Below are 98176 nucleotides of genomic sequence, written 5' to 3'. Positions count from 1 at the left end.
GTCCAGTTTATAATTTTATCACTTTTTTGATAATGGATTTATCACTAATTGAAATCTTAAAAAAATAAACACCTGCTGGCCACTTAGAAATATTAATTTTACTTTTTCTTTTTGTAGTATACAAATTTCGGGAGCTTACTTGACGCCCTATACTGTTATATATAGATACTAATAGTGCGCTATTTTTTTTAGTGATAATATTTATTTCATCTTTACTTGGATTAGGAAATAGTACTATATCTTGTTCTAAAGAGTAATTACTATTACCTAATGTTGGGCTATTACTTTTTAACTTCCACCTCATACTATTCCAAGAATTTTGATAATTGCTAAGTGTAGGGTGAGTATTACTTGAGGTAGAATTTGTCCAGATAAAATTTTCACTAGAAAGATTTTTTATATGATATTCTCCTTTATAAGTACTTGGCATAATATACCATTTGAATAATGATGAATTATCTAATGAATTTTGTGTTAAGACTGAGTTTGCTGGATTAGATCCTTGAAGGTATAATTCGGTATTTTCATTTTTTATGTAATAAGTTTCTGAATTATTATCAGTTCTTTCAACTACCCAATTTAAATGAGACAAATTAATATCATCGGTAATAGTTATATATGAATCATTATTATCTGTATTAGTTTGATTATATCCTCTTAAATACAAAGAAGAAAAAGAATTTTGAATTTTATAATTAGTATCATTCAAGTTCCAAGCATCTTTATCATATACATAATCATTAAAAATCTTAGAAGCTGGTAAAAATGCGCCATTTTCATAAATTTTATGACTACTGTTATCAAAGGTAAAAAGATAAAATTTTTTCCAATTATAAGGAAGTCCGTGACATATTTCTAAAAGGTTTTTAAGCATTATATACCTATCTTCTTCACTATTGTTTTGAAAAAGACCTTTATTATAATTCCACTCAGTTACCCATATAGGAGTTTCTATCGAAACAACATTTATGATGGGAGTCATAATATCTCTTATTTCATTTGCAACAGTTTTTTTTGCAATATCGATATCTAGTTCTATAACTTTCGGATAAAAATGAATTCCTATACCATCAGCATTTTGTAAATAGTTTTCGCTTTCAGCTGGTAGTTGGGGGTGACCCCCTTTAAGTAAATCAAGCATAACAGCAGTAGATAAAATACTACCTCCATTAGTAATTGCCCAGTCTGTTAGACGATACCCCTCAACAGCACCATTTGTTATTAATTGTACATCATTTTCACCCCAAACTAAGTCGATTTTATCTTTAACAAACTTTAAGGCTTGACCATATTTTAATATCCCTTCTCTTATTTTAATAAAAGATGAATCGTTCCAGTCAGTTGTATAATCATAAAATTTACCTCCTTCTATGTATGGTAAATCTCCATTAAAATCTATCCAATTAGATTCGTTTCCAAATTCAACTAATTCTATAATTGCACCAGCATTTTGTAACCGATTAAAAACCTGCTCACACCAGTTCCCAATGTTTTCAGGGACTAAATCACTGAACTTATATCTAGGACCCCAAATACCTACTTCTGGTCTTTTGGTAGCACCATTAACAAAAAATTCTGGAAATGCTGTGATAGAGATTACCATATTTACTTTTATATTCAACTGATTTGCATATTTTACATGCTCAATAAAATCACCTACAGATTGTGATGCTGTTGGATTTAATCTAATTGATTTAATCCCAATTTCGTTCATTTTATCAATGAGTTGTTTTTCTTCTTCAAGTGTTCCTAACCAATTTAAATTTGGTCTATGAATACCCTGTTCAAATCTTAAAAAATTTTGGCTGTTTAAATTAATACAACAAAAACAACATATTAGAGAAAACTGAATCCTAATAGCTGTATAATATATTTTATCGTTTATAACTTTCATTTTTAAATTCTATAAGATTTTAGTTTTTTTGTATTTGTACCATAAGACCACACCTCCATTTATATCTAATTCTATTATAGGACTTTTATCTACATCATTAGTTTTTTTATATTTGAATGGTACTACAGATAAATTTGCTTGATTTGGATGTATTTTAGTCTCTAAAATTTTATCGATTTCCACCTTGTTTCCTATATCATCATAAAAAATATTTAATTCATAATTTATATCATCTAGAAAAGGAATATCTAACGTTAGCTTTTTTTGCTTACCGCTACTCAAAATACCTATGAACCAATCATTTTTCTTTCTTCTAGCTATTATAGCCAATTCGCCTATTTTACTATTAGGCAACACTATAGTCTCATCCCAAGTTGTTGGCAGATTTCTTATTAAATCTAGAGCTGGTGCAATTTTTCTATTTGATAATAAGAATGAGGTGTTTTCTGCAATACATTGAAATGGTGAATAAAAGCAAATCGTAGTTGCTAATTGATGTGCCCAAGTTGTTTTACCTGGACTTGTAAATGCTAGAGGTGTATAATCTGCAGGACCACAAACAAATCTGGTGAAGGGAAGTGCAGCATTATGACTTGCTAAAACTGGACCTTCTTTCATTAAATTCAGTTCAACCCCTCTAATACCTTCTCTAGTTATTTCATTAGGATACGTTATGAATTCACCAGAACTTTGATGACACCCATGAAAGTTTACCATTAGTTTTCTTTTTGCAGCAGCTTGTAAAAGTTTTTCTTCAAATTCAATTATATTTTTACTGTGAGCATTCATATAATCTACTTTAATTCCTTTTGCACCAACTTTTTGAATGCTATCCAGAAATAAGTTCATTATTTTGAAATTATCTTCGGCAATATTAATTTCTTTAGAATGCTTCCATAAAAATACTCCTATATTATTTTTTGTTGCATACTTACACAAATCTTTGACTTTAGCCCATTTATTATCCCAATTTTCCCAACCACTGTCAACCATTGTATAAGCTGTATTTAAAGACACAGCATCATCTATCATTTGCCTTTCTTCTTCATAATTACCAGTGTCTCTAGCCCACCATCTCCAAACGGACACACCTGGTTTTATCCAAGAACTGTTTTTAAAAAGGTTTTTATTTGGTTTAGGATTTAATGAAGCAACCATAGTGTTGTTGACTAAGTCGTTTAATGTCTCAGAAATTAAAACGCAACGCCATGGGGAGTTTATATTTCCTCTTATAGAAAACCCTTTTGAGCCTTCTGAGAAATTAGCTGATAAGATATTGTTTTTTTTAGACTCTAATCTTAATGCGCTATAGTTAAACGTATTGGCTTCAGCTAACAAAATATAACTGTTATTTGGCAGTTCACATGTAATTGTTAATCCTTGAATTGATCCTTGTGAGGATATTTGGGGTAAGCTTTCAATATTAGCGGAAGTCCAAGTTCCAGCATGAGATTTAAGTTTCCAACTATTATCTCTTTCAAAAAACCAAACTTTAGTTTTTCTAGGAAGCTTAAAAGAACTAAGCTCGCCATTTATTGTTTTTGAACCTGTATTTGGTACTTCATATCTGTAAGCAATACCATCTTTAGAAATGTTAATTAGCAAATACCATATAAAATTATTTTTTTCTTTTAATTTTACTCTTAACGTTTTTGCTTTGTAGGTTATTTTTTTCGAAATGAATTTTAATGTATAATCAAAATTTTCAAAATCAACTTTTGTATTTATTATTTTAGAATTTCTACCTAATGTATCATTATTTATAATGATGCCTAATTGAGACTTTTCAATAATACTTTGTTTATTTTTTTTTACTTCATAAAATAGTCCCTTTTGCCTATCCGATGTTATTTTTACTTCAATCCCTTCAAAGGCTATTTGATAAGAATTTTTTATTGTTTTTACTGTACATGAGGTTACTAAAAATAATACTAGAAGAATTATAAATATATTTTTATTACGACCTATCATATCTATTACAGAAAATTCTTAAATATTTAATTAGCTACAATTTCAAAAATAGAAGCTGGAACTTTACTAGATGGATGTTTTGCTTCTACTATCAAACCTTTTAACGATGTTGCTTTTTCTAACTTTAACGTATTGATAGTTTGATAATTGTCAGCAACCTCAAACAATACATTACCATCTAAATCTTTGATTTTGTAATCACGAATTGTAAATGGTGCCACTTCTTCTGGATGGCCCATTAATGTTGATTCTAAAGGATGGTCATAATCTGGATCCAAAAACAATTTTATTTTTGAAACTGTTTTAGGAGTATCCCATTCAATCTTTAACTGAGGATTCTCATCTTCTAAACTAGACACCCATGCATTAGTTGCAACAAAAGGTCTTACATATCCATTACCAATATTTTCGGTACTAAAAGCTTCGATAGCTGGTGAAATTTGTAATGCAATATTTTGTCCTTCTGGTCTGCGATGTGGTGTCCAAAATTCAAAAGTATCTACGCCAATTCCATCTGGTGGCGTTTGTTTTCCATTGTTAGATACTGCTTTATTTACGCCATTAAACACAGATAACACTCCAGTATATCGTTTTGTACTTGTTTTTAAACTTACCTTATCATTCGATAAAAAGGTTACAAAACTATATTGATCTTTTTCCAAAGTTTCAGAAAATGAAATATCTAAAAGCTGCTCCCCTTTTGTTAAATTGAAGGTTTTGGTTTCTAGAATGACTTCTGGAGAATAGTTTTCTAATTTTTCTGAAGTTCGTAATTCTACAGTTAACGTTGTACTTTCTTTTGCATCAACTGATACTTTAAAGTTATATGCTTCATTAGCTTTTAAAGGTAATAATTGTGCTGCTGACACAGACAAGTTAAACCAATTTCCATCTGAAGGAATTTCAGCTAATTTTAAGGTTGAAGAAGCTTCAATTGTAGCACTACTGACTAAATTAGTTGCTTTTTTAATTGGCACATTAGGAATACTTTGCCCAACGATATTCAATTCGTTTTGAAGTTCAGTAATACGTCCGTTTTCTAAAATCTCAGCTGGTTTGATGTTATATTCTGTACACAGTGCTGCTGCCATACCAACGGCTTGTGCACAAAATCCTGTAGTTGCCATTACACGAGTAGAACCGAATGCTACGTGAGTTGCACTAATAATTCGTCCTGCTAAAAATAAATTGTCGATGTCTTTACTTACAAAAGAACGGTAAGGGATATCGTAAACACCTTTAGAATGCCACTGTGTACATGCCGATAATTCACTATACACACCATCTGCTGGGTGCAAGTCGATTGCCCAACCACCAAATGCGATAGCATCATCAAATTGTCTTTGCTCGATAATGTCTTGTTGCTTCATCATATACAAACCTTCAAAACGACGGCTTTCGCGCTTTCCTGGAACAGTTCCCACCCATTCTAAAGTCATATTTTCAACATCTTCAAACTCACCTGAATTTTTGATGTAATCCCAAACTCCATAGATTACTTTCCAAAGTTCGTATTTGATGTGTTCTGTATCGTGAATGGTATCGTGTCTTCCTCCATATTCAAACCACCAAAAACGACACCCTTTATCGTCTTTACCAATAGCCTTATACCTTGGTATTGCTTTGATATCCTTCAATGCAAATGCAGGTGGAATATATTTTACAGGTTTATCAGTTTGCTTACTATAGAAATACATTGAGTGCCCCAACAATTCTCCATAGGATTTATCTGGCGCAAATAACTCACCAAATTCGTCTCTAGACTCTGCACCCATTCTGAAACTCGCGCCTGCTTTAAAGGCTACAATTCCATCACCAGAAGCATCACTAAATAGAGGTGCGTTTAATACATATTCTGTTGAATTTTGTGGATTGAATGCTTTTACTGCTTCAATTTTAGTATTTGAAGATTTTACAACATCGTAAACAGAAGTATTTAATAATAAAGTAATATTTTCTTCGTTCATTACTTTTTCTAACAATACTGTATCAAAAATAACAGCATTTCCTTCTCGGTTTCTGTATAAATTTTCAACTAAAATTTCATCCATAACACCGCCTTCACGAGACCAACGGTTGTTGTTTCCCATGTGAGAAGTTGCCCCTAAAATCCATAAACGTACTTCAGAAGACGAGTTTCCTCCTAAAACGGGTCGATCTTGCACTAAAACTGTTTTAATTCCTTTCCTAGCGGCTGTTACTGCTGCACAAACACCAGCTGTTCCACCACCAACAATCACAAAATCAGCATTTACTACTACTGTTTTACTTTCTCTAACTGTTTTGTTAAATGTTTCTTGAATCATAAATCCTTGACAAAAATGTTATTGTTTTGTTTTGTAAATTATATAAGCACCCAGAAGCATTACTGCACTTCCTATACCGCCTACTAAAAAATTTGCATATTCTCCTATAAAAGATAACAGTACAATTAAAAGTCCTGTAGCCACAACACCAATACCAATAACTCTGGTACCTTTGTTATTACTATTATCAGAATCGTCCTCTTCAGCTTTGGCATCCACTTCTTTTTGTTTTCTAATTACTTCATAATCATCGTAAGCTGATGTACTACTTTTTGTTTGGGCAAGATAAATTTCAATGGCTGCTAAAATTAGAATTGGTGTTCCCATACCCACAACCATTTCCATGGCTCTTTCTAAAGTAACTCCGATTAAATCTGGTGCAAAAAACTTAAAAAACGCATTGATTGTTAAAGAAATAAAAGTAGTTGTTAAAATTGTCTTTCCTGTTTGGCGTTTTGAAAACAACGACCACAAAGGAGGTAGAAACATAGCTCCACCAGTTAATGCTGCTAAACTCATTACTACTTCTACAATTCCTCCAAAGAGAGGAACTAATAAGGCGATAATAATCGTTAAAATACCTAAAGCTATTGTAGCAATTCTTGCTACTTTTACTAAACCTTTGTCTGTTGTGTTTGGAAATAAATTTTTATAGATATCATTGGTTAATACACCTGCTGATATATTTAATGTTGTATTTACGGAGCTAGAAGTTGCAAATACCATTCCACCTAACATCAATCCTAACATTCCAATGGGCAATACTTCTTTACACATTAATAAATAAGCACCTTCATCTGCTAATTCGCCTAACTCTGGATTTAGCACACGATAAATCATTGGAGGAACCATCCAAATAATTGGACTGATGGTATATAAAGCTCCAAATAACCAACCTACTTTTTTAGCATCTTTTGGTGTTGCAACACTTGTGTAACGTTGCACATATGCCCAGTTTCCTGCAATAAAAAATAGATTGTATAGCCCAAAAGCTATCATAAACACCCAAGAGTATTCAGAATTTGTAAATTCAAAAAACTTTTCGGGGGCTTGTGCTACAAATTCGTTTATACCACCAATTTTATCAAAAGACAATGGTACTACAATTAAAACTGCGGCAGTTAGTACAATAAATTGTAACACATCTGTAACAATTACTGCCCATAAACCACCAACAGCAGTGTATATTAAAATTAAAACTCCAAGAACAATTACACTTGTAGTAATTGGAATTCCTGTAGAAACTTCAACAATTTTAGCTACTGGGTATAAAAATGCTCCTGTCGTGAAAATTGAAATGAATAAAAACAAATAGGTGTATGTTTTTTGAGTAGTTTTTCCTAGGCGTTCCGAAATATATTCAGCGGCAGTAATTGCTTTGGTTTGTTGCCATTTTGGAGCAATGAAAAAACCAATAATAATGCCTGCAATACACATTGTCCACTGTATGGTTACTGCAACCCAACCTGTTGAATAGGCAATGGAGCCCCAAACTACAAAAGTACCAGCAGAAAAGAAACTCATAAAGAGAGATAAACCACTCATCCACCAAGGTAAAGCCCCACCAGCAGCAAAATATGATTTCATGTTTTTTCCTGCTTTCGAAAAGCTCATGCCACAGATAAAAACTAATAAAGTGAAAATAAAAATTACGCCAATGTCTATTGAACCCATATTTTTTGTTTGGTTTTAAATGTATTTTAGTCTATTATCATATTCTTGATAGTTCATCGAATTACATAGATACTAATTTAACTTACCCATCTATAAAACAATTTAATATTATAATGTTTGGTAGAAAAGGTGAATTGTTCTGTTTAAGAAAAAATCCATTGTTCCCAAATATTTCAATTTGACCCTAGTCTTAATAATTTTTTAGTTAATCGATTTGATTCGCCTGCCTACAGTTTTCTAGACAACAGGGTTTCTTATACAAATTATATATTACATATTCATTAGTGATTTTATAAAGAGAAGAATTTTATGAATAGGATTTCTAGAGTGGTACGCATTTTTCGATCTAATGTTTAAATCCCTATATTTTAGGAAAAGTAACGTCTAGCTTCTTTTCCTGTAAAATCCATTCCTTATTATTTTCTCTCAATATGGTAACTGCCTGATTAATAAATAAGTCCTTTCATATCATAAATCCACAATATTTATAGGATTGAAATTATACTGACAACGATAGTCTTCTTTATAATTAGTATTACGTGGATAGCACTTACTTAGCATTTGAAAAATTTGTAACATATTTCAATACAATTAAGGGAGTACAAATTGTTGGTCTCTTCAAGATTAAGATACTTAATATATCTATAAACCCACAGCAATTTTGAATGAGTAAAATGATGATTTATTAGAGGCTGAAACTATGTAAATCCCATTACTTAAACCTTCTGTATTAAATGTAACTGAAGAATTGGAATGATTTTTAATACCTATAACTTGTCCATTTATATTCATTAATTTAAAGTTAACATCATTTTCATTAAAAGAAATATTAAGTAGATTTCTGTTATGTGTAATCTTAAAAGATTCTTTTGTGAATTTATTTATTGAGAGAGCAGGACCTTGAAATACTAATTGAGGTCTCAAAGTGGTATCAGAATTCAAACTTGAAGCAATATTTCCAAAAAATGTATTATCTGTTATTTTTGATTTTATTGATAATTCAAATAAAACCTTTGTTTTTGGTGAGGTCTCCGCTAATCTATCAATTAAAAATTGACGAACATCAAATTTCAAAATAGTACCAGCAGTAGGATAATCTCCACCACCATTAAATACTTTCTCTGTTATTGTGTACTCTGTATATCCAGTAAAATCGTAAGGATTCATATTGGGTTCTAACGGTAAAGAACTTGAATCTTCAATATAGGCTTTCAAAATAAGAGTAAACCCTCCATCGTTACCTGCATTAGAAATTGAACTAAAAGTCACATTAAAACTAGCATCAGTTATCGATTCATTAGCTATAGAATTATAATCAAAATTGAAGTAGTTTTTTCTACCATCTGTGCCTGTTCCTGCAAATGAAGGTCTTTTAATAGGTAAATTTTGAAAAGTAAAAGACCCGTTAGAAGCACCATCTACAGTAGAATTTTCTCTTGTAAATCCAGAAGATGTAGCATTAATTGTTACTTGGCTATAGACGCTACCTAAAAGAAATAGGAATAATGCAGTGATTTTGAATGTAGTTTTTTTATTCATAATTTTAAATTTTAGTTTATTAATTTTAAAATTAGTAATCATCTAAAAGATTTTATTTGATTACTAATATTGCTTTTTATTATTGATTAAGAAGTTATTTAATTGTAATATTAGGTTTGATTGATTTTTTGTAATTTAAGTGTGAAGCAATGTTTCCGATAAAAAACTTGTCTTTTACTCTATCTCTAATTGATAATTCGAATAAAACTTTTTCTTTATTTTCATTTAAGGCTTCAGTTAAAAATGTTGAAATATTAAATGTCAAAACACTATTCTTTTTAGGATAGTCACCAGAACCATAAAATTTTTTTTCTGAGATTACAGTTTCTGAATATCCTTTTGTAAAATCAAAATTGCCATGATTCGGTTGCAAAGGTAATTCTTCGGTTTTCTCAGTAAATGCTTTCAATATAATAGAAAAACCTTCGTTATTTCCTTCGTTATCTATTTTAGCAAAAGTGAAATTTACATGAGCTTCTTTAAAATCTATTGTTTTAGCATTTGTCAAATCAAAATTAAAATACAACTTTTTACCTTCCTGTTTGTCCCCATTCCAAGATGCTCTAGCTATAGGAAGTGTTTTGTAATTATAGGAGCCGTTTTTTCCTCCATCAACCCTAGCATTTTCTTTCGTAAAACCAGAGGATGTGGCCATTAATTTGGTTTGTGCAACAGTTATATTTACAGATAAAACTAAAACGAAGGTTGTAATATTTTGAATCGTATTTCTAAAAAAAATGTTCATTTGTTTATGTTTTAATTAAGTTACAAAAATTTATTTATCAATCTTTGGAAGAATTTCATCACTCTTTATATTTATAGCATTTCCAATAACTATTTTTCTTTCAGTATTCTCAAACTTGTTTTTAAATATGTAAACGCCATCTGCATCATTAACATTAATTCCAATCTCTCCATTTATAATTTCATTGTCGGTTATTCTTATATTTTTCATAAATGGAGAAAGCTCATATTCAGATGATTTCCAATTACTTAAAACTATAGCTCCCTTTTTTGTATGCCTAGAAACCCAACCTGAACTTGTAAATTTATTGTTAGAAATAGTAACATTATTGGGTATAACACCCTCACCTTCACCTATCGTTCCACCTATGGTTAATGGATACATGATATTTGAAAAAGTGTTATTGTGTATCAATGAATTTGAATTTCTAAGTATGCTTGCTGATCCAGCAATATTCTTGAATGTTGAATTTTTTAGAGTGTAAGACCTTGTATTCCAATCCATCACCATACCTAGGGTTTCTTTATTTACAAAAGATGGAATTTTTTCTTTAAAAGTTACTTGAAATCCCGCAAAATTACCATCTACTTCTTTTTTTTCGAAGCTCTCTACTGTTAAGCTTTCTTTTTGATGATTATCTTTGGAAAGTGTTATAATACTACCTTTTCTTATACTTAACAATGCTTTATATTTCTTTTTAAACCAAATAGTTCTATCATCTATTATTTCATGAACAAAAGCGAAGGAACCATGAACATTTTGACCATCCCATCTTACACCTTCTACATATAAATTATCCATTACAACATTTCCATTTGAAGCATAAATTTTCCATGCATCTCTAGAACCGACTGCTAATTGATTATCAGGTGCTTTGAAACGAACATTTTTTGAATAAATATTACCACAACCTCTAGCTTCCATACAAAAGCCAATAGCGTTATATGTAGTCACATTTTCTACATTTAAGTTATCACAATATTTATAGGAAACTTGAATTCCACTGTAACCAAAATGCCAGCTTATAGCTTCTCCCTTTTTTACCTTAGAAGCAATTTTTGAAGATTTAAGTTCCATCAATCTCTTTTTCTTATTTTTTATATGCCAGGTATGTTCATCAGGACTACTCGAAACATCTCCACCATAAGTAATACTTTCTACAGGCAATAAAGTTTTGTTTTCTAAGTTCCAAGTATTTGCACAATAGGCTCTAGTATTTGCTATTATAGGGTTTCCTTCAAAAACTTTTACAACAATAGAATTTCCATTATTTTCAATTATTTTTCCAGCACTTGTATTTCTTGGAAAGTTGTCAAAAATGAAATTTTTTAACTTAAAATTATCACATCTTACAACTTCTAATATAGTTTTACCCCAAACATTATTTTTTACTTTGTGATGACGAAGTAGTGTTGTTAAAGGATTATTGTCTTTATCATTCTTACCTAAAAAAGTAACATTATTTTGATCATAGATGCGTATACCTCTTTCTTTGCCCTCTTCATCAAAGAATAAATCATAAGTACCTTCCTCAAAAATCAATATCTTATTTTTTTCTTTACTCAAAGCTTTTACAGCATTTTTAATTGCCTTCAAATCATCTTTACCATCATTAGGTATAGCCCCAAAATCAGCTACTTTAATTTGTGCCATTGTAACCAAAGAAATAAATGTTAACACAAGAAAAATAAATACACTCCTCATCTTTAAACTCAATTAATTGTTAGGTATCTTTTTTAAAATTTCAATAGAACTTATACCTTCATAAAAATTTAAATAGGCTAATGTTAAGTTCCAGTTTGAATTATATACAGTCCAACCTTCTCCATGTCTTGGTTTTCCTAATGGGTTAAAAGGATACATTTCAGTTCCAGGTAAGGAGCATAAAGCTCCTCGTACAGTTTCTAATCTAGCGCACACATCATGTCTTGGATCTCCATATTTCCAACCAGAATCAACACCAATAAAACCCTTTTCTGGGTTATTGGCACAATGGTCTTTCGTCGGATTTCTTCCATTAAAATTATCTATATGTGCATATGCAATTTGAACCAACCTATCTTTTATTTGCTTATCTTTTGTAACCATAGCAACAGATAAAGCACAAGCTGGAAAACCTATAACGTTTCCTGCTTCATTAAATGAAGGTAATGTCCAGTTTTTATTTAAATCATACCTTCTAAAATCCCATTCATTTTCTGATAGACGAATAACCTCTTTAGACCAAGCATTAATCTTTTTTAAAAGACCTTTAGGGGCAAACTCGGGGTAATTTTTTTGAAAATGAGATAATCCAGTAATTAGTCTTGGCTCACTTATACGTTGACCTTTTGTATACTTTGGATCTTTCCAATCAACATTTTCTATAACCCATTTTGTTTGATTGTATGCTGCTTCTAAAAATAAATTAGCGGTAGATAAATTTTCTCTTTTAGCTACTTCATACATTAATAAATTTGGTAAAATGGAGTGCCCTAAGCAATGCCTTCCTTTAGGAGTACCTATTTTAGTAATAACCTTGAACAAACCTGTTTCATCCCAAAGTTTTAATGTTTTCTGTAATACTTTGTTGTAAAAACTATGAGATATGTACTTTTGATAGGCGGGATATCCATACAAGAAAAATGCAAATTGCTCAACAGTTTGATTGTGGATTTGCCAACCTAATTCATCTCCAGAAGGATCTTTTGTATTCGGGTCTAATAAATACCAACCAATACCAAAACGTATCATTTGTATAATATCTGGAGCCTTTAAATCTTTAGGGTTTTCAAGTTCTGAATAGTATGATTGTATAATAGACAAAGCTTTCTTATCACTTGGTTCTTTTGTTGGGTTAAAACTACTTGAAAGAATCTTTTCTTTTTCTTTATTATAGTTAATAGAAACTTTCATCTTTTCGAAAACTTCTGGATTAGATAAATACATCATAACCATAGAGGGCACCTCAAAAGTATAATATGCTCCATCTCTCCAAGGACATCCACCATAAGCTGAAGGATGTGTGCCGACCATACTACGTGCATCATTCATAAAATCTACAGCAGATTGATATGCTGTTTTTTGAATAGCTTCTTCTGCAACTAGAAAAGGATATGAATCTGAATCTCCAAAAATTGAATCTTTGACTCTTATGAAATATTCTTTGGAAAAGCTGTTAGTTTTTGGCTTGAATTTAGTAAAATCTCCTATTTTATTTTTCAGTGTTCCTTTAAAAAGAACTTTATCTGATTCTTTTTCAACTACATAATATACTAAATCTGCATTGGCAGTTGGTACTGTAAATCTTTTGGGTGCGTTTATGTTATGTGCAACTTGATTAACACAAACCCAATGCCTTTTAGGAATAAACTTTTCATTGCCCTTTGATACTCCATACCATAAATCAGGCACTTTAGTTCCCCAAACAGTTATTTCAGATATCGCTAAATTAGAAGCATTTGTAAAATTTATTTTTATTTTAGAAGTACTTGCTGTTTTACTAAAAACAATGCTTAAAAGGTTTGAAGATTTTAAGAAAGCAGTCCCTCCTTCAAAATTACTCCATTCCCCTTTCTCATAATATTGAAATGATACTTTTTCAAAATCAACACTCTTGTTAACAGGAAGATAAATATGGGATCCACCAATTACAAAATCTGCGGAAAAGTTAATAACAAAAGAATAATTAGAATTTTTACGCTTAGATTCCCATATATTACTATCGATAATTCCATCATTAATATTTTTTAGCTTTTCAGTATTATCATCTGGAAAAATCTCGACAGATTTAAGTAAAGAATGATTAATTTGTGCTTCAAGACCATAGTAAGTCATAAAACAAAATACTAACAATATATTTCTACCTTTTAACATATGTATGTATAATCTCTAATATTCATTTGAAAACGAACTTTACAAAATTTAATGTCAAAGATACTAATGACTTCAAATGTTGAGTAACACTTGATGTAACATAAACTATATGAATTGTAACAAATTAGATTTTTTAAAGGTTTTCAATTCATAATAAGATAATCTAATCTTTTATATTTACTTTAATATTTATAGTCTTTAAGTTAAAAATCAATTAAAACGACAAATAAGCAGTGTTTAAATTTTTCAACATTCTAATAGAAAACATTCTAATAAATTTTAAAAATTTATTTTACATATTTTTTTTAACCACATTAACAAATTATGGTCAAGAATTATATTTTAATTCTCTAAATATTAATAATCAATTAACTAAAAGCGATGTAAGTTGTCTAATTAGAGATTCAGACGGTTTTCTTTGGATTGGAACCGATGACGGTCTAAATAGATATGATGGAAATAATGTTACTAAGTTTTACACAGAGTATAATGTTGAAAATAGCTTATCTGGAAATAGAATAACTTATTTATTTGAAGACAATAAAAATAGAATTTGGATAGGTACAGAAGGCAATGGATTAAATTACTTTTCAAAAGAAGAACAAATGTTTTACAGAGTTAAAACACCTTCTAATTATAAATCTATAACAAGTATCTATCAAGAAAATTCCAATAATATTATCATTGGTACTAGAAAAGGATTACTTAAAATAAAGGATATTGAAAATAAAATAACAAGTGAAGTTTTACAAGGTCCTTTAAATGGAATTTCAATTGAAAAAATAGTTTTTAGTAATAACATTTTATATGTCGCTACTTCATCTGGTGTATGGAAGAAAAAAGAAAATACGTACGAATACATAAAAAGTTTAGGAAGTTACAATTTTGAAGATCTTATAGTCGATAAACACGGAAGACTATGGGCATTATACGAGTTTAAAATAAAGATTGCTTCACCAATGGGAGGGGATTATGTTGTTCGTAATTTTAATACCAAACAAGATTTTAAATTTAAAACAATCAATGTTTCTAAAAATAAGGACATATGGATTGGAACCTTGAACAGAGGACTTCTTCAAGTAGATTATAAAAATCTAGACGTAAAAAAACAGTATAAAAACACAGAGGAAAAACCTAGAAATTTATTTAATAGTGGTATAACATTTATACATTGTGATTCTAAAAACACACTATGGATTGCAAATAGATTTGGATTGAGTTACTCAAATTTAAATAAGAAAAACATCAATGCAATAGAGCTAAACAATATAAAAAATAGTAAACAATTACCTATTATTAGAAATATGATTAATGTAGGTGATTATATCTATTTTATAATACAAGATGAAAATGCTTATCGTTATAATTTAAAAACACAAGTTACAGAATATATAGATCTGGGTAAAAATATTACTCCCTATACATTAAAGGAAATTAAAAACACTGTTTACATTTCTACAGATAAAGGATTGTATATTTTACACGATAAGGAAAAAAATAGTTTTTCCAAGAAAAATTTTAAAACAGAAAGGAATAACTATTTAGATAAAAATGCATCCGTTATTGCAGAAGATATATATGGTAACACTTATTATGGAAATTATAATGGCCTTATTATTGAAAAAGAAAATATTTTTAATTGGGCAAATGATATTTACCCACAATTAGATGTATTAAAAGGAAAACGACTTTTTACTTTATTGTTTGATAAATCTTTAAATTGTTTATGGATTGGAACAATTTCATATGGGTTATTTAAAATGAATTTAGATTCAGAAGGACGTTTTATATCTATAGAAGAATATAACAGTGAGTTTAATAATAACTATAAAATACCGAATAATAATATTTGGGGAATTTTAAAAGGTTCTGAAGGTGAATTATGGGTTACTACAGATTTAGGTTTACTTTATTTGCCAAAAGATAAAAAGGAGTTTAGAGTTATTGATAATGAAAGTTTAAGGAATAAAAAGAATATGGGAGTTATTCAAGATTTAGACGGTTCTCTATGGCTTACCAGTTCTACCAGCTTAATAAATTACAACTATAAAAAGAATGAAGATAGAATATACACCTATAATGATGGTCTAAACTCTAGCTTTTTGACGAAAGCCTTATTTATTAAAGATAGCCTTTTGTATATAGGTACTTTTAAAGGAATCAATACTTTAAATTACAAATTTCCAATCACAAAAGAAAAGAAATATCAGGTTAATTTTACAGATTTTCAAATTTATAATACGTCTATATCTCCAAATCAAAATTTTCTTGGTTCCATTCCGTTGAGAAAAAGCATCAATAAAGCGAAAAAAATCTCTTTGAGCCACAAACAGAACAATTTCTTAATTGAATTTACTTCCAACAACTTTACCAATAGCACCACTGATAAATATAGATATAAGTTAGAAGGATATGATAGCAGTTGGAATTATACTGATTATTCTTATAAATATGCTAATTACTCAAATCTAGATGCTGGAGATTATATTTTAAAAGTACAATTATTAGATGCTAATGGCAACTGGAATTCCTCAACAAAAGAAATCTCATTTGAAATCTCACCAGCCCCCTGGCTCGCATGGTATGCATATATGTTCTATTTCATTGCAATCTGCTCTTTATTGTATATTATTTTATTTTTCTGGTCTAAAAAACAAAAGTTAAAAAACGAACTAAATCTAAATAAATTAATAATAGAAAAAGAAAAGGATATCAATGAGTTAAAACTCATATTTTTTACTGATGTAGCACACGAATTTAAAACACCTCTTTCTTTAATTATAGGACCCTTACAAGACATTAACTATAAAGATATAACTTTAGATAACTTTAAGTTTAATTATAATATCATTTTAAGAAATACACAGCGATTAATGCATTTAGTCAATCAACTTTTAGATTTTAGAAAATTAAATGCCAATAAAAATATTCTTAATGTTTCTGAAGGAAATCTAACAAAATTTGTTTCTGAAATTTATGAGAATTTCATGTGGCAAGCTAAAAATTCTAATATAGAATTTAATTTTGTAAGTTCTAATAGTAAAGATTGTTTCTTTGATAAAGATATCATTGAAAAAGTAGTCTATAATTTACTCTCCAATGCTTTCAGATACACACCTAAAAATGGTAAAATAGAAATTGAAGTAAAAATAATTTGGAAACAAAATGAAAGATATGCAAATATTATTGTAAAAGATAGTGGTGTAGGAATATCAGACATAAATAAAAAAGAAATTTTCAAAAGATATTTTCATGGGAAAGACAGACATTCTTCTGGGGTAGGTTTACATTTAAGTTACAATCTAATTAAAGCTCATAGAGGAGAGATTATTGCAGCAGATAGTAGTTTAGGTGGAACAGAGTTCATAATTCTTATACCCGTGGAAAGGGAAAAGTATACCGATATAGAATTTCACGGTAAAAAGAGAATTGAAATTCATAAAATTAAGAATTATGAGAATATTGAAGTTAAGCAAATTCAAAAACCAAATAATGACGAGTTAATCTTAATTGTTGAAGATGATTACGATTTAAGGACCTACATAAGAACTAATCTTCAAAAAGAATATAAAATTATTGAAGCAAAAAATGGTAAAGTAGGTCTAGAAATTGCAAAAAATGAAAAACCAAACCTTATTATTTCTGATGTTATGATGCCAGAAATGGATGGGGTAACTATGTGTAAACAATTAAGAGAGAATACTTCTACTTCTCACATCCCTACATTATTATTAACTGCAAAAACAGATGATGAATTTAGAAATCAAGGATTAGAAGCTGGTGCTTGGGACTATATTCCCAAACCATTCAAAATAAAAGAATTAATTCAAAAAATCGAAAACATTCTAGAAACTCAACAAAAATTTAAACAGTACCTGTTTAAAGAGATAAATATTTTACCAAATACACAAGAATACACCTCTTTTGATCAAAAATTAATTCTAAAATTAAAAAACTTAATTGAAGAAAATTTCACAAATAATAATTTTACCACCGAAGAACTTTCTAAATCGGTTGGTTTAAGTAGAATGCAACTTCATAGAAAATTAAAAAGCCTAACAGGTAAAACTACTAAAAGTTTTATAAACTCAATAAAAATTAATTATGTTGTGCATATGATGGATAATGGTTGTGATAGAATTCAAGAAGCTATGGATGCTGTTGGATTTACAAGCTATTCTCATTTTAATAAATTATTTAAAGAGCTTAAAGGAACTACACCTTTAGAATATATGGGTAGAACAAGTTCTAAAACAAGTTAAATTTTAATTTAACACGTACGATTTTAGCAGCAAATAGTAAAATTGTTACAATAGAATTAATTTAAGTTACACAAAAAAGTCATAGAATATGTAGCAAATTATAATTTTGACCAATCTAAAGATAAGTTTATCTTATATCAATCTCAAAATTTAATATATAACCACAAATGATTTTTCTTAAAAATATTTTATCACTTCAAAGAAAATTAATTGTATTAGCAATAATAATATTTCACTTTCATGTTTATTCTAAAACAATAAATTCTAAAATAGAAGTTTTAAGGTCTCAACAAATAGAAATAAAAGGAAAAATTACAGATGTAAAAGGTAACGCAATATTTGGAGCTTCAATTTTAGAAAAAGGAACAAATAATGCAACTCTTTCTAATATAAATGGAGAATTTGAAATCAAAATAAAAGACAAAAACTCTGTTTTAATAATCAATTTTCTTGGTTTTGAACAACAAAATATTAAAATATTAGAAAAAAAATATATAGAAATAATATTAATTGAAGATACTACACAGTTAGATGAAATTGTTGTAGTGGGTTATGGTTCAAAGAAAAAAACAGAAGTAACTGGAGCAATAACTACTGTAAGTACAAAAGATGCTAAAGATAGAGCTGTATCTGATGCAGCTCAACTACTACAAGGAAAAGTTTCAGGAGTTAATATTGTACAAAATTCAGGACAACCAGGTAATACAAATTCATCAATACGAATTAGAGGCGTATCTTCTATCGACAATAATAATGATCCTTTAATAATAATAGATGGAGTTCCTGGGGATTTTAACGACATTAATCCTAATGATATAAAATCATTATCGGTATTAAAAGATGCTGCTTCTGCATCAATTTATGGGTCTAGGGCATCTGCAGGTGTTATAATTATTGAAACGAAAAATAGTTCAAAAGGGCTCAATTTAGATTATAACTTTTTGTATACCATTACTCAACCAACACGCTTACCAAATATGGTAAATTCTTGGGAACATGCACAATTACGAAATGAAGCTAGACAGAATGTAGGACTACCAGAAATATACAGCGATTTTGATATAAAAGAGTTCGAATATGGGTTAAACAGAAATAGACCTAATACAGATTGGTATGACACCTATTTTCAAACAGCAGCTTTAAGCAGTCATTATCTAAATTTACGAGGTGGTGATAAAAAATATAATTTTTCAAGTTCTTTAACCTATCTCGATCAAGAAGGAGTTTTAAAAGGTACTAATACTGATAAACTTTCTTTTAGAACAAGGCTTAATGGAAAATTTTGGGATGACAAAATTATCTTTAATCTTAATATTTATGGTGATGAAGCAAATACACACGAGTTATCTTCTTCTACGTCAACTATATTAAGCCAATTAGCCTCTAATACACCAACGACATTTGTAATTTCAGATAATGGTGCGCCAAGTTTTGCAGGAAGGCACTTATATATAGAAGATATTGGAGGAGGAATAGATAATCAAAGAACTTCACTTAGGCTGCAAGGTTCTGTTACTATTAAACCAATTAAAAATATTAAAGCTAAGCTATTATATAGTAAAAATAGATTCGAATTAGACTATCAAAGATTATTACCAGAATTTGAAACAGCTGGAAGCATAGACAATTCATTTGAAGGTTCACTCCAATTATCTTCTTTAACCAAAGATTGGTATCAAACAAATACAAATCAATTAACAGCAACTGTAGACTACAATTACAAAAACAAAGGACATAGAGCTAGTTTTTTATTTGGTTATGAGAGACTTGAGAGAGACTTTACTTATGATAGAGCTTTTGTAAATAACCTTTCTAACAATTTACCTATCTTCGATTTCGGAGACCCTTCTACAAGTTTTCTTACTTCAAGAGCGACTTCTAATGCAACTGTTTCGCAATTTGGAAGAATAAACTATTCTTATAAATACAGATACATTTTTAACTTTAGTATGAGAAGAGATGGATCTTCACGTTTTGCAGATGGTCAGAAATATGGGGTTTTTCCTTCTGCTTCTCTTGGTTGGGTAGTAGATAAAGAAAAATTTATGAAAAATACAGATGTATTTAAATTAAAACTTAGAGCCTCATGGGGTAGATTAGGTAATCAAAATATATATACTGCTTATGCCGCTTCAGATCAGTTAAGTGTTACAGAGTTTTATTCTTTTGGAGGTAATATTGTTCCTGGAAGCGGGACTACAGTTTTAGCAAATCCTGATACTACATGGGAAACTACAGAACAAACAGATATCGGTTTTGATATGAAATTATATGGTAAAGTAACCATAAACTTTGATTACTACAGGAAAACTACTTCAGATATTTTGGCAAGAATAACCATCCCATCATCATTGGGTGTTACCACATTACCTTATCAAAATATTGGTAATATGCTTAATGAAGGTTTTGATTTAGATATTGGATACAAATCTAAACCAAATCCAGATGGTTTAGAATTCACAATAAATTCGAATATAAGTTATTTACATAATGAAGTTACTAGTTTAGGCAATGATCTAGATTTTGTTGACCACGCTAGTACAAATTCAGAGTTTGGAGTATTAAGAAGTCAAGTTGGTAGTTCTTTTGCGTCTTTTTTCGGATATAAAACAGACGGTTTATTACAAATATCAGACTTCACATGGCAAAATAATAGTGATCTATCTATACCTCACGAACAAAGAAACTACCTATTAAAAAGTGGAATTACAGATCAATCATCAGTAATGTCAAATCCTGCACCAGGAGACATAAAACTTGTTGATACCAATGGAGATAATATAATAACTTCAGATGATAAAACTATAATAGGGAGGTCTATTCCAAAGATAAATTATGGTTTTAATATAAACTTTGCCTACAAGAATTGGAGTCTAAGATTAATAGGGCAAGGAGTTGCTGGAGCGCAAGCTTATGTGAACGGTCCAGGAGTAGGTCCTTTTTGGAATGTTGGTAATGGAAGTGTTAGTAGAGAATTAGCAACTAATAGATGGACTTTTGAAAATCAAAATACAAGTTTTGCAAGACTTTATGAAGATAAAGTTAGAGATGCTTTAGTATCAGACTATAATATTTATGATGCAGATTATTTTAGAATGAAAAATGTTACCCTTTCTTATAGTTTCAATCAGCAATTACTAGAAAAATTTAGGATAAAAAAATTAAATGTATTTGCTACAGCTGAAAATTTATTTACAATAACAAATTTTCTAGATGGGTATGATCCTGAAAGAGATTATCGAAATACTAGAGGAAATTTCCACCCTCAAATTGCCACTATGTCTTTAGGATTTAATCTAAGTTTTTAACCAAAATAATTAGAAAGATGAAAAACTTATTACTAATATTAATTTTTGTGAATTTAATTTTTACGTCATGTAATGATGACAAGTTTTTAAATCGTGAACCGATAGACTTTTTATCACCAGATAATTTTACAGTTGAAAAAGATATTGAATATGCCGTAAACGGAACTTATAAAGCATATATATCAGATAGAGAAGAACCTATAAAAACAGATTTTATAGTTGATAATGGATATTACGTTGGGTATCAAGAAATGTGGAAAAGAATATACAATAATGAAACTTTTTTTATAGAGCAAAAGTGGGCCAGAAATTACAGAACTATACTTAGGGCAAATACAGTATTATTCTATATTGATGACATAGAAATGTCAGAAGAAAAATATAATCAATTTAAAGGAGAAGCCCACTTTTTAAGGGCATTAGCATATTTTGATTTATTAGAATTTTATGGTGCTGTACCTCTTAGAACAAAACCAGAAAGTTTAGCAGAAAAGGATAAACCACTAAGTTCAGAAGACGAAATACTTACCTTTATCTTAAACGACCTAGAAGTTGCATCAACACTTTTACCGGTAGAATATGATATGTCAGAAAGAGGTAGAGCTACGAAAGGAGCTGCCTTTGCCATAAAAGCTAGAGTTTATCTTTATAATAAACAATTTCAAAATGCAATTGACAATTGTCAGAAAGTTAAAGACCTTGGTATTTACACTTTGATGGATGATTTTGCAGGTATTTTTTTACCAGAAAACGAAGCTACAAATACGGAAGTAATCTTTGATTTACAATATGAAACCGACCAAGCTGTTAGAAATTTATCTAATTTCTGGTATACAAGGTTTGTATTTTGGGGAGGTTATCAAATACTACAAAACCTTGAAGAGCAGTTTTACTCTACAAATGGATTATCAATAAATGACCCTACCAATACACTTTATGATACTTCTATAAATTCAGACATATACAGTCCTTCAACCAAAGTAAAAAATGAAAATCTTTATGATAATAGATTTACAAATAGAGATCCTAGAATGTATGCTACTATAGTAGTCCCTTACTCCTTTTTTCGATATAAAAGAGATGGTGTAGGGAATAATGCTGATAAAGAGATTTATTATCCAAGTAGTTTTAGAACTGCTAATTTCTCAAGTTTTAAGGCAAGAAAATATGTAGACCATTCTAACAATTGGGTTCAAAATATTTCGGGAGCAAATCCTGTGATAATTCGTTATGCAGATATACTTTTAATGGAGGCTGAGGCTTTAGTTGAAATGGGTAGTTTTAACGAAAATTATGTAGTAAGCCTAATTAATCAAGTAAGACAAAGACCAAGTGTTATGATGCCCAAAGTTGAAGATGTTGAAGGAACAGGACTCACACAAAATAGGTTAAGAGAAATTATTAGACATGAAAGGAGAGTTGAATTTGCATTAGAAGGATTAAGATTCCACGACATAAAAAGATGGGATATTGGAAATCAAGTACTTACCGATGCTAAAGGCTACAGGCCATCTCGATTACAAACTAGATCAGCAACTTACGAATTGTATAGTTTAGAAACTAGAACTTTTAATCCTTCTTTAGGATATAAATGGCCAATCCCTAGAACAGAAACAGATTCAAATGAACTAATAGAATAAAATTTTATGAAATATCAATTTAAATTAGGTTACTCAATACTTCTTCTATTTGCTGTTCTTCTCATAGAAAGTTGCGAGAGTAACATTATTGAAGCACCTATGGCAGTAATAAGTGGTAATTCTCAAATATTAGAAGGAGATTCAGCTACTGTTAGTGTAAGGTTTGATGGAACAGCTCCTTTTGGATTATCATACTATTGGGTAGGAAAAAATAAGATAAAGTATACTAGATATATTTACGATATAAACAATAATAATCACGATTTCAAAATTGCACCTGATACTACAACTACAGTATTTGCAGAATTCACCTCTACACGATTTGGCGATTTAGGAGACGCTAATGGTCAAGCACAAATAACGGTAAACCCAGTACAATATATCTTCAATCAGACACTAGAGTCCACCAATTCAGCATTTATACATGCTACCAATGGATTATCAAGTTCGCAAGATTTAGATTTAAGAACACAAGGAGGGCAGTTTGATAGAATCGTTTTTATAGAATTTGATTTAAATACTATAAATACCCTCGAGGATAAAAATAGATATATTTTACACTTTTGGCTTACTAGAAGTCACCCACAAGGAGCATCTGCTGGTCCAGGCACCATAGAAGCCAAAGCATTAAATGGAGATCTAAATACTTCATGGACGTGGAGTTCACAACCTACAGATACCAGTTTAGAGCTTATTGGAACAAAAAACTTTAATACAACAACAACATCTCAACAAATTAAGTTCGAATACGATATTTCAGCTTTTGTTAATAAATCTTTAGCTCAAGGAGAAAATAAAATTGTAGTTAGAATAAAGGAAATTTCTAGTAAAGGTCTTTATTACATTGGTAGCCATACATTTTCAGATGTAACCAAAAGACCTGGAATAGATGTACAGCTTAGAAGAGGTATATAATAAAATACAAACCTTAATTATAACTTAAATTTTAAACTTATGAAAAAAATATTTTTAGTGTTTTTTGTTTGTTGTTTATCTTTTTCCAGTTGCAATACAGAAGAGATAATCGAACCAGACATATTACAAAATATAAAAACAAAAGAGCAGAGTTTATTAAGTAAATCTGTTCAAGCACCAAATTTTAGTCTTCCGGCTTCTATAGCAAGCCTTTATGAAAGTTCTCCAAATGAAAATGTATCTGACGACTTTAGTACACTAGATTGGAATAAGTGGACGCATAGAGTTTTAAGTGGTCCACAACATTGGGGTACAGGCAGTGACTATGTTAAAATTGTTGATAGTTCTTTTCTATCCATAAAAGGTAAGTATGATACATTTTCAACAGGAAGTGGTTTATCTGCTTTAAATACTTCTAAATACGGTTTTTATGTAACTAGATGGAGGCATGTGGGTAGCTTAACAGGATGGCATGATGCAATCTGGACTGCAGGGGAAAATTTTGGGCAAACTTATGCATCTTATCCTAATGTACATGGCGTTTATAGAATTGAATTAGATTTAATTGAAAGAGATAGGATGAGTCCACCAAAATGGAATGCAAAAGTACATGGTTGGGCTCCAGGAGGAATACACGAAGCTAGGGTACTAAGACCCTCTGAAGAAGGAAATGAATGGACAAATTGGACAGTTGATGCTGTTGAATATCATCCCGATTATGTGAGAGCTTGGAAATACACAGATGGTGTTTGGACATCATTTGATAAAATATACTTTACCAATACAAATAGTACCAATAGTATACATCAATGGTTTAGAAAACATAATTACGCTATTATTTCTATAAAGAAAGGAGTAAAAAACTTGCAATGGCCAGTTTCTGATGCTTGGTTACACGTAGACTATTATATGGTTTATGACTTAAAATAATTTTTTATAGTAAAGCAAATATTAATAATTAATAAAATACTAGGAGACAATTAATACATTAATTTCTCCTAGTATTTTTTATTAAGAAATGTGGTTAAAAATGGTTGGTAATTAATTGATGATTACTTTCTATATTTATAAGATATTCCCTTTTTAAATGTTTAAATGCCCCTTTAGATAACCGAAGAAAGACTCTATTGAGTTTGTTGATTTAGATATCTTAGATTGTCTAAAAAATGAAACATTTTGTGATTGTACCAATATCTTCCTGTATCAGGGTCAGAAAGATGAATAGAGAGAAAAGTAGGCTTGGTTAAATAAGAACTAAAATGCCTTCTAATGGTTTTATCTGAATAACCACTTTCTAATACCAAATCGGTAATAGTTCTCCTACCGACAACCCACTTTTCAAACCAAATAAATCGATTTGACTTACTTTTTTATGCTATAAGGTAAATAATATTCCAAAGTTTTTACACTTGAATCGTTGTTTATTGTTACAATTTTTCCATTTTATTGTGTCCAGACTTCCACAATGCCCAACATAACTTTTTTAAGTATTCATCAAACAAAAAAACAACCATATTTTATATGGTTGTTCTTTCGATTAATTTTCCTAGTGAATATTATAAATAAAATCTCTTGAAATTATTATTATTAAAAACCAGTTCCTGGAGATTCGGGGCTTTGTGCTTGAGCTTTATCGGGGCTCAAAATGAGATAAGTTCCTAAAGCGGTTAATGCTGCATACTTACCGTAATTTCCTATTTTATTAATAGCTTCTTTACGTGTAATATTTTTATTCGTATCTCGAGTTTCTATATTTTTTTTCATAATATTCTCTTTATATTTTAAACTTTTAATAATTATTCTAATACTATTTTCTTATTGATTTTACCTTGATCTGTGCTTAATTGAACAATGTAAATGCCTGCATTTAGATCAGGTAGACTTACTTCTGAAACTCCATTAGATGTAAAAGAAGTATCAAAAACTTTCTTTCCTAATATACTATATAAATTAACTGATACTCTACTACTATTGTTGATACCTGTAATTCTTAACATATTTTCGTTTATAGGATATATACCAACATTAGAAAGAGTTAAATTTTCTGTGTTTAGAACCGAAGAACTTTTGGAATGTAAATAAAAACGTCCAGTACTATTTAGAGCGTTATTTAAAGTTATTTTATAGTCCATATTTGCTTCGTCTAATCTTGTAAATATATTATTTTCTCTATCCTCTAAATATACTTTTAAGTTCTTTGGTAAGTTTAGAGCTTCAAGTTTAAAAGTAATTTCTTTACCTGAATCTGCAATTATTCCTATTGGAATTACCATTGTTTCGTGATTAGAATTTGGTAGGGATTGAACTTGATATTTTTCTCCTATATCTTCACCAAGTAAATGTGAGTAGACAGCAAATGAATGAGATACCCCACTAAATAATCTAGCTTCATACCCTTTATCGTGATCCACAGAAACATTATTGTCAAAGTATAAAATTTGTGCATATCTACTGTTTGTACCATCAGAAATTGTAAGTTTAACTTCTGCAGAATTAGTTTTTTGGAACAAATCTCCTGTTAAGGCTTGGTTACTTTCCGAGAAATTTACTGCAGTTCCGCTGGTAACGTCAATAAAAAAACCTTGACCAGGAGCAACTACAAAGTTTTGAACTGCAGCTCTGGCTGTATATCCAGAACCACTTGCATAAGTCCATATTTCTCCAGTAGTATCTGAATTATTAGTAAAAAAAGTTTGACTACTCATAAAAGAAGTATAAGGATTACCTAATAAATTAAATCCATTACCTGCTGTAGAAACTGCAATACCGTTAACGTTATCTGTATTTATTGTCCCTGTGAAAGCTACAGTACCTGTAGAGCTCTTTTTCATTGAATATCCATTACCAGAACTAAATGTTCCAGCATTACTATCGGTTGTGGATAAATAACTCCATTTACTACCCGAAGCTGCACCATCATTATAACTCACGCCTAATCCTCTTAAAGTTGCATTGGTTGTACTTGTTGCTAAATCGTTGGCTGTTGCATAAGCGTTATTGAAGGTTTGCCCAGCAACAGGAGAAGCTAGTAAATGCCATCCGTTTGCATCACCAGCTACAGCAGTCAAGTGTCTATTATATGTTACATTTCCTGTTGATGTACCATTTACAATCATTGCAGATGAGCTAGAGGCATCTGATTGTAGACTTAAAGTTCCGCTTTGTGTTAAATTACCATCTACAGTTAATTGATTTCCTGCTGATACATTAAAAGTTCCTTCAACAAACAAATCATCTACAGTAGCAGATGATACATCTAACGTTGCTACGTTTCCACTATTAATAACTACATCTTCTGCAGAAGTTGGTACAGAACCAGTAGACCAGTTTGAAGCCGTAGACCAGTTACCAGAGGCACTTATGAACCCATTACCAACAGTAGCTACTATGACAGGTCTTTGAGAAGTTGTAGATTTTAAACTAGACGCAATATTTCCAAAAAAAGTATTATCTGTTACTTTAGCTTTAATTGATATTTCAAATAAAACTTTGGTTTTAGATTCACTTAATCTGTCCTTTAAAAACTGTTCAATATCAAAATTTACTACAGTACCAGCTGTTGGATAATCTCCTCCTCCATTATAAACCTTTTCTTCAATAGAATATTCGGTATATCCTATAAAATTATATGGATCCGCATTGGGGTCTAAAGGAAGACTATTTATATCCTCTACATAGGCTTTTAATACTAAAGTAAAACCTCCATCATTTCCAGCATTAGAAATGGAACTAAAAGTAATTCGGAAACTTGCATTAACTATAGATTTGTCTGAGATTGAATTATAGTCAAAATTAAAGTAGTTTTTTCTTCCATCCGTTCCTGTACCAGCAAAAGATGGTCTCTTCATAGGAAGGTTTTGAAAAGTGTAGGATCCATTAGAAGCACCATCAACTGTAGAATTTTCTCTTGTAAATCCTGAAGAAGTGGCACTAATCGTTGTTTGACTATGACAAAATGCACTTGTGAGTAAAAAGGCAAAAGTCATTTTTAGTGTAATTTTTTTAAGCATATTTTAAAATTTTAATAAAACTAAATATTTGATTCTTCAAATAATCAAAAATGGATTCTAACTATTATTTCTGTTGTATCAAAAATTCTATCATCTGTAATATTTGTTAGGTAGTGTAGTAAAATGACACTTTTTGAAATTTAGATAAAAATATTATTGGGGATCAATAAGTTGTATAAAAATATACCATTCGCTTTGAACAGTATATTAAGTTTTTTGATAGGCTCCCCCCTATGCGCCACTAAAAAACCACCTCGTTTTTGAGGTTGTTTTTCGAATTTTCGAAAATCTCTAAAAATTGAAAATAATTTCTTTTTTTGGTAAAATTTCATTTTTATCTATGAGATGAAAAAGTACAAATCTTACCATTCTTCAGTAAAAATTTGCTATGCTTTAGGTATTCAAAATCATCTGTTACCAGATAATTTTACACCCACTATGAAACCAACAACTGCTCATTGCTGGAAAAATGATAATCCACATGAATATTTAGGAAGTGAGTTCTCTTCAAGTATCAACAATAACATTAATGATTTACAAATCATCTATGATGAAAAAGTAGAACAACTAAAGAAAATGTTTGTCACTTTTTGTAAAGTCTATATCACGATTTTAAATTTCATAGGAGAAAACGTATTTCAACATGAGCAAGTATTCCCAATGAATTTTGGCATATGGATGTAACCTATTACAAAACGATAGATAACATTCAATACTACATTTATACGATTGTAGATAATTTTTCAAGACAGATTGTCGCCTACGATGTGTCCAAGAAACTCTCAGCAAATATTAGATTAGAAACTCTGAAAAGTGCTATAAAAAATGAGTTCGATATTTCAGTATGGAGGTCGAATGTGGATTTAATAGTTGATGGAGGTACAGAAAATAATAACAACAGTATACATGAATTTATAAAAAACCAACACGTAAGTGTTAACAAGAAAATAGCATTAAAGGATGTTAGATTTTCAAATTCAATAATTGAAGGAACTTATAGAATACTAAAAAGCAAGTATTTTCAAGACAGACCAATTTTATCAACTTCAACAAAGGAAGAAATGGATTTCTTTGTGAATGATTTTAATAATGTAAGATCACATTATGAACATAAAATTTATATTCCGAACGATATTTTCAAAACACCCTCATTAAAGGATTTAAAACCTATATTAGAAAAGTCACATAAATCAATTAACTTCTTGTGAGAAGATTTGCTAAAAGGGGAGAATGAATAGTAACTATAATCAAAAACTTATTTCTTAAGTGTAAAAATTCAAAGCCTTAAATAGAAAACTAAAAGTATGAATGGGATTTTAAGTTTTTTTAGCTACTATTTTAAAGTAAAAAGAAAAAGTATTTTTCTTTTAGATATGATTTGAAAATTCGAAAGTACTGATTAAGAAGTGTTTGGTTTCTTTAGTCCTTTTGATGGCAAGACTTTACTCACAATATACTAACCTTGTTTTCTCAAAGTATTTAGTTTTGACTCATATTGATGGATACTTAAAACAGTCTTAATAATATCTTCTGGAATTCAATCTTTATTGAAAACACCTAAACCTATTCTGACTAATGGTGAAATTATGAGTACGATATTTGGGATATATCTAGAAAATTTAAACTTTTGAAAATAGGACTCAATAAACCTTTTAACATCTATATTAAGAATTAGAACAAGTAGCATAGAAAGGATTATAAATGCTCCTAAAGAAAATTATTTAGTAAAGGTGTGATTGTAAATATCTGCTCGGATATGATTTATTGAAAAAACAGTGTTGAGAATAAAAAAGTTCCTAATATTTTAGGCAACATTCTTTGCACATATTATTTATCGGACTCATTTTGACTGAAGGAATCCATAGTCTTAGTGCGAAAGGCCAATTCCTTATTATCCCTTGGGATTAATGAAATCTTCCCATAGAAATAGTCGTTAACATTACTTATTAGGAATGATAAAATTGTGATACTTGAAAAGAAAAGTATCATCTCGAAAAGATGTTTTTCTTTTGGTTGATTTAAGACTACTAATAAATCTCTAGTCTGAAGGAAAAACCATAAAAGAAAAAATAAAAGAATTATTATAATAATTGATGCTATATGGTTCTTTGATTCTTTTGCTATAATAACTAGCCAATCTCGTATTGATTCCCATGTGATTCCCATTTATCTTGAGTTTTAATCAATGATATACAATAAAATACTATTTGGAATACCTAGCAATAAGTATTTTTTTTAATTCTTTTAAATGTAGTAAAAATCCACTGAAATCAAATGAATACTCATTAATAATCAATATTCCAAAGGATGCTTATACAATTGCGCCCTTAAATCATCAGTAATCAACCAAGTATATCCGGTGGTAATTTTAATATTACTATGTCCCATCATCTTGGATAAGGTATAGATATCACAGCCACCTTTAAGCATTAAGGTAGCGAAGGTATGTTTGAGCATATGAGCGCTAAAATGAAACCCACAAATCTCTCGAAATAACACAATTAATCGCTTAAGACCAGCATCCGTATAACCTGTATCCTTTTTTGAAGACACAAATAAGTAAGCTGTGATTTTACCTGTTTTTCTTTGCTCAGCTAGGTAATTATAAAGTGCCATTGCAAGCCGGTTACTAATGAGTACAACACGTTCTTTTCCTCTTTTTCCTAGTACTCGAATGGTTCTATTTTCCAAATGGACTTGCAAAAAAAAGTGAAAAGTAAATCGTTATGAATAAAGAACACTTTTACTTAGACATTTTTTCATCCAAAGAAAAGGCAATTCATCATTGTCTTTGGCTAAACTTCAAATACAGAAATGCAAAGATTACTTTCGGGATTATAAATGGTCCAGAAAATAATTACGCGTTTGTGGAAGAAGCTACGGCTAAAGAAATTGAAATGGAGTTTCTGGATATTTTACCTAAAGGTTATGCAGAAATTGATTACAATATCATTCGGCATATTCGAATGGATAAAGATCCATTATCACATTGGGAGCAAATTACAGGTTGTTTTTCAACAATGGATGGAGAAATTTTACGATTTCTTATACACACAAAAATGCCTATCGAAAAACTAATTCGATATGAACTTGCAACTCGAGGGTTTGATAAAAATCATCGTTGGTGTGGCTTTATTAAATCTGAAGAGATTTGGTTGAATGAAAATTAAATTACTAAAACACCATTTTTTTGATGGTGTTTTTTTCTTTTTAACTCTGCTTCTAAACTCATATCTTTAGGGTATGGAAGAGAAATTCTATGAGGTATTACAGCTATGATTTTTAGATTACAAATGGGCGTAATATCCCCAACGATTATATTAGAACTTGATTTAATTAAGTAAACAAAAAAGTTTGCCTAAAATTAAGACAAACTTTTTATTTTCATAACAAAATTCCCAACTATTTTCCGGCTAAAAGTAAAAGTTCATTAACAACAACTTCTGTAATATATCTTTTCTCTCCCTCTTTAGTTTCATAAGAACGAGAAGTTAATTTACCTTCAATAGCTACTTCTTTTCCCTTTGTTAAGTATTTTTCTATAATGTCACAAGTTTTTCCCCAAGCAACTAGATTGTGCCATTCAACTTTATCAATTTTTTGACCTGATGCATTTGTATAACTTTCGTTCGTTGCAAGAGAGAATTTCGCTAATTTCTTACCAGACTCTAAGTTGATAATTTCTGGATTGTTTCCTAAATTTCCTATTAACTGTACTTTGTTTCTAATTGAGTTCATAATATTTTGTATTTATTGGTTTGTGAATTCTTGGGTCGTACCCCATAAATTCTATGATTTTGTTTAAGTTTTTTCCTTTCGGATTTGATTCGTTATTTTCCCATTTATAGATAGTAGTTTGGTAAACATCTAACTCTAATGAGAGTTCAAAAGTTGTATAACCGTTTTCTAATCTATATTGTTTTAAGTAATCTCCTAAAGTTATTGGATTGATGTTATACCCTCTAGGCATAGGCTTTGGGGCGAGAAGTCGAATTTCGCAAATGGTCAACGATATTGTGCCAATAAGCACGCTCAACTTTATTTCAATTTTTGTCTTTATAGCTATCATCAGTAGCTAAAGAAAATTTTGCTAGTTTGTTTCCATCTTTAAAGTTTACGATTTCTGGTTCTTGACCTAATCTACCAATTAATTGTACTTTGTTTCTTAACGTATTCATAAGATAAGTTTTAAAATTATTATTTTGTTATTGTCAATTCGTTTTGACACTGCAAAGATGAAACTCAATACAAATTAAAATTGGTTGTTAAACGTTTGTTTTCGTTTGTAAACGAATATATTCGTTTAATAATTTTTAATATATTTGTATTCAGTTAGTTAAATAAAATAAATATTTTGGTAGAAAGAACTTGTTTAGAGTGTTCAGAAAAAGTTGTAGGTAGAATAGATAAAAAATTCTGTTCAGATTATTGTAGAAATGCCTACAATAACAAAGTAAATAAAGAAAGCAAAAACTTAATTAGGAATACAAATAATAGACTTCGAAAAAATTATAATATCTTATCAAAATTGAATATTTCTGGTAAAACAAAAGTTACTAGAAGAAAGTTATTCGATAATGGTTTTGATTTTCAATTTTTTACTTCTATTTACAAAACAAAAACAGGAAATACTTATTTTTATGTTTATGATGAGGGTTATTTGGCTTTAGAAAATGAAGTTTATTTACTAATAAAAAGAGGTTAAAATTGTAACTTTATCTAGAAAATAACATCTTATATGTAAATAAAATTTCTTGCTATGATATTTTTAATTATTGATAATATAAAATTTATAATTCTAGCTGTATTTATAATAATCATTATTATTATAGCTTCTTCAATTTATTTTTTTAGTACAAAACAAAAAATAATTAGAATACTTTCTAAATTACCAATTAAACAATTTGGAAGTTTAAAAGCCAATGAATTTAGTAGGGTTAAAGGTAAAGCATTACATATAAAAGAACCTCTAGTAGCTCCTTTTAGCAAAAGAAAATGTGTGTTTTATTCTATAAAAATAGAGCAGAAAAAAAGCAATGGTAAAAGTAGTCATTGGAAAACTTTAGTAAAAGAAGAACAAATTCAAGATTTTTTTCTTGAGAAAAATGGAGATTATGTTATGGTAAAACCCAAACAAAATCCTAAAAACTATATGAGTCATTTAGTAATTGATAAAAAAGTGAGTTCGGGTACCTTTAATGATGCTTCTCAAGAATTTGAACAATTATTAAAAAACTACAACATTAAAAGTACAGGCTTTTTAGGTTTTAATAAACAAATAAGGTACACAGAAGGAATCATAGAAATAGGAGAAGAAATCACAGTTGCTGGTATTGCAAAATGGAAAAACTTAAAGGAACCTATTAAGGGTTTTAACTATTCAAAAATAGTAGAATTAGAAAGTTCTGAAAAACAGAAATTGATTATTACAGATTTGCCTAATATTAAATCAAAAAAAAGGTTGTAGTTATCTACTACTATTTCCAAGTATTTCCTTTAACTTTAAGAGCAGCTTTTAAAACATCTTTTTGACTTAATTGCCCAATTAATTTTCCGTTTTCTACAACAGGAAATCTTCTTCTTCTAGAGGACAAAAACTTAAAAGCAGCATCAAAAATATTCATATTTTTATCAATAGTATCAACATCTGAAACCATATATTTACCAACAGTATTATTTCTATCAGAAGGCATATTGTAATACTTACTTTCAGAAATATGTTTTATACAATCTGTTTCAGAAATAATACCAATTAAATCATTTTTATCATTAACCACTGGTCCACCAGAAATTTTATATTTAATCAACATACTAATTACATGATCTAAAGAATCTTCAGCTTTAAAAGTAACCAGTTTTGTAGTCATATAATCAGACACTAAAATTTGTTCATCTTTTTTTCCTTGTGATGTATCTCTTTTTCCCTGAAAGCTCTTAATTCCCATAGTTTACTAGTTTTAAGTTGTTTCTAAATTTACAGATTTTTATCATTCAATCAACATTTTAACAAAGTTTTTTTTATTTACTACTTTTATAAAAACTTAAACGTCTTAAAATGAAAAGATTTTCTTCTCTTTTATCTATCTTTATAATTATAGGTGTTGTGTATTGGAGTTTTTCTGATTTACAACCAGTTCTTCCAAAAGAAAAGCCAAGTGAGGTTAGTAGTTTTTCTATGGATAACGCTTTGCATCACCTAAAAAACATTAGTGATAAATCTCATCATGTAGGATCATTAGAACATAAAAATGTTCAGAATTATATTGTAAAAGAACTTCAGAAATTAGGTTTAGAAACAAAAATTCAAACACAAACAGCAATAAATAGAAAATGGTTTGCAGCTACAACTGCAGAAAATATTTTAGCAAGAATTAAAGGATCTGGAAATGGGAAAGCACTAATGTTATTATCTCATTACGATTCTAACCCACATTCAGCTATAGGAGCAAGTGACGCAGGTTCTGGAGTTGTTACTATTTTAGAAGGAGTTAGAGCTTTTTTGGCAAAAAATAAAACACCTAAAAATGATATTATTATTCTTATTTCTGATGCTGAAGAATTAGGTTTATTAGGTGCTCAAGCTTTTGTTGATCATCATCCTTGGACAAAAGATGTGGGTTTAGTTTTAAATTTTGAAGCAAGAGGTAGTGGTGGACCAAGTTATATGTTGATGGAGACGAATGGAAAAAACAGTAAACTTTTAACTGAATTTTTAGCAGCTAAACCTAATTTTCCAGCTACAAATTCTTTAATGTATAGCATTTACAAGAAGCTACCTAATGATACAGATTTAACCGTATTTAGAGAAGAAAGTAATATTAATGGTTTCAATTTTGCTTTTATTGGAGATCATTTCGATTATCATACAGCACAAGATTCTTACGAACGTTTAGATAGGGAAACGTTGTTGCATCAAGCAGATTATTTAACAACAACTTTAAACTATTTTTCAAATTCAAGTTTAGAGAACTTAAATTCTGATGAAGATTTTATGTATGTAAACTTTCCATTTATGAGGTTGTTAACCTATCCGTTTTCTTGGGTTATTCCATTATTAATTAGTGCTACAATCCTATTTATAGTTTTACTCTTTTTCGGTTTTTCCCTGAATAAAATAACGATAAAAGGAGCTTTTAAAAGTTTACTTCCATTTATCATTTCTGTGGTTTTATGTGGTGCAGTTTCTTATTATTTATGGAAATTGATTTTAATAATTCATCCAGAATATACAGATATGTTACATGGGTTTACTTACAATGGCTACACATATATTTTAGCTTTTGTTTTCTTAAACTTATGCATTATTATAAAAGTGTATAAATACTTTGTAAAACAAGATAAAACAACAGATTTACTAATTGGGCCTATTTTTATTTGGTTGATTATCAATTTTTTAATTTTAGAAGATTATAAAGGAGCAGGTTTCTTTATAATACCAGTTTTTAGTGCTCTATTTATTTTAGTAATTTCAGTTTTTATGAATTTGGAAGAACGTTCTAAACGTACCCTATTTACACTTCTATCTATACCAACTATCTATATTTTTGCACCAATGATTAAAATGTTTCCTGTTGGTTTAGGCTTAAAAATGTTACTAATTAGTGGAGTTTTACTGGCGTTAATTTTTGGTTTGATGGTACTTACTTTCTATCAAAAAAAATCGAGTTGGATGTTAAAATTAAGTTGTCTATTTGCAATTATTTTCTTTGGATTAGCAACTTACAATAGTGGTTTTTCAGTTGATAAAAAGAAGCCAAATAGTATTGTTTATATTCAAAATTCTGATACTAAAACTGCTTACTTTGGCACTTATAATAATACTTTAGATACTTATACAAAACAAATTTTTGATGATACTGCTGTACAAGGAAGTATTAAAAATGCGGAAACTAAAAGCAAGTACAATACTCGCTTTAGATATCATAAAAAAACAGATTATAAAAATATTTCTTCATCAGAAATAAAAGTTGATTTTGATACTATTATCGGTAATAAACGCTTTTTAGAAGTACTAGTTATACCTAAAAGAAAAGTAAATAAGCTTGAGTTTATTACGAAAAATAAAATAACGCTCAAGCAATTTAAAGTAAATGATGTTTTAGTAAATAAAGGTAAAAATTATACTGTAAAAAGTGGAACTTTTCTAGTATATCACATTGCTAATTCTGATAAAGAAATTTCATTATCATTTAGTATTGATAAAGAAGAACCTTTAGATATTATTTTAAATGAGATTTCTTATGATTTGCTTACAAATTCTAATTTTAATATTAAGCCTAGATCAGAAGAAATGATGCCTATGCCATTTGTTACTAATGACGCTATTATCATTAGTAAAAAATTAAGCTTATAGCTAAAAAAAAGCGATTAGAATTTAATTCTAATCGCTTTTTTATTTTATATAACATCAATATTAATCAATTTCAGAAACTCTTAAGGTATTTACCATTCCTCTAGCCTCTGAAGGCATTGAAGCAAGGTTTATAATTAAATCTCCATGTTCTACAAATCCTTTTTGCTTTGCAATTTCATTAATATCTTCTACAGTGTCGTCAGTAGATAAGTTTTTGTCATAGTAATAAGCTCTAACTCCCCAAAGTAAGTTTAGTTTTCCTAAAATTCTTTTATTCGTAGAAAAAGCCAATACGTGAGTTCTAGGTCTCCAAGCAGAAATTTGAAATGCTGTATAACCACTATTTGTTAAGGTAGATATTGCAGCTGCATTTGTATCATTTGCCATTAAAGCTGCATGATAACAAATTGATTTTGTGATAAATCTATTAGTTCTAATATGTGGAGCTTCATGAGGCACTTTAATCATTCTAGAATTTTCAACACTTTTAATAATTTCAGACATTTTTTGAATAACTCTTACTGGGTGTTTCCCTACAGAAGTTTCTCCAGAAAGCATTACAGCATCAGCACCATCCATAATAGAGTTGGCAACATCATTAACTTCTGCTCTTGTAGGTACAGAATTTTCAATCATAGTTTCCATCATCTGTGTTGCAATAATTACTGGAATCCTAGCTCGTTTTGCTCTTCTCACTAATTTTTTCTGAATAAGTGGTACTTCTTGCATTGGTATTTCAACACCTAAATCGCCACGTGCAACCATTAATCCATCACAATAAGGAATTAATGCATCTAAATTTTTAACTGCTTCTGGTTTTTCTATTTTTGCAATTACAGGTATTCTGTATTCTGAATGTTGAGCTATTAAATCGCGTAACATTCTTAAATCTTCTGGAGTTCTTACAAAAGATAATGCAATCCAATCTACTTCTTGCTCAATAGCAAAAACAGCATCTGCCATGTCTTTTTCTGTAAGTGCAGGTAAAGAAATAGCTGTGTTTGGTAAGTTTACACCTTTTTTAGATTTTAAAGAACCACCAACAATAACATTAACTACAACTTCAGTTTCTTTATTCGTAGAGATTACTTCAAATAATAATTTACCATCATCAACTAATATTAACTCACCCGTTTTTACATCTTTTGGAAAGCGTTGATAGGTCATAAAAGCTTTTTCTTTAGTACCTATACATTTTTCTGTCGTAAAAGTAAAAGTATCTCCTTCATTTAAAACAACATCATCTTCCATAACGCCTACACGCAATTTAGGACCTTGTAAATCACCAAGTATAGCTATATTAAATCCATTTTCTTTATTTATTTCTCTAATTATTTTTACTTTTTGCTTTACGTCTTCGTAATCTGCATGAGAAAAATTTATTCTAAATACATTAACTCCTTTTTGAGCTAATTTTGTTAGAATTTCTTTAGTATTAGTTGCTGGTCCTAAAGTAGCAACAATCTTTGTTTTATTATTATGTGGCATATTTTAAAATATTAAAAAGTCTTTAGACTTTAATGTATTCTTATCTATTTGATAAGAAGTTATAACTTGATCTATCTTCTTAATTTTAGCAACTGTTTTTGAAATAAAATTGTATTGAATATCTCCAGAAATTTTAATAAAAAAATCTACTTTTTTCTTTTCTGTAATCAAATACGTTTTTGTTTCAGAAGTCAGCAGTAATTCATTAGAAACTGTTTGATTTTCTCTTTTTGAACTATTTGCAATTAAGTGCCAGTCAAAATCATATTCTGTATTAGAATAATTATATAATGAGAATGAGGCTCTTTTTTTTTCTTCTTTAAAAGCTAAATCTTTTCTAGATTTTTGAAAACTTGTTCTTAAGTTTTTATTTAATAAATAGGCTAGTTTAAAATCTTCTAAAGTAGTATGAATTCCTATTAAAGAAAATTCATCATCGTAGAAATTGTCTAATCCTAAAGAATGAATTTGCATAATTTAAACTAATCTTTATTATGCTAAATTACTAATTGTTTATGAGTTTCTTAAAGATTTTAACGAAAACGTTATCGTATTTAACCAACAGAAATTTCGCTTTGAAAAGCGTAATACACTCTTTTAGATGCTTGTTCTTCTGCCTTCTTTTTAGATGTAGCTCTACCTTTGGCTATTTGTTCACCATCAATACTAACTTTAACGCTAAAGTGTTTTATAGCTTCATTACCAGAATCTTCGTAAGTATCAAATTTATATTTTTTCTTTTGTTTTTGGCACCATTCAATTATGAGTCCTTTGTAGCTTGTTATTTTACCTTCTAATTTTTCAATATCTACATAAGGCACAATTACATTTTCGTATATAAATTTCTGACAAAAATTATAACCCTTATCTAAATAAATAGCTCCAATTAAAGCTTCAAATATATTACCATGAATATTATCGCCAACATTGGTTTGGTCAATGTTGCTGTTTACAAACTTTATAAGATTTAAGTCTTTACCAAGTTCGTTTAAATGCTCTCTACTTACAATTTTAGAACGCATTTGAGTTAAGTACCCTTCAGAACCTGTTGGAACTTTTTTATATAAATAAGATGCAATAACAGAACCTAAAATAGAATCACCTAGAAACTCAAGACGCTCGTAATTTATAGGATTACCATTTTCGTCAGACATTTGCAATGATCTGTGTGTAAATGCCTTTCTGTATTTGTTGATTTTTCTTGGAGAAAAGTTAAGTAATGCTTTTAATTCGTTGTACAGTTCTTGATCTTCTTCTGAACGAGATTTAACTATTTTACGAATAAAATTCATACACTAGTCGTCCACTTTCTTAAATGCAACACAAGCATTATGACCGCCAAAACCAAATGTATTACTCATTGCTATTTTAATTTCTCTATGTTGAGGTTTGTTTAGCGTAAGATTTAAATCTGGATTTATATTTTTATCAATATTAGAATGATTTATAGTGGGAGGTATAATTCCGTTTTCCATAGCTAAAATTGAAGCTATAGATTCTATTGCACCTGCTGCACCTAATAAGTGACCAGTCATAGATTTTGTAGAATTAATATTGATATTCTTTGCATGATCACCAAAAACCTCTGAAATCGCCTTTAATTCAGCTACATCTCCTAATGGTGTAGAAGTACCATGTGTATTGATGTGGTCTACATCTTCAGGTTTAATACCTGCATTTTCTAAACAGTTTTTCATCACTGCAATAACGCCAATTCCTTCAGGATGTGGAGCTGTCATATGATGTGCATCTGAAGACATACCTCCACCAATAACCTCTGCATATATTTTTGCACCTCTTGCTTTTGCGTGTTCGTATTCTTCTAAAATAATAGCACCTGCACCTTCACCTAAAACAAATCCATCACGTTCTGCATCAAAAGGTCTTGATGCTGTTTCTGGACTTTCATTTCTGGTAGATAAAGCATGCATAGCATTAAAACCACCCATACCTGCAATAGTTACAGCAGCTTCAGAACCACCTGTAACAATTACATCACAAGTGCCTAATCTAATGTAATTTAATGCATCTATCATTGCATTTGCAGATGATGCACAAGCAGAAACTGTTGTATAATTAGGCCCCATAAATCCATTTTTAATGGAAATAAGTCCTGGAGCAATATCTGGAATCATTTTTGGGATAAAGAACGGATTGAATCTTGGAGTTCCATCACCAGCAGCAAAATTTAAAACTTCATTTTGAAAAGTTTCTAAACCACCAATTCCTGCTCCCCAAATTACGCCAACACGTAATTTGTTAACTTCATCAAGATTTAAGTTAGCATCTGCAATTGCTTCATCAGAAGCAACTATTCCATACTGTGTAAATCTGTCCATTCTTCTGGCTTCTTTTCTGTCAATATAGTCATTGACTTTAAAGCCTTTTAATTCACATGCAAAACGAGTTTTGAACTTGGCAGCATCATAATACGTAACAGGTGCTGCACCACTAACTCCGTTAATAAGTGCGTTCCAATACTCTTCTATATTATTACCAATTGGCGTTAATGCGCCAAGTCCAGTAACTACAACTCGTTTTAACTGCATATAAATATTACTTTTTTGCTTCTTCTATATAGCTAATTGCCTGGCCTACAGTACCAATATTTTCTGCTTGATCATCTGGAATTTGAATATCAAATTCTTTTTCAAACTCCATAATTAACTCAACAGTATCTAAAGAATCTGCTCCTAAATCATTTGTGAAGCTAGCTTCTGTTGTTACTTCGTTATCGTCCACACCTAATTTGTCTACGATAATAGCTTTTACTCTTGATGCAATGTCTGACATAATTTTTCTGTTTTTTAAAATTTAAATCGGGGCAAAAATACAAATCTTATTAGTTTTATCTAATTTTTGCCTAAAAAATGATTTCTAAAAATAATTAAAATTGTTCAATATTCAATGAAATCACTTGATTTGTTAATAAATATTCTTTTTTTTGTACTCTAGATTAGGTTAGATATGAAGCGTATTGTTGTATTTGCTTCTGGTTCTGGAACGAACGCAGAAAATATTATTAAGTTTTTTAATCACACTAAAACTGCTAGGGTTACTCAAGTTTTGTGTAACAATAGGTATGCCAAAGTTTTTGATAGGTGTAAATCACTAAATATTAAGCATTTATACTTTAATAAGGGTGACTTTTTTATAGAAGATACTATTTTAAACCTATTAAAAAAAGAAGCAGATTATATAGTATTGGCTGGTTTTTTATGGAAAGTACCTGAAAAAATTATAAATATATTTTCTAATAGGATTATAAATATCCACCCAGCCTTACTGCCTAAATATGGAGGTAAAGGAATGTACGGAATGAATGTTCATAAAGCTGTGGCTGCCAATAATGAAAAAGAAACTGGTATTACAATTCACTACGTTAACGCGAATTATGATGAAGGTGCAATCATTTTTCAAGCTAAAACTTCTTTAAATGAAAACGATACACCAGAAAAAATTGCAGAAAAAATACATATTTTAGAACAAAAATATTTTCCAAAAGTCATTGAAGAAGTAATTTTATCATACAAAAATGCCTAAAAAAAAGTATTATGTAGTTTGGGCAGGAAGAAAAACTGGTGTTTTTACTTCTTGGAAGGTATGTAAAGCTCAAATTGACGGTTATGAAGGGGCTCAATACAAATCTTTTACTAGTTTAGATGATGCAGTACTAGCTTTTTCTAAAAAGTATTTAGACTATAAAGGTAAAAATACCAAAAGACCTGTTTTATCATCCAAAGAAAAAGAAAAATACGGTTCTCCTATTTTAGAAAGTATTGCTGTGGATGCTGCTTGTTCTGGAAACCCAGGAAAAATGGAATATAGAGGCGTTTTTACACATAACAAAAAAGAAATTTTTAAAAAAGGTCCCTACTTAAAAGGAACTAATAATATTGGTGAGTTTTTAGCTTTGGTGCATGGAATAGCACTTTTAAATAATAAAAATAAAGAAGATATTCCTATTTATTCTGATTCTAAAATTGCCATGAGTTGGGTTCGTCAGAAAAAGTGCAAAACCAATATTCATTTTGATGCCTCTAATAAAGATTTATTAGAATTGATAAAAAGAGCTGAAAATTGGTTACAAAACAATTCTTTTAAAAACCCCATATTAAAATGGGAAACTAAAGCTTGGGGGGAAATTCCTGCTGATTTTGGGAGGAAGTAAAATAGTTTTCAGTGAGCAGTTTCAGTTTTCAGTAAAAAAACCAAAACTAAATTTAGTTTTGGTTTTTTTATTTATTCTTATGAGATTGCTTCATAAAATCTCGCAATGACGTTTGTTTATTAGATAGAAGCTTTCATTAATTCTCTATTCATTCTTGCAATGTTGTCTAAAGAAATTCCTTTTGGGCATTCTACTTCACAAGCACCTGTATTTGTACAATTTCCAAAGCCTTCTAAATCCATTTGCGCTACCATGTTTTTAACACGATCTGCTGCTTCTACTTGACCTTGAGGTAACAAAGCATATTGAGATACTTTTGCACCTACAAACAGCATTGCAGAACTATTTTTACAAGTAGCAACACATGCGCCACAACCAATACAAGTAGCAGCGTCCATTGCTGTATCTGCTGCTTGTTTAGAAATAGGAATTGAGTTTGCATCTTGTGTGTTACCAGAAGTGTTTACAGAAATATAACCACCTGCATGTTGAATTCTATCAAAAGCGGAACGATCTACAACTAAATCTTTAATTACTGGAAATGCAGCAGCTCTAAATGGTTCGATTGTAATGGTATCTCCATCTTTAAACATACGCATGTGTAACTGGCAAGTAGTTACACCTCTATCTGGTCCATGAGCTTCTCCATTAATATACATAGAACACATACCACAAATTCCTTCTCTACAATCGTGGTCGAAAGCAACTGGTTCTTCTCCTTTTGCAACTAAACCTTCGTTTAAAACATCTATCATTTCTAAAAAAGACATATGCTCTGAAATTTCAGTCACTTTGTAATCTACCATTTGACCCTTTGAACTTGAGTCTTTCTGTCTCCAAATTTTTAGTGTTAAATTCATAATGTCTTAATTTTATTTATAACTTCTTTCTTTTACTTCTATGTTTTCGTATTCTAAAGGTTCTTTGTGTAAGATTGCATCTTTTGGTTCTCCTTTATATTCCCAAGCAGAAACAAACTGAAATTCTTTTAATCTTTTTGCTTCTCCCTCTGGAGTTTGATATTCCTCTCTAAAGTGTCCTCCTGCAGATTCTTCTCTTTCTAAAGCATCTTTTGCAAATAGTTCACCTAATTCTAAAAAATCTGCAACTCTACCAGCTTTTGCTAATTCTTCATTGTATTCATTAGCACCACCTGGAACCGAAACGTTTTGCCAGAAATCTTTACGTAATGCAGAAATTTCTTCAATAGCCTCTTTTAAACCAGCAGCGTTTCTAGACATTCCACATTTATCCCACATAATTTTTCCTAATTTCTTGTGGTAATAATCAACTGAATGTGTTCCTTTATTGTTTACAAAGAAATTAATTCTTTCTTTCACTTCGTTTTCTGCTACTTCAAATTCTGGAGTTTCTGTTGATATTTTTCCTGTTCTAATATCATCAGCTAAATAATCTCCAATAGTGTATGGCAACACAAAATAGCCATCTGCCAAACCTTGCATTAATGCTGATGCTCCTAATCTGTTGGCTCCATGATCAGAGAAATTTGCTTCTCCAATACAATAACAGCCAGGAATGGTTGTCATTAAATTATAATCAACCCAAACACCACCCATAGTATAATGAACTGCTGGGTAAATCATCATTGGTGTTTCATATGGATTTTCATCAACAATTTTCTCATACATTTGAAAAAGGTTTCCATATTTTGCTCTTACAATCTCTTGTCCTAATTCTTTAATTTTTGCATCAGAAGGATTGTTAATACCTTGAATTTTAGCTTGCTCTGTTCCATATCTTATAAAAGATGCAGCAAAATCTAAATACACAGCTTCACCAGTTGCATTTACTCCATAACCAGCATCACAACGCTCTTTCGCTGCTCTAGAAGCAACATCTCTTGGTACCAAATTACCAAAAGCTGGATAACGTCTTTCTAAATAATAATCTCTTTCATCTTCAGATAAATCGGTTGGTTTTTTACTGCCTTCACGAATTGCTTTTACATCTTCTAAATTCTTTGGCACCCAAATACGTCCATCATTTCTTAAAGATTCAGACATCAACGTTAATTTAGACTGATAATCTCCAGAACGTGGAATACAAGTTGGATGAATTTGTGTATAACAAGGATTTGCAAAATATGCTCCTTTTTTGTGAATTTTCCAACCAGCAGTAACATTAGAACCCATTGCATTTGTAGATAAGAAATATACGTTTCCATAACCTCCAGATGCAATAACAACAGCATGTGCAGAATGTCTTTCGATTTCTCCAGTAACTAAATTACGAGCAATAATTCCTCTTGCTTTTCCATCAACAACAACAACATCTAACATTTCGTGTCTGTTAAACATTTCAATCTTTCCGCGAGCAATTTGTCTGTTCATTGCAGAATACGCTCCTAATAATAATTGTTGACCTGTTTGCCCTTTTGCGTAAAACGTTCTAGAAACTAAAACGCCACCAAAAGAACGGTTGTCTAACAAACCACCATAATCACGTGCAAAAGGAACTCCTTGTGCCACACATTGATCAATAATATTTGCTGAAACTTCAGCCAATCTATAAACGTTAGCTTCACGAGATCTGTAATCTCCACCTTTTACAGTATCATAAAATAATCTGTAGGTAGAATCTCCATCTCCTTGATAATTTTTTGCGGCGTTAATTCCTCCTTGAGCAGCAATTGAATGCGCCCTTCTTGGAGAATCTTGATAAGCAAATGCTTTTACATTGTAACCCAGTTCTGCTAATGTTGCTGATGCAGAACCACCTGCTAAACCTGTACCAACTACAATAACATCTATATGACGCTTGTTAGCAGGATTTACCAAGTTAATTTTATTTTTATAGTCTGTCCATTTATCTTTAATTGGACCTTTTGGTACTTTTGAATTTAAAGCCATAGTTATTTAAGATTAATGGTTAAGATGATGAAATAATGCGATAAATATAAATCCTAAAGGGATTATTATTGAGTAGGCCAAACCTACTTTTTCTAATTTTTTTCTTAATGAAGCTGCTCCAACCGACTGAAATGCTGAAGTAAAACCGTGAGCTAAATGCAAGCCTAAAAAAACAAAAGCAATTACATATGCAGCAACTCTTGCAGGATGCATAAACTTATGAACTAACTCTTCATAATATCTAAACCCTTCAACTCCTTCCATAGTTCCAGACCAATCTCCTTGGATAAATTTTGTGTTGATTTCTGGAAACCAAAAATCGATAAAATGTAGAATGATAAATGCTAAAATTGCAATACCACTCCAAATCATATTTCTACTCATCCACGTGGAGTTAGCTCCTCCATTATTTTTGGCATATGATACATTTCTTGCTCTTGTATTTTGAAGTTCTAAAATAAAGCCCATTACAAAGTGAAAAACAACTCCGAATATTAAAACAGGCTGTAATGCAAATTGAACAACAGGGTTTGTACCCATAAAGTGTGATACTTCGTTAAACAAGTCTGCACTAAAAACAGACATCATATTTATAGTTAAATGCTGTAATAGGAAGATCATTAAGAAAAATGCTGAAAGTGCCATAGACACTTTCCTCCCAATTGAAGATTTGAAAAATCCGCTCATTGTATAATTAATTAAAATTTTGAATACAAAAATACGGCTTAACAAAATGGATTACAAGGAATTTACATCGTTTTCGTAAGTATTTAGAATGGGTTTAAATAATTCTTAAGGAATTTGATTTGAAGCTACCAAGCACTTATTATTTTTCCATTTTCCTTTTAATTCTTCTGGGGTAATTTTTTTGCCATCGCAAGTTAAAAAATTACCTTCTTTATCTTTTTTGATAATTTTCATCTTACCACCTTTAATTGCATTGACTATTTTATAAATCAAACTTTTTTGAGAAACTGTACTTCTTTTTCTTATTAGTTTTAGACCCTCTTCATTATTCCATAAATCCATAGTTGATGATATTTCATCAGGTACAGTACCATCTTCTAATTGCCTTTTTTTGTAGGTTAAATAATTTTCCTTTTCATGTGCTTTACCTAAAGAACGTGCAGCAGATTTACCAATCTCTTGTCGTAAACGAGCCATCCAATAGGCATGTCTAAAAGCATCTACTTGACCCCCATTACCATCACCATCTAATAAATTGGTTTTTTTTATAGAATCAGAAACCTTGTTTGTTTCATTAGAAATTCTTAAAGATTTTTTTGCCTTAAAAGGGTGGAATATTACCCAAATTCTTTTAGGACCAGAAAGATCAAAAAAACCTTTACTTTTGGTTTGTGAGCTCATTGAAATTGTAATGGTGAAGAATAAAAGTAAAAGATTTCTTTTCATATTGATAATTTTTAGACTCACAGATTTCTTGAACCTGTGAGGTCTTGTACTTCAAAGTTTTATTTGATTTCAAACTTACTTTTTGCATCATCAATTTTAACCACATATTTCCCTTTTGGTAAATAATATTTATCATTTTGAGCCTTTTTTAATGCTGATTTTTCACTTCCTTTTTCAAAATTTTTCTTTCCTTTTTTAGAAAAAGTAACATCAAAAACAGCTTCATTATAGCCTTTATCAGCTTCTATAGAAATATAATTTACTTTAATATCTTCTTTGTAAATGTCCAAAGTTATTTTTCTATCAGAATTCACATAAAAAGGAATCGTAATTTCTGGTGTGTAAGCATCTCTCCATTGACTAAACGAACGCCCCCAATTTCTACTTTTTCTGATATTATCAATAAAAAAAACGTAGCTGGATTTCTCTAAAATATCAGAATTCATTTTTTGTAAAGGAGCAATGTTTGCTTTGTATAAACTTCGGCCATGAGTAGCTACAATTAGGTGTTTTGCTGTTGGCTGAATTACTAAATCGTGTACAGCAACATTAGGTAAATTCTTGCTAAAAGCTTCCCAAGATTTACCTTGATTAAAAGAAACGTATAATCCATTATCTGTGCCTAAATACAATAAGTTCGCATTTTCTGGATCTTCCTTAATTACATTTACTGGCGATGTTGGAATGTTACTGCTAATACTTTTCCAGTTTTCTCCAAAATCATCAGAAACATAAACATAAGTGGTGAAATCATCAAATCTGTACCCATTTAACGTTGCATAAACACGTTCTTTTTTGTGTGATGAAGCAATAATTCTTGAAACCCATAAATCTTGTGGCAACTTATTAGAAATTTTTGTCCAAGAACCACCTGCATCTTTGGTTCTGTAAATTAGACCATCATCAGAACCTGTATAAATCAATCCAAATTGAAAAGGACTTTCTGAAATGGTTGCTAAAGTCCCATAAGCAACATTCCCTTTTTTACCTCCAGTTGTTAAATCGCCCGAAATTGTTTCCCATTTATTACCTTTATTTAAAGAACGATGCAATTTATTACCTCCTAAATATAAAATATCTTGATTGTGTTTTGATAATAAAATAGGTGTTTGCCAGTTGAAACGATATGGGTTTTCGCCTAAAGTATGTTTTGGTTGAATGTATTTATTTCTACCAGATTTTCTATCAATTCTAAAATAATTTCCAAATTGATATCCTGTGTAAACAATATTTGGATTTCTGTCATCAACCTGAACTTGCATACCATCTCCACCCATAATTGACTCATAAGGATTTTGACCTGATTGTTGCCAACGTTTATTAATTCTTGCATTGTTGCTTGCTACCCAAACTCCATTATCTTGCAAACCACCATAAACTTTATAATTTTTTTGATTATCTGCATAAACCGAATAAAACTGCCCAACTGCAGGGTCATTTAGTTTAGTCCAGTTTTCTCCATCATCGTAAGTAAGGTTTAAACCACCATCATTTCCATTTAAAATATGACCCGATTTTTTAGGATTTACCCATAAAGCTTGATGATCTGAATGCACATTTTCTTTACTGATAGAAGTAAATGTTTTTCCTCCATCTTTAGATTTTATAATTGGAACTCCCAACACATATATGGCATTTTCATTTTGTAAATCAACTCTAATTTCTCCAAAATAATATCCATAAGAATTATATACTCCATTTAAATACTCTTTGTGTGTTTTTTTCCAAGATTTACCTCCATTTGTAGTTTTGAAAACTTCTGCACCAATAACTTGAGTGTCAAATAATAATGAATTTGCATTTTCTAAATATTTAGCCAAATCTATAGGTTTTACAGAACCAACTCTTACCATTTGCTTTACATTTTGTGCTCTGTATTTTTCTTGAAATCCGTTGTTTTTTAAATATGCATTCAATTTTTTATCTGATAATTTTAAGAAATCAGCAGAAGTCATTGTTTTAAAATCTTCTTTGGTTAAAGCATCAGAAGTTTTTTTAGTTTTTCTTTTTGGTCTTCTAAATTGACTATCATGTAAAGCATAAACCGTATTTTCGTTAAAAACAGCTAAACCAATTCTACCAACTCCATCTCCAATTGGGAAACCGCTTTTATCAGCAATTTTTGTCCAAGAAGTTCCTGCATCTGTACTTTTATAGATTGCTGAATTTTTTCCATCCCCATCAAAATTCCAAGCTTTACGTTCTCTTTCCCAAGAAGCAGCATACATAATATTAAAGTTTTCTGGAGCAAAAGCAACATCAATAATTCCTGTATCTTTATTTATAAAAAGGGATTTTGTCCACGTTTTTCCACCATCAGTCGTTTTAAAAATACCTCTTTCTTCATTTGAAGAATATAAATGACCAATAACACCTACTACAACTTCATCAGTATTGTTTGGATTTATGAGAATTCTACTAATATGATGCGAATCTAACAAACCAACATTTTGCCAAGTTTTACCTTTATTTGTTGATTTTAACATTCCAATTCCTGCATAACTAGAACGTGATGAATTTTTTTCACCTGTCCCAACCCAAATTGTTTCAGAATTCCAATCTACAGCTATATCTCCAATATTTTGTGTTGGAGAATTGTCTAAAACAGGTGTAAATGTTGTTCCATTATTATTAGTATACCATAAACCTCCTGATGCATAGCCTACATAAAACTCTGTTGGATTTTCTGGATTTACTGCAACATCTGCAACTCGTCCACTCATTACAGTTGGACCAATATTTGTAAAACTGACATTTTTTACTAAAGAGTTGCTTTCTAATAATTTTTTAACTTCTAAAGATTCTTGAATTTTGGTTGCGTTAGTTGAATTTTTTTGAGTAAAAGCTGTTAAACTTATTAGAATAAATAAGTACAAGATTGATTTTCTCATAATGATGAGTTATTTAAAAATGGTTAGTTTGTAATACGAGTTAAAATATTAATTTTTCACTAAAATATTAGTTTTTGAGGATATACTTTGCTAAATATTGTTAATTTTTATTAAATTGCTAGAAATATAACAATTAATTAAATTTTTTATCATGGATGTTTTATACACAATTATTATTGGTGCTGTATGTGGTTATATAGCAGACGTTTTAATGAGCGACAATGGTTATGGGCTAATTTTAAGTATTATCATTGGAATTGCAGGGAGTTTTGTTGGCTCTTGGGCTTTTGGAGAATTAGGAATTAGTGTTGGTAGTGGAGTAATTAGCGACATTATTAGAGGAGCTTCTGGTGCAATAATTATACTGTTTGTTCTAGGACTCTTTAGAAGAGGTACATCTAGAAGGCGATGATAAACGAACTAAAAAATACAAAAGATGTTTATTTAAGCATCTTTTTTTATTCAATTATAAAACAAAAAAAAGCTTCACGATTTGTGAAGCTTTTGTTGGCCTACAAGGACTCGAACCTTGAATGACGGTACCAAAAACCGGTGTGTTACCAATTACACCATAGGCCAATGCTTTTAAGCGAGTGCAAATTTAATGCATTCTTTTTATTTTGCAAACATTTTTAGTCAATTTTTAACTTTAACAAAGTTTTGTGAGTTTTTAAGTAATTAGAAAAGAATAGATAAAGTTTATTTATTCATATTTATTAGTAAATTCGCCACACAGATTTCAAAGATATTTTATGAAACCAGAAACTTTTAAAAAGTGGAATATCATTTTAGGATGGATCAGCTTTGCAATTGCTTTAATAACATACTCACTTACCATAGAACCAACTGTAAGTGCATGGGATGTTGGAGAATATATTTCTACAGCTGTTAAATTAGAAGTAGGGCATCCTCCAGGAGCACCATTATTTCAAATGTTAGGGGCATTTTTTGCAATGTTTACAACAGATTTTACACAGATTGCTAAAATGGTGAATTTTATGTCTGCATTAGCTAGTGCGTTTACTATTTTATTTATGTTTTGGACCATTTCTAATTTATCTGAAAAACTGGCTCACAAAACAGGTAAAATATCAAGGGGAAAAAGGCTAGCAATACTTGGTAGTAGTTTAGTGGGTTCTCTAGCTTATACGTTTTCTGATAGTTTTTGGTTTAGTGCAGTTGAGGGTGAAGTATATGCAATGTCATCATTTTTAATGGCAATCTTATTTTGGCTAGGTTTAAAATGGGAAAGTGAAATCAATACCCCTAGAGGCAATAAATGGTTAGTACTTATCAGTTTTGTTGTTGGGTTATCTTTTGGCGTACATATTTTATCTTTATTGGTAATACCTGCTATTGTAATGCTTTATTTTTTCAAAACATATAAAAACATCAACCTAAAAACAACAGCCATTGCTACAGTTATTTCTGTATTGGTTTTAGTATTGGTTTTTAAATTTATATTTCCATTTACATTAAAGTTTTTTAGTGCATCAGAATTATTCTTTATAAACTCAATAGGCTTACCATACAATTCAGGTACAATAATAGCAGGTATAGTGTTAATTATTCTTTTTTATGTAGGATTGAATATCACAAGAAAAAAGAAAAAAATTACAGCCAACACACTAATTTTATCCTTGTTATTTATTATGATTGGTTTCTCCTCTTGGATGATGTTACCAATCAGAGCCAATGCAAATACTACAATTAACGAGAACAACCCATCAAGTGCAAGAGAATTATTAGCATATTATGAGCGTGAACAATATGGAGATGCCAATGTTTTTTATGATACCTATTATTCAAATAAATACAATAGAGATCAAGATAGAAATAACCCTACAAGAGATGATAAGCCAAAATATGAGAAGAAAGACGGTAAATATGTTATCGTAAATAAATACAAAGATGTTCTACCCAATTGGTCTGATAAACATAAAGGATTTATACCAAGAATGGTAGACCCAAATGAATCTGTAGTTAAAAGATATAAAGCAATTGCAGGAATACCAGCAAATAGTAAACGAAGACCCACTTTTGCCGAAAACATAAAGTTTATGGTGAGTTATCAATTTGGATACATGTATGGGCGTTATTTTATGTGGAATTTTGTTGGTCGCCAAAATGATATTCAAGGAAATCTAGATATTTTTAATGGAAACTGGATCAGTGGTATTGATTTTATTGATGAAGCTAGATTAGGTTCGCAAGACAAACTTACTTGGCAAGCCAGAGAAAATAAAGGAAGAAATACATACTATTTTCTACCTTTAATTTTAGGTGTTATTGGACTTTTATTTCAAATAAAATGGGACAAAGAGAATTTCTATACCCTATTTTTATTCTTTGCCTTTACTGGTTTTGCAATAATATTTTATACCAATCCAAAACCATTTGAACCTCGTGAACGTGATTATGCAGTTGTAGGTAGTTTTTACATCTTTGCTATTTGGATAGGCTTTGGTGTTTTTGCACTATATGAATACCTTAAAGATTTTGGTTCTAGAAAAAGAATTGCAGTTATTATAACTGTTGCATGTTTAGTACTTGTACCTGGTCTAATGGCATCAGAAAATTGGGATGATCATGACAGATCTAACAGATACACTACACATTTAAATGCACAAGCGTATTTAGAAAGTTGTGACCCTAATGCAATAATGTTTACGATTGGAGATAATGATACTTTTCCTCTCTGGTATATGCAAGAAGTAGAAGGTATTAGAACAGATATTAAACTGGTAAATACAAGTCTTTTTCAAACAGATTGGTATATAGATCAAATGAAAAAGAAGTCTTATAAAGCAGACCCTATACCATCTCAATTAACCCATGATGAATACAAATATGGTACTTTAGATGCAGCGTATTATTTTGAAGAACTTTTTCCTCAACTCAAAGATTCTGTATTAGATTTAGACAACTTTATGAAATGGATAAGAAGTAACAGTAAACGTACTTTTTATGATTTAGATGGTGATGGTAATCCAGAAAAGATATTACCAACCAATCGAATTAGAATTCCTGTAAATAAAGAAAATGCACTTAAATATGGTATTGTAGCACAAAAAGATGCTGACAAAATTTTACCTTATATAGATATTAAGATAGATAGAACTATTGCAAAAAATACAATATTAATGCTAGATATTCTTAATAATTTTGATTGGAAACGCCCAATTTATTTTACTGGAGGCTCTAATTCAGATAGCGAATATATCTGGCTTAAAGATTATTTACAACTAGATGGTTTAGCTTTTAAATTTGTGCCAATTAAAACACCTACTAAAATTTATAATGAAAAAGGTGAACTGGTTAGAGAGAAAAGCTTATTTGATATTGGTAGAATTGATACTGAAAAAATGTACAAGAATGTACAAAAATGGAATTGGAGAAATATTAATGATGGTAAAATTTATTTAGATGAGCAAACCAAAAGAAATGCGATTTCTTTTAGAAATAATTTAATGCGTTTATCTACAGAATTTGCTAAAGAAGGTGATACTATTAAAGCTGTTGAGGTTTTAGATTTATCTATCAATAAGATGCCAATAGAGTATTTTGATCATTTTAGTCTTTCTTTAGAATATCCTGAATTATATTATAGACTAGGGGAAACTAAAAAAGCTAGAGATGCTGCAGAAATGTTAGTTCGTTTGTTTAGAGATAAGCTAATTTGGTTTAGCACATTCTCTGAAGAAGATTTTGATTTGGTTTTCGAAGAATTCGATTTAACATTTAGATATTTATATAAAGGAGTTTTAGACCAAATAATGCAGTATGATACAGATGAAGAATACAAGAAAGCAATGCAAAAAGAGTTCAATGACACAGTAATGCTATTTGAACAAATTTTACCAGAAGAGAAATAACAAAAAAGGCTTTAAATTTTCATTTAAAGCCTTTTTTAAATTTGTGGTATAAAATTGATTAAAAGTACTTCTGTACCAAATCAATCAAGGTATTTGCATCATGATATCCTGTTTGACGCCATTTCATTTCTCCATTTTTATAAATCATAAAAGTAGGGTTGCCTTTTACACGTAAAGCATCTGCAAGAGTTTCATTTTTCTTAATATCAATCTTAATTACTTTAGCTCTATCACCTAAAGCTGCAGCAACATCTCTTAATGTACCAACACTAGTATCAACTTGATCCCAATCTGTATAAAAATCGATTAATACTGGTTTATCAACGCTAATTAATTCTCCAAACTTTGTCATAATTTAAGTATTAGAAATGCTAAAATGCAGAACATTTATCTTTTGCATCACAAATATAATAAATCTTATTGAATAAGCTGATTATCAGGCTTTTTTCAATTCTATGACAGTAATTTCTGGCCAAATACCAACTCTTCCAGGAAACGCATGATATCCAAAACCTCTATTTACATTAATGTATCTTCCATATTCTTGGTATAATCCAGCCCATTGTTTATAAACAAATTGAGATGGACTAAATCTAAAAAAACCAGGTATTTCAATACCCATTTGTAAACCATGTGTATGACCACTTAAGGTAAGATGATAGTTAAAATCATCTTTTTTTACTTTATGCTCCCAATGACTTGGATCATGACTCATCAAAATTTTAAAATCTTCTTTATTCACATTTGCAGAGGCTTTTGCTAAATCTCCTGCTTGGTTAAATCCTTTTCCCCAGTTTTCAACTCCAAGCAAGGCAATTTTTTGTCCATCTTTTTCCAAATATCGATGTTCATCTAATAGTAAATCAAAACCAATTTTTTTATGAATTCCTTTTACTTTCTCAAAATTGTCTACTTTATCTTCTGGCTTTTTCCACTGCATATAATCACCATAATCATGATTACCTAAAATAGCATATTTACCTTCTTTAGCCTCTAGTTTTGCAAAAACATCAATCCAATTATCCATCTCATCAGCCTTATTATTTACAATATCTCCTGTAAATAATAGTAAATCCGATTTTTGTTCATTTATTAAATCAACACCATATTGTATTTTTTCTTTGTTGGTAAAACTTCCAGAATGAATATCAGAAATTTGAGTGATAGTGTAACCATCGAAAGCTTCTGGTAAATCATCAAAAGAAAGTTGATATTTAATGACTTTATAATTGTATTTTCCTTGAATAATGCCATAAATAAAGGATACAAAAGGAATGGCTGCAATACCCAAAGCCAATTGACTGATAAATTTTCTTCTACCTGCTAAAGGTTGAGTTTCTTGGCTTGAAATAGCAGAAATTGCTTTTACAATCCATCTATAAATATCTTCCCCAAAAAGTAAAATGACTATAAATAGTTTTGGAATTAAAAAAGTAAGTAATAAACCCATTGCCATTTGAAACTGTGGGGTTTGTCCATTGCTTCTATCGTAAGTCAATGCAGTGATTATAAAATTAGTATATACAGCTATACTAGCAAAAAGAAAACCAAAAGGCAAAAACTTATGTTTTGAAATGGTTTTTAAAGCTTGAAAAGTATAGTATTCTAAAAGTGTACCTAAAACTAATAAGATGATAATGAAGATAATTAAACGCGTCATAAAAGATGTAAATAACAAAGGTAAGTGTTAAAAAAACAATGCATTTTAACAACTTGTTAAAGTTTTTGTATTTTAGAATGCTAATTTTTATAAAATGATAGATTCGATAATTACTTTTTTCGAGAATTTAACAAGTGTTCAAAAACTAATCTGGATTGTAGGTTGCTTATCTCTTTTTTGGGTATTAGAAGGAGTATATCCTTTAAAGAAACATCAATATAATAAATGGAAACATGCTAAAACAAACCTAGCATTATTGTTATCAACGATGATTATTAATGTTGTTTTTGGGGTACTTACTGTTGGTGTTTTTCTTTGGATTGATGCCAATAATTTTGGACTATTAAATATGGTAGATTTGCCAGTTTGGGTTGAAATTATTCTTGCAATTATGATTTTAGATTTTACATCACAATATGTGGTGCATTATCTGCTTCATAAAGTTCCTTTTATGTGGAAGTTTCACACAGTACATCATAGTGATACTCACGTAGATGTTACTTCTGGTACAAGACATCACCCAATTGATTTTATTTTTAGAGAAACTTTTGCATTAATTGGTGTATTAATTGCTGGGTTGCCAGTTTCTTATTATTTAATGTACCGCATTTTAACAGTGCTTTTTACTTATTTTTCACATGCAGATATAAGCTTGCCAACTAAACTAGACAAAGCGATAAGTTATGTGTTTATTTCACCCAATACACACAAGTTTCATCATCATCATGTAATGCCTTGGACAGATACTAATTTTGGAAACATCTTTTCTTTTTGGGATCGTATTTTTGGAACATTTGTATATAAAGACACCAAAGACATTGTTTATGGAGTAGATATTTTGGATGCAGAAAAATCTGAAGATTTAATATATCAGTTAAAAGCTCCTTTTCAAAAAGGATTAAAATCTGCTGAATATAAAGCGTAATTTATTTAAAAACTTGAACAAGTTTTTCTGCAATTTTATCAATATTTTTAGAAGATGAATTATCTAAAATTACCAGACAATTTTTTAATTGAGGATTTCTAATAATCATAGTTCTTGCACCCAGCCAAGATCCATTATGCCACATTGCTTTGTTTTTAGTTATTATCCATCCAAAACCGTAATCAGATATTGAATCATCATTTAAAATGGGTTCTTTAAAAGCTTCATGCATGGTTTCTTTTGATAAAAATTCATTTTGATGCCAAAATTGATTCCAAATTACAAAATCATTAATGCTAGAAAAGACTCCTCCATCACCAGCAACACCATCTAAAATTGATGGTTCTAAAGGATAAGGTTTACCAAGTATATATTCAAAAGAAGATGTTTTATTTTTAAAAGTGGAATCTTTAGAAGCTAAATTCCAAACTCTGGTATTTTTCATTTTTAGCTTACTAAACAATTCTTCTTGCATAAAATCTTCAAATGATTTTTTAGAAATACTTTCAACAATAGCAGCTAACAAAACATAGCCAGTATTGTTATATCTGTATTTTTCATTTGGTTTGCTTGTTAACGGTTTATTTTCTTTAGCAAGTAAATCAACCATTTTAGAAATGCTTAAAAATTTATCAATCTCTTTTTTATATTTACTTTCAAAATTCATATAAATATCAGGCACTCCAGAAGTATGATTTAATAAATTTCTAATGGTAACAGTATTATAACTTAATTGAGGTAAATATTTGGTAATGCTATCATCAAAATTTAATTTTCCTTGCTCTTTAAGTAGCATAATACCTGCAGCAGTAAACTGTTTAGATACTGATGCTAATCTAAAAGAGGAATTATTTGTAAGTGCTATTTTTTTGGTATTATCTGTAAACCCATACGTTTCTTTTAATATAACTTTATCATTTTTTATTAATAAAACAGCACCATTAAATTTCTTATCTTTTTGTAGTTTGTTTAACCACAGCTTTGCTAATACTATTTTTTTATTTATTGAGTCAGTTTCATTAACAACTAAATCATCAATACTAGAACTTTTCTTTATGTAAACAAATGCACTAGCTATCAACAATAAAGCAACAACAAAAAATCCTATTAAAATTTTAAAAGATAAATTCATTTTTTTATAGTTTTTAATATTAGTAAACTTAACCTAATAATTGTTACAAATTTATATAATCATCATATTATTTTGTAGCTTTATATCTTCATCAAAAAAGGAAAAATGGCAGATCAAAAAAGACTTTTTTTAGTTGATGCGTATGCATTAATTTTTCGTGGATATTACGCATTTATAAAGAACCCAAGAATCAATTCTAAAGGACTAGATACTTCTGCAATTATGGGTTTTATGAACTCATTATTAGATGTTATTAAACGTGAAAGACCTGATCATTTAGCAGTTTGTTTTGACAAAGGAGGCAGTACAGATAGAGTAGAACTATTCGAAGCTTATAAAGCTAACAGAGATGAAACTCCAGAAGCAATTAGACTTGCTATACCTTACATTTATGAGATTTTAAAAGCCATGCACATTCCAATAATGGTAAAAGAAGGTTTTGAGGCAGATGATGTAATTGGTACACTTTCTAAACAGGCAGAAAAAGAAGGCTACAAAACGTTTATGGTAACTCCAGATAAGGATTTTGCGCAACTTGTTTCCGAAAATATTTTTATGTACAAACCACGTTTTGGAGGTGGTTATGATATTTGGGGAGTTCCTGAAGTACAAGAAAAATTTGGAGTTACAAACCCTCTACAAGTCATTGATTTTTTAGGAATGATGGGCGATTCTTCTGATAATATACCTGGCTTACCTGGAGTAGGAGAAAAAACCGCCAAAAAGTTTTTAGCACAATTTGGTTCTATGGAAGGTTTGTTGGCAAATACAGATCAGTTGAAAGGGAAAATGAAAGAGAAAGTAGAAGCAAATGGAGAATTAGGTTTGCTTTCTAAAAAATTAGCAACCATAATGTTGGATGTTCCAGTAACTTTTGATGCTACCGATTTTACGTTAGATGAACCCAATAAAGAAAAAGTTACTGAAATTTTTAATGATTTAGAGTTTAGAAATTTATTGACCAATTTCTTACGAACTTTTGCTACTGAAACCTCAACACAAACTTCAGATACAACTGTCATTACAAGTGAAACGAAACAATCTCAAAAATCTCCCAAAAAGTCAACTTCAAATACAGATGGCCAATTCGATTTATTTGCAGCACCAGGCACTGGGAGTATAACCAAAGAAGAAGTAGCTTCTGGTTTTAAAACTATTACAAGCACCAATCATTTTTATCAACATATTGATTCTCCTTTCTCAAGAAAATTATTGATTCAAAAGTTGATGCAACAAACTTCTGTTTGTTTTGACACAGAAACTACTGGTTTAAAAGCATTAGAAGTAGAATTAATAGGAATTGCATTTTCTTACGAAGTTGGAAAAGGATATTATGTTTCTTTTCCAGAAGATCAAGAAGAAACCAAAGTAATTTTAGAAGAATTCAGACCCTTTTTCGAATCTGATATTGAGAAAATTGGACATAATTTAAAGTATGACATTAAAGTATTGTCTAATTATAATATGCCTGTAAAAGGAAAACTATTTGATACGATGATTGCTCATTACCTCATCAATCCAGATATGAGGCACAATATGGATGTTTTGGCGGAAACCTACTTGAATTATCAGCCTGTTTCTATTACAGAATTGATTGGTAAAAAAGGAAAAAATCAGCTTTCTATGCGAGTTGTACCTATTGCTGACCAAACAGAGTATGCAGTGGAAGATGCTGATATTACTCTGCAATTAAAACAACATTTTACATCAGAATTAGAAAGTGGAAACGTTACCAAACTATTTAATGAAGTTGAATTGCCTTTAGTTTCTGTTTTAACAGCGATGGAAATTGAGGGTATCAATATCAACACTGAATTTTTAAGTGAATTGTCTGTTGCCTTAACTAATGATATCAACAGATTAGAAAAAAGTATTTACGAACAAGCAGGAGAAGAATTTAATATTGGTTCTCCAAAACAATTGGGAATTGTACTGTTTGAAAAATTGGAATTGGTAAAAAAACCAAAAAAGACAAAAACGGGTCAATATAAAACAGGAGAAGATATTTTATCATATTTGGCAAAAGACCATAAAATAATTCAAGATGTTTTGGAATATCGTCAGTATAAAAAATTACAAAGTACCTATGTAGATGCGTTACCTAATGAAATCAATCCAAAAACAGGCAGAATTCATACAGTGTATGCACAAGCTGTGGCTGCAACTGGTAGATTGAGTTCTAACAATCCGAATTTACAAAATATTCCAATCAGAACAGAAAGAGGTCGTGAAGTGCGAAAAGCGTTTGTGCCTAGAAACAACGATTATGTATTGTTAGCTGCAGATTACAGTCAAATTGAATTGCGAATTATTGCTGCTTTAAGTGAAGAAGAAACCATGATAAATGCCTTTAAAAACGGCGAAGATATTCACGCTTCAACTGCTGCAAAAGTTTTTAATGTTCATTTGGATGAAGTAACTCGTGAACAAAGAAGCAATGCTAAAACTGTTAATTTTGGTATTATTTATGGAGTTTCTGCTTTTGGATTGAGTAACCAAACCAACTTATCTAGAAGTGAAGCTAAAGAATTGATTGATACGTATTATGAAACATATCCTAAACTAAAAGCTTATATGTCTGCTCAAGTAGATTTTGCAAGAGAACATGGTTATGTAGAAACGGTTTTAGACAGACGTAGATACTTAAAAGACATTAATTCTCGAAATGCGATGGTAAGATCTGGAGCAGAAAGAAATGCTGTAAATGCACCTATACAAGGGTCTGCAGCAGATATTATTAAACTTGCAATGATTAACATTCACAACCGTTTTGAAAAAGAAAACTTCAAGTCTAAAATGTTATTACAGGTGCATGATGAATTGGTTTTTGATGCGTACAAAGACGAATTAGAAACTATAAAACCAATCATAAAATATGAAATGGAAAATGCTTTTAAAATGATTGTTCCTTTAGACGTAGAAATGGGAATTGGTTATAATTGGTTAGAAGCGCATTAGATTAGGTTTGTAATCATTTTTTTGTAGTCATTAATAGAATAGTCTTGTTGTCTTAATTCATTTTTAACTAAAATTTGAATATCAAATAGAAAAAGAATAAAATAATATTCAGTAGTTTTATTTTTAACATTGAATGATTTTATAAAGCTATCTTTTGAATTAAAACAATAACCTCTCAATACATCAACTTCTATAGGGCTAAAGTAAATTAACAACTTTATAAAAGCATTTCTAGAAAAATCATAATCAGAGAAGTCTAAATATAAAAAATCATAATCAAAGTAATCAAGTGTAGAAGTTATTGCTCCACTTAATTCATTTTCACTTTTATAATTATTATTAAGACTATTTCTGTAATTAGTTTTTTTCAAAGAAAGATTGTATAAATTAAAATAAATATCAGGTTCAAACTCCTTAAGAATTAATAAATATAAAGTTAAATAAGTTTCAAATAGAGTTCCTGAATCATTATTCTTTATGTTTGGTAAAATTATATTTCTAGAAACAATAGACTCTTTTAGTTTTTTAATAATCAAATATTTATTTAAAACTTTCTTAATCCTTCTAGGGTTTTTAAATTGAAGTTTATCAAAAAAATCACTTATTAAATCGCCTAACTTTTTATCTCCTAATCGTACATTATCGTCAAAATAAAGATTGACTAATTTAGTTGTATCTACATTTTTAGGCATTGAAAAAGAAATATCAAAAATCTTTTCTAAATATTCATTTGCTTTTACAATTTCTCCATATTTAGTTTTTACAGCTTCTCTTATTGCTTTTTTATCTATACCACATAGGAAAATTGTTTTCTTTCCATAAGTGAAGAACAGTTTCATTGCAGAAAGAAGGTTTAAAATATTTTCAGGTTCACATCTGTCTAAATCATCTATAAAAACAATATTATAATCTGGAGATTTATCTTTTGTTGTGATTTCCTTTTCCCAATTTCTAAAATCTTTTCTAAATTTTTCTTTCAATTCTAAAAAAGTCGGTTCTTTCTCTTCTTTAACTGTTTTTATTAATTTATCTCCACTGATATTAAGACCAGGAGTTTTAATAGTTACAGATCTCGCAAAACCTTCTAAAAGCTTACCTCCAGTTTCTAAAAGTTCTTCTTTAACTTTTTTATATTTTGATTTATTTTTATTTACCAAATTCTCTAAAAGAGAAAGTGATAAATTTTCATCACTTTCAAACTCCCAAGATTCAAAGAAAAAAGTATTAAAAGAACCTTGTAGCTCTTTTTGTAAATATTTCATTAAGGTACTTTTTCCACTTCCCCATTCACCATAAATAGAGAAAATTTTAATTTGAGAAAACTCGTGTTTGTTATTTAAGAAGAATGATTTTAGAAGAGTTCCTTTTTCAATGATTCCTATATAATCATTTTCAGGTGTTAAATCTTCAATTGGTAAATTTGGTAGCAATTTTGACATTTTCTTTTTTTAGTAAAGTTACTGAAAATAGAATACTTATTTTTATCAAAATAAAATCATTCTCTAATAAATGAAACTAGATTATATAGACAACTACAACGAACTTCAAGAAAACTTGGTACTTTTGTATAATTTTGATATGGTAGAAGCTATCAAGTTTAGAGACTTATTGATAGAAATTGTTATCCTTAAAAAACAAAAATTAGATTTATCTCAAGTTGATTTTATAGAACCTGTAAATTGTAATTTAATTTTAGGTTTATTTAAAACAGATGAAGGCATTTTAACCAAAGACAATCAAACGTTTTTCTGTATTTTAACTTTACAAGGTTTTGAAAATGTGATAAAACTGATAGAACCTTTTTGCAAAAAGGAAACCAGAAGTCATCAATATTTATATGATATAGATAACCCTACTGATTTATTGTTTTGCCCAAGTGCTAGTTAATCTTTAATAAATGAACCCAAACTTTAAAAAAGTATCTTTTTTAATATTAACGTTACTTTTTACAAATTGTGGTTCAAATCGTTTATTTATGAAACAAAAAATGGCTTTTACAGAAAACTTTAACGACCCAGAAACTTTTCAAAAAAACTGGATTGATAATTCTTGGAAAAGTCCTGCTTTACATCAATTAGAAAATAATCATTTAAAAATTAAAACAAGACCAAATACAGAAGATAGAGTAAAAGTTAGAAGTAAAAACACCTTTACAACAGGTAGTTATACTTGGCGTATTTTTATACCAGAGTTCAAATTATATGAACAAGTAAGTATTGGTGCTTTTTTATATCATAATGAAAAAGAAGAGTTTGAGTTCGATTTTGAAATTGGTTCAGGTAAAAAAGCAGATAGAGAAAAAATAAACTTAAAAGATGATGAAGCTATTGTATTTTGTGTTTCTCAATTTTCGCCTTCAAATTCGAGTCATTTTTGGGTAAAAATGGAAGAATATCATAATTTTACCATGCAACTACTAGATGTTGATGGTTTCTATTTTGTAAAATGGTTTATCAATGATACTTTAATAAAAGAATTGCAAACCGAAGTAAAAAGTAACATTAAATTTAAAGCTCATTGTAGTTTAGAAAATTTATTTTTTATGGGTGATAAACCACCAACTAAAGAAAATTATGTCTTATTTGATTTTTTTGAATACAAAAAAAAGACAGATTAATATCTGTCTTTTTTATTAGTATTTAAAGTAAGTTCTAGCTATTATTTTTCTTAACAATTTTATCTAGTTCTTTAATTTCTTCATTATACTCTTCTATAGCATCTTCAATATCTCCATCGTCTAATTCTTCATTAAATTCTTCAATGGCATCTTCATGAATTTTTATATACCTGTTAATTGTTTCATCTAATTCTTCTCTTAAATCATCAAATTTTTCATTAAGCTCTTCCAGATTTTCTTTCATTTCTTTTTCAGAACTATTGCTTTCACTAATTAGTTCTAAATATTCTTTCTGAACATCTGCTACATCTTCTAAAACTTCTTCAGTTCTTAACCAAGTAGGAATGGTATTTTTAAGATTGGCAATTCTGTAATTCAGATTTCTAATTCTTTTTTCAGAGGTTGTTTCAGAATCATTTTTTGTATCAATAGATTTTGATAAATTTAGATTAGTTAATTCAGCATTAATTACGGTAAAATCTTTCCATTCCTCAAAACCAGCAATTCCTCTTTGGTTTAGATTGTAAGAAATATATTTACCATCTTTCATTTTATAAGTCCTTTTTTTTATCCTCTCATCATACTTTTTTGTAGATTTAGTATTTTCAGTTGCGCTGTTCTCGTTTACAACTTCAATATCAGAAGAGTTATCTGCTATTTGTTTTTTATCATTTTTACATGAAGTTAAAATACTTGCAGAAAGTAATACTGTGGCTAATAATTTTACATTTGTCATTTTCATTGTTTTCATAATATTAGTTTTAATTGGTACAAATCTACAATTGAATTAAATTGTTGCTTAACGCATATAAAAGCAATATTGACTCAAATAATATGTTATAAATTTGTTGTTTGAAAAGTATTATGAATTAATATTAAATACTTTTTACACAGATTTAACAGATACAAATAGTAATTTTAATACATTGAAAGTGAAGTGGTAAATAGCCTAACTTATTATAGAAAAATAATTGTTTTACTTCTGGTTTAATGTATGTGTTATTATGTGTAATTTTACTCCAGAATTATGAGCATTATTTCTAAAGATATAAAAAAAGCAGTTGCTATTCTCAACAACGAAGAATTGGTTGCTATACCAACTGAAACTGTATATGGTTTGGCAGGAAACATTTTTAGTGAAAAAGCAATTCAAAGTATTTTTACAACTAAAAAAAGACCATTTTTTAACCCACTAATAGTTCATATTCCTAATCTAGAATATTTAGAAAATGTGGTTTCTTATATTCCTGAAAAAGCAAAAACTTTAGCACAACATTTTTGGCCAGGCTCAATGACTTTGGTTTTACCAAAAAGAGATAGTATTCCAGATGTAATAACAGCAGGTAAAGATACTGTTGCAGTTCGTATTCCAAATCATCCAGTTACTTTAGAGTTGTTAAATCAGTTGGATTTTCCTTTGGCTGCACCAAGTGCAAATCCTTTTAATAGTATTAGCCCTACAAAACCAGATCATGTAGAACAGTATTTTAAGAATGATATAAAAATGATTTTAGATGGTGGTGCTTGCAGAAATGGAATTGAATCTACAATTATAGGTTTTGAAAATGATGAACCTATTATTTATAGACTAGGTGCTTTGGCTATTGAAGATATAGAAACTGTTGTTGGCAAGGTTGTATTGAAAAATAAAAAAGAGCAAAATCCTGATGCACCAGGTATGTTAAAAAAACATTACTCACCTAATACACTAACTGTTTTAACTCAAGATATAAAGAGTGAAATTAAAAATCATCCTAATAAAAAAATTGGTGTTTTATCATTTTATAATTCTTTTAAAAATGATGATATAACTAAAGAAATTATCTTGTCAACTAATAAAGATTTAAAAGAAGCTACCTCAAAATTATATAATGCATTGCATGAGCTAGATCAACTAGATTTAGATATTATTATTACTGAAAAACTACCAGACATAGGTTTAGGAAAATCGATAAACGATCGTCTTTCTAGAGCATCTAGTTAGTTTTTTCTTTCAAAAGTGAGAATAAAAAAGATCTAAATACTGATAGTAGAATACTAAAAAAGAATGCTGCTAAAAAACCATTTACTGCAAAACCATCAACTAAACTATCTGCTAGTAGTATTATAATTGCATTGATTACAAAGAGGAAAAGACCTAAAGTTACAATAGTTGCTGGCAAAGTAAAAAATACTAAAAGAGGTCTTACAAACATATTTAAAAGGGCAATAACAATAGCTACAAGCACAGCAGATCCATAACCTGTAACATACACACCTGGTAATATACTAGCTAAAACGACTACAGCTAAAGCCGTTAATAATATTTTAAAAAATACTTTCATTTCTATAATTTTAGTAATGTACAGCCAAAATTATACCAAATAAGAAAACTGCTTTTTTGGCAGAATACTAATAGTTTATGTATTCAGTTCATTAATAAACTCTTCAATAGAAAGTGCATTTTTAACAGAAAAGTTGCCAATTTTGGTTCTTCTTAAAGCTGATAGATGTGCACCAGAATTCAAAGCTCTACCAAAGTCATAAGCTAAAGACCTAATATAAGTTCCTTTAGAACAAACAACTCTAAAATCTACTTTTGGTAAATTGATATTGGTAATTTCAAATTGATTAATTGTTACTGTTCTTGCTTTAATTTCTGTAGTTTCTCCTTTTCTTGCAAGCTCATATAGGCGTTTTCCTTCTTTCTTAATAGCAGAAAAAATGGGTGGTTTTTGTTGAATATCTCCAATAAATTGTTTTGTCGTTTCTTTTAGAAGGTTTTCTGTAATATGTTCTATAGAAAAAGTATCATTAATTTCTGTTTCTAAATCATAACTTGGTGTAGTTGCACCAATAGTAAAAGTGCCTGTATATTCTTTTTTTTGACCTTGATATTCATGTATGTTTTTAGTTTGTTTACCTGTGCAAATAATTAACAAACCAGTTGCAAGCGGATCTAATGTACCTGCATGACCAACTTTAATTTTTTTGATTTTAAAACGTTGTTTTATATGCCAACGAATTTTATTTACAGCCTGAAAAGAAGTCCATTCCAATGGTTTATCAATCAATAAAACTTGCCCGTTCTTAAAATCTTGTTCTGTCATTGTATGCTGACCTGGTTTCTGTATCTGTTAAACTAACTCAAAAGAGCATAACCAATAGCAATTGCACCTACAACTGCACAATAGATAGAAAAATAAGACAATTTACTCTTTTTAACCAATGCTATCATCCACTTGCAAGCTAGTAAACCTGCTACAAAAGCAGCTATAAAACCAGCTGAAATTGGTATCATTTCTGATGACTGAAAATTTAAATCACCTCCTAAAATATCTTTTCCAATTTTTCCAAAAATTAAAGGAACTACCATTAAAAAAGAAAAACGAGCAGCTCTAGTTCTATCAATTCCTAATAAAACTGAAGTAGATATTGTGGCTCCAGATCTAGAAATACCTGGTAACATTGCTATTGCTTGTGAAATACCAATAATTACAGAATTAGAAAAAGAAACTTCTTTATTGGTATTTTTTGCTTTATCAGCCAACAATAAAAGCAACGCAGTAAGGAGTAACATTACACCAACTAATAAAATTTTACCTCCAAAAAAAGATTCTAATTCTTCTTCAAAAAGTAAACCCACTATCACTGCTGGAATCATGGATATGATTATTTTTAATGAAAATTTAAGTTCATCATTCCATTTAAATTGGAATAATCCTTTAAAAATTTCAGCAACTTCTTTTCTAAATATTACTAAAGTACTTAATGCAGTTGCAAAGTGTAGAACTACTGTAAAAGTTAAACTTTCTTCGGGCACAGAAGTATCGCCTAAAATAACTTTTGCAAGTTCTAAATGTCCACTAGAAGAAACAGGTAAAAATTCTGTTAATCCTTGAATAATACCAAGAATAATGGCTTCTATTACGCTCATAACTTATTTTTTTGGGTCGGCTAAAATAGCATAAATTTCGATACCCAAGCCAATAATTACCAAAGTTGGTGCTAAACGAATACGTTGCCAATTGTAAATTTCTTCATTAAAAATAGTAGGATCATCACTACCACCACCTGCCATAAAAATAAAGCCAGCTGCAATAAAAACGGTGCCAATAAGCATAATGATGTAATTTTTCTTCCCAAATAAAAATTCTTGATTCTTGTCCATATTTTAGTAATAAAGTTGGTCTGTTTGTAAATTTAAAAAGCGTTGTGTAGCAAAAAAAGTACTTAACCAGGTGATTAAAAATGCAGCTAAAATTACACCTCCAGCTAAATAACTTAAGGTAATATAATCTGTAATTAAATATAAGCTTGGTATATATTTATCTGTGTAATAAATTACTACTGCTAACCCAATCAGAGCTATTAACGCTCCTATTAATCCTAATTTTATACTTCTAAAAATAAAAGGTTTTCTAATAAAACTTTTAGTAGCACCAACCATTTGCATAGTTTTTATGTTAAAACGTTTTGCATAGATCGATAATCGTATAGAACTGTTGATTAATATTATTGATATTAAACCAAAAAAGCTACTTAATACCAATAACCAAAAACTAATTCTTTTAATATTTTTTGTCAGTAGATTTATCAATGGTTTATCATATGAAACATCAGCTACAAAAGCATTTTTTAAAAACCTAGTTTCTAATTCTTCTAGTTTTTCTGGAGTAACAAAATCTGCTTTTAGGTAAATATCTATTCCATTTTTAAGTGGATTTTCTCCTAAAAATTCTAAAAAGTCTTCACCTATTTCTTTGCTATATCGTTTTGCAGCTTGTTTTTTACTAGTATAGATTATTTTTCTTGCAAAAGGTTCTTTTTGAAGAGATTCCTTAAATGTTTTTATTTGTTTTTGAGAAACTTTATCCTTTAAAAAAAGTGTAATCGCTACTTTTTCTTTTACTTTATTAGCTACAAAAGTCGATTTTAAAAGAACCAAACCTAAAATACCTACCATAAAAAGTACTAAAGCAATACTAATTACAACAGATATGTAAGAAGAAGCTAATCGCCTTTTTTGATATGAATCAAATTTTGATGACATTTTTTTGGTTTTCTTTTAATCGTTGCAAGATAATAATTAGTAAACAGTTGGCAGTAACAGTTTACAGTATTTTAACGAATGAAATTTTATTGAATTGTGTTGTCAATTTCTTGGCACAATTCAATTAAAACTCCATTGGTAGTTTTAGGATGCAGAAAAGCAACTAATTTGTTATCAGCTCCTTTTTTAGGCGTTTCATTCAAAACTGTAAAACCTTCTTTTACTAATCTTTTTATTTCGGCCTTAATATCATTTACAGCGAATGCAATATGATGAATACCCTCTCCTTTTTTTTCTATAAATTTAGCAATTGGACTTTCTGGTTTCGTAGCTTCTAACAGTTCAATTTTGTTAGAACCAGTTTTAAAAAAAGAAGTTTTTACGCCTTCAGAGGCAACTTCTTCTATCTTATAATGTTTTTCTCCAAAAAGTAATGCAAATAGTTGATTCGATTTTTCTAAATCTTTTACAGCAATACCAATATGTTCTATTTTATCCATAATGTAAAAATAGAAAAAACCAGTAAAGAATTTTCTTTACTGGTTCTTAAAATATAATTATCTATTTTATTTAGCGTTAATTACTAAATTATCTAATTCGTAAGTGCCATCAAAATCTTCATCACCATTACCAGTATATTTAAATGCTATATAAACTGAACCTGTATAATCTGACAAATTAATAAATGTTGATGAGAAGAATTCTCTAAAGTTACTACTGTTTGATGCGATTCTAGCAGGAAGAGTTTCCCAAGTAGCTGATGAAACTCCAGCTTCTGTACCATCCCAATCTGTAGAAATTAAAACTTCTAATTCACTACCATCAGCAAAGGATGTTGATGTTTCAAAAGATAAATATTCTTCTGTGGTATTGTCTAAATCAATATCATTTGTAATTAACCAAGTGATGGTGCTTGCATCACCAGATCTAAAAGAACCTACTCTAGCAGCTCTACTTCTTGTATTAGTATCAAAATAAGATTCCCAAGATTCAGTACCAGCTTCTCTGTAGTTTGTCCATCCATTTATGTTAATATTTCCTGAAGTAGTATCAAAATTTTCGTCTAAAAGTGTTGTTGGAAAATCTACTAAAGGTGCTGGTGTACATTTTGTTCCATTCATATCAACATCAGCAGCAGAGTTAAGTACCAATACTGTAAAATCTCCACCAAAGTCTCTAGTTACTATTCCGTTTAAAGACCCACCACCATCTGGTAATGCAATATTAGCAAAATCTGCAAAGGAACTAGTTTCGACAAAAGAATCTACAAAACCTAAACCTTGACAAGTTTCAATTTTTCTTTTTGTATCAAAATCTTCTGCTGGGTCTATGTATGCTTTACCCTCAACATCTCCAGAAAAGAAAGCATTTTCAACTTTAACATAAGTTCCGATATTAGAAACATTATCAATTCCTCCTAAAGTAACTATTTTTGGAACTATTATTTCAGTATTTTGTGAACGAAAAATATGATTTCCAGACTGATTTAGTGTTATACTTTCGATTTCTCTAGTATCTGTTAATTTAATTTTACCTCCAATAGCTGTAACACCATCTCCAGAGTTTGTTTCACCTACATAAATACCTTTTAGTCTTATATAAACTTCTCTACCAAAATTATATTTATTGTAAATATCATTAAGATTTAGCGCTACTTTTATTCCAGAAGTAGGATTATTAGGTTTGTCTTGCATGTAAAATTCTCTAAAAAAATTACCACTTGCATCAGAAGAAACCACATATCCTTTTACCACTATGTTAGATGCAATTTTTACAGGATCATTGCCAGAAATATAAAGAGCTTTTACATCACTTATAGATTTCAATTCTAAAAGGTTATTGTTGATACTATCTAATAGGCTATTTAATTTTATATTTTCCTCAACTCCTAAAGTTTGTGGTACAGAATAATCTGCATCATCTACACAAGATGTAAAAGAAATACTAGTAACAAAAGCTAGTAATAAGATGATTATTTTATTTGTTTTCATATCTATTTGTTATTTTATTAAAATCTTAAGTTTACGTTTAAAAAGTATGTAGCACCTCTACCATACCAATATCTATTACCAAATACTGGAGTTTCTAGCGCTTTATCATCTCTTAATTGTCTAAAGTTAGCATTTCTCCCTTGTTCAAATCCACCAGATTTGTATTCTTCTCCAAATAAATTATTAACTGTTGCAAAAACACTAATAAACTTATCACCAATTCTCCATGATTTACCTCCCATTAAATTCACAACCATGTAATTATCAAACTTTTCTTGTTGTAGCAATTCTCTTGCTAAAACAGGATCATAATCGTTAAAAGGTAAGCCATCTGCGTCTTCAAAGAAATTTGAAGATCTGTTTAAAGGAGCTACGTCTACATAAATATTAGAGAAGAAGTTTGTAGTGGCTCCTATCCACCAATAATCTGGATCTCTATATTCAAAACCAACTGAATATGCATTTTGTGGACCAGAAGCAAGCTTGTAATTTTCTAAATTAGATACATAATCTTTAGATCTAAAATCGCTATCAAAACCACCATTATCAGCAACATCAGAAGTTAAGTATAAATTTGGATTGTTTGCATATGTAAATTGCCCTATAGAAGCTGCACCTTTCAGCTTTATTGTGGGTGTTATTTGAGCCTCAATACCGAGTTCTAAACCAATATGTTGTCTCTCAATTCCTGAAAGTATTTCTTGTACAAAGGCAGTATTATCTCCTCCTACACCATCAGCAAAATAGAAAGAAATTTCAGTTGCATCAGAAATATTTGTATAATACCCTGTTAATCTTGATGTAATTATTGGGCTTCTTATAATATAACTTAAGTCAGTAGATAGAACTTTCTCACTTTGTAGATTATCTACAGTTGCATTATTTTCTCTTGAATTTGAGAACGAATTTCTAATTGTTGGTGCTTGAGTCATGTAACCAGCATTGAAATCAATTAAATGACGACCTGTAATTTTATAGGTTAAACCTGCTTTAACACCATAATTGGTAAAATCTAATTTTTTTGATTTTCCTAATGAATTATTTTCAAAACGTCCATTTTGATATAAGCCTTCTCTTTGATGAGTGGTTTTTGAAACATTTAAAGCTCCATAAAAATCAACTTTATTGTATTTAAATTGTGCTTGTGTAAATGCACCAACTACATCTGAATTTAATCTAAAATTATATCTGAAAGTATCACCTACACCAACTACTCTGTTAGGATTCAGTAAATTGTTTTGCTTTTTATCTGGTGTAGCTGCAAAAGGATTAATATCTAAATATCCATTACCACCCAATAAATCGATAACTTCAGCAAAACTATGAGAACGTAGGGCTCTATACTCTAGTTTCGCATTTAATGTAATATTATCATTTATAGCAGCATTAAGAATAGTATTAACACTCAATTGCTTATCATCATTTCTATCTTCATACAAAACATAAGCATTATTTGCATTATTGCTTGCGTTAGTAACATTTGCATCAAAAATTCTATTCCAGTCTAATTGTCCATCATTTTGAAATCTTTGTTGAGATAAATAAGCTTCTGCTAAATCACCTCTCCTAACTTCAAAACTTGGTAAATATTGATAATATGTAGGGCTTGGGTTTGCACCTCCATTAAAATCTATACGACTGTTACCAATTTTACCAAATTGATACCCAACATTTGTATTTAAAGAGGTATTTTCTGAAATGTCCCAATAATGATTTAACATAATAATAGGTTCAACTACTTCTTTAATTCTAGAGTTTATTTTTCTTCCATTTAAATACCCCCAGTAATCATTGTACTCAATTCCTTTTAAATCAAAAACCTCTTGTGTGTTTGGTGATGATTTACCTCTTCTATTAGGTGTAAAAATTGATGTTAAGTTAATACTATGATTCTCTCCCAACTTCTTTTCTATTGAAGCAAAAAGTGAGTATGCATTATAAGAAGTACCTTCATTAAAGCCTTCTAAGCCTGCTCTTCTACTTCCAGAAAAAGTAAAAGCCCAACCACTTTCTAGCATTCCTGTAGAGTGAGTAGCCATAACTCTATGTACATAACTTCTATTTGATGATGAATATGATATTCTTGTACCTGATCTCTGTTGAGAGGCTCTTGTATCTATATTAGTAGAACCTAATACTCCACCAAAAGTAAAGTTAGATGGTGCTAAACCATTACTAAACTCTTGATTTCGTAATACATCATTTAAGCCACCCCAATTACTCCATTGTGCTCTACCATCAAAAAGTTTGTTCATTTCAATTCCATTGATAAGAACTTTTCCGTTTCCAGAATCTAAACCTTTAATTCTAAAAAATGAAGAACTGAATTCAAAAGCCGCTGTTCTTAAATAAATATCTCTAGTCGCTTGTAATAAACCAGCAATATTGTCTGCAGCACTTGCATCATCATTTAACTCGTCATCAGTAATGGTAATTAAACTTAAATCTTGATCTTCGCTAAAATCTTTGTAAAGCAATATAGTGCCTAAATCTACGGTTTTACCAAAAAGGTCGATAGGAAAATTTTGAGTTTCGTAACCTACAAGTTTAATCTCTAAAATGTAGCTACCATTTGGTATGTTTTTTATTGTAAAAACACCATTTGCACCAGTAGTTTCGGTTGTTGGTGTATTTACAATACTAACCAAAACACCCTCTAGAGGATTTTCAGAATCGCTATCTGTAACAATTCCTTTTACAATATTTTGTGCATTAATCCCCATAACAAAGGAAAAAAACACTAATATTGATAGAAAAGATTTTCTCATAAATGTTTGTTTGTATTTGTGTAAATTACATGCAAAAATGCTTGTAAAATTAACAAATTTTAACAAACGCTAATGTTAAAATAACATTATATAATTTTTGGCATCCATTTTGTTTTATAAGTTTGTAAATAAATCGTTTGTAAATGAAAAAAATAATACTATTAATAGTAATTCTATTACTTGCAGTTTCTAATTCTTTTTCTCAAAAAAAAGGAAAAAAATATACTATTAGAACCATTGCTTTTTACAATCTAGAAAATTTATTTGACACTATTAATGATACATCTATTAATGATGAGGCAAGCCCTATGATGGAACTCAAGGCAAATAGATCTAAAGTGTATTGGGATAAAATTGATAAATTGGGTAGCGTAATTTCTCAAATTGGTGCAGATAAAGCCAATACAAGCCCTGCTATTATTGGCGTTTCTGAAATTGAAAACTTGAGTGTTTTAGAAGATTTGGTAAAATCGAAACATTTGGTTAAAAAAAGATATGGTATTATTCACTATGATTCTCCAGATAAACGAGGAATTGATGTAGCTCTATTATATCAAAAAAGATATTTTAAGCCTATATTTCATGAAGCATATAACCCAAATATTTATAGAAATAATAGAAAAGTATATACAAGAGATCAATTATTGGTATCTGGTTATTTAGATGATGAGTTAATACATGTAATTGTAAATCACTGGCCCTCTAGAAGTGGAGGAGAAGCAAAAAGTAGGCCTTTGCGTGAAAAGGCTGCTTATCAGAATACAAAGATTATTGCACAAATTAGAGAAAAAGAACCTAATGCTAAAATTTTAACGATGGGAGATTTTAATGATGATCCTATAAATTCTAGCTTTAAAAAGGTTCTAAAAACAAAATCTAAAAAGAAAAATGTAGGTGAGAATGATATTTATAATCCTTATGAAGATTTACACAGAAGAGGTTTTAACACTTTAGGATATAGAGATAATATCAACCTATTTGATATGATTCTCATTTCATCACCTTTGTTAGATAAAGGCGAAAAAGATTTTTCTAGCTATAAAATGTTTCAAGCAAAAATTTTTAACAAACGTTTTTTAACAGGAAGAAAGGGACAGTATAAAGGATATCCTTTTAGAAGTTTCTCAAATGGTGCTTATACAGGTGGTTATTCAGATCATTATCCTGTCTATATGTATTTAATCAAAGAAAAGAAATAGAATTTAGTGTTTTATTTAAAATACAAAACCCACAACATACTATTTGTTGTGGGTTTTTTGATAAAAAATTATTGCCTTTATTATAAACTATTCTTTTACAGAAACAAATCTATAATATAAGTATGTGTAAGCGTCTCTAGGTATAATTGTTATCCACTTTTTATGCTTTAAATACCATTTAAAACGTATAGAATTAACTCCTTTAGTTAAATAGGCAGCAATAAAAGGATGTATATGTAATTGTATCTTTTTATTGGTTGATTTGCTGTTTTGAGATTTAGCAATAAATTTTTCTAAATCTGCTTCTATTTTATCTAATAAAACTATTGGAGCTTCTACTTGTCCGTTTTTATTTGGATTTTCTTCGGTAGTTTTAATGCTTAATTCAGGTCTTACTCTTTGCCTTGTTATTTGCACTAGTCCAAATTTACTTGGAGGTAATATTTTATGCTTTGTTCTGTCTAAAGACATGGCTTCTTTTAAATGCTGAAACAGTTTATTTCTGTTTTCGGTTTTGTGCATATCTATAAAATCAATAACTATAATGCCTCCCATATCACGCAATTGTAATTGACGTGCTATTTCTGAAGCAGCTATTAAATTTACTTCTAATGCAGTTTCTTCTTGAGAACCAGCTTTATTTGAACGGTTTCCGCTATTAACATCAATAACGTGTAAGGCTTCTGTATGCTCTATTACTAAATAGGCTCCTCTACTCATGGAAACTGTTTTTCCAAAAGAGGTTTTAATCTGTCTTTCTATTCCATATTTTTCAAAAATAGGAGTAGAAGACCTATGAAGCTTTACAATTTTTTCCTTTTCAGGATAAATTTCTTGTAAATACTCTTTAATTTCTAGTTTAAGAGTTTCATCGTTAGTTACAATATTTGTAAAAGTTTCGTTCATTACATCTCTTAAAATAGAAGATGCTCTGTTTAACTCGCTTAAAATTTTAGTTGGTGTATTTGTGTTAGGTATTCTTTTACACATCGTTTTCCAACGATCTAAAGAGTTTTGCAAATCTTTATCTAACTCTGCTACTTTTTTACCTTCTGCAACAGTTCTTAAGATAACACCAAACCCCTTTGGTTTAATGCTTTTTGCCAATCTTTTTAAACGATCTTTTTCTTTTGGATCTGCTATTTTCTGTGATACAGATACTCTATTTGAAAAAGGTACTAAAACTAAAAATCTACCAGCTATTGATAACTCTGAACTTAATCTTGGGCCTTTTGTAGATATTGGCTCTTTTACAATTTGTACTAACAGGTTTTGGCCTGATTTTAAAACATCAACTATGCTACCGTCTTTGTTGATGTCTTGTTGAAATTTGAAATTTTTTAAAGTGAATTCTTTATACTTACCTGTGCTTACTTTCTTAATGAATGCATTTAATGAGTTTACTTGTGCACCTAAATCATGATAATGTAAAAAACCATCTTTTGGATAGCCTACATTAACAAATGCTGCATTTAAACCTGTTAACACTTTTCCTATTTTGGCTAAAAAAATATCGCCAACAGAAAATTTGTTATCAGTTGTTTCATTATTTAATTCAATAAGTTTTCCATCTCTTAATAAGGCAAAATCAATATCAGATGAATTACTACGAATTATTAATTCTGTTTTCATACTGAACTGGTTTTAACACTGCACTTTGTTGTGCAGATGGATTAATATTGTCAGGTATTTATAATACCAGTGAGGTTAGTTTAACCTCGATGTCAATGAACTTTTTTGTTTTTTCGCTAAACTGTAAACGAAAAAGTAAGCTAATGCTTACTTTTTCTTATGTCTATTTGCCCTAGCTCTTTTTTTTCTTTTGTGTGTAGAGATTTTTGCTCTCTTTCTTTTTTTACCACTTGGCATAATTGTTTCGTGTTTTTTAAACCCTGTAAGGGTTTAGATTAGTATTTTGTTACTTAACAGCTACTTTGTTTTTTACTCCTTCAGTAAAAGTTTTAGCTGGTTTAAAAGCTGGAATGTTGTGAGCTGGAATTTTAATAGTTGTGTTTTTAGAGATGTTTCTACCTGTTTTTTCAGCTCTAGTTTTAATGATAAAACTACCAAAACCTCTTAAATAAACGTTATCACCATTTTCTAATGCATCCTTAACTTCAGTCATAAATGCTTCAACAGTCGCCAAAACATCTGTTTTTTCGATTCCTGATTTGTCTGAAATTTTTGATACGATATCTGCCTTTGTCATGTCTATATATTTTGTGTATTAATTTCAAAAATGCGGATGCAAATATATGATAATTAATCAATTCCAAAAACATAAAGACTTAAAATTATATGATTTTTATGATGTAATTTTGCAAAACTATTTTTAATTGATGAATTTTTCTAATAAACTAATTTCGTGGTACTTACAAAATAATAGAGATTTGCCTTGGCGCAAAACAAAGAATCCGTATTTTGTTTGGCTTTCAGAAATAATGCTACAACAAACAAGAGTAGCTCAAGGAATGAGCTATTATTTAAAATTTACGGAAACATTTCCAACTATTTTTGACCTTGCAAAAGCAGATGAAAGCACTATTTTAAAAATGTGGCAAGGTTTGGGGTATTATTCTCGTGCACGCAATCTACACTTCACTGCAAAACACATTGTAAGTGAATTTAATGGCGAGTTTCCATCAACCTATGCAACCATTATTAAGTTAAAAGGAATAGGAGATTACACAGCTTCTGCAATTGCGTCTATTTGTTTTGATGAACCCACTGCTGTTGTAGATGGTAATGTTTACAGGGTTTTATCTAGATATTTTGGTATTGATACACCTATAAATTCATCTAAAGGAATAAAAGAGTTTAAAGAATTAGCACAAACCTTATTAGATGAAAATCAATCAGGAACGTATAACCAAGCTATAATGGATTTTGGTGCAATACAATGTAAGCCCAAGAAACCATTATGTATGTTTTGCCCATTTAATGAAAGTTGTGTGGCTTATCAAAAAAATAAGATTGATGTGTTACCAGTAAAAGAGAAAAAGCTAAAGGTTAAAAAAAGATATTTTAATTATTTGGTAGTTAAAACGGATGATAATAACACGATTTTAAACGAAAGAAAAGGTAAAGGTATATGGCAAGGTTTGTATCAATTTCCGTTAATTGAAAGCGATAAAATTATCAATAAAGATGAATTAATTTCATTAGAAGAGTTTATCAATTTTTTTCCTGAAGCAACCACAATATCACTTTATAATAAAAAAGAAATTGTACATAAACTCTCTCATCAACATTTGTACACTCAATTTTGGGTTATTGAAACTGCAACATTATCCAAAGCAAAAATTGATTGGAAATCAGTAGAGAAATATCCTGTACCTGTTTTAATTGCTAATTTTTTAGAAGATTTTCTATCTAAAAAGTAATTGATATTTTTAGTACATTTGATATAGAAATACAACAGCTATGGCAGGTACAATAAACAAAGTGATTTTAATTGGTAATTTAGGTGATGACGTAAAAATGCATTATTTTGATGATCAAAATTGTGTAGGGCGTTTCCCTATTGCTACATCAGAAAGCTATACCAATAAACAAACTGGAGAAAAAATAACCAATACAGATTGGCATAATATTGTGGTTAGAAATGGACTTGCCAAAGTTTGCGAAAAGTATTTAACTAAAGGCGATAAAATTTATGTTGAGGGTAAACTAAAAAATAGACAGTGGGAGCAAGATGGTGTTAAACGTTATTCTACAGAAGTTCAGGTAAATGAAATGACAATGTTGTCGAATAAGAGAAATACTGAAAATCAAAATACTCCTAAACAGAATCAGCAACCAACTTCTGTTCAGCCAACATCAATTGCGCCTGAAGAAAATGACGATTTGCCTTTTTAATAATCAAAACTACTGAATTTGGATCCAGATCCTGAACCTTTATTTCTGATATTATTAGCTTCAATTGATTTACTTACATCAATAAATATCATTGGGTTACTTATTCTGCTGGTATGTTCTGCCTTAATTTCTGGTACTGAAGTAGCTTTTTTCTCACTATCTCAAACCGACTTAAACGAATTAAGTAAAGAAGGAAAAGAAGATAATATAGTTGTAAAATTATTAGAAAAACCAAGAAAGTTATTAGCCACAATTTTAATAACCAATAACTTTATCAATATCTTAATTGTATTGCTTTTTGCTTCATTAGTAGAAGCTCTATTTGGTGATTTCAACTATGAATTAAACCTTTATTTTTTTAGTGTCCCAATTCGATTTTTAATTGAAGTAATACTTGTAACCTTTCTGATTTTGTTATTTGGTGAGGTTTTACCCAAAGTTTATGCTTCTAGAAACTCCTTACGTTTTTCTATATTGATGTCTAAATTCATCAACTTTGTAAATATTTTATTGACACCTTTTAGTTTACCATTAATAGCGGTTACAAAATTTATTGAGCGAAAGTTAGGTAACAAAAACTCAAATTTTTCTGTTGAAACACTTTCTCAAGCACTAGAATTAACTTCTGAAGGAGCTACTACAAAAGATGAGCAAAAAATTTTAGAAGGAATTGTGAGTTTTGGTAATACAGAAACTGTACAAATAATGAAGCCTAGAATAGATATTTTTGCAATTTCTGATGAAGAAAATTATGAAGTTGTTTTAGACAAAATTCTAAAAAATGGCTATTCAAGAAACCCTGTTTATAAAGAAAATATAGATACTATTATAGGTGTATTGTATGCAAAAGATTTATTAGCACATCTCAATAAGAAAAATTTTAAATGGCAAAGTTTAGTAAGAGAAGCTTTTTTTGTACCAGAAAACAAAAAATTAGATGATTTATTAGATGATTTTAGAGCTCGTAAAAACCATTTAGCAATTGTAGTTGATGAATATGGGGGTACAAGTGGTTTGGTTACTTTAGAGGACGTTATAGAGGAAATTGTTGGCGATATAAACGATGAATTTGATGATGATGATTTAAGTTATTCTAAAGTTGATGCAAATAATTACATTTTTGAAGGCAAAACCACCATTAAAGATTTTTGTAGAGTTTTTGATGATGAAGATGAAGCCATTTTTGAAGAAGAAAAAGGTGAGAGTGAAACACTTGCAGGGTTTTTATTAGAAATTTCTGGACGTTTCCCAAAAAAAGGAGAGAAAATAAACTTTAAGAAGTATACGTTTACTATAGAAGCACTTGATAAAAAAAGAATTAAACAAGTAAAAGCTACTAGAAATGCGTAATATAGTAATTAGTCTTTTGTCTCTAGTCTTTAGTCTCTTTTTTGTGGTTTCCTGTACAGATGATGTATTACCAAAACCAAAAGCCTATTTGAGTTTAGAATATCCAAAGAAATCATACAAAAAACTCGATTTAAAAAGACCTTACACTTTTAATATTTTAGAAAACACCACAATTATTAATGATAAAAATAATTGGTTAAAAATTAAATACCCAAAACTAAAAGCGTCTATAGATATAACTTATAGACCTGTTAATGATAACATGAAAGAGTTGTTGACAGAAGCAGAAAAATTAGTGTTTAAACACGCTGTAAAAGCAGAACAAATTATACCAAAAGATTTTGTAAATAAAGAGAAAAGAGTCTTTGGTAGTTTGTATGAAATAACTGGTAATGCAGCTTCTCATTTGCAATTTCATGTAACAGATAGTACCCATAATTTTATAAAAGGTTCCTTATATTTTTATGCAAAACCAAATTACGATTCTATTTTACCTGCTGTTGCTTACATTAAAGAGGATGTTTTAAGGTTGATGGAAACAATTGAGTGGAAAAAGCCCCTTTAATTTCCCAAAAGGGAAAAATCTTTATGGGGAATTATACTTTCAATAAGATAAAAGCTCTACACAGTCTTTTTTATATTTTGTATTGATTCTTTTTTCATAGTTTAAAATCTAATCCACAATCTCCATCTTCTTCAATAAAAAAGAAGCATTCATATTTTTGCAAATTCCTGTTTTTAAAGTGTAATCGAAATGTAATTCGTTGTTGTGAATCTCTGCATCAAAATAATAATTTTTGATTTTTTCGAATTCATTTTCCAACTCACACAAACTCACATCATGGGTTGCTATAATTCCTGTAGATTTTGATTTTGTGAGTTTTTTTACAAATTTTTTAGAGCCAATTGCTTTATCTTTACTATTTGTTCCTTTTAAAATTTCATCTAAAATGATAAAGTATTCTTTGCCTAAAGTGTCTTCATCAATTTCATCAACAATAAATTTTAAACGTTTTAGTTCTGAATAAAAATATGACTCATCTTCTGTTAAAGAATCTGTAGTTCGCATACTTGTTATCAATTTTATAGGTAGATATTCAAAATGCTCTGCACAAACTGGCAAACCACAATTTGCCATTACAATAGAAAACGAAACTGTTCTTAAAAACGTGCTTTTACCAGCCATATTTGCACCAGTAATAATAAAAAAATGTGCTGCATTAATGGTAAAATTGTTATCAATTCTTTTACTTGAATTTAATAAAGGATGCCCTAAATTCGTCGCTTTTATAATTTTTTTTGATGTTGTAATTACAGGAAAAACAAAAGTTGGATGATTGAATTTAAAATTTGCCAAAGAGTTTTGAGCATCAAAATAAGCAACCACATCAAACCAATTTTCTACAGTATGTTTGTAGGTTTTTATCCATTTTTCTACTTTACAAGCATTTGCAATTTCCCACAGAAATAAACCATTTCCTAAAACAGCAATAATAATATTGTTTCTATTATCAAAAGCATCTAAAATTTTAGAAAATGCTGCAAAAATTTGGGATGCTTTTTTTTCTTCAGATTGAATAATTTTTTGGTTTTCTACTAAATGTTCACAGCTGAATTGTTCGTTTTCAATTTCATTTAATAATTGATGATATTGTTTAAATGTTTCTCTTACTTTATCAGTTTCAGAATACAAATGATTCGTTTTTTTTAGAAATTTTCCTGTCATAAAAAGTCCGATAAAAAACCAAGTAGTTAAAAAGGAAAATGAAAGGAACCCAAAAGAAACCAAGCCAATTAATATTAAAGAAATAAAAGAAAATACAAATTGAATTTTAGGCAAAAAACTAGGCAAAACTGTTGTGTAGTTTACAATCCATTTTACAATAGAATTTGATTTGTTTTTTACAGTAACCAAACTTGCTAAAGCAGAAAAATGTTGACGCCATTTTACTTTTTTTGAAAGCTCATTTACAGCTTTTTGTTTCTCTAAAATAGCTTCAGTTTTATTCTCTGTTAGTAATTTTGCTAATGCAGTTTTTCCATCACTAGTAGTGGTTCTGTTTATATATTGAAAAAAAGAACCTCTACCAAATAAATCGATATCATTACTGTAGAAATGTAATGGATTAATAAATTCAGAACCAGCATCTAATTGATGAAAATCACCATTTAATACGCTAATTTCGGTCGTATTCATTTCAATTTTAGCATCAACAATTGCTTTTTCTCTTTTTAGTTTAATGTATTTAAATACTAAAAAAGAAAACAAAGTAATTCCTAAAAATGTGATAATAAAAACATCAGGATATTTGTCAAAAGTGAGGTAAATTAAAAAAGAAGTCACTAAAAATACAGCAAATCTAAAAATACCTAAATTGATGAGATTATTTTTAAGACGAGTCGCTTCTTTTTCTAATTCACTTTTTTGTGATGTATAAAAATCTATAGGATTTTTCATTAATTTTATTTGTAACTAGAAATTCCACCAGTCAAATTTAAAACTTTTAAATCTGGATATTTTTTCTTCAATTTTTCTGTAGCTCTGTAACTATTAAATCCTCTTTGGCAAACCATAACATATGTTTTATTGAAGTCTACTTCAATTTTTTTAGCATCAAATTTGTTGATATGTATGGTTTGATGCACTTCAAAGGGTAATTTTAATTTTTCTAAAACAGCTATGATTTCTAGATTTTTCGACTGTTCTCCAGATGACAATCTTCGTTTTAACGCTGATGGAGAGATCTGCCAATCAGGATTTTGACCTGCACAAGCAACATCAACATAAGTTTGTACTTTAAAAAGCTTTGCAATTTTTTCTTTTAAAACAGTTGATTTTAGCTTCATTTTTAACTGTGTATTTTGTAGCGAATTATAAATTAACAACTCATTAGTTAGTGGTTTTCCAATTCCTGTAATGATTTTTAAAACCTCATTTACTTGTGCAGTTGCAATCATTCCAACAATAGCATTTAAAGTTCCAGCTTCCTCACAATTAGGAATATCTTTTGCCATTTCTGGAAACGCATCTCTTAAATTTGCGGAATAACTTCCATCTTTTTGCAGTACATTAAATGTTGCTACATAACCATCAAATTTATACAAAGAACCATAAACCAATGGTTTTTTTTTAATGACACAAGCATCATTTAGCAAATATTTTGTGGGTAAAGAATCTGTGCCATCAACAACAATATTTACGTTTTCTATCAACTCAAAAACATTCTCTTTTGTAATTGGTTTATTGGTAAAACTTACTTCTGTAAAAGGAGCTCTTTTTTTTATAAATGCTGATAAAACTGCTGCTTTTGGTTTATCAACATCTTCTAAACTATAAAAAACTTGTCTGTGTAAATTGGTAACATCAACTGTGTCAAAATCTACCAAATGGATTTTCCCAACTCCACTTGCAGCCAAATACACAGCAATAGGACTTCCTAAACCTCCACAACCAACAACCAAAACAGATGCGTTTTGCAGTTTTTGTTGCCCAACTTCACCAATTTCTTGCAAAGTAGTTTGACGTTTAAAAAGTTGGTTTTTATCCATTAATTATTTATTTCACTTTTTGCAGCTTCGAACTCTTCTGGAGTATTTACATTTCGGATAAAATTATCATCAATTTCAACAATTTCAACATTAGAGTTGATTAACATTTTTCTTGGACAAGAATAACCTTGTGCTAAATATTGCAATAAAATAGGGTATGCTTTTGGTTCGTAAACGGTAATTAATGGCTCTACAAATTCTTTGCTTTTTCCTTTAATTGCAGTTGCCACTTTACTTGGATTTCTTTTTGATAAAAGTAATTTTATAATTTCTTCATTTACAAAAGGAACATCTGTTGCCAAAACAATCCAAGCAGCATTTGGGTCTTTTTGAAAGGCAGAACAAATTCCGCCAAAAGGACCAAGATTGTAAAAAGCATCTGGAATTTGAGATTTCTCGACTGCACTCGAAATGACATTTGAATCTCTAACAGAATAAAACGTTTCTAAATTATTATTTTCTAATAATTCTTTGGCAAATTCTTTTTGTGGTTTTCCAAAATAATTGAGTTCAGATTTATCTGTTCCCATTCTTGTGCTTTTACCCCCAACTAAAACCAAACCTTTTATAGGTGCAATTTGCTCTTGAACAAGATTATTTATGTGATTGGCTATTTTATCAACTTCATCAATTGTATAGCAAAGCTTATTTTTTATGTTTGGATATTTCTCCACTAAAAAATCAAAATATGCTGTTTCTTTTTTTAGTTTGATGATAAATTGAATAGCATCTAATTGTTCTAATCTTTTTAAAACGGATGCTTCTTTTGCTTCATCTAAAATTAAGATTTGTTTTGCTCCTTGATAATGATTTCCATTGATAAAAACATAATCATATTGTGCAAAATCTAATCTTTGTTGAAACTTATTGATGTTTCCAGAAGTTGTTATTTGTAAGTTTCCTTCGTGATGAAAAACATATTCAGACAATTTGTTTTCGTCTACATCTTTTGCATGTGAAGCATCAAAATATGCCAATTTATAATTTGATAATTTATGAGAAACTTTGTGAACTAAATCAGAAATAGTATTACAATTTGTTCCTAAAATAGAAATTTCATTTGGAGCAAAATTATCATTATCTCTTCTTGTTAAATTTGTATGTTTACTGTGTTTTTTCAAAATTTTAGTTTATTTACGTCTTTGCGAACAAAGTGAAGCAATCTGTTTATTATAAGATTGCTTCGTAAACTTGCAATGACAAATGTATATATTTCTTCCCTTTGGGAAGATTAAAATGGGACTTTAATATCCGATTTCCCACCTGTTTTTTCTAACAACTTCACTTCTTTAATTACCATTTTTTGGCTGATGCTTTTACACATATCATAAATGGTTAAACACGCAATATTTGCACCTGTTAAGGCTTCCATTTCTACGCCAGTTTTTCCAGTAATAGTTACTTTGCAAAACACATCTATATGTTCTGAGTCTGTAATATTAATATCAATATCTACTCCATTAATTAGTAAAGGATGACACATAGGTATTAAATCTGATGTCTTTTTTACACCTTGAATTCCTGCAATAATTGCTGTTTGAAAAACCGGTCCTTTTTTGGTGATTAATTCATCATTTGTAAAATGAGAAATGACCTCTTTCCCTAAAAACATAGTTGCTTTAGCAATTGCAGTTCTTTTGGTAATGTTCTTATCAGAAACGTTTACCATTTTAGGATTGTTTTTTGAATTTAAATGTGTAAAAGCCATTTAAATAGTTTTTAGTTTAATTATATTTTTTAAATCAATTAAGATTTTTACGCTTGTTTCTTTACAAGCTTCAACTTTAAATTTAGCATCTAAATTATATTTTTCCTTATGTTTTTTTACAATATCTATAATCTCATTCAGACTTAATATTTTATCTTGAATAGATATTTTGTTTTCACAATCAACATTAAATTTCAATGTCTTATTTTTATTATTACAACTTAATAAAAAAAATAAACTAATAAATAATACCTTTTTCATATTTATCTATATCTAATTACATTATAAACCTCTCCACTTTTAAACTCACTTTTATCATTTGGCAATTGAATAAAAGCATCTGCATTTACTAAACTTGCCAAATCTCCAGAACCATTCCCTTTTATTGGAGTTGCTAAAGTATGACCAAACTTATCACTTAATTTTACTTGTAAAAAGTAAGTTAAATTGGGTTTAAATAAAACGTCTTCTGTTAAAATTGCTGTTTTTTCTTGCATTTCAATTCCTACAGATTTGTAATACCAAGGATAAAAATAGGCTAAACAATTTCCAAAAGTAGAGATTGGATTTCCAGGAAATCCGAACACAATACAATTATTAGTTTGTCCGTAAAAAAAAGGTTTCCCTGGTCTTTGAGCTACTCTATGAAATAACTTTTCCACTCCTAGTTCATCAAAAACTTGGGGTAAAAAATCAAATTTGCCTTTACTTACTGCTCCACTAAAAAGTAAGACATCATATTCTTGTAAATAGGTTTCTATTTTTTGTTTTAAAACAGTTTTATCATCTGTAATATGAGCAGTCTCTGATGGAATATTTAAACGCTCTAACAAAGATACCAAAGTAAATACGTTACTTCTTCTAATTTGATGTTCCAATGGAATTTCATCTACTCCAACCAATTCATCACCTGTAGAAATAATCATCACTTTTGGCTGTTTTGCAACTTTTACTTTGGATTTACCCACTGTTGCCAAAACTCCAATTTCTGCTGCTGCTATTTTTTTGTTTTGATGAATTAAAATATCTCTAACTTTACCATCTTTTCCTTTTGGATGTACATTTTGATTCTCATGAATGCTATCAATAGTAATAGTTGCAATTCCATTTTTGATGGTTACATCTTCATATCTGATGACTGTATTTGCATTATTTGGCAAAACAGCCCCTGTCATTACTTCAATACAGTTTTCTGAATTTTGAAGTGTGATTTGTTTGCTTCCGGCTGCTTGAATTCCCTCAATATGAAATGCTCTTTGCCCTTTTTCAAACGCTTTATAGTCGATAGCAATTCCATCCATAGAAACTCTATTGAAAGGTGGAAAATCTCTATCTGCAACAATTTCTTCTTTTAAAATTCTGCCTACAGATTTAATAAACGGAATTTCTTCAATACCAAAGTTTTGAGTTGAGTTTAATATGATGTTTTTTGCTTCTTTTACTGAAATCATCCAACTACCATTTTACAAAACTAATAAACTGATTAAACTTTTCTATCCCTAACTCTTTATCATATTCTCGTTCAAATTGTATTAACTTATCTGGTCTTGAGTAATACTTGTAAAACCATTTCTTTTCAGTACTGTCAAAATAAATTCGAAGCATTTCTCTACCTAATTCAATTTTTTCATAAATACTCATCGTTAACATTGTGTGGTTTGATATTGTTCCAAAAACCCTATCACTGATTTTAGATTTGATGATATAATCAACTAAATCTAACATTGGGGTTAATTCAAAATTATGATTATCTATCAAATCCGAATAAAAAGATCTTGTTTCATTCCAAGGTTTAATTGGGTAAAATCTTGGTATATATTCTTCTACTTTCATATATTTTATTTTTCATATTCCTGCTTACACAAAAGTGACAAGTTAAGTTTCCCTCACAAATATATCACAAAAGTGCTTCTTCCCTTTGGGAAGATTAAGATGGGCTTTTACCCCCCAATTGTACTCATACTTTCAGAAACATTTCCTTTTTTACGGTTAGCTTCAGCTACAAAACCATTTTCTGGCTTATCTTTTACCAAACTTAAAAACAGTGCTGCCAAATCGTCATTAGATGCTCCATTTCTGATGAAATCTCGCAAATTAAAAACTCCATCATCAAACAAACAATTTTTAAAAGTTCCTGTAGATGTAATTCTGATTCTATTGCAATCATTACAAATAGTTCTGGTAAATGCAGGAATAATACCCACAGTTCCTAAATGATTATCAATCTTATAATTTCGTGAAGTTGATGATTTTTCAGATTGAATTTCTTGAACATCAAACTCCATTTTAATTTCGTTTAAAATCTTTTTGAATGTCCAATTTTCTTGCATTTCACGTTGACCTTTTCCGTTAAAAGGCATTTCTTCTATAAAACGAACAGTAACATTTTTATCTTTCGTTAATCTTACAAAATCTGTAATTTCATCAGTATTAAAACCAGATTGTACAACTACATTTAGTTTTAAATTTAAGCTACTTTTTTCTAAAAGTTCAAAGGTTTTATAGACTTCTGGATACACATCTCTACGTGTGATTTTTGCGAATTTTTCTCGGTTTAAACTATCAATACTCAAATTGATGTTTTTTACTTTTTTAAGCTGCTCTATTTTATCAATATGATGCGAAATTAAAGCACCATTTGTAGTAATATTAATAGCATCTAACAAATCGTTATAAGACAGCATTTCTAGAAAACCCACAAAATCTTTACGTACAAAAGGTTCTCCTCCTGTTAAACGTACTTTATGAACGCCTAATTCTGTTAAAACACGAATTAATCTGTACATTTCTTTAAAAGTGAGTAATTCTTGTCTTGGAACAATATTTATTCCATGAGCAGGCATACAATATTGGCATCGCAAATTACAGCGATCTGTAACTGCCAATCGTACATATTCTATTTGTCGCCCAAAATTGTCTTTTAGTTTGCTCATTTAATTTGGTAATTTCTTGCTCACTAATCCATATAAAAATGCGCCCAAAAGTGCACCTAAAAGAATGATTAAAGCTGGTAACCATTTGAATCCTAAAATCACAAAAACGGGTGCAGCACAGGCTCCTGAAATTCCCCAACCTAAACCAAACAAAGTACCTCCAAAAATAGTGCTAATAAATCCTTTTTTCTTTGGTTTTGGAATGATTTTATTGCCATTAATATCTTTTATTTTTCCGCTTTTAAACAATTGCATTATAATTACGGATAATACAACTGCACCTCCAATAATGCCAAACATATGAAAAGATTTAAAGGTAAACATTTCGTAAAAACGATACCAAGAAATAGCCTGAACTTTACTCAAAACAATTGCGAAAAAGATGCCTAATAGTAAAAATTTTATATTCTTCATTTTGATTTTTTTATCCTGCAAGGTCTTTTTTTGACCTTGTAGGTGTATATTCATTATTTACTTACAAATGTTTTATTTTTTATGAATACCTACAAGGTTTTTAAAACCTTGCAGGAACAATTATTTCTTTCAAAATAATATTGGAATTAAAAACCAAGTAGCTATAATACCTCCAATAAAAAAGCCAATTACTGCTAATAAAGAGGGCAATTGCAAACTACTCAAACCTGTAATTGCATGACCTGAAGTACAACCTCCTGCATAACGAGTTCCAAAACCAATTAACAAACCAGAGATTAAAAGAATTAAAAATCCTTTTAATGAAAACACAACCTCATCACTAAAAATTTCATCTGGAAAATATTGATTCCCAACATTAGAAAAACCCAAATCTGTTAATTCTTTTACGGTAGTTGGATTTAAATCTATAGTTTGATTTGGAATTAGGTAATTGGCTGAAATAAATCCGCCAATAATTAATCCAATTACAAACATCAATGCAAAATCTCTGTCTTTCCAGTCTTTTTTAAAATAATCTGATACTTTACCTGCACCAGCCATTGTACAAAGTGTTTCAAAATTGGTTGATGCTCCAAAATTTTTACCAAAATAAAAATAGAGTAATAATGAAAGTGCAATTAGTGGGCCACCAATAAACCAAGCCCAAGGTTGTAATATAAAATCCATCTTTAAATCTTATTTTTTAAATAATTCATAATCAGATTTGTTGCTCCAAGGTTTTCTTGAATGTATTTTTTGTTGATGATTCCTGTTAGACTTCTAAAATTTTCATCTTCTTTTAATTTAGAAAAAGTATCCGAAAATTCTTTTTGATTTTTGATAGAAACACATCCACCAATTTTAACCAAATCTACAGCTTCTTTAAATTTATCGTATTTATTCCCAATCACTACAGGAATCCCAAAAGTAGCAGGCTCTAAAATATTATGCAAACCTGTTTTTAAGCCTCCACCAACATAAGCAACGTTTGCTGCTGCATAAATTTTGGTTAGAATGCCAATTGTATCAATTATAAAAACTTGATATTCTTCTAAAGATTGCTTCACTTTGTTCGCAATGACATCAGAATATAGAATTGTTTTTTTGTTGATTGATTTTTGAAGTTCTGAAATTGCATCCGATTTAATATTATGTGGTGCAATGATAAATTTTTCATTTTCTGATGCGTAGTTATTGATATAATTTACCAACAACTCTTCATCTTCTTGCCAAGTGCTTCCAGCAACTATAGTATATTGATTGTTCTTGAATTCAGAAATATAATCAAGATGATTGTCTTGTTCCAAAATTTTTGAAACACGATCAAAACGTGTATCACCTGCAATGGTTACATTATCAAAATTGATAGAATTTAATAGGTCTTTAGACTTTTTATCCTGTACAAAAAAGTGATGAAAAGCATGTAAAGTCTTTCGCATAAAACCTCCATAACTCTTGAAAAACAATTGTCTATCTCTTAAAATTCCAGAAACTAAAATGGTAGGAGTTTGCTTTTTATGAAGTTCGTTCAATAAATTAGGCCAAAATTCGTACTTGATAAAAATTGCCATTTTTGGATCCACAATTTCTACAAATTTTTTAACATTCGATTTCGAATCTAAAGGTAAATAACAAACTACATCTGCCAAATTGTAGTTCTTTCTAATTTCATATCCAGAAGGAGAAAAAAAAGTAACCAAAATTTTATAATTGATTTGTTTCTTTTTTATTTCTTCAATAATTGGTCTTGCTTGTTCAAATTCGCCTAAAGAAGCTGCGTGAAACCAAATTGTTTTTTTGCCCTTTAATTCTGATATTTTAGAGAATGTATTTTTTCTTCCATCAACAAAAAGTTTTATTTTTTTATTGAATAAAGCTACTATAGGTAAAATTATTTGAGCCTTAAAAATGAATATGTTGTAAATAAAATTCATGAATAGTAAAAGTACAAATTCAACTTAAATTAAGAACACAAAAAAACGCTCAAACATTGTTTGAGCGTTTTTAATAGTTTTATCTTTTATTTCTTAAGCCTCAAATGGCGTTACTGAAACATAAGATTTATTATCTCTTTTTTTTCTGAACTCAACAATACCATCAACTCTTGCATGTAAAGTGTGATCTTTACCCATGTAAACGTTTTCTCCTGGATTGTGAGTAGTTCCTCTTTGACGAACAATAATATTACCTGCAATTGCAGCTTGTCCTCCAAAAATTTTAACACCTAGTCGTTTCGATTCTGATTCTCTACCATTTTTCGAACTTCCTACACCTTTTTTATGTGCCATTTTCTTGAGTTTTTATAAGTTAAAGTTAAATTAGCTGGTTATTTTTCAACACCACCATCTAATTTATCTTGTAATTCATTTAATTCGTCCCACTTACCATCTGCTGCTAATTGAGCTTGTGTTGGCCAAGTATCTGTAACATGATTTCCACGAACACCAGCAATAATTTCAGAAATCTTTGCAGGTTCTGATTTTGCTAAATCTGCAAAAGTTACAATTCCAGCTTCAGCTAAAGTACTTGCAATTTTAGGTCCAATACCTTCAATTTTCTTTAAATCATCAGCTTTGGTAGCTTTCTTTGGTGTCGCTTTTTTTACTTCCTTTTTAGGAACTTCAACAGTTACTTCAGCTTTAGCTTCTTTTTTTGGAGCCGCTTTTTTAGCTGTTTTTTTTGCACCACTTGCAGTAATAGATTCAATTTGAATCTCACTTAAAGACTGTCTATGTCCATTTTTCTTTCTGTAACCTTTTCTTCTTTTCTTTTTAAAGACGATTACTTTATCACCTTTTAAGTGACTTAAAATTTGAGCTGTTACTGATGCTCCTTCTATAGCTGGGGCGCCAATGCTTACTTTACCATTATCATCGGTCAAAAGAACATTATCAAAAGTTACTTTTGATCCTTCTTCTCCTTGTAAACGATGAACGTAAACTTTTTGGTCTTTTGCTACTTTAAACTGCTGCCCTGCTATCTCTACGATTGCGTACATACTATTTGTTTTGCGTATTTATACTTGAACTTTGCATTTACTTATCGAAAATGCGGGTGCAAATATACATTTTTTTATTGAAAATCAATAGATAACAGTATCGAAAATTCATTTTTCTAATTATTGTTTCAATTTTATTATTTAACCTTTTTTTAGGTTTTCGTTTCTTATTTTTGCAAATATCTAAATTTGGCGTTAATTTTTATGTAACAAATAGAATTCTATAGCGTCAAACACAAAAATTAATTTATCATAAAAATTAAAAACCAATGAAAAAAAGTATGTTATTTCTTGCTATAATAGCAGTATTTGCTTTGTCAGCAAATGCTCAAAAAGTAGCCTTTGAAGAGTATGATTTAGATAATGGACTACATGTAATTTTACATCAAGATAATTCAGCACCAGTAATTACTGTTGAAGTAATGTATCACGTAGGTGCTAAAGACGAAGTAGATGGTAAAACAGGTATGGCTCATTTTTATGAACATTTATTATCAACAGGAACTAAAAATATTGAACGTGGTAAATGGAGAGAAATCCAATCTTCTAGAGGTGGAAATGGAAATGCTAGTACAAACTGGGATAGAACTAATTACTACCAAACTTACCCTTCTAATGAATTAAAATTAGCTTTATGGATGGAATCTGAACGTATGTTTCATCCTATTATAGACCAAAAAGCAGTTGATACTCAAAACGAAGTTGTGAAGGAAGAAAAACGCCAAAGAATGGACAATGCTCCTTATGGAAAAGTTATTTATGGTGATGTATATAAACATATTTTTGATGATCATAATTATGGAAGACCAATGATTGGTTATATCAAAGATTTAGATGCCGCAAAATTAGAAGAATTCGAAGATTTTTACAATACTTGGTATATGCCTAACAATGCTGTTTTAGTAGTTGCAGGTGATTTTGAAAAGAAACAAGCAAAAGCCTGGATTGATGGTTATTTTTCTGAAATACCAAAAAAAGAAGCACCAAATAGAGTAAAAATTGTTGAAAAAGAAAGAACATCAGAAAAAAGAGTAAAAGAATATGACTCGAATATTCAATTACCTTTAATTGGTATTGCATTTAAAACTCCCTCTTTTAAAGAGAGAGAAGCCAAAATTTTAGATGTGATTTCAACTGTTTTAAGTAATGGAAAAAGTTCTAGACTATATAAAAAATTGGTTGATGACAAAAAAATGGCACTACAAGCATTCTCTTTTTCTAGACCTTTAGAAGATTACAGTGTTTATATTATTGGTTCTATTTTAGCACAAGGAACAGATAGTGATGCATTAATAAAAGAAATAGATGAAGAAATTATAAAACTACAAACAGAATTAATTTCTGATGAAGACTTACAAAAAGTAAGAAACAAGTTCGAAAATCAATTTGTAGCTTCAAATTCAAGTATTAGAGGTATAGCAACTACTTTAGCTACAAATTATATATTAGCTGGAGATACTAATAGAATTAACAAAGAATTAGAAGTTATTAATTCTATTACAAAAGAGGAAATTAGAGAAGTGGCTAAAAAATACTTGGCAAAAAATAGACGTGTAATCATAGATTACTTACCTGAATCACAAAAAAAATAATTTAATCAAAAGAAAAATAATGAAAACCAAGATATATTCAATAATCACAGTCTTATTTTTATCATTAAGTATTTCTGCACAAGTTGATAGAACTAAAATGCCAGAATCTGGGCCAGCCCCAAAAATAAATATTGGAAAACCTAAAAAGTTTAAATTAAAAAATGGGTTACAAGTTTTAGTTGTAGAAAACCATAAATTACCAAGAGTTTCAGTAACCTTAGATATAGACAATCCACCAAGAGTAAAAGGAAATAAAAAAGGTGTCGAAAATTTTGTTGGAAGTATGTTAGGAACAGGTTCTGCAACAATTTCAAAAGAAAAATTTGACAAAGAAGTAGATTATTTAGGAGCTAATATTAGTTTTAGATCTGAAAGTGGCTTTGCTAGTTCGCTTTCAAAATATTTTCCAAGAGTACTAGAACTAATGGCAGATGCTGCTTTAAATCCTGTTTTTTCGCAATCAGAATTTGATAAGCAAATGAAACAAGCTTTAGATGGTATTAAAAGCTCTGAAAATAGTGTTACAGCAATTGCTAACAGAGTAGATAGATTGTTAACTTATGGTAAGAATCATCCTTATGGCGAATTTATATCAGAAAAAACATTAAAAAATATCACTTTACAAGATGTAAAAGAGTATTACAAAAAAGTTTTTAGACCTAATAATGCTTATTTGGTTGTTATTGGTGATGTTAATTTTAAAGATGTAAAAAAGCAAATAAAAAAATTGTTTAGTGATTGGGAAAAAGGTGAAATGCAAACTCAAACATTACCTGAAGTTGCAAACCCAGATACTGCAGTTATAAATTTTATAAATATGTCTAATGCTGTGCAATCTGAAGTAGCTATTATAAATGCTGTAGATTTAAGTATGAATGACAAAGATTACTTTGCTGTTTTACTTGCCAATCAAATTTTAGGTGGTGGTGGAACTGGCAGATTATTTAAAAATTTACGTGAGGATAAAGGATATACTTATGGATCTTATTCTAGTATTGGATCTAGTAGATACACTTCTCGTTTTAAGGCATCTGCATCTGTAAGAAATATGGTTACAGATAGTGCTGTTGTTGAGGCTATGAAAGAAATTAATAAAATTCGTTACCAGAAAGCTACACAAAAAGAATTAGATATTGCTAAAGCAAAATATGTTGGAAACTTTGTTAAAAATGTAGAAAATCCTGCTACTATAGCTGGTTATGCTTTAGATATTTTACAAAATAATTTGTCAAATGATTATTATGAAAATTATTTGAAAAATATAAATGCTGTTACTTTAGACGATGTACAAAATGCAGCTATTAAATATTTTAAAGGTGATAAAGCTAGAATAGTAATTACTGGTAAAGCAATTGATGTGCTTAAAAATCTTGAAAAAACAGATTATGTAATTAAGTATTTTGATAAAGAAGGAAACCCAACAGAAAAGCCAGAAATGACAATGCCAATTCCTAAAGGGATGACTGCTACAAAAGTAGTTGATAAATATATGGAAGCTATTGGAGGCAAAGATAAAGTAATGTCTGTTAAAACCATGATGATGGTTGCTAATGCAACTATACAAGGTACACCAATTGTAATGACAGTTAAAACTGCAGCACCAAATAAATCAGCTACTACAATTTCTGTAATGGGTAATGTAATGCAGAAAATAATTTTTAACGGTGAAACAGGATATCAAGAAGCTAGAGGTCAGAAAATGAACATGCAACCTGCTCAAATTGAAGAAGCTAAAGCAGGAATGCAACCATTTGCTGATATAGCATATAAAAACGGGAAATTAGATAGAATTGAACCTGTAGATGGTGTTAACTACTATGTTATAAAAAGTGGAAATACTGAAATATTCTATGATATAAAAACTGGGTTAAAAGCAAAAGAAGTAAAAACTAACAAATTACCTAATGGTAAAGAAATAAAAACTCCAACTAATTTTAGTGACTATAAAGAAGTTAATGGAATTTTATATCCTCATAAAATAAATCAAAAAAATGGTCCTATGACTTTAAATTTTGAAGTATCTGAAGTAAAAGTTAATGAAGGTGTAACTGATGAAGATTTTAAATAAAATCATAATTCATCAAAAATAAAGAAAAGAGTCAAAATTTAGGTTTTGACTCTTTTTTATTTCGCTTTGTTTACTAAATAAACTCCAAATAGAATTACAATTCCTGCTACTAACTGAATAAAACTTAATTTTTCCCCATCTAAAATTCCCCAAAAAATAGCTACAATCGGTATTAAATAAGTTACAGATGATGCAAAAATAGGTGTTGCAATATGTACCATTTTGTTGTAAAATACTTTTGCTATTCCTGTACCAAAAACAGCAAGAACAGTTATATATCCCAAAGAAGTTAATCCTGTATTGCTAAACTCAAAGGTTGAAAAAAATCCAGTAGAAACAAGTACAATTAAAGCTGGGATTACTAATAATAAAAAATTACCAGCAACAATACTAAAAGCACTTACATCACTTAAATACTTTTTAACAATATTTACATTTAAAGCATAGCCAATAGAAGCCAGAACTACTAATAGAGAAAACCAATAGTTTTGATTTGGGTTTAAATCTGCTCCTTTTAAAATTAAAATCACTGTGCCAAATAAACCTATAAAAATTCCTATTAACTGTTTCTTTTTAAAGGTAAATCCAAAAGCAATAGCCCCAAAAATAAAGGTATTAAAAGGAGTTAAAGAACTTAAAATTGATGCTATTGAACTGTCAATTCCTTGTACAGCATAAGCAAACAAAAAAACAGGAAAAAAAGTACCTAATAAAGATGTTGTAAAAATATGCTTGTAGTGCTTTTTTTTAATTTTTTTTAAACTATTAAACCCAAATAACAATAAGAATAATCCAGCAATTAAAATTCGCAGTGCACCTAACTGTATAGGATTTAAACCAATTAGTGCCTTTTTCATTAAAATAAAAGAGCTTCCCCAAACTAAAGCAAGTAAAATTAAATACAACCATTTTTGTTGTTTATTATTCATTTTTGCTGAATTTATTTTGGTAATCAGTTAAAGTTTGTGCAAAAATCAGACAATTATTTAAACCACTTCATTTTTATTAATAAATTTGTATAATAATTAAATCGTAAAATCTAATGAAAGCTCAAAAAATAATATTTTCAATAGCCATAGCTTGCTTTGTAATAACTGGATGTAAAAAAGAAATCCAAGAAGTAAAAAAAGAAAATGTTGCTTTAGCTATTTCTGGAATGACTTGTGAGATTGGTTGTGCCAAAACAATTCAATCTAAATTATCTAAAAAAGAAGGTGTCTTAAGTGCAAAAGTTGTTTTTACAGATAGTATTGCTAATATTGAATTTGATGCCAATACAACTTCAAAAAAAGAGCTAATCGCTTTTGTAGATGGAATTGCTGGTGGAGAATTATATAAAGCTTCTGAAACTTCTAAAAAAGTAAATAGTAGTAGCAATAAAAAAGCAGAATGTTGTAAAAAGGATAGTAAAGGAAACATGACTTGTTTGGAAGATTGTAAAATGGCTTGTTGTGCAGATAAAAAAAGCTAGAATTAAAACAACAAAATAATAGAAAAACCAGTGAACTAGAGTTCACTGGTTTTTTATTTTTCTTCTAAAAGCTGTATTTTTAATTAAAATTTAAGTTATTATTTGAAACTTATAAAATTTACAAAAAAAGGTATTTATTGCATTCCAGGGAAATTTTATTTAGATCCTTGGTATCCTGTAGATTATGCGATTATTTCTCATGGTCATGCAGATCACTCAAGAGCAGGAAATAAACATTATTTGTGTCATAATGACTCAAAAGCGATTATAAAACACAGATTAGGTCAGGATATTTGTATTGAAAGTTTGGGTTATAACGAGCCAAGAAATATAAACGGAGTTCAAGTCAGTTTTTTTCCAGCAGGTCATGTAATTGGTTCTGCTCAAATTCGTTTGGAATATAAAGGTTTTGTAGTTGTTTTTTCAGGTGATTATAAAACGCAACCCGATTTTATTTCCACCCCTTTCGAACTCGTAAAATGTCACGAATTTATTACAGAAAGTACATTCGGTTTACCAATTTATAAATGGAAAGAAGAAACAGCATTGCAAACACAACTACAAAATTGGGTCTTACAAAATCAGCAAAATAACAGAACCAGCGTTTTTTTAGGTTATAGTTTAGGAAAAGCGCAACGAATTATGAAATTATTAGAAGGTGTAGATGATACGTTTGTACATTCTGCAATCCATAATTTGAATGAGGCTATTTCTAGTTCAGGAATCGAGCTCCCAAAAACGACATTGTTAAATTTCGATTTTAAGAAAGCCGATATTCAAAATAAAATAGTCATTTTACCACCAGCTTTATTGGGTTCTAGAATGTTGAAGAAAATACCTAATACAGCAACCGCAATTTGTTCTGGTTGGATGCACATTCGTGGAAATCGAAGATGGAAAGGTGTTGATGCAGGTTTTGCTGTGAGCGATCACGCAGATTGGGATGGTTTATTGGAAGCTGTAAAAGCCACAGAAGCAGAAAAAGTATACGTAACTCATGGTTCACAAGCTGTTTTTTCTAAATATTTGAATGAAATCGGCATTGAAGCACACGAATTAAAAACCGAATTCGGTGATGATGAATTGGCAAATGAAGCCGAAATTAAAACTGAAAAAGCAGATTTATGAAAGACTTTTCTAACCTAATTAGCGCTATTGAAATCACCAATAAAACCAATGCAAAAATTGATGCTTTGGTAAACTATTTTAAAAGGGCACCAGACAAAGATAAACTGTGGTTAATTGCTTTATTTACAGGAAAAAGACCTTCAAGACCTGTAAAATCGAACTTAATGAAAAGCTGGGTGATGGAAATTACGCAACTTCCTGAATGGTTATTTTTAGAAAGTTATTCATCAGTGGGAGATTTAGGAGAAACCATTGCACTTTTATTGCCAAATCCAGAACATAAAATAGAAAAACCATTACATATTTGGGTTGATGAACTCATCAACCTAAAGCCAAAAACAGACGAAGAAAAAAAAGAATATGTTTTAGAAGCTTGGAACGGATTAGAAGCACAAGAACGTTTAATTTTCAATAAATTAATTGGCGGAAGTTTTAGAATTGGAGTATCTAAAAAGACACTAGTTAACGCTTTAGCAAAATTGTCAGGGATTGATGCTAATCAATTGATGCATAGTATCATTGGTAATTGGACACCAAATACAATCACCTTTGATGATTTGTTGAATGGAAAACACATTAATTATGATAATTCCAAACCTTATCCGTTTTGTTTGGCCTATTCTTTAGAGAAAGAATTAGAAGATTTGGGAGAGACGAATGAATGGCAAGTAGAGTATAAATGGGATGGAATTCGTGGGCAAATTATCAAAAGAAAAGATGAGGTTTTTATATGGAGTAGAGGAGAAGAACTAGTCACAGAACAATTTCCGGAATTGGTAGAAGCAGTTGCTAAATTAGAAGGTAGTTTTGTAATTGATGGTGAAATTTTAGCCATAAAAGACAGTGCAGTTTTACTTTTCAACGATTTACAAAAAAGATTGAATCGTAAAAATGTAACTAAAAAATTGATGGAAGAAGTTCCTGTTGGTTTGTATATTTATGATATTTTAGAAATTAATGAAGTCGATTTACGTACTTTTTCAATGGAAGAAAGACGTACTAAATTAGAACAGCTATTTAACACAAATACAAGCGATAATTTAAAATTATCAGAAATCATAGATTTTAAAAATTGGAACGAATTAGATGCGTTAAGAAATGCTGCAAGAAGTTTTAATTCAGAAGGTTTAATGTTAAAGAAAAAAGATTCCATTTACCACGTTGGAAGAAAAAAAGGCGATTGGTGGAAATGGAAAGTAGATCCATTAACCATAGACGCTGTAATGATTTACGCCCAAAAAGGAAGTGGAAGACGAAGTTCTAAATACACAGATTATACATTTGCTGTAAAAAATGAAGACAAATTTGTAACAGTTGCCAAAGCATATTCTGGCTTAACAGACAAAGAAATTACAGAAATTTCTAAATGGGTAAACAAAAATGCCATCGAAAAATTTGGACCTGTAAGAACTGTAAAACCAGCATTGGTTTTTGAAATTGCATTCGAAGGAATTGCATACAGCAAAAGACACAAAAGCGGAGTCGCCTTGCGTTTTCCAAGAATGAAACGTTGGCGAAGAGATAAAACCGTAAAAGATATTGATACAATTGAAAGTGTTAAAGCGTTAATTGAAGCGAATTAAGTTGGCAGTTTTCAGTAAGCAGTTCAAAATGAATAAATAAGTAACAGATAAAGTATAATAAA

Annotated in this window: 83 protein-coding genes, 1 tRNA gene and 1 pseudogene; 30 read left to right on the top strand and 55 right to left on the bottom strand. The window is 29.6% G+C overall.

Annotation, left to right across the window (positions count from 1 at the left end; translation table 11 throughout):
* Positions 1-7: 7 nt before the first annotated feature.
* The 8 genes from BTO18_RS11800 to BTO18_RS11765 form a co-directional block, all read right to left on the bottom strand.
* Positions 8-1894 (bottom strand): T9SS type A sorting domain-containing protein, encoded by a 1887-nt coding sequence (locus BTO18_RS11800; protein WP_105016415.1) that lies wholly within the window; start codon positions 1892-1894, stop codon positions 8-10.
* Positions 1895-1903: 9 nt separating this feature from the next.
* On the bottom strand, positions 1904-3865 hold the full coding sequence (locus BTO18_RS11795) for a glycoside hydrolase family 97 protein (RefSeq protein ID WP_105016414.1): 1962 nt from the start codon (positions 3863-3865) through the stop codon (positions 1904-1906).
* Between the two features lie 26 nt (positions 3866-3891).
* Positions 3892-6171, bottom strand: coding sequence for an FAD-dependent oxidoreductase (locus BTO18_RS11790; RefSeq protein ID WP_105016413.1), 2280 nt, complete (start codon positions 6169-6171; stop codon positions 3892-3894).
* A gap of 18 nt (positions 6172-6189) precedes the next feature.
* Entirely contained in the window at positions 6190-7845 is a 1656-nt protein-coding gene (locus BTO18_RS11785) for a sodium:solute symporter family protein (protein WP_105016412.1), read from the bottom strand.
* 642 nt (positions 7846-8487) lie between these two features.
* Positions 8488-9384 (bottom strand): T9SS type A sorting domain-containing protein, encoded by an 897-nt coding sequence (locus BTO18_RS11780; RefSeq protein ID WP_170063266.1) that lies wholly within the window; start codon positions 9382-9384, stop codon positions 8488-8490.
* Positions 9385-9478: 94 nt separating this feature from the next.
* Positions 9479-10129 carry a hypothetical protein gene (locus tag BTO18_RS11775; protein ID WP_105016410.1) on the bottom strand — a complete coding sequence of 217 codons (651 nt, stop codon included), beginning with the start codon at positions 10127-10129 and terminating at the stop codon, positions 9479-9481.
* A 30-nt stretch (positions 10130-10159) separates the two neighbouring features.
* Positions 10160-11782 (bottom strand): hypothetical protein, encoded by a 1623-nt coding sequence (locus tag BTO18_RS11770; protein WP_105016409.1) that lies wholly within the window; start codon positions 11780-11782, stop codon positions 10160-10162.
* A gap of 63 nt (positions 11783-11845) precedes the next feature.
* On the bottom strand, positions 11846-13945 hold the full coding sequence (locus tag BTO18_RS11765; protein ID WP_105016408.1) for an early set domain-containing protein: 2100 nt from the start codon (positions 13943-13945) through the stop codon (positions 11846-11848).
* A gap of 272 nt (positions 13946-14217) precedes the next feature.
* Here BTO18_RS11765 and BTO18_RS11760 point away from each other — a divergent pair, with 272 nt between their 5' ends.
* The 5 genes from BTO18_RS11760 to BTO18_RS11740 all read left to right on the top strand — a co-directional run bounded on the left by BTO18_RS11760 (position 14218) and on the right by BTO18_RS11740 (position 25039).
* The gene (locus tag BTO18_RS11760; RefSeq protein ID WP_105016407.1) at positions 14218-18246 is read left to right on the top strand and encodes a response regulator; all 4029 of its coding nucleotides are present in this window, start codon (positions 14218-14220) and stop codon (positions 18244-18246) included.
* A 167-nt stretch (positions 18247-18413) separates the two neighbouring features.
* Positions 18414-21554, top strand: a complete 3141-nt coding sequence (locus tag BTO18_RS11755) for a SusC/RagA family TonB-linked outer membrane protein (protein WP_105016406.1) — start codon at positions 18414-18416, stop codon at positions 21552-21554.
* Between the two features lie 17 nt (positions 21555-21571).
* The gene (locus BTO18_RS11750; RefSeq protein WP_105016405.1) at positions 21572-23194 is read left to right on the top strand and encodes a RagB/SusD family nutrient uptake outer membrane protein; all 1623 of its coding nucleotides are present in this window, start codon (positions 21572-21574) and stop codon (positions 23192-23194) included.
* A 6-nt stretch (positions 23195-23200) separates the two neighbouring features.
* Positions 23201-24109, top strand: a complete 909-nt coding sequence (locus BTO18_RS11745; RefSeq protein ID WP_146106924.1) for a hypothetical protein — start codon at positions 23201-23203, stop codon at positions 24107-24109.
* A gap of 39 nt (positions 24110-24148) precedes the next feature.
* Positions 24149-25039 (top strand): hypothetical protein, encoded by an 891-nt coding sequence (locus BTO18_RS11740; RefSeq protein WP_105016403.1) that lies wholly within the window; start codon positions 24149-24151, stop codon positions 25037-25039.
* 657 nt (positions 25040-25696) lie between these two features.
* Here the strand turns inward: BTO18_RS11740 and BTO18_RS17670 are convergent.
* Entirely contained in the window at positions 25697-25873 is a 177-nt protein-coding gene (locus tag BTO18_RS17670; RefSeq protein ID WP_170063265.1) for a hypothetical protein, read from the bottom strand.
* Between the two features lie 32 nt (positions 25874-25905).
* On the bottom strand, positions 25906-28119 hold the full coding sequence (locus BTO18_RS11730) for a DUF8693 domain-containing protein (RefSeq protein ID WP_105016401.1): 2214 nt from the start codon (positions 28117-28119) through the stop codon (positions 25906-25908).
* 345 nt (positions 28120-28464) lie between these two features.
* Here BTO18_RS11730 and BTO18_RS11720 point away from each other — a divergent pair, with 345 nt between their 5' ends.
* A complete protein-coding gene (locus tag BTO18_RS11720; protein WP_105016399.1) occupies positions 28465-28803 on the top strand; it encodes a hypothetical protein in 339 nt (112 codons plus the stop codon).
* The gene (locus BTO18_RS11715) at positions 28794-29327 is read left to right on the top strand and encodes a DDE-type integrase/transposase/recombinase (RefSeq protein WP_105016398.1); all 534 of its coding nucleotides are present in this window, start codon (positions 28794-28796) and stop codon (positions 29325-29327) included. The genes BTO18_RS11720 and BTO18_RS11715 overlap by 10 nt, the downstream gene beginning before the upstream one ends.
* Positions 29328-30411: 1084 nt before the next feature.
* On the opposite strand, the gene BTO18_RS11705 is transcribed toward BTO18_RS11715, so the two are convergent.
* Positions 30412-30810, bottom strand: coding sequence for a tyrosine-type recombinase/integrase (locus BTO18_RS11705; RefSeq protein ID WP_170063264.1), 399 nt, complete (start codon positions 30808-30810; stop codon positions 30412-30414).
* 35 nt (positions 30811-30845) lie between these two features.
* Here BTO18_RS11705 and BTO18_RS11700 point away from each other — a divergent pair, with 35 nt between their 5' ends.
* Positions 30846-31289 (top strand): hypothetical protein, encoded by a 444-nt coding sequence (locus tag BTO18_RS11700; protein ID WP_105016395.1) that lies wholly within the window; start codon positions 30846-30848, stop codon positions 31287-31289.
* Positions 31290-31521: 232 nt separating this feature from the next.
* Here the strand turns inward: BTO18_RS11700 and BTO18_RS11695 are convergent, their stop codons facing one another.
* From BTO18_RS11695 to BTO18_RS11685, 3 genes and pseudogenes are all read right to left on the bottom strand, one after another.
* On the bottom strand, positions 31522-31857 hold the full coding sequence (locus BTO18_RS11695; RefSeq protein ID WP_105016394.1) for a single-stranded DNA-binding protein: 336 nt from the start codon (positions 31855-31857) through the stop codon (positions 31522-31524).
* Positions 31844-32149: a helix-turn-helix domain-containing protein gene (locus tag BTO18_RS11690; RefSeq protein ID WP_226789082.1), complete on the bottom strand. Its 306-nt coding sequence runs from the start codon at positions 32147-32149 to the stop codon at positions 31844-31846. Before BTO18_RS11690 ends, BTO18_RS11695 begins: the two co-directional genes overlap by 14 nt.
* Before the next feature lie 16 nt (positions 32150-32165).
* A pseudogene (locus BTO18_RS11685) lies at positions 32166-32297 on the bottom strand (single-stranded DNA-binding protein); the annotation flags it as partial.
* A gap of 176 nt (positions 32298-32473) precedes the next feature.
* Between BTO18_RS11685 and BTO18_RS11680 the strand changes: the two are divergent.
* Positions 32474-32824: a hypothetical protein gene (locus BTO18_RS11680; RefSeq protein ID WP_105016392.1), complete on the top strand. Its 351-nt coding sequence runs from the start codon at positions 32474-32476 to the stop codon at positions 32822-32824.
* Between the two features lie 54 nt (positions 32825-32878).
* The gene (locus BTO18_RS11675) at positions 32879-33586 is read left to right on the top strand and encodes a GIDE domain-containing protein (RefSeq protein ID WP_105016391.1); all 708 of its coding nucleotides are present in this window, start codon (positions 32879-32881) and stop codon (positions 33584-33586) included.
* Positions 33587-33596: 10 nt separating this feature from the next.
* Here BTO18_RS11675 and BTO18_RS11670 read toward each other — a convergent pair whose 3' ends face one another.
* A complete protein-coding gene (locus BTO18_RS11670) occupies positions 33597-34064 on the bottom strand; it encodes a CBS domain-containing protein (protein WP_105016390.1) in 468 nt (155 codons plus the stop codon).
* Positions 34065-34174: 110 nt separating this feature from the next.
* On the opposite strand from BTO18_RS11670, the gene BTO18_RS11665 reads away from it, so the two are divergent.
* Positions 34175-36472, top strand: a complete 2298-nt coding sequence (locus BTO18_RS11665) for a M20/M25/M40 family metallo-hydrolase (protein ID WP_105016389.1) — start codon at positions 34175-34177, stop codon at positions 36470-36472.
* Positions 36473-36532: 60 nt separating this feature from the next.
* Here BTO18_RS11665 and pyk read toward each other — a convergent pair whose 3' ends face one another.
* The 5 genes from pyk to BTO18_RS11640 form a co-directional block, all read right to left on the bottom strand.
* The gene (gene pyk / locus BTO18_RS11660) at positions 36533-37960 is read right to left on the bottom strand and encodes a pyruvate kinase (RefSeq protein ID WP_105016388.1); all 1428 of its coding nucleotides are present in this window, start codon (positions 37958-37960) and stop codon (positions 36533-36535) included.
* A 3-nt stretch (positions 37961-37963) separates the two neighbouring features.
* Complete coding sequence (locus BTO18_RS11655) at positions 37964-38434, bottom strand: IPExxxVDY family protein (protein WP_105016387.1); 471 nt, start codon at positions 38432-38434, stop codon at positions 37964-37966.
* An 80-nt stretch (positions 38435-38514) separates the two neighbouring features.
* Positions 38515-39252 carry a ribonuclease III gene (gene rnc, locus BTO18_RS11650; RefSeq protein ID WP_105016386.1) on the bottom strand — a complete coding sequence of 246 codons (738 nt, stop codon included), beginning with the start codon at positions 39250-39252 and terminating at the stop codon, positions 38515-38517.
* Positions 39253-39255: 3 nt separating this feature from the next.
* Positions 39256-40509, bottom strand: a complete 1254-nt coding sequence (fabF, locus tag BTO18_RS11645) for a beta-ketoacyl-ACP synthase II (RefSeq protein WP_105016385.1) — start codon at positions 40507-40509, stop codon at positions 39256-39258.
* A 7-nt stretch (positions 40510-40516) separates the two neighbouring features.
* Positions 40517-40753, bottom strand: a complete 237-nt coding sequence (locus BTO18_RS11640; RefSeq protein WP_024740040.1) for an acyl carrier protein — start codon at positions 40751-40753, stop codon at positions 40517-40519.
* A gap of 174 nt (positions 40754-40927) precedes the next feature.
* Between BTO18_RS11640 and purN the strand changes: the two genes are divergently transcribed.
* Positions 40928-41503, top strand: a complete 576-nt coding sequence (purN, locus tag BTO18_RS11635; protein WP_105016384.1) for a phosphoribosylglycinamide formyltransferase — start codon at positions 40928-40930, stop codon at positions 41501-41503.
* Positions 41496-42131 (top strand): ribonuclease H1 domain-containing protein, encoded by a 636-nt coding sequence (locus tag BTO18_RS11630; protein ID WP_105016383.1) that lies wholly within the window; start codon positions 41496-41498, stop codon positions 42129-42131. Before purN ends, BTO18_RS11630 begins: the two co-directional genes overlap by 8 nt.
* Before the next feature lie 119 nt (positions 42132-42250).
* Here the strand turns inward: BTO18_RS11630 and BTO18_RS11625 are convergent, their stop codons facing one another.
* From BTO18_RS11625 to BTO18_RS11605, 5 genes are all read right to left on the bottom strand, one after another.
* A complete protein-coding gene (locus tag BTO18_RS11625; protein ID WP_105016382.1) occupies positions 42251-42991 on the bottom strand; it encodes a succinate dehydrogenase/fumarate reductase iron-sulfur subunit in 741 nt (246 codons plus the stop codon).
* A gap of 12 nt (positions 42992-43003) precedes the next feature.
* Complete coding sequence (locus tag BTO18_RS11620) at positions 43004-45001, bottom strand: fumarate reductase/succinate dehydrogenase flavoprotein subunit (protein ID WP_105016381.1); 1998 nt, start codon at positions 44999-45001, stop codon at positions 43004-43006.
* Between the two features lie 12 nt (positions 45002-45013).
* Positions 45014-45688: a succinate dehydrogenase cytochrome b subunit gene (locus BTO18_RS11615; protein WP_105016380.1), complete on the bottom strand. Its 675-nt coding sequence runs from the start codon at positions 45686-45688 to the stop codon at positions 45014-45016.
* Positions 45689-45793: 105 nt separating this feature from the next.
* Positions 45794-46414, bottom strand: a complete 621-nt coding sequence (locus BTO18_RS11610; RefSeq protein WP_105016379.1) for a DUF6973 domain-containing protein — start codon at positions 46412-46414, stop codon at positions 45794-45796.
* A gap of 59 nt (positions 46415-46473) precedes the next feature.
* Positions 46474-49305: a VPS10 domain-containing protein gene (locus BTO18_RS11605; protein ID WP_105016378.1), complete on the bottom strand. Its 2832-nt coding sequence runs from the start codon at positions 49303-49305 to the stop codon at positions 46474-46476.
* 151 nt (positions 49306-49456) lie between these two features.
* On the opposite strand from BTO18_RS11605, the gene BTO18_RS11600 reads away from it, so the two are divergent.
* Positions 49457-49717: a GlsB/YeaQ/YmgE family stress response membrane protein gene (locus tag BTO18_RS11600; RefSeq protein WP_105016377.1), complete on the top strand. Its 261-nt coding sequence runs from the start codon at positions 49457-49459 to the stop codon at positions 49715-49717.
* A gap of 95 nt (positions 49718-49812) precedes the next feature.
* Here the strand turns inward: BTO18_RS11600 and BTO18_RS11595 are convergent.
* Positions 49813-49884 (bottom strand) — tRNA-Gln (locus BTO18_RS11595).
* Positions 49885-50057: 173 nt separating this feature from the next.
* Between BTO18_RS11595 and BTO18_RS11590 the strand changes: the two genes are divergently transcribed.
* Positions 50058-53180, top strand: coding sequence for a glycosyltransferase family 117 protein (locus tag BTO18_RS11590; RefSeq protein ID WP_105016376.1), 3123 nt, complete (start codon positions 50058-50060; stop codon positions 53178-53180).
* Positions 53181-53238: 58 nt separating this feature from the next.
* Here the strand turns inward: BTO18_RS11590 and BTO18_RS11585 are convergent, their stop codons facing one another.
* Entirely contained in the window at positions 53239-53532 is a 294-nt protein-coding gene (locus BTO18_RS11585; RefSeq protein WP_105016375.1) for a thioredoxin family protein, read from the bottom strand.
* Between the two features lie 84 nt (positions 53533-53616).
* Positions 53617-54840 carry a metallophosphoesterase gene (locus BTO18_RS11580; RefSeq protein ID WP_105016374.1) on the bottom strand — a complete coding sequence of 408 codons (1224 nt, stop codon included), beginning with the start codon at positions 54838-54840 and terminating at the stop codon, positions 53617-53619.
* A gap of 94 nt (positions 54841-54934) precedes the next feature.
* On the opposite strand from BTO18_RS11580, the gene BTO18_RS11575 reads away from it, so the two are divergent.
* Positions 54935-55765 carry a sterol desaturase family protein gene (locus tag BTO18_RS11575; protein ID WP_226789081.1) on the top strand — a complete coding sequence of 277 codons (831 nt, stop codon included), beginning with the start codon at positions 54935-54937 and terminating at the stop codon, positions 55763-55765.
* Between the two features lies 1 nt (position 55766).
* Here the strand turns inward: BTO18_RS11575 and BTO18_RS11570 are convergent, their stop codons facing one another.
* A complete protein-coding gene (locus tag BTO18_RS11570) occupies positions 55767-56897 on the bottom strand; it encodes a serine hydrolase domain-containing protein (protein WP_105016373.1) in 1131 nt (376 codons plus the stop codon).
* Positions 56898-57002: 105 nt separating this feature from the next.
* Between BTO18_RS11570 and polA the strand changes: the two genes are divergently transcribed.
* On the top strand, positions 57003-59855 hold the full coding sequence (gene polA, locus BTO18_RS11565) for a DNA polymerase I (protein ID WP_105016372.1): 2853 nt from the start codon (positions 57003-57005) through the stop codon (positions 59853-59855).
* On the opposite strand, the gene BTO18_RS11560 is transcribed toward polA, so the two are convergent.
* Entirely contained in the window at positions 59852-61294 is a 1443-nt protein-coding gene (locus BTO18_RS11560) for a KAP family P-loop NTPase fold protein (RefSeq protein WP_105016371.1), read from the bottom strand. The two genes, polA and BTO18_RS11560, sit on opposite strands and share 4 nt — an antisense overlap.
* A 70-nt stretch (positions 61295-61364) precedes the next feature.
* Here BTO18_RS11560 and BTO18_RS11555 point away from each other — a divergent pair, with 70 nt between their 5' ends.
* Together BTO18_RS11555 and BTO18_RS11550 are read left to right on the top strand one after the other, a co-directional pair.
* Complete coding sequence (locus BTO18_RS11555; protein ID WP_105016370.1) at positions 61365-61742, top strand: hypothetical protein; 378 nt, start codon at positions 61365-61367, stop codon at positions 61740-61742.
* Between the two features lie 88 nt (positions 61743-61830).
* Positions 61831-62472, top strand: coding sequence for a hypothetical protein (locus BTO18_RS11550; protein WP_146106923.1), 642 nt, complete (start codon positions 61831-61833; stop codon positions 62470-62472).
* A 34-nt stretch (positions 62473-62506) separates the two neighbouring features.
* Here the strand turns inward: BTO18_RS11550 and BTO18_RS11545 are convergent, their stop codons facing one another.
* Positions 62507-63223 carry a coiled-coil domain-containing protein gene (locus tag BTO18_RS11545; RefSeq protein ID WP_105016368.1) on the bottom strand — a complete coding sequence of 239 codons (717 nt, stop codon included), beginning with the start codon at positions 63221-63223 and terminating at the stop codon, positions 62507-62509.
* A 276-nt stretch (positions 63224-63499) separates the two neighbouring features.
* Here BTO18_RS11545 and BTO18_RS11540 point away from each other — a divergent pair, with 276 nt between their 5' ends.
* Complete coding sequence (locus tag BTO18_RS11540) at positions 63500-64456, top strand: L-threonylcarbamoyladenylate synthase (RefSeq protein WP_105016367.1); 957 nt, start codon at positions 63500-63502, stop codon at positions 64454-64456.
* On the opposite strand, the gene BTO18_RS11535 is transcribed toward BTO18_RS11540, so the two are convergent.
* From BTO18_RS11535 to BTO18_RS11500, 8 genes are all read right to left on the bottom strand, one after another.
* Entirely contained in the window at positions 64449-64796 is a 348-nt protein-coding gene (locus tag BTO18_RS11535) for a phage holin family protein (RefSeq protein ID WP_105016366.1), read from the bottom strand. The two genes, BTO18_RS11540 and BTO18_RS11535, sit on opposite strands and share 8 nt — an antisense overlap.
* Positions 64797-64871: 75 nt before the next feature.
* Positions 64872-65561: a tRNA pseudouridine(55) synthase TruB gene (truB, locus tag BTO18_RS11530; RefSeq protein WP_105016365.1), complete on the bottom strand. Its 690-nt coding sequence runs from the start codon at positions 65559-65561 to the stop codon at positions 64872-64874.
* A 32-nt stretch (positions 65562-65593) separates the two neighbouring features.
* Positions 65594-66388: an undecaprenyl-diphosphate phosphatase gene (locus tag BTO18_RS11525; protein WP_105016364.1), complete on the bottom strand. Its 795-nt coding sequence runs from the start codon at positions 66386-66388 to the stop codon at positions 65594-65596.
* Between the two features lie 3 nt (positions 66389-66391).
* Positions 66392-66622 carry a DUF3098 domain-containing protein gene (locus tag BTO18_RS11520; RefSeq protein ID WP_105016363.1) on the bottom strand — a complete coding sequence of 77 codons (231 nt, stop codon included), beginning with the start codon at positions 66620-66622 and terminating at the stop codon, positions 66392-66394.
* A gap of 3 nt (positions 66623-66625) precedes the next feature.
* Complete coding sequence (locus tag BTO18_RS11515; protein ID WP_105016362.1) at positions 66626-67504, bottom strand: cell division protein FtsX; 879 nt, start codon at positions 67502-67504, stop codon at positions 66626-66628.
* Positions 67505-67590: 86 nt separating this feature from the next.
* On the bottom strand, positions 67591-68004 hold the full coding sequence (gene mce, locus BTO18_RS11510; RefSeq protein ID WP_105016361.1) for a methylmalonyl-CoA epimerase: 414 nt from the start codon (positions 68002-68004) through the stop codon (positions 67591-67593).
* Between the two features lie 66 nt (positions 68005-68070).
* Positions 68071-69495, bottom strand: coding sequence for a DUF5689 domain-containing protein (locus BTO18_RS11505; protein ID WP_105016360.1), 1425 nt, complete (start codon positions 69493-69495; stop codon positions 68071-68073).
* Between the two features lie 17 nt (positions 69496-69512).
* Positions 69513-72263, bottom strand: coding sequence for a TonB-dependent receptor (locus tag BTO18_RS11500; RefSeq protein ID WP_105016359.1), 2751 nt, complete (start codon positions 72261-72263; stop codon positions 69513-69515).
* A 143-nt stretch (positions 72264-72406) separates the two neighbouring features.
* Between BTO18_RS11500 and BTO18_RS11495 the strand changes: the two genes are divergently transcribed.
* Positions 72407-73462, top strand: a complete 1056-nt coding sequence (locus BTO18_RS11495; RefSeq protein WP_105016358.1) for an endonuclease/exonuclease/phosphatase family protein — start codon at positions 72407-72409, stop codon at positions 73460-73462.
* Between the two features lie 87 nt (positions 73463-73549).
* Here BTO18_RS11495 and BTO18_RS11490 read toward each other — a convergent pair whose 3' ends face one another.
* Both BTO18_RS11490 and BTO18_RS11485 read right to left on the bottom strand, forming a co-directional pair.
* Entirely contained in the window at positions 73550-75094 is a 1545-nt protein-coding gene (locus BTO18_RS11490) for an Rne/Rng family ribonuclease (RefSeq protein ID WP_105016357.1), read from the bottom strand.
* A 286-nt stretch (positions 75095-75380) separates the two neighbouring features.
* A complete protein-coding gene (locus BTO18_RS11485; RefSeq protein WP_015481675.1) occupies positions 75381-75671 on the bottom strand; it encodes an HU family DNA-binding protein in 291 nt (96 codons plus the stop codon).
* A gap of 130 nt (positions 75672-75801) precedes the next feature.
* On the opposite strand from BTO18_RS11485, the gene mutY reads away from it, so the two are divergent.
* The 4 genes from mutY to gldD are packed head-to-tail and all read left to right on the top strand — an operon-like array spanning position 75802 to position 79235.
* A complete protein-coding gene (gene mutY / locus BTO18_RS11480) occupies positions 75802-76845 on the top strand; it encodes an A/G-specific adenine glycosylase (RefSeq protein WP_105016356.1) in 1044 nt (347 codons plus the stop codon).
* A 40-nt stretch (positions 76846-76885) separates the two neighbouring features.
* Positions 76886-77320 (top strand): single-stranded DNA-binding protein, encoded by a 435-nt coding sequence (locus tag BTO18_RS11475; protein WP_105016355.1) that lies wholly within the window; start codon positions 76886-76888, stop codon positions 77318-77320.
* Positions 77321-77338: 18 nt separating this feature from the next.
* A complete protein-coding gene (locus BTO18_RS11470) occupies positions 77339-78670 on the top strand; it encodes a gliding motility-associated protein GldE (RefSeq protein ID WP_105016354.1) in 1332 nt (443 codons plus the stop codon).
* Positions 78663-79235, top strand: coding sequence for a gliding motility lipoprotein GldD (gldD, locus tag BTO18_RS11465; RefSeq protein ID WP_105016353.1), 573 nt, complete (start codon positions 78663-78665; stop codon positions 79233-79235). Before BTO18_RS11470 ends, gldD begins: the two co-directional genes overlap by 8 nt.
* 108 nt (positions 79236-79343) lie before the next feature.
* Here the strand turns inward: gldD and BTO18_RS11460 are convergent, their stop codons facing one another.
* From BTO18_RS11460 to rplU, 13 genes are all read right to left on the bottom strand, one after another.
* Positions 79344-81128 (bottom strand): MutS-related protein, encoded by a 1785-nt coding sequence (locus BTO18_RS11460; protein ID WP_105016352.1) that lies wholly within the window; start codon positions 81126-81128, stop codon positions 79344-79346.
* Between the two features lie 5 nt (positions 81129-81133).
* Positions 81134-82219, bottom strand: coding sequence for a HesA/MoeB/ThiF family protein (locus tag BTO18_RS11455; protein ID WP_105016351.1), 1086 nt, complete (start codon positions 82217-82219; stop codon positions 81134-81136).
* On the bottom strand, positions 82219-83340 hold the full coding sequence (locus BTO18_RS11450; RefSeq protein ID WP_105016350.1) for a molybdenum cofactor guanylyltransferase: 1122 nt from the start codon (positions 83338-83340) through the stop codon (positions 82219-82221). The genes BTO18_RS11455 and BTO18_RS11450 overlap by 1 nt, the downstream gene beginning before the upstream one ends.
* 110 nt (positions 83341-83450) lie before the next feature.
* Entirely contained in the window at positions 83451-83927 is a 477-nt protein-coding gene (gene moaC, locus BTO18_RS11445) for a cyclic pyranopterin monophosphate synthase MoaC (protein ID WP_105016349.1), read from the bottom strand.
* Positions 83928-84125: a hypothetical protein gene (locus BTO18_RS11440; protein WP_146106922.1), complete on the bottom strand. Its 198-nt coding sequence runs from the start codon at positions 84123-84125 to the stop codon at positions 83928-83930. It abuts the gene before it with no gap.
* A 65-nt stretch (positions 84126-84190) separates the two neighbouring features.
* Positions 84191-85378, bottom strand: a complete 1188-nt coding sequence (locus BTO18_RS11435) for a molybdopterin molybdotransferase MoeA (protein ID WP_105016347.1) — start codon at positions 85376-85378, stop codon at positions 84191-84193.
* A gap of 4 nt (positions 85379-85382) precedes the next feature.
* Positions 85383-85760, bottom strand: a complete 378-nt coding sequence (locus BTO18_RS11430; protein WP_105016346.1) for a hypothetical protein — start codon at positions 85758-85760, stop codon at positions 85383-85385.
* A 107-nt stretch (positions 85761-85867) separates the two neighbouring features.
* Complete coding sequence (gene moaA, locus BTO18_RS11425) at positions 85868-86860, bottom strand: GTP 3',8-cyclase MoaA (RefSeq protein ID WP_105016345.1); 993 nt, start codon at positions 86858-86860, stop codon at positions 85868-85870.
* Positions 86861-87274, bottom strand: a complete 414-nt coding sequence (locus tag BTO18_RS11420) for a YeeE/YedE thiosulfate transporter family protein (RefSeq protein ID WP_105017564.1) — start codon at positions 87272-87274, stop codon at positions 86861-86863.
* Positions 87275-87403: 129 nt separating this feature from the next.
* Positions 87404-87961, bottom strand: coding sequence for a YeeE/YedE family protein (locus tag BTO18_RS11415; RefSeq protein ID WP_105016344.1), 558 nt, complete (start codon positions 87959-87961; stop codon positions 87404-87406).
* Between the two features lie 2 nt (positions 87962-87963).
* Entirely contained in the window at positions 87964-89208 is a 1245-nt protein-coding gene (locus BTO18_RS11410) for a 3-deoxy-D-manno-octulosonic acid transferase (RefSeq protein WP_105016343.1), read from the bottom strand.
* A gap of 93 nt (positions 89209-89301) precedes the next feature.
* Positions 89302-89562: a 50S ribosomal protein L27 gene (gene rpmA / locus BTO18_RS11405; protein WP_105016342.1), complete on the bottom strand. Its 261-nt coding sequence runs from the start codon at positions 89560-89562 to the stop codon at positions 89302-89304.
* A 38-nt stretch (positions 89563-89600) separates the two neighbouring features.
* Complete coding sequence (rplU, locus tag BTO18_RS11400) at positions 89601-90272, bottom strand: 50S ribosomal protein L21 (protein ID WP_105016341.1); 672 nt, start codon at positions 90270-90272, stop codon at positions 89601-89603.
* A gap of 269 nt (positions 90273-90541) precedes the next feature.
* On the opposite strand from rplU, the gene BTO18_RS11395 reads away from it, so the two are divergent.
* Together BTO18_RS11395 and BTO18_RS11390 are read left to right on the top strand one after the other, a co-directional pair.
* Positions 90542-91864 carry a M16 family metallopeptidase gene (locus BTO18_RS11395; protein ID WP_105016340.1) on the top strand — a complete coding sequence of 441 codons (1323 nt, stop codon included), beginning with the start codon at positions 90542-90544 and terminating at the stop codon, positions 91862-91864.
* Positions 91865-91883: 19 nt separating this feature from the next.
* Positions 91884-93932 (top strand): insulinase family protein, encoded by a 2049-nt coding sequence (locus BTO18_RS11390; protein WP_105016339.1) that lies wholly within the window; start codon positions 91884-91886, stop codon positions 93930-93932.
* A 56-nt stretch (positions 93933-93988) separates the two neighbouring features.
* Here the strand turns inward: BTO18_RS11390 and BTO18_RS11385 are convergent, their stop codons facing one another.
* A complete protein-coding gene (locus BTO18_RS11385) occupies positions 93989-94861 on the bottom strand; it encodes a DMT family transporter (protein WP_105016338.1) in 873 nt (290 codons plus the stop codon).
* 113 nt (positions 94862-94974) lie between these two features.
* On the opposite strand from BTO18_RS11385, the gene BTO18_RS11380 reads away from it, so the two are divergent.
* The 3 genes from BTO18_RS11380 to BTO18_RS11370 all read left to right on the top strand — a co-directional run bounded on the left by BTO18_RS11380 (position 94975) and on the right by BTO18_RS11370 (position 98114).
* Positions 94975-95403: a cation transporter gene (locus tag BTO18_RS11380; RefSeq protein WP_105016337.1), complete on the top strand. Its 429-nt coding sequence runs from the start codon at positions 94975-94977 to the stop codon at positions 95401-95403.
* 102 nt (positions 95404-95505) lie between these two features.
* Positions 95506-96531 (top strand): ligase-associated DNA damage response exonuclease, encoded by a 1026-nt coding sequence (locus BTO18_RS11375; protein ID WP_105016336.1) that lies wholly within the window; start codon positions 95506-95508, stop codon positions 96529-96531.
* Positions 96528-98114 carry an ATP-dependent DNA ligase gene (locus BTO18_RS11370; RefSeq protein ID WP_105016335.1) on the top strand — a complete coding sequence of 529 codons (1587 nt, stop codon included), beginning with the start codon at positions 96528-96530 and terminating at the stop codon, positions 98112-98114. The genes BTO18_RS11375 and BTO18_RS11370 overlap by 4 nt, the downstream gene beginning before the upstream one ends.
* Positions 98115-98176 lie beyond the last annotated feature (62 nt).

The organism is Polaribacter porphyrae, assembly GCF_002954685.1.
GTDB lineage: Bacteria > Bacteroidota > Bacteroidia > Flavobacteriales > Flavobacteriaceae > Polaribacter > Polaribacter porphyrae.
The sequence above is the reverse complement of the archived record's forward strand: the minus strand, read 5'-3'. Positions and strand labels throughout refer to the sequence as shown.

Bases quoted from the DNA above. Each gene is read 5' to 3' on its own strand.
- BTO18_RS11800 (WP_105016415.1), bottom strand. From the start codon at position 1,894: ATGAAAGTTATAAACGATAAAATATATTATACAGCTATTAGGATTCAG.
- BTO18_RS11795 (WP_105016414.1), bottom strand. From the start codon at position 3,865: ATGATAGGTCGTAATAAAAATATATTTATAATTCTTCTAGTATTATTT.
- BTO18_RS11790 (WP_105016413.1), bottom strand. From the start codon at position 6,171: ATGATTCAAGAAACATTTAACAAAACAGTTAGAGAAAGTAAAACAGTA.
- BTO18_RS11785 (WP_105016412.1), bottom strand. From the start codon at position 7,845: ATGGGTTCAATAGACATTGGCGTAATTTTTATTTTCACTTTATTAGTT.
- BTO18_RS11780 (WP_170063266.1), bottom strand. From the start codon at position 9,384: ATGAATAAAAAAACTACATTCAAAATCACTGCATTATTCCTATTTCTT.
- BTO18_RS11775 (WP_105016410.1), bottom strand. From the start codon at position 10,129: ATGAACATTTTTTTTAGAAATACGATTCAAAATATTACAACCTTCGTT.
- BTO18_RS11770 (WP_105016409.1), bottom strand. From the start codon at position 11,782: ATGGCACAAATTAAAGTAGCTGATTTTGGGGCTATACCTAATGATGGT.
- BTO18_RS11765 (WP_105016408.1), bottom strand. From the start codon at position 13,945: ATGACTTACTATGGTCTTGAAGCACAAATTAATCATTCTTTACTTAAA.
- BTO18_RS11755 (WP_105016406.1), top strand. From the start codon at position 18,414: ATGATTTTTCTTAAAAATATTTTATCACTTCAAAGAAAATTAATTGTA.
- BTO18_RS11750 (WP_105016405.1), top strand. From the start codon at position 21,572: ATGAAAAACTTATTACTAATATTAATTTTTGTGAATTTAATTTTTACG.
- BTO18_RS11745 (WP_146106924.1), top strand. From the start codon at position 23,201: ATGAAATATCAATTTAAATTAGGTTACTCAATACTTCTTCTATTTGCT.
- BTO18_RS11740 (WP_105016403.1), top strand. From the start codon at position 24,149: ATGAAAAAAATATTTTTAGTGTTTTTTGTTTGTTGTTTATCTTTTTCC.
- BTO18_RS17670 (WP_170063265.1), bottom strand. From the start codon at position 25,873: ATGAAAAAAAATATAGAAACTCGAGATACGAATAAAAATATTACACGT.
- BTO18_RS11730 (WP_105016401.1), bottom strand. From the start codon at position 28,119: ATGCTTAAAAAAATTACACTAAAAATGACTTTTGCCTTTTTACTCACA.
- BTO18_RS11720 (WP_105016399.1), top strand. From the start codon at position 28,465: ATGAAAAAGTACAAATCTTACCATTCTTCAGTAAAAATTTGCTATGCT.
- BTO18_RS11715 (WP_105016398.1), top strand. From the start codon at position 28,794: ATGGATGTAACCTATTACAAAACGATAGATAACATTCAATACTACATT.
- BTO18_RS11700 (WP_105016395.1), top strand. From the start codon at position 30,846: ATGAATAAAGAACACTTTTACTTAGACATTTTTTCATCCAAAGAAAAG.
- BTO18_RS11695 (WP_105016394.1), bottom strand. From the start codon at position 31,857: ATGAACTCAATTAGAAACAAAGTACAGTTAATAGGAAATTTAGGAAAC.
- BTO18_RS11675 (WP_105016391.1), top strand. From the start codon at position 32,879: ATGATATTTTTAATTATTGATAATATAAAATTTATAATTCTAGCTGTA.
- BTO18_RS11670 (WP_105016390.1), bottom strand. From the start codon at position 34,064: ATGGGAATTAAGAGCTTTCAGGGAAAAAGAGATACATCACAAGGAAAA.
- BTO18_RS11665 (WP_105016389.1), top strand. From the start codon at position 34,175: ATGAAAAGATTTTCTTCTCTTTTATCTATCTTTATAATTATAGGTGTT.
- pyk (WP_105016388.1), bottom strand. From the start codon at position 37,960: ATGCCACATAATAATAAAACAAAGATTGTTGCTACTTTAGGACCAGCA.
- BTO18_RS11655 (WP_105016387.1), bottom strand. From the start codon at position 38,434: ATGCAAATTCATTCTTTAGGATTAGACAATTTCTACGATGATGAATTT.
- rnc (WP_105016386.1), bottom strand. From the start codon at position 39,252: ATGAATTTTATTCGTAAAATAGTTAAATCTCGTTCAGAAGAAGATCAA.
- fabF (WP_105016385.1), bottom strand. From the start codon at position 40,509: ATGCAGTTAAAACGAGTTGTAGTTACTGGACTTGGCGCATTAACGCCA.
- BTO18_RS11640 (WP_024740040.1), bottom strand. From the start codon at position 40,753: ATGTCAGACATTGCATCAAGAGTAAAAGCTATTATCGTAGACAAATTA.
- purN (WP_105016384.1), top strand. From the start codon at position 40,928: ATGAAGCGTATTGTTGTATTTGCTTCTGGTTCTGGAACGAACGCAGAA.
- BTO18_RS11630 (WP_105016383.1), top strand. From the start codon at position 41,496: ATGCCTAAAAAAAAGTATTATGTAGTTTGGGCAGGAAGAAAAACTGGT.
- BTO18_RS11625 (WP_105016382.1), bottom strand. From the start codon at position 42,991: ATGAATTTAACACTAAAAATTTGGAGACAGAAAGACTCAAGTTCAAAG.
- BTO18_RS11620 (WP_105016381.1), bottom strand. From the start codon at position 45,001: ATGGCTTTAAATTCAAAAGTACCAAAAGGTCCAATTAAAGATAAATGG.
- BTO18_RS11615 (WP_105016380.1), bottom strand. From the start codon at position 45,688: ATGAGCGGATTTTTCAAATCTTCAATTGGGAGGAAAGTGTCTATGGCA.
- BTO18_RS11610 (WP_105016379.1), bottom strand. From the start codon at position 46,414: ATGAAAAGAAATCTTTTACTTTTATTCTTCACCATTACAATTTCAATG.
- BTO18_RS11605 (WP_105016378.1), bottom strand. From the start codon at position 49,305: ATGAGAAAATCAATCTTGTACTTATTTATTCTAATAAGTTTAACAGCT.
- BTO18_RS11600 (WP_105016377.1), top strand. From the start codon at position 49,457: ATGGATGTTTTATACACAATTATTATTGGTGCTGTATGTGGTTATATA.
- BTO18_RS11590 (WP_105016376.1), top strand. From the start codon at position 50,058: ATGAAACCAGAAACTTTTAAAAAGTGGAATATCATTTTAGGATGGATC.
- BTO18_RS11585 (WP_105016375.1), bottom strand. From the start codon at position 53,532: ATGACAAAGTTTGGAGAATTAATTAGCGTTGATAAACCAGTATTAATC.
- BTO18_RS11580 (WP_105016374.1), bottom strand. From the start codon at position 54,840: ATGACGCGTTTAATTATCTTCATTATCATCTTATTAGTTTTAGGTACA.
- BTO18_RS11575 (WP_226789081.1), top strand. From the start codon at position 54,935: ATGATAGATTCGATAATTACTTTTTTCGAGAATTTAACAAGTGTTCAA.
- BTO18_RS11570 (WP_105016373.1), bottom strand. From the start codon at position 56,897: ATGAATTTATCTTTTAAAATTTTAATAGGATTTTTTGTTGTTGCTTTA.
- polA (WP_105016372.1), top strand. From the start codon at position 57,003: ATGGCAGATCAAAAAAGACTTTTTTTAGTTGATGCGTATGCATTAATT.
- BTO18_RS11560 (WP_105016371.1), bottom strand. From the start codon at position 61,294: ATGTCAAAATTGCTACCAAATTTACCAATTGAAGATTTAACACCTGAA.
- BTO18_RS11555 (WP_105016370.1), top strand. From the start codon at position 61,365: ATGAAACTAGATTATATAGACAACTACAACGAACTTCAAGAAAACTTG.
- BTO18_RS11550 (WP_146106923.1), top strand. From the start codon at position 61,831: ATGAAACAAAAAATGGCTTTTACAGAAAACTTTAACGACCCAGAAACT.
- BTO18_RS11545 (WP_105016368.1), bottom strand. From the start codon at position 63,223: ATGAAAACAATGAAAATGACAAATGTAAAATTATTAGCCACAGTATTA.
- BTO18_RS11540 (WP_105016367.1), top strand. From the start codon at position 63,500: ATGAGCATTATTTCTAAAGATATAAAAAAAGCAGTTGCTATTCTCAAC.
- BTO18_RS11535 (WP_105016366.1), bottom strand. From the start codon at position 64,796: ATGAAAGTATTTTTTAAAATATTATTAACGGCTTTAGCTGTAGTCGTT.
- truB (WP_105016365.1), bottom strand. From the start codon at position 65,561: ATGACAGAACAAGATTTTAAGAACGGGCAAGTTTTATTGATTGATAAA.
- BTO18_RS11525 (WP_105016364.1), bottom strand. From the start codon at position 66,388: ATGAGCGTAATAGAAGCCATTATTCTTGGTATTATTCAAGGATTAACA.
- BTO18_RS11520 (WP_105016363.1), bottom strand. From the start codon at position 66,622: ATGGACAAGAATCAAGAATTTTTATTTGGGAAGAAAAATTACATCATT.
- BTO18_RS11515 (WP_105016362.1), bottom strand. From the start codon at position 67,504: ATGTCATCAAAATTTGATTCATATCAAAAAAGGCGATTAGCTTCTTCT.
- mce (WP_105016361.1), bottom strand. From the start codon at position 68,004: ATGGATAAAATAGAACATATTGGTATTGCTGTAAAAGATTTAGAAAAA.
- BTO18_RS11505 (WP_105016360.1), bottom strand. From the start codon at position 69,495: ATGAAAACAAATAAAATAATCATCTTATTACTAGCTTTTGTTACTAGT.
- BTO18_RS11500 (WP_105016359.1), bottom strand. From the start codon at position 72,263: ATGAGAAAATCTTTTCTATCAATATTAGTGTTTTTTTCCTTTGTTATG.
- BTO18_RS11495 (WP_105016358.1), top strand. From the start codon at position 72,407: ATGAAAAAAATAATACTATTAATAGTAATTCTATTACTTGCAGTTTCT.
- BTO18_RS11490 (WP_105016357.1), bottom strand. From the start codon at position 75,094: ATGAAAACAGAATTAATAATTCGTAGTAATTCATCTGATATTGATTTT.
- BTO18_RS11485 (WP_015481675.1), bottom strand. From the start codon at position 75,671: ATGACAAAGGCAGATATCGTATCAAAAATTTCAGACAAATCAGGAATC.
- mutY (WP_105016356.1), top strand. From the start codon at position 75,802: ATGAATTTTTCTAATAAACTAATTTCGTGGTACTTACAAAATAATAGA.
- BTO18_RS11475 (WP_105016355.1), top strand. From the start codon at position 76,886: ATGGCAGGTACAATAAACAAAGTGATTTTAATTGGTAATTTAGGTGAT.
- gldD (WP_105016353.1), top strand. From the start codon at position 78,663: ATGCGTAATATAGTAATTAGTCTTTTGTCTCTAGTCTTTAGTCTCTTT.
- BTO18_RS11460 (WP_105016352.1), bottom strand. From the start codon at position 81,128: ATGAAAAATCCTATAGATTTTTATACATCACAAAAAAGTGAATTAGAA.
- BTO18_RS11455 (WP_105016351.1), bottom strand. From the start codon at position 82,219: ATGGATAAAAACCAACTTTTTAAACGTCAAACTACTTTGCAAGAAATT.
- moaC (WP_105016349.1), bottom strand. From the start codon at position 83,927: ATGGCTTTTACACATTTAAATTCAAAAAACAATCCTAAAATGGTAAAC.
- BTO18_RS11435 (WP_105016347.1), bottom strand. From the start codon at position 85,378: ATGATTTCAGTAAAAGAAGCAAAAAACATCATATTAAACTCAACTCAA.
- BTO18_RS11430 (WP_105016346.1), bottom strand. From the start codon at position 85,760: ATGAAAGTAGAAGAATATATACCAAGATTTTACCCAATTAAACCTTGG.
- moaA (WP_105016345.1), bottom strand. From the start codon at position 86,860: ATGAGCAAACTAAAAGACAATTTTGGGCGACAAATAGAATATGTACGA.
- BTO18_RS11420 (WP_105017564.1), bottom strand. From the start codon at position 87,274: ATGAAGAATATAAAATTTTTACTATTAGGCATCTTTTTCGCAATTGTT.
- BTO18_RS11415 (WP_105016344.1), bottom strand. From the start codon at position 87,961: ATGGATTTTATATTACAACCTTGGGCTTGGTTTATTGGTGGCCCACTA.
- BTO18_RS11410 (WP_105016343.1), bottom strand. From the start codon at position 89,208: ATGAATTTTATTTACAACATATTCATTTTTAAGGCTCAAATAATTTTA.
- rpmA (WP_105016342.1), bottom strand. From the start codon at position 89,562: ATGGCACATAAAAAAGGTGTAGGAAGTTCGAAAAATGGTAGAGAATCA.
- rplU (WP_105016341.1), bottom strand. From the start codon at position 90,272: ATGTACGCAATCGTAGAGATAGCAGGGCAGCAGTTTAAAGTAGCAAAA.
- BTO18_RS11395 (WP_105016340.1), top strand. From the start codon at position 90,542: ATGAAAAAAAGTATGTTATTTCTTGCTATAATAGCAGTATTTGCTTTG.
- BTO18_RS11390 (WP_105016339.1), top strand. From the start codon at position 91,884: ATGAAAACCAAGATATATTCAATAATCACAGTCTTATTTTTATCATTA.
- BTO18_RS11385 (WP_105016338.1), bottom strand. From the start codon at position 94,861: ATGAATAATAAACAACAAAAATGGTTGTATTTAATTTTACTTGCTTTA.
- BTO18_RS11380 (WP_105016337.1), top strand. From the start codon at position 94,975: ATGAAAGCTCAAAAAATAATATTTTCAATAGCCATAGCTTGCTTTGTA.
- BTO18_RS11370 (WP_105016335.1), top strand. From the start codon at position 96,528: ATGAAAGACTTTTCTAACCTAATTAGCGCTATTGAAATCACCAATAAA.